Consider the following 115343-nt stretch of genomic DNA (forward strand, 5'->3'; position numbering starts at 1 on the left):
ATTCAACACTCTATCGAAACGCTTCGACCGTTTTGTTACTGAATCTGAAAACCGTGCCACATTAAGAGAGTTTGATATTGATTCTGTTCAACAACAGGTTTCGGAACTAAAGGCTCAGGAAAAAGGTGCCAATTGGGCTAATTCTAAACTTAGCCCGTTTAAACAGAATAAATTTCCTACCATATCTAAAGCCTTGTCTAGCATGATCAAGACACGGAGTAATCAACTTATAATTACCGTGAAAGCTACTGTGCAAGAGGTTGAAGCTATTGAGGCTGCTCAAAATGTAACCCTTGAAAGGCCTCATTATGTTGAACGTCCTGTTGCTGAAATTGCTGGCTTAGAGGCTTTGTATGATGAGAACGACATCAGAGAGTTGGTGGTTATTCAGCTTGAAAGCAATCTCAATCAATTGAGAGATGCCGATATAAATCAGCTCAGTTATCAAGATTTAGAGAAATGGGCGAAGTGGGTTAGAGAGGTTGACTCTTTAGTCAGTAAAGCCACACAAATCATTCTCTTTGCCAGAGTGTTTCTCACTAGAGAGAACTTAAAACCACTTGATCGTTTAGGTGGCAGTTATGATGAATCTTCTGCATTTACTTCTTATATAAAGCAGCTTAAATAGATCATTAATTACCTATAGTTAGTTTGGAGTTTGTTATGTCTGGTTTTGTTTCTGTTGAGGTCGAAGGGAAGCTCTATGAGTCTGAGTACCATGAAGTTGGTGGTGTGGTTCGGGTTTATGGTGATCTAGGTGACCCTCATAAGCCAGAGGTCGAGTTCACCACTCTTGGAGGTATGAAGCCAGACCAAGTCGCTAGGATTTTGCTGAGACGTTTGGTTAAGCGAGGAGTAGTTTCGCCAACTGACGATTAAACTACAGATCGCAATTCATGTGGCGAGAGATCGCAATTCATGTGGCGGCCTACAATGGAGTTGTTCAGCAAGGTGCCTGGTGTCTATTTTGCCCGTTATAACCAAGGCATCATCAACACCGATATTGGTATCCGAGGCTTTGCTGCTGAGGGCAGCACACCACATGCAAAGCTCTTGATTGATGGGATTCCAGCCAATTTGCATAACGGCTACAGCGAAATGGATCAATTGTTTCCCGCGAATATTGATTCGGTGCAAGTGTTCAAAGGCAATAGTGACCCACGTTATGGCTTACATAATGTTGCCGGTAATTATACGATTAATACCCGAACTGATCTTGCCCGTGAGGTTGAGCTAACCTACGGCAGTTTCAATGCCAAAGAAGTACAGGCCTACGCAGGGGAGCAGACAGGTAATCTGCAACATAGTTACTTTATCGGCTATCGTGAAGCCGATGGCTACCGGGATAATGAGCAACTGGAAAAGATCAGTGCCTCCGGTCGCTGGTTCTATGATTTCAGTGATGACACCCGTATTGGTTTTATTGCTCGTGTCGCAGAATATGACGCCGATGCCGCCGGCTACCTGTCTCGCGAAGAAGCGCGCAAACACCCGACCCGTTCGGCGGACTATGCGCGCCTAGATGGTGGCGATAAACAGACTCAATCGTTCAGTCTGCACTTCGATCATGCCTTCAGTGACCAGTTGGACTGGTCAGTCAAAAGCTATTTCAATCATTACGAGCGTGAGCGCTGGGTACGCTACAGCGAAGCCTCAGATTTGCAAAACCGCTATGATGATCAGGACCACTATGGTGTTATTTCGACCCTGAATTGGCAGGTTCATCCTGACTGGGAAATTCAGTGGGGTGTGGATGCTGAGCGCCAGGATGTCATAGAACAACGCTTTGGTACGGTGGGTTTCCAGCGTCAGCGCGATAGCAGTGCGGTCGGCAGGGACTACGATTATCGATTTGTCAGCTATGGCAGCTACCTGCAAGTGAGTCATATGCCGGTGGATTGGCTGGCCTGGAATGTTGCACTGAGAGGCGATCGAATCCGTGGTGAGTTCACCTCTACCGATAGTGCCGGTCAGCAGGAACAACGCAATATCTACGACTTTGGCACCATTGTTCAGCCGAAAGCTAACCTGTTTTTATACCCCACTGATGATGTGACCTTATTCGTGAACGTGGGCCGTAGCTTTCAGCACCCACTTGGTTCTGCTGCCTACACCACAGGCAATACTAGTGCTCGTGATGTTTCACTCAACGATGGCTGGGAAGCCGGGGTGAAATGGCGCCTCTTCGATGCGCTGCAACTGCGTGCTTCCTACTGGGAGCAAAAAGCCAGCGATGAGTTTGTGATGGTCGACGGTGTGCCGAGAAATGTCGGTGAAACACTGCGGGAAGGTATCGATCTCGGATTTGACTGGGATCTGACTGAGAAACTGACGCTGTGGGGTAATATTGCCGGTGTCGATACCGAAATTCAGGCCGACGGGGCGAATAAAGGTAACGAACTGCGCAGCATTCCAGACTACACGGCATCATTGGGGCTGAGTTACTTGATCCTGCCCGAATTAACCTGGCGTGTACATCTGGACTCACAAAGTGGTTCCTATGTGAACGAAGAAAATATTGGTGGTCAGTACGGCCATTACAATCTCGTGAATACCAGCCTCGATTACCTGACGGATTGGGGCAATATCAACTTACAGGTTAATAACCTATTCAACGAGTATTACGAATATGTCTATGACCTAGGGGCGGCGAATACAGTGGACACAATTCACTCGCCGGGTAATGGCATCAATGCGAGTGTTTCTGTCGCCTACCACTTCTAGGAATTGCCATGATTTTTTCGATAGCCAGGCATGAACTGGTCACACTATGGCGGCAGCGTACCCTGAAAATACTGTTGCCGATGATGACGTTGCTGACCTTGCTGGTGGCAGTTAATCACTGGCAACAGCAACAGGATTTTATTGAAGTTCAGCAGCAATGGCAGCAGCTGAACAATGAAAAATGGGAAGCTCAGCCGGATCGCCATCCACATCGGGTGGCACATTATGGTTCGATGGCCTTTCGTGTGATCTCGCCGCTGAGCTTTCTTGATGCAGGGGTCAATCCTTATGTCGGTAATGTTCTGTTTCTGGAGGCACATCGACAGAACAGCAGCCAGTTTAAACAATACCTCAGCAGTCAGAACTATATGCAACTTGGTTCCATGACGGCATCAACGCTGATTTTGCTTATCTGGCCGTTGGTAATGATTGCGCTTGCTTATCGTACGGTCAGTGGTGAACGCCAGCAGGGTACGCTGCGTCAGGTGCTGTCACTCGGCGTATCATTTCGGCAACTGTTACTGGGTAAAGCATTGGCCTATATGCTTGTCACTTTAGTGTTTCTAGGGCTTGTGTTTGGCATTGCCGCGGTATTTTTGAGTCAGGCAGTGCTAGACACCGATATTATCCAGCGTTTCTTCTGGTTGTTTGCTCTCTATGGTCTTTACTGTGCTATCTGGGTAGAGATCATTCTACTCGTTTCATCCCTGACCACTGGAAACAATCAGAGTCTCTCTGCGTTACTTCTGGTGTGGTTACTGATAACGATTATTGTGCCTAAACTGATGTCAAGCTCTGCCGACTGGCTCTATCCATTGCCGGATAGAGCGGTATTTGATATCAGAACCGCTCAGGCGATTGCCCAAATTGGTGACTCACATAATCCGGATGACCCTCACTTTGATGCCTTCAGGCAGCAGACGCTCGATCAGTATGGTGTTGAGCATGTTGAAGACTTGCCAGTTAATTGGCGAGGCCTGGTTATGCAGGAAGGTGAACGTATTACCAGTGAGGCATTTGAAGCGGTCTATGCCGATGTGAGTCGAAGTATTGAAGATCAGCGTCGCTGGGTCATGTGGGGATCGTTATTGAGTCCATATATCTTGAGTCGATCGCTGTCCGGCAGTCTTGCATTAACCAGCTCTGATCATGTCCAGCGCTATGAAATGGCGGCAGAACGCTATCGTTATAGCTTGATTCAATCTCTGAATACACTGCATGCCGAAGATATTGACCTGGCTCACGACCGGGAACAAAAAGTGTCACAGGAATACTGGGCGCAGTTGGCTGATTTTGAATATCAGCCACCACCATTAAAAGCTGACTGGGCGACGATGAGGCAGTCAGTCATCGTATTTAGCTTGTGGCTTTTTGCTGTGTTTTCAGTGTTAATGTTTATTCGCCCCAGGATGACAGCATCATGAGACGCTATCTACTTGAATTGAAACTTTTCTGGGCAAATCGATTTAACCGGTGGTTGCTGATTGCTTACTTTGTGGCCGCGCTGGCGGCCATTGTTATGGGAAACAATGCTTATAAGCATGAGCTCAGTCTTGTTGCAATGGCAGAGGATGACTATCAACAATCATTGCTAGATTACCGTGATAAGCATGATGCCGGCGAACTTAAGCCGGGTTATATGGGCTATTACCTGTTTCATCCTGTGGCACAGACGCCATCTGTCTGGACGACTTTGTTTCGGGGCGAGCGAGATGAATCCCCCAGTCACCTCAGAGTGCGGTTGCTGGGTTTGCAGACACAGCTTAATGCCTCAGATCCTGTCAACGCAGACACGCTATTGAGTGGGCAGTTTGATTTGGCTTTTGTCTGGCTGTTTTTGATGCCATTACTGATTGCCGCGATGGGAGTGAATGTACTGGCCGATGAAAAAAGCAGTGGTCGATGGTCGATGCTGTTGTCGCAGGTGGCACAGGGGCGAACGATCATTAATCGTAAACTGGCAATGCCGGCACTGATCTTGGCTGCGGTTAATATTATGATCCTTGCCTTAGCGGTTGTTCTGACTGACCTTCACTTAAGTTGGGCACTGGTCGGGGTAACGGTACTGGTCTTGCTCTATCAGTTGTGCTGGTGGCTAATTTGTCGCTGGATTGTCATGCTCGATCGCAGTGCTAGCTTTAATTATCTCGCTTTTCTCAGTATCTGGCTTTTTTTCAGCTTTGTGATTCCCGGTTTGTCGTATTTGTATCAGGTTAAGCAACAAAAGCCTGGCGCTGATGCGGCCATTGTTTTTGAGCAACGTCAGTATATGAATGACAGTTGGGACAGAGATAAATACGCCGATTTTGCCGATTTCCTAGAACGGTTTCCTACTTGGAGTGATACAGCGCCACTCGGGGATGAGTTTGATTGGCGATGGTATTACGCTATGCAGCACATGAGTGATGTTGTTGTGGCAGACCATGTTCAGCAACGTGTTGCCAGTAAAAAGGCAAGTTATGAACAAGGTGTACTGTTTTCTTGGTTCTCACCGGTAATGAGTCTTCAGTACGGTCTTAACCGCCTTGCTGATGCTGATACAACGGCATACCTCAATTTTATAGAGCAGGTCAGTGATTATCATCGTCAGCTGGAAGATTTCTTATGGTCGTTTTTGTTCTTTAATAAACCGTTTGAGAAAATCGACTTTGAGCATATGCCCGACTTTAGTTATGAAAGCGACCCCAAGCCGTGGATGGACGCTACTTTGTTAAAACTACTGTTGATTATGGGCGTTTTCGTCGCGCTGAACTTGAATAGTGTGAGAAGAGCGGCATGGTGGTAACCTCCTACAAAAGAAGATTTCTATGACTGTTATTTGTTTGAAAAATGCCCGTGTTTATGACCCTCTACAAGAAGCAGATGGCGAGGTCATGACGTTGTGGATTGAGGATGATCGTATCATCCGCGAGCCCACAGCTGAGATAAAAAAGAAAGCGACGGTGTATGAGCTTGATGGCGCTGTCACAATGGCTGGGGCGCTAGATATTCACAGCCACATTGCTGGTGGCAACGTCAACACTGCACGACTGATGTTGCCCGAGGCGCATCGCAGCCACCTTGAGCGTAATAACAAAACACCATTTGCCAATGCGAAATGGTCATCATTTGAAACCGGTTATCGCTATACAGAAATGGGCTACAGCATGGTAGTCGAGCCTGCGATGTTACCGGTCAATGCCCCTCAGGTGCATGCAGAACTGGCTGATATTCCCATTATTGACACTGCGGCGCTGGCTGTTCTGGGAAGTGATGATTTTCTGGTCAGATTACTGCGGGCCAATGCCAGTCAGGCACAAATTAATGACTATGTCAGTTGGACCATGAATGTGACCAAAGCATTGGGTCTTAAAGTCATCAACGCTGGTGGGGCGCAGGCCTTTAAAAAAGGGGCGGTTACGTTAGGTTTGGATGATATAGTGCCGGATTACGGCATTTCTTCACGCACGTTGTTACAGCGACTGCAAACTGCCGTGGTGCAGACCGGCCTGCCACACCCCGTTCATGTGCATTGCAATAATCTTGGTACACCGGGCAATATTCAGACGATTGTCGATACTATGGAAGCCGCACAGGGGCTACCGATGCACTTGGCGCATGTGCAGTTTTATGGCTATGGCGATGAGGGAAAGTATGGTTTTTCCTCATCGGCAGCAAAACTGATGGAGGCCTTCAACCGTCATCCCAACATCACCATGGATGTGGGGCAGGTATTGTTTGGACAGACTGTGACACTATCGGGCGATGTAATGGCTCAGTTTGCTCGCCGGTATGATGCCTCTCCGCAGAAGTGGCATGTTTGGCAGGCGGAAAATGAGGGGAGTGGCGGCATAGTCCCGTATCACTATAAAGCAGCCAGTTTCGTGAACGGACTTCAGTGGGCAATCGGTCTGGAGATATTCCTATTGTGTGATGATCCGTGGCGATTGTTTTTTACAACTGATCATCCTAATGGTGCGCCATTCACCCGCTATCCCGATCTGCTCAGACTGTTGATGGATTATGACTATAGGATGGACTGTCTCTCCAACCTGCACCCTGATATTGCCGAGATGACATTACTGGCTGGGATAAAACGCGAATACAGTCTTTATGAGGTAGCTGTGATGACCCGTGCAGCGCCTGCGAAATTACTGGGCCAGAGTGATCGAGGCCACCTGAAACCCGGAGCCAGAGCCGATATCGCTGTTTATCGTGAGAATGCGGATAAAGCCGCTATGTTCCGTCGTGCTGAGAAAGTGTTTAAGAATGGGCAACTGGTAGTGGATAAGGGCACGATTACAACGACAGCGAGTGGTAATACAGTGGCACTTAATGTGGGTTATGACAGCGGTATTGAGCGCCATATACAGACCTATTTTGATCGCTTTTACAGTCTTCGCCTTAGTAACTATGGTGTGACAAGCAACGCCGAGCAGTTTGAGAAACGGTTTCAAACACATAAAGTCAGCGGCGCTTTTTCAAGTTAACGTCACGGAGATTTTTTAATCCATTTTTAGTGATATGATACATCATAAATTTTGAGGTGCTAATGAAAGATAAAATGGCGGTGTTAATTTCCGGGCTCTGTCTGGTTCATTGTTTCCTGCCACCTGTGATAATCAGCGTGGGTATGATGAGCTTTGCTGGCAACATTCTGGAGTCAGAATGGGTACATATTGCCCTTTTATGTCCCGTTGTCGTGTTGGCAGTATTGAGCCTACCTTCTGCTTATCGTCGCCATCGGACACGCTGGCCAATGGTACTGGCTGTATTGGGTATCACCGGATTTTGTAGTGCGTTCTTACTACCGGAATCCATGGAGCTATGGATTACCGTTATGGCCGCCGGATTGATGATCCTTGCGCATGTCTGGAACAGAGTACTGTTACAGCGCAGTCCGATTATAATGGCCTCACCGCAGGTTTTGGCTCGTGTGGTTAAATAACAAGCAGGAGAAACGTATGATTATGCAAGCGGCCAATAACACATTTGCAGTCTGTTTCTTAAGTGCTCTTTTTAGTCTCGGTTCTATTCCGGCTGTGCTGGCAGCAGAAGATCACCATGAACACCATCAGGTCTCAGCTGAGGCGCATGTTCACGGAAAGGCAGAGCTCAATATCGTAATGCAGGAGCAGACAATACTGATTGAGTTCATCTCACCACTGGAGAATTTGCTGGGCTTTGAACACGCACCGGCCAACACTGAGCAAGAGCATGCCTACGACGCGTTAGTGCATAATTTGTTTGATTATCAATCCTTGTTTAGCCTCATTGATGTTCGCTGTGAACAGACAGGGCAGCATATTGAAGCGCCCTTTAATGAAACGCAGAATGCCCATGCTGAATGGCATGGTGAATATCATCTAAGCTGCACTGAAATCGGGGACGCCGCGAGTCTTAAACCAAAGCTGTTTTCAGCTTATCCAGGGGTGGAGTCACTGTCGATTCAGTTAATTTCAGAGCATGGCCAGTCACAACTCATTGCAACCAAAGATAGTGATGCTATACCGCTTCATTGATAATCAATGCTTGGCTCCGGCTAGTCCTGTCGATTTATGAGTAAAACCCAAACCTTCAGTATTCAGAATGCGTTACCGACCACGGTGATTACAGGCTTTCTTGGCGTCGGCAAAACGTCGGCAATACAACACTTGCTGAGTTATAAACCAGCCTCTGAACGCTGGGCGGTATTGATTAATGAATTTGGCAAAGTGGGTATTGACCGTCAGATTCTTAGTAGCACAGCAGGTCAGCAAGGCAATGTCGAAATTCGTGAGGTCGCTGGTGGCTGTATGTGCTGCTCTGCGGGCTTGCCAATGCAGGTTGCCCTTAATCAGTTGCTGAGAAGCAAGAAACTGGACCGGTTATTGATAGAACCCAGCGGTCTGGGCCATCCTGAAGAAGTAATAGCCTCGCTGGCCGGCCCTAACTATCGAGGTCTGCTGGATATCCGTTCTACGTTGACGATGGTTGATGCCAGACATTTTAAAGATCGGCGTTATACCGAGCATCCGGTGTTTTTACAGCAACTACATATTGCCGATATGCTGGTGGTGAACAAAACTGATTTGTCTCAACTCAGTGACATCAAGCAGATGGAAAAAACCTTGATGGCTTTGCACCTAGGTGAACTGCCAATCAAGTACTGTGAGCAAGGCAAGCTTGATCTTGACTGGTTGTCGGCACCGGCTAAATTTGATCGGGCAACATGGGCGAATCCCCCCAAGGTCGTTCAGCTAGAATCTGCCGAAACACCGTTAACCGATAGCGGGTTTTTAAGAGAAACTCAGCAATTGGACGGCTGGCACAGCTGTGGCTGGCGCTTCGATAACGACTGGCTATTCAATTCAGCCCGTCTGCTTGAATGGTGCCATACGCAAAATCCAGACAGACTCAAAGCCGTGATAAACACCTCTGACGGCAGGCTCATCATCAACTGGGTGGAAGGTCAGTTAAGCTATCAAAATACGCAGTCAAGTATCGATGAGAGTCGCTTGGAAATGCTGTTTCAAAACAAGCCCGATGCGGACGAAATGGAGCGACTATTATTTCAATGCCGCTGTCATTATTCTTCGGTATAGGGTTCGATAGTATCTACCGTCATGCTGTAGGCAGATTGCGCTACATCATTCTCAGTAAAGGTCGTTTTTATCGTACCTTGTAGCCAGTATGCATTGTAAATATCTTCAACCAGAATACCTTGCTCCGAGGTGACATAAATAATCTGATTGGGTGGCGGAGGCGGTAAGTGAATACAGGCACCGAAGTAAGGCACCAGAAAAAACTGCGTCACTTGCTGCTGGTCATTCATTTCTATGGGTACAATAAAGCCGGGCAAACGAATCGCCTTGTCATCATATGCGGCAACCACATCGGTCGATGATAGGGCTCGTTGATAAGCATCATCAGGCAAGGTGGATTGCTCCAACGCGCTGAGCATTTTGTCACTCAGTGCATCCTCGAGACTGCCGTCTTCGATTTCATTGATATATGCCGGTGGATTTTCCAATGCTTTTAGATCTTTTTCCGGCAGCAGATCAACCCAGTTAATTCGCTGATACGATGCAGCCTGAGCCACCCCTGATGTGATCAGAATGCATAGAAAAAAAACATGACGGATTAAAACAGCAATATTGATTAGCATACACGACTCATTATTTTCTTGATATGTTGTATCATTCAGCATGATTGTACATGAATCGACAAGGTATATATGTTCGTTATTAACGATCTGAAGTTCCACTATCCGGATGATGACAACGATCTGCTTAACATCCCTCACTGGCAGGTGGCTGCCGGTGAATCTGTCTTTCTTTCAGCTCCCTCCGGGACAGGTAAATCGACGCTGGTGAACTTATTGGCCGGCATCATTACACCGCAGCACGGAACCATTCGCGTGATGGATAGCGTGATTAATCACTTATCCTCGCGCCAGCGAGACGCATTTCGTGCGCGTCATATTGGTATGGTGTTTCAGCAGTTTAATTTAATTCCTTACCTGAGTGTGATGGATAATATCCGTCTTGCCAGTCGATTCTCCGATATGAGCAGGGCTGAAGCGGACGAGCGAAGTCACACGCTGTTGCAAATGCTCGGTCTCACCACATTAGATGCGACACGCCAGGCAGAGCAGCTCAGTGTGGGACAGCAGCAACGGGTGGCGATTGTCCGAGCACTGGTCAATGAGCCGGCACTGTTGTTAGTGGATGAACCAACTTCTGCACTGGATGCGGCGCATCGGGATCAGTTTATTGGTTTATTGATGCAGCAACTAGACACTTCCCGCACTAGTTTGGTTTTTGTGAGTCATGACAGCAGTTTGAAACACCATTTCAGCCGTCATGTGCATATAGGACAGCTCCAACATGATGCTGATTAAACTTGCTTGGCACAGCTTAGGGTCTCGTCTGGGCACCGTGCTGCTGACCATTATGATGATGAGCGTAAGTATCTTAGTACTGCTCAGTGTGGAAAATATTCGTCATCAGGCCAAGGAGAGTTTTCAACAAAGCGTGTCTGATGTCGATTTAATCGTCGGGCCTAGAACGGGACAGATCAATCTTCTGTTGTATTCTATTTTTCATATTGGGGTGCCGACGCACAACCTGAGTTGGGATAGCTACCAAATGTTGCAGCAACAACCGGAAGTTGACTGGACCATCCCGTTGTCATTGGGGGATTCACATCAGGGTTATCGTGTGGTGGGTAGCGAGCAACAGTTATTTGAACATTTTCGCTATCGTGCTGATCATTCTCTGGAGTTTGCTTCAGGTAACGCATTTAATGAGACCTATGATGCTGTAGTGGGGGCTGAAGTTGCTGCCAGTTTAGGTTATCAAACCGGGAATGCGATTGTCTTGGCACATGGTATCGCCGATACCAGTTTCAGTCGGCATGATAACCACCCGTTTCAAATAAGTGGCATTTTAAAGCCCACAGGTACGCCAATTGATCGTTCTGTGTTTATCAGTCTGACTGGTCTGGAAGCGATGCATGCCGACTTTCCCGGTGCCAATACTGCTCCTGATTTAACCCCACAATCGGTTACTGCCGTGCTGGTGGGGCTGACATCCAAAATTAAAACGTTCTCACTGCAACGGGAAATCAATACCTATTCCGCAGAAGCCCTGCAAGCAATTCTTCCCGGTGTGGCGCTAAGTAGTCTATGGTCGATGCTAAGTGGTGTGGAGCAGACGCTCTGGGTCATTTCCTTACTGGTTTTGCTGGGAGCATTGATCGGCATGGTTAATGTGCTTTTATTATCCATGCGTGAAAGACGTCATGAACTCGCTGTCTTGAGAGCGCTGGGCTACCACCCCAGCTTTTTATTTGCTTTGCTGCAGTTGGAAGCGATACTCATCACCGCATCTTCAATCATAGTGGCATTACTGGCATTGTCGGCTGGTGATATGTGGCTACGCGAATGGTTGTTATCCCAGTTTGGTTTGTTTCTTGCCGATTCTCTGCTGCAAGCTGGAACTTGGCGTTTAGTCGGCGGCATTATGCTGGCAGCTATTCTTTCAGCGTTGTTGCCTGCCGTGAATGCTTACCGGCAAGGTTTGGGGACACAACTACGTTAGTTAATGGCTGGTGTAACACGATAAACATTACCTGAGTCAGTCCCAAGTATTAAAGCCCCGTGAGGCGCTTCGATAACATTTCTGATACGACTAGATAGACTGTTTAGCAGGCGTTGTTCATCGATAGCTTGGTTCTGATCATCAAGTGTAATGATATTTAAATGTTGAAGTTTTAACGCGCCGGCAAGTAACTTGCCATGCCACTCTTTAAATAGTGTGCCCTGATATTGAATCAGGCTGCTTGGCGCTATCGATGGGTCATACATTTGCACGGGTTGCTCCATGCCTTTTCGTTTTGTACCTTCACCGACTTGTAAAGGTGCCCAATATTCTTTGCCATAAGAAATGACCGGCCATCCGTAGTTTTTACCGGCCTGCACTAGATTAATTTCATCGCCACCACGCGGACCATGTTCAATCGCCCATAACTGGCCAGTTTGTTGGTTAAAAAACAAGCCTTGGGGGTTACGGTGGCCATAACTCCATATTTCCGGCAGCACATTAGCTTGGCCTCTGAACGGGTTGTCATCGGGGACTGTGCCATCAAGATTGAGCCTGAGTATGCTTCCGGCATGATTACTTCGGTTTTGAGCATTATCACGTTCGCCCCGATCGCCAATGGCCAAGAAGACATGACCGTTATTATCAAAGCTGATACGTCCACCAAAGTGAACTTTGTTGTCGGTGCGCGACTGCGTAACGAGCAGGTCCTGCCAGTTAACGAGTTGCTTATCCTGCAGTTTGGCACGAGATAAGGTGGTTGCGCCCTGACCATCTATCTCTTTGTTATAACTGAAATAAAGCCAACCATTGTTGGCGTAGTCAGGTGACAGTTGGACATCAAACAGACCACCTTGACCACTGACCAGAACATCTTCAGGTAAACCCATGATGTTAGTGATTTTTCCTGAGTCAGGATTAAGATGACTCAGCGTATTATTACGTTGTGTGATGAGGAGACTGTTATCTGGCAGGACAGCCATACCCCAAGGAATGGATAAGCCCTTGGCGAGTTGTTCAACATGCAGATCGTTATCACCATTGATTTCAGCCTGAACAAAAAATGGCATTATCAACGCCAGCAGCAGACCGTTAAAAGTCAAAAATCGCATCACCACTCCTTGTCGAATTATTTCTTTATGAACTACATGACAGCATCGAGCAGCCTGGTTTGTTGCGTGCCCAATCCGGGCGTTTGGCCGCATATTGCTCATACTCGGGCTGCTCGTCGTAGGGATGCCGCATCACATCCAGTAACTCATTGACTAAAGAATGATCCCCTTGTTCCGACTTGTCGATGGCTAGTTGCGATAAGTAGTTACGTAAAATATATTTTGGATTGACGCGATTCATCTTGGTTTTACGGCTTCGATCGTCAACACCATCCTCTTTCACGCGAGTTAAATAACTTCTGATCCACGCAGCAATATCCTGCTTATCTGATTGACTCAGGCTCTCGGGGGCATAAAAAGCGGGTAAAAGTGGTTGCAGCAGGGTGCCATCATCCTGATCGATATCAGTGACCTTAATATTCGCCAACAGGCGATAAAAAATCGTCATATCGGTTTCACTGAGTTGCATGACTTTGTTGAGCTGCTGGTGTAACTCTTCATCATCTGCCTTGAACTCGGCCAGCCCCAATTTATCGGCACGCATTTGTTGCCACTTATCGGTATAAACCGTGACGTAATCATTGAGAATGTTGCGTAATGCCTCAGCATCATCGATGAGCGGATAAATGGCATTCGCCATTTGCAACAAATTCCATTGGGCAATTTGTGGCTGTGCGCCAAAACGATAGCGTTTACCAACTGCATCGGTTGTATTGGGGGTCCAATTTGGGTCGTAGTCATCAATCCAGCCGTAGGGGCCATAATCAATGGTCAAGCCTAAAACAGACGTGTTGTCGGTGTTAAAGACGCCATGTACAAAGCCGACGCGCATCCAGTCGGTCACCATTGTCGCGGTACGTTCACAAATTTCGCGAAACCAAGCAAGGTAGGTTTCTTTACTGGGGGCACCCAAGTGGGGAAAGTCTGTTTCGATGGTGTAATTGACTAATTGTGTGAGTGTGTCGATATCGCCACGCGAGGTGAAAATCTCAAAACTGCCCAATCGTAAGAAAGAAGGTGCAACACGACAGACAACGGCACCTGGTTCAGCTTCAGGCCGGCCATCGTAAAACATGTCTCGCATGACGTTTTCACCCGTGGTGACGATACTTAAGGCTCGCGTTGTGGGAATACCCAAGTGATACATCGCTTCACTGCATAAAAATTCACGAACGGATGAACGTAAGACAGCTAAGCCATCAGCGGTACGAGAATAAGGCGTCTCACCAGCCCCTTTGAGTTGCAGACAAAAGCGTTTGCCTTGTTGATTTATCACCTCACCAAGGTTGATTGCACGCCCGTCGCCCAGCTGACCAGCCCAATTACCGAATTGATGTCCACCGTAGCATTGTGCATGCGGTGCCATACCGTCCAATAGCAGATTACCTGCAAAAACTTGAGCGAACTGCTCACTTTGGCAAATTGATTCATCCAAATCTAATTCAGTTGCCATTTCAGCAGAAAATGCGACCAGTTGCGGCGCGCTGACTTGCCGTGGTTTAACATAGGAAAAGCAGGCACCAAGGACCTGACGACGATGATTATCGGTTTCTGGATCAGCAGGTAGCTCCCGAACGAATTTATTGTCGAAGTGAAAGTCGATAGGTGAGCTTGTGACAGTTGCGGTATTTGCTATATGTTTAGTCATAACGTCATTCTACCAATATATAAAGCGGAGAAAAGTGATGTTAATTGGTGTACCCAAAGAAATTAAAAATCACGAGTATCGAGTCGGTTTGACACCAGCAGGCGTGCGAGAGTTGAGTAAAGCCGGGCATTCTGTTCTGGTAGAACATGATGCCGGGGCAGCGATAGGGCTCTCTAATGACGCTTATCAGCAAGCAGGAGCAGAAATAGTAACGACGGCTGATGCTATTTTTCAACGTGCTGAGCTGATAGTAAAAGTAAAGGAGCCACTCGCAGCAGAACGACAACAACTCCGCCCCAATCAGATCTTATTCACATACCTACATTTAGCACCTGACGTTGAGCAAACGCGAGATTTGCTTAACTCCGGTGCAAGTTGTATCGCTTATGAAACAGTAACGGACGCGCGAGGAGGCTTACCGCTCTTGGCGCCCATGAGTGAAGTGGCAGGGCGGATGGCGATTCAAGCCGGTGCCCATGCCTTGGAAAAAACTCAGGGTGGGATGGGGGTTTTATTAGGCGGTGTGCCCGGTGTCGGACCAGCCAATGTGATTGTTTTGGGCGGCGGTGTCGTTGGTATTAATGCAGCAAGAATGGCGATGGGGCTTGGTGCTAATGTAACGGTATTGGATAAGTCTTTAGAACGCATAAAACAATTGGATGCGCAGTTTGGCCCACAACTCAAAACCTTGTTTGCTACCACCGAATCGATTGAGCAAAGCATACAAACGGCAGATATGGTGGTGGGAGCGATTTTATTACCCGGTGCGACAGCACCTAAGTTAATCACCAGAACGATGTTAGCATCGATGAAAACAGGCGCTGTATTAGTGGATGTTTCGATTGATCAGGGCGGTTGTTTCGAGAGCTCAAAACCGACAACGCACGATGCACCCACCTATCAAGAGCGGGGGGTGATTCATTATTGTGTGGCGAATATGCCGGGCGCTGTTGCCCGAACGTCAACATTTGCCCTCACCAATGCCACATTGCCTTTTATTTTGGCTTTAGCCCAAAAAGGGTTAAAGGTCGCCTTGTTGGATGATAAACACTTATTGGCCGGGTTAAATATTTATCAAGGTCAGGTGACGTACCAAGCGGTGGCTGAGGCACACGGTTATGACTATAGCAATCCCGAGTCGTTATTAAACTGAACGGCGGGATTCCAGATACGTTGCCATACCCATTGAACGCCCACACGGCGATTATTCTCGCTGCGAATACGGTTAGGCGTTGTCACTTGTACGCCGTTACCGTTGTCATAAGCCAACCTGAAACGAAAAAAGTAAGATGGCTCCATTCCCATTCGTAAATCAGAAGCAACAATGACATTCCCTTGTTTTTCCAGTTTAAATAAACCGTTGGTAAACCAATTTATGCGTTGATAGGCGGCCAGGTTTTGTGTCTTATCAATTAACCCAGCACCACGGTTATAGCGTTTGAATTGAAATGTATCGTCGTTTTCAAAGAGAGACTTAAAGCCTTCGTAGTAATGCTTGTCATCCACGACAACGATGCGCCATAACAAAGTATTGAAAGCGGTGGCCGACACTTGTAATTGAGAATACGTGATGTTTTGCAAAGCTAAGGCGTTTTTTGTTTGATTTTCCATCCACAGTTGAATGCCATACCCCCAAACAAGGTAGAGACAGCTAAACATAAAGCTATAACGCATTACTTTGTCACTGATCCTTTTTTCAGGTAGCACTAAAATCGCTAAAAAACCGGCTAGTAAAGGTATTGAATAGGTCGGATCGATGATAAACACACTACCGCCGGATACCGGCGGCGGCATCAAAGGCCAAAATAGTTGGGTACCATAGACTGTCAGTGCGTCCAGTCCAGCATGTGTGATTAAAACCAACCAGATGATGAGAAACCATTGCGAGAAACTAAATGTTTTATCAAAACGTTGTGCAAGCAATGCCAATATCGGTGCAATGGCGGTGTGAACAAACCAAGAGTGGGTCCAACTCCGGTGAAAGGTCATCGAGTCGAGGTCATTATCGTAGGGAATAAGCACATCAAGATCGGGTAAAACAGCAATTGTAGCTCCCCAAAGCATAGCTTTTCTGCGGGATGTTTTTCCAGCCACAACATATCCAACTGCACCACCTAGTAATGCTTGAGTAATAGTATCCATCTGATTTTTATAACCTTAATGGCCTCTTGTTAAGTCGTTTGAGGATGTAATCTGGTAGAGATGTTGCGGGAAAAAGTTCCCTGTTATACATTCAATGCTTAATCAAAACAGGCATTAGACCTGTCACGTAAATTCAACGATAACGCCATCATATGAAAAAGAATGCGCAACTGAGACAACCGACGCAAGCAGAAATTCAACCAGTGCTAAATGCTTTGAATACTGGACAACTAGGGGTAGCAGAATCTACCGCTAAGAAAATGCTTAAACAATTCCCCAATGCCTTTGTTTTGCATAATCTGTATGGCAATGCCTTGGCAGGGCAAAATAAATTTAAAGATGCGGTGGATGCTTTTCGAAAAGCATTAAAAATTGATCCTAATGTTGCAGAGCTTCATTTCAACGTCGGTATTTTATTAACTAACCTGAACCGCACCGAAGAGGCGATTAATAGTTATCGAAAAGCCGTCAGTTTAAAGTCGTCGCTAGTCGATGCGCACTATAATTTAGGTGCGGCGTATCAATCTCAGCAACAATTCGAAAAAGCAGGAAAAAGTTATCAAAAAGCAGTGGAACTGCAACCCGGCTTTTATGAAGCGATGGCAAATTTGGGCGTTGTACTTCAAGAGCAAGGCCGACTGGAAGAAGCAGTGGAAGCCTACAACAAAGCGTTGGCAGTTCAACAAGATGCGCAGACCTTTTTCAATCTGGGCACGGCATTAAAAAATCAGGGGAAGTTGGGGGATGCTATTGATGCTTACAATCAGGCGTTAGTGATCAATCCCGACTACGCTGAAGTGCATAGCAATATTGGCGAAGTCCTACGTGATCAAGGTCGTTATGATGAATCTGTAAAAGCGTATAAGCAGGCCTTAACGCTAGATCCTGATTTACCATTGGCAAACTACAGTTTGGCGGTGTATCTCTACGACAGTGGTGACTTACAGGGGGGATTGGAACATTTTCAGCGTTCTCAGTATGCCGATTGGCAGGAAAGGTCATTATATTGTTTGTATAAAACGCAACAATTTGATGCTTTTAAACAGGGCCTGGATGAGCTCAAGCGTAGTAAGGATAATTCCCCGTTCCTGGCGACCTTAGCTGGACATTATGCCGAAAATTTTAATACGGAGAATGACTATAATTTCTGCAAAAATCCGCTCGACTTTGTTTTTCATACAGCTATTCCCGAGTTAAAGGGCGACAGTGAACTGCTCAAACAATTATTGCAAGATATTGAAACCTGCGATGCCGAAGAGAAATCACAAGGTCGTTTGTTTAATGGTGTGCAATCAGCAGGTAACCTGTTCAAACGCTCTGAGCCTTCTTTCAGGCAACTCGCTGGTTTGGTTGCTGACGCAATTGAGCGTTATCGACAAACATTTTCTGATGAGAACTGCCAGTTTGTTAAGGCCTTTCCCAAGAACACTGAATTTGCCAGTTCATGGTATGTGCGCATGCACACAGGTGGTCATCTGACTTCCCATATTCATGAAGAAGGTTGGGTGAGTGGCTCGTTATATTTGTCATTGCCTACGAATAAGCAACATGAACATGAAGGCAGTATCGAGCTCAGCACGCATGGTGATGATTACCCCCAAAAACATGACTGCTTCCCGACCAAAACGATTGCGCCAGAAGTGGGCGATCTGGTGATGTTTCCTTCATCGGTGTTCCACCGTACTATTCCATTTAGTTCTGATGATGAACGGATTTGTATTGCGTTTGATCTCAAGCCGGTAGTTAACTAACGCTTACTTCACTCAAGCGGGTAGTGGTTCAGAATACTACACAGTCTGACTGCTCCCTCTCTCATGCCCTTATGTGGCTCAGTATAAAGGACGTTTTTTCGATGACTCAGACGCACAAGTCGTTTTTCTCAAGGTGGTCTGTGGCAGAAGTCATGCTTGTCATATTATTCTTACTGGCGCCGCTTTATTATCATCCCAATCTAGGCGGTGAGGGGCTGAGAATTCCCAACAACATTACTGTTTGGCTGATAGCAATCATTTTTATCACCTTTTCGATAAATAAAGTTATTAAAGCAGAGTTTTTTCAGTTACCACGCTATTTCGGTTATCTGACGGCTTTTCCGATTTTGGTGATATTGAGCGGTTTTCTGGCGGGTGTTGAGCAGCCACTAAACTGGTTATTTAGAGTGTTGTTTATTCTGGGTGGTTTTGCCTTTCTATTTAGTTTATTTCAACACAAATTAAAAGCGGGACGCTGGGATCGATTGTTGCTAATAATTGCCTTGTCCGGATTTATACACGCGGGTATTGGATTGCTGCAAATCTGGCTTAAGCTGGATATGCCTTTTTTATTACCCAAGTCACCACAGGGCATTCCCAGTGGCTTATTTCAGCAAATCAATAACCAGGCAAGCTATCTGGCCACATGTATTATCCTATCGTTTTATCTCGCTTCTAGACCTCTGGTATTTAAACGTCGATTCAATGTACAGGCTCTTCTGTTAGTCACAGTGCTTGTAAGCAGTATCGTTGTCGGACTATCTGGTTCAAGGACAGGTTGGTTAGCATTAGCCATAGCCTTGCCAGTAATCTTACTTGCCAGAAGAGAGCAACTTTGGAGCAATAAATCGCTTAGCGTCGTATTACTTGCCGCTCTGGTAAGCGGCTTTGTTTTTGGGACAATGAACAATGGTGGGAAAACCATAGATAAAACGGTCGCTATACAATCCGGATACTCTGGCTCTGCGCGCTTGGGTATTTATACTATTTCATTGGACTTACTAGCTCAAAAGCCTTGGTTTGGTCATGGCGTAGGAAGTTTTCCTCGCCAATTTCAATATGCCAGACCTGATTTTTACATTGAGTATCCAGAAGGCAAGCTCCCCAAACAAATGATTAATCATCCGCATAATGAGCTATTACAGTGGATGGTAGAGGGAGGGGTATCAGCTTTACTTGGCATTGTTATCAGCGTGACAGCTCTAGCTTTCGCCCTTTATAAGGTCGGCCCAGCACGAGGATTTAGCTATCTGGCTCTGCTCATACCTATAAGTTTACATACTCAGCTCGAATTGCCATTTTATATGTCAGCGCTGCACTGGCTTGTTTTTATGCTGCTAGTGGCTCAGATTTTCCAAGCGACCCTTAAGCAGCGCCAGAATCTAATGACTCCCTACGCTAAAAAGCTAGCATCAATCAGCATAGTGTTGACCAGTCTGCTAGTAGCAACGTCGTTGCTTCATACCATTAGAGCAAATTGGGATTTCGTGTTTTTCTATGATGGTGATCAATCTGGAGTGCCGTTGAGTATTGCTACACAGAACCCTTACCTTTCTAGTGAGGCTAAATGGATCTCTATGGGAGCTTTGCTTAATTTCAGTATTAAAAATGGTATCGATGAAAATGTAGTTTTTTTTACTGAATGGGGAGAACAAACTTTGCTAGTCAGGCCCGATGTTGACCTTTACATGAAGCTCATATCTGCTTATGACTTTTTGGGAAATAAAAACGCCTTTTGCACTAAGTTAATGCAAGCTTTAAAACTGTATCCTGACAATAAACAACTGACAGAGCTTAAGCATGTATGCAATAACTGACGCATTGTGTCACTTATTGACATTTATAGGCGAATCCTAATGAGTTTTGTGTGTAGGTTTATATTCTATATTGTTGATAAATATTAATATTTTTTTATGGCATAATTATAGCTATTACACCAGTAAGCAAATTTAAGTTTGCTGTCTTAATTTATAACGGAGTTACTTAGATGAAACAGATTCAAAAAGGTTTTACTTTGATCGAACTGATGATTGTTGTAGCAATTATCGGTATCTTAGCCGCGATTGCATTGCCTGCCTATCAGGACTATGTAGCTCGTTCACAGGTTTCTGAAGCAATGAATTTGGCCGGTGGTGCTAAAACGGCTGTTGCAGAAACATGGCAGACAAATGGTACATGGCCAACCACTAACGCTTCTGCGGGCTTAACCACTAACACCGATATTGAGGGTGAGTATGTTCTCTCTGTTACTGTAGGTGCTAACGGTGTAATAACTGCTGCTATGAGGAATGCTGCTCCGGTGGTCACTGGTCTTCGTGGCGACAACTTTACCCTGACTCCAACTGACAATGGTGGTTCCATATCATGGAATTGTGGTGGCACCGTTAATGCTGAGTACATGCCTTCTTCATGCAGATAATTAGCTTTGTATGATATCAAAGCCCTGCTAGCGCGGGGCTTTTTTATGCCTGAATTTCATTACAAGAAGACCATTATCTGACGTCTATACTCACTTCACTCGCATTCCAGGCTGAGCACCATCATCAGGATTTAAAACAAACAAGTCCTTACCCCCAGGACCTGCAGCCAATACCATTCCTTCTGATAGGCCAAAGCGCATTTTACGAGGTGCTAGGTTAGCGACCATTACGGTTAATTTCCCTATTAGGTCTTCAGGTGAGTAGGCTGATTTGATACCAGCAAACACCTGCTTTTCGCCGATACCAATATCCAAGGTTAGTTTTAATAATTTATCCGCACCTTCAACGTGCTCTGCATTAACGATTTTGGCAATACGTAAATCAACCTTGGCAAAGTCATCAAACTGAATTTCATCGGCAATCGGTTCAATGTCAGTTTTCTCTGACTTTTTATCTAAGTTTTTTGTCAGTTGTTTTTCAGCTTCCATGCTTTGTTTCGAGCCTTCAATAATGGCATCAATTTTGTCTTGTTCTACACGCGTCATTAATGGTTTGAACTTATTAATGTTATGATCCAATAAAGGTGCTTCGATATTTTCCCATTGAAGTGCTTCGATATTCAGAAACGCTTCAGCTTGTTCTGCCGTTTTCGGTAATACCGGTTTGAGGTAGGCAATCAACACACGAAAGAGGTTAATGCCCATGGTACAGATAGCCTGTACTTCAGCCTCTTTGCCGTCCTCTTTGGCCAGTACCCAGGGTTTCATTTCATCGATGTATTGGTTGGCACGATCGGCCAATGCCATAATCTCACGCATAGCTTGACCAAACTCCCGATCTTCGTAACGTTTGGCGATATTTTCTGCCTGTTTAATAAAGTCATTGAATAAACTTGGTTCGCTTAATTCTGAGCCAAGTTTGCCATCAAAGCGTTTTGTCAAAAAGCCAGCACAGCGACTGGCGATGTTGACAACTTTGCCTACTAAGTCCGAGTTAATGCGGGTCTGAAAGTCTTCTAAACTTAAGTCGATATCATCAATCCCGCTACCCAATTTGGCAGCAAAATAATAACGCAGATATTCTGGGTTCAAGTGATCCAGATAAGTTCGCGCTTTGATAAATGTGCCGCGTGATTTCGACATCTTTTTACCATCGACGGTTAAAAAGCCGTGAGCATAAACATTATCCGGTTGGCGGAAACCCGCCCCTTCGAGCATGGCTGGCCAGAACAGGGCGTGGAAGTAGATAATATCTTTACCGATAAAGTGCACCATTTCGGTATCACTGCCGGGCTTCATAAAGCTGTCGAAATCAATACCACTACGGTCACAGTAATTTTTGAAACTGGCGAGGTAGCCAATGGGCGCATCCATCCACACATAGAAAAATTTATTATCTGTGTCGGGAATCTGGAAGCCAAAGTAGGGTGCATCACGCGAAATATCCCAGTCCTGAAGCCCACTTTCAAACCATTCACTCAGTTTACGAGTGACTTCCGGTTGCAGGTGATCGCTGTGCGTCCATTCTTGCAGTGTTTTCTCAAAGTCACCGAGTTTAAAAAAGTAATGTTCGGATTCTTTGGTGATAGGTGTGGCACCGGAGACAGCAGAAACTGGATTTTTCAGTTCAGTCGGATCATAGGTTGCACCACACGCTTCGCAGTTATCGCCATACTGATCAGCGGCGCCACACTTAGGACATTCACCACGAATAAAACGATCCGGTAGAAACATTTCTTTTTCCGGATCATAAGCCTGGCTGATGGTACGTGTTTCAATATGACCGGCATCACGGTTTGCTAAATATATTTGGCTGGCTAAAGCGCGGTTTTCGTCGCTGTGCGTGCTATGGTAGTTATCAAAGCTAATCGCGAACTCTGCAAAGTCTGCTTGGTGTTCTGTCGACACATCGCTGATCAACTGTTCAGGAGTAATGCCTTCTTTCTGAGCACGCAGCATGATTGGAGTGCCGTGTGCATCATCAGCACAAACATAGTGACATTCATGGCCGCGCATACGTTGAAAGCGCACCCAGATATCGGTCTGGATATACTCCACCATATGACCAAGGTGAATGGAGCCATTAGCATAAGGTAGGGCACTGGTAACCAGAATTTTTCTTTGCATGAGTGAACCGATGAATAACCGTGTGGAAAAACGACAAAAGATACCAGAAATAGGCTTTCGGCACCATGAAGCTGATTATATATCACTGATATCCGCTCATCCTATTGTAAAGTTATACGTATTAGATTAGATTGAATTGAGCAACTCTTATATAAGACTTGGATTTTATGAGGTAATTAATGGAGCTGACATTACACGATATACATGCTGATTCTATCGAGCTTGCACTTGATAAAGCACGTCAGTATCGCTCCTTATTGGAACCGGAAATTGCGGAGAGTATCTGTTTGGATATTTTGCATATTGAACCGAGTAATCAGGCGGCTTTGGTTGTCTACATTCTTGCCTTGAGTGATCAGTTACATCATGCCGGTAAGAAAACACAGGTAAAAGCCATTGAAGAAGCAGTGATGCAATTACAAAGTCGCTATCAACAACATTATTACACGGGACTTTTACACGAACGCCGAGCGCGGTTCATGCTTACACAAAGCATGGCGCGGGTGTTTGCTTATGATTACTTTATCGAAGCGCTACAATTTTATCAGATGGCAGAGAAAATTCGACCAGAACATAATGACGAAGCAACATTACGCTGGAATAGTTGCATCAGAACGATAGAGCGCGAAAAGCTAAAACCAAGACCAGACAGTAAGGATGCCCGACTGGACATGGAAAGCTGATGAAATTACTACAGTTACAAAAACGTTCTATGGCATTGGCCGGTAGTGTGATGACGGTGTATCTGGTCTTTCATATGCTGAGCAATCTCAGTTTTTTTTCTGATAATGGCTTTAACCAGTTTTACGCCTTCTACAACCAAGCCTGGGTCCGGTGGCCGGTTCTTGCTTTGGTGATCATCAGCCTTTTTATTCATGTCAAAGCCGCAATTGCGATAAGACTAAAAAACAGTCAGGCCAGAGGTCAGGGCTATCACAAACATAACAAAATTCATGTGCCAGCGCCGCTCGTCACAATTAGCATCGCCTTACTGTTTACCTTTATCGTGGTGCATATCACGCAAAGTGTGTTGAGTGAAGCCACCGATGTGTACGCAGTAGTAACGGACTGGTTTACGTCAACATTCTGGTTTTTATTCTATTTGGCGGGTTTGTTTATTATGGCCATGCATTTATTGCACTCGCTGGTGAATGTGATGCAGACCTTGGGAGTCAGTTCAAAAATGCATGCAGCGTTGATCTATAGCAGTGTCGTCATGCTGAGCCTCGGTTTTGCTGCGGTGCCGGTTTATATTTGGATGACACAATGAGTGAGCTTGAATTAGATAGTCACGCGCCTAAAGGCCCATTACAAGATCGCTGGAAACAGCATAAATACAACGCACGCGTTGTCAGCCCCTCTAATCGTAAAAAATACACGGTTATTATTGTCGGTACGGGACTAGCAGGTGCATCGGCTGCGGCTTCTCTGGGTGAGATGGGCTATAAGGTGAAAACGTTTTGTTTTCAGGACAGCCCACGCCGTGCCCACAGTATCGCTGCGCAAGGTGGCATTAATGCAGCCAAAAACTATCAGAATGATGGTGACAGTGTCTGGCGTCTATTTTATGACACGATTAAAGGGGGTGACTTTCGTGCCCGTGAATCGAATGTGTTTCGGCTCGCAGAGCTCAGTACCTCAATCATTGATCAGGCGGTAGCGCAGGGTGTCCCCTTTGCCAGAGAGTATTCAGGATATTTGGCAAACCGCTCATTTGGTGGAGCACAGGTATCCAGAACGTTTTATGCGAGAGGGCAGACAGGACAACAATTGCTACTAGGTGCATACCAAGCCATGAGCCGCCAAGTGGCGTGTGGCACAGTTGAGCATCGTTCTCGCTGCGAAATGCAGGATCTGATCATGGATGGAGACAGAGCAATAGGGATTGTTACCCGTGATTTAGTGACCGGGGAGCTGGAAAGCCATCTCGCTGATTGTGTGGTGCTCTGCACAGGTGGTTATAGCAATGCCTTCTATTTATCTACCAATGCCAAAGGCTGTAATACTTCTGCTATCTGGCGTGCACATCGCAAAGGTGCTTTGTTTGCGAATCCTAGTTTTACCCAAATACATCCAACCTGCATTCCTCAGCAAGGCGAGTTACAGTCAAAACTCACCCTGATGAGTGAGTCGTTGCGCAATGACGGCAGAGTGTGGGCACCTAAGAATGCAGCAGACTGTGACAAAAAGCCTGAAGAGATTGCTGAAAAGGATCGTGATTATTTCCTTGAGCGCATGTATCCCTCTTTCGGTAACCTTGTTCCCAGAGACATAGCTTCACGTGCTGTAAAGCTTATCTGTGATGAAGGGCGTGGTGTCGGCACAGAAATTGATGGAAAAAAACTAGGCGTGTATCTCGACTTTGCAGATGCGATCAAAGCACAAGGGCTGGACGCAGTTAGTGAAAAGTATGGCAACTTATTCCAAATGTATCAGCGTATTACTGCCGAAAATCCCTACCAAACCCCGATGCGGATTTATCCTGCCGTGCATTACACTATGGGCGGCTTATGGGTCGACTATAATTTGATGACCAGTATTGATGGCCTGTTTGCCGGCGGTGAAGCGAATTTTTCAGATCACGGTGCCAATCGGCTAGGCGCCAGTGCTTTGATGCAAGGCTTGGCGGATGGTTATTTTGTGTTACCCACGACAGTGTCCGATTATCTGGCAAAACATAAACCAATCAAAGCAGACACCTATGCTGGTCATGCAGAGCAGGCAAAGGCCGAGGCAGAAGCGCGCATCAAGAGGCTAATGAACGCAGCAGAGCCTTCCATTACCCCTGATGATTTCCACCGTCGTTTGGGGCAAATATTGTGGCATGCCTGTGGTATGGCGCGAGAGCAAAAAACCTTGAAACAAGCTATTGATGCGATTCGTGCGTTACGTGAGGACTTCTGGCAGAAAGTAAAAGTCACCGGTGAAGCTGAACAGCTCAACCAGACTTTGGAGCGGGCAGGTCGAGTAGCTGACTTTTTTGAACTGGCAGAGTTAATGTGTCTGGATGCACTGGAACGTGAAGAGTCGTGCGGTTGTCACGCTCGTGAAGAGCATCTAACAGAAGCGGGCGAAGCACAGCGTAATGATATGGATTACTCCTTCGTGTCGGCTTGGCAATATAGTGGTGATGTCAGTCAACCAACACTTTATCGTGAGTATCTGCATTTTGATTTTGTTCGACCTAGCATAAGAAACTACCAATGATTTTTAAACTGAATATTTGGCGCCAAGAGAGTCCAGAAACAGAAGGGTATTTCGAGAAGCATGAGGTCGATGCCAGTGAAGATTCCTCGTTTCTGGAAATGCTGGACGCGTTGAACGAGAGTCTAATCCTTAAAGGGGCTAAGCCTGTCGCTTTCGACTTCGACTGTCGAGAAGGTATATGTGGCTCATGTAATCTGGTAATTAATGGTACGCCGCATGGAAAGCAGCGCGCGACGACAAGCTGTCAGCAATACATGCGTGACTACAAAAATGAGAGCGAATTGTGGATCGAGCCTTGGCGTGCGACTGCATTTCCGGTGATAAAAAGATTTGATGGTCGACCGCACGGCTTTTGATCGTATTATTCAGCTGGTGGGTATATTCCAATTCGCACTGGTTCTGCTTGTGAAGCGAATACTTTACCGATAAAAAAACATATTGCTGATGCAGCCTTTGATGCCGCTACCTGCATAGGCTGCGGCGCTTGTGTAGCGATATGTCCCAATGCCTCGGCGAGCTTGTTCGTGGCAGCAAAAGTAGCACACCTATCTACCTTGCCACAGGGTGATATGGATAAAAAGAGGCCAGCAAAAATGTTGAAAGCGATGGAAGATGAAGGCTTTGGAAGCTGTAGTAATTATCGTGAGTGTGAAAGTGTGTGCCCTAAAGAAATTAACGTGTCTGCCATTACAACAATGAACCGGCTCCTATACCGAAGTCGTTGAGATTAGCATTGTTTACCACCCTGTGAAATAACGCTATAGTCGTATGGTATATGATTGGTCTTCAAGTTCATTGGGGGTAGGAATGGAATTCGCTGTGGGCATTGGAGTGATCGCCATCATCATGTTCTTAGTGTTGGTGACTGTAAAAAGAAAAGCGAGGAAAGATGTTGCATCCGCATCCGTTAACCGTCCTTCATATGCCGCCGTTAAAATCAAACCAATTAAGCATCACTCATGCCAGGCCGCCTATGATGCTTCTTACCGCACTTTTTTAGCCAGCGAAGCACCCACGTTACCTTTACGTGATTGCGGCAACCCTAACAACTGTCGATGCAGCTATATGCACTATGACGACAGACGTCACTCATACCGAAGGTCGCCCAGCCTCAATATCAGTGATTATGAATACGGTCAGGATAAAGAGCGTAGAGTGGGTAGCAGGTTAGGCAGACGTAAAACTGACTGATAATTCTCCACTAATGCCCGCCATTACGATGACTAGAGACGATTAGTCGAGACTGTTATGCTTCAGTTACAAAAACGGATTCAGTCATAACCGGAGCTTTATGCTTGGCTGACATCACTTAGTGTTGATGTATCTCATTAAGAGTGGATAAATTTATAGTGAAACAACCGCAGCAAACTACGTTATCATCTGCCACCGTTGTTGGATGGCGAGAGTGGCTTTCATTACCTGCTTTAGGTATTGAACGTATTAAAGCAAAAGTTGATACTGGGGCTAGAACCTCTGCTATTCATGCGTTTGAAGTCGAGCCATTCCAAAAACAAAATGCACAATGGGTTCGATTTGCACTCCACCCCAACCAAGATGATACAGAAACGGTGATTTGGTGTGAGGCCGAGGTGATTGACGAACGTAACGTGACAGATTCTGGTGGTCATACAGAAAAGCGTTTCGTTATTCTTACGGAAGTCAAAATGGGCCCATTAACGTGGCCAATTGAAGTTACCCTGACAAATCGAGATAACATGTTATTTCGGATGTTGCTGGGAAGAACAGCGATGACGGCGGGTCATATTATTGTTAATCCAAGCATGTCTTTTTTAACCGATGAGAGTCAAGGCCCTCATAACGATACGCAGCCCACAAACGAAATTCTCGATGGAGAAAGTGAATGAAATTAGCCATATTGTCACGCAATCCCAAGTTGTATTCAACACGAAGACTGGTGGAAGCTGCTGAAGCAAAAGGCCATGAAGTGCATGTGTTGGATGTGTTGCGCTGTTATATGAACATCACATCGCTTAAACCGGAAGTGCATTACAAAGGCCAGATTTTAACTGGCTATGATGCAGTGATTCCGCGTATCGGTGCATCGGTGACATTTTACGGTACTGCTGTACTTCGACAGTTTGAGATGATGAATGTCTATCCACTCAATGAATCAGTCGCAATCAGTCGCTCACGGGATAAGCTACGTGCCTTGCAGTTATTATCGCGTAAAGGTATTGGTCTGCCAGTGACAGGCTTTGCTCACCGCCCTGATGATGTGGATGACTTGATTAAAATGGTGGGAGGCGCGCCATTAGTGATTAAGCTACTTGAAGGTACACAAGGTATCGGTGTGGTGTTAGCCGAGACTGAGCAGGCGGCAGAGAGTGTCATCGAAGCTTTCATGGGAATGAAAGCAAATATTCTAGTGCAAGAATTTATCAAAGAAGCAGGTGGGTCTGATATTCGCTGTTTGGTGGTGGGTGATAAAGTCATTGCAGCGATGAAACGTCAGGGACAAGAAGGTGAGTTCCGTTCCAACCTTCATCGTGGTGGCAGTGCCAACCTGATCCGTATTACCCCTGAAGAACGTTCTACAGCGGTTCGAGCTGCAAAAACCATGGGGTTAAATGTGTGTGGTGTTGATTTGCTGAGATCCAATCATGGCCCTGTAGTCATGGAGGTGAACTCATCTCCCGGGCTTGAAGGCATTGAAGCTGCCACAGGTAAAGATATTGCCAACCAAATAATCGAGTTTATCGAAAAAAATGCCAAGGCCGGTAAAACGAAAACCCGGGGGAGAGGCTAGTTATATGGCCGAGCCGTTGGTGATTGCCGGTGAAGAAATTTATCCTGGTCAAAACAGAATCGTCGAGGTTCCACTACCGGATCTGTACATGCATACATCCCTCAGTATGCCTATTCATGTGATTCGAGGTCGTCAAAAAGGCCCGGTGCTATTCGTCTCAGCGGCGGTGCATGGTGACGAAATTAATGGCGTTGAGATAATTCGCCGCGTGGTGAAAAGTAAGTCGCTTAAAGCATTAAAAGGTACGTTGATAGCCATCCCTGTGGTTAATGTCTATGGCTTTCTAAATCAGTCACGATATCTACCCGATAGACGAGATTTGAATCGCTGTTTTCCTGGTTCAGTGGAAGGTTCTCTAGCCGCTCGTTTAGGTCATCAGTTTATGCGGGAAGTGGTTAGCCATTGTACGCATGGTATTGATTTACACACAGCAGCAATACATCGTGACAACTTACCGCAGATTCGTGCTGATCTAACAAACCCTGATGTGGAAATGATGGCGCGTGCCTTTAACGCTCCCGTCGTTGTTAACTCCAGTCTAATTGAGGGGTCGCTTCGCTATGCGGCGCAGCAGTCAGAAGTGCCCATCATTGTTTATGAAGCAGGGGAGGCGCTACGTTTCAATGAAATGTCTATTCGTGCTGGAGTAAAGGGTGTGCTGGCGGTCATGCGTGAAATCGGCATGCTTGCAGCCAGTCGGCGACGTAAGAAAAAAGATCCTTTTGTTGCAAGCTCCAGTGTTTGGGTTCGAGCACCTCAAAGTGGTATTTTTCGAATGATTGTTCCCATGGGGGCGAGTGTTAATAAAGGTGATTTGCTGGGAATGGTGGCGGCACCTTATGGCAAAGAACAATCAGAAACCGAAGTGTTTGCTTCAAGTTCAGGCATAGTGATCGGCAGAACCAATATTCCTTTAGTGAATGAAGGTGAAGCGCTATTTCATATTGCACGTTTCAACAAACCTGACGAGGTGGCAGATAGTGTGTTGGCGTTTCACTCAGATTTGGATCCGGCAACTGATACTGCAGTACCCGAAGAAATGCCGATCATTTAAGTTTCTGAGTCCCTTAAAAGAAAAAACCCCTCATGGGAATGAACCATGAGGGGGTAAAGGGAAACATAAAACTTGAATCCATGTCGTGTGACAACGTCCCACCAAATCTTATGTAACAGCTAGCTTAAGCTAAGCTTTAGCTGCTAGTTACCCCTCGTTTTAGGGGGGGGCTCAATCCGGGATACTGAGAATAATCCGGCATCCGCCAGACGCAGGTTGTTCGATATTCAAGCTTCCGCCGAGTTGTTTAGCTCGCGTTTTCATATTGCTGATGCCATGGCCTGGTGATTTGAGACTATCCGGGGTGAACTGACCGTTATCCTGAATCAAAATTTGAAAGCCATGCGGTGATTGCTTGGCGCTGAATTCGATGGAGCTTGCCTTGGCATGCTTTAAAATATTGGTAAATGCTTCTTGCAGGATACGTAGCAAATGTAGGCCAGTTTGAGGCTTGATATTGAGCTGCTCAGCTTTGTCATCCACATGCCAGTCCAATTCAATATCAAGTTGTTCCAGTTTTCTGCTGGTTCGATATTTAAAGTCAGCCAGTAACGACGATAAAACACTGTTTTGCATACTTAAAGAATGAATGATCAAGCGTAAATCGTTAAGGCATTCGGTTAAAACAGTATATATATTCTGCTTGATTTGTGAGTCTTGCTCTCGCTCTAATAAGGCGAGAGAGGCCACCAACTGGCCCCCAATACCATCATGCATATCACGCATGATGCGCTCTCTTTCTTCGAGTATAGCCTTACTACGTTCAAGGTCGATGGTTTCCTGGCGTTGTTGTGCCAAGGCGGTATTTTTTTCAGATAACTGGCTAACGGTATAGTTTAAAGATGCAGTTGCAGCACTGACTTTTTCTTGTAGATCCGCATCGTTTTGCTGTAATGAGTCGATCATTTTATTAAACGTGCGTTGAAATTTGAGTAGCTCGCCTGAGCCATTTTCATGCGAACGAACAGAAAAATCTCTTTGCTCTAAACGGTGAGCAGAAGAAATGAGGGAACTGATTGCATTAGTTAATTTACGGCTAAACAGGTAAACGAATAAACAACCCAGTAGTAGGGCAATAAAAGCAATCCCCAGCACTTTTGTGTAGGCCTGAAAGCGTTGTGCTTCTGCTGAATTGTTGTTGAGGCCGATTTCAATAATACCTAAATCGTCAGCGGTGTTAATTGGCGGCGTCGCTCTAAAGTCATCCAGGTTTGGTGCTTGCGTACGCACCGGGAAATTAAACTCACGTAAATCTCCTTTTTGTCTAAATGCTTTTTCATGAATCAGTAATTGACCGGTTGAGTCAATGAAGCGTATGTAGGCTAAGTCATGGGTTTTAATCATTAAATCGGCGACGTTTTTTAATGCATCCACATCGCCTGTGTAGAGGGGAAACTCAGACATGATAGATGCTTGATTGGCAATACTTTCACCTCGCTTAACCACCTCTGATTCAATGTTATCGAGCACTTCAAACAAAATAAATAAGGTAATGACTGCAATCGTTAGCAGTAACGGCATAACAGTGATGAGTAGTAACTGAGTTTTGAGTTTCGTCGCGAACATCAGTTTTTATTACCTTCAGGTAAAATTTCTGGAATTGTAATTTTTAATGCGCGTGCGATATTTTTATTAAACTCGATTTCAAAGTTGGGGTAAACAATACCGTGTTCAGGAAGCTTTCCTTGCTGCTCCCACTGCATGATTAATTGCACTGTTTTGTCTGTCGTCTGAGGCAAGGTAGCGTAAACCGATGCTAATGCACCTGCTTTGAGAAAACGTTTGGAATAACCAATAACAGGGACATTGAATTTATAACTTTGATACAGCATCCATTTTGCGTTTTCGCCCGACCAGATGTGCTCGTCTCTTACAGCCAACAATGCACCCGCATTAAATAAGGCTTTATCAATGACTTTGGCTGGTTGACTGTTTTCATCCACTAACAGCACCTCAAATGGTATGCCGGACTGGTTATTGAGCTTACTGATTTCATCCCGCAAAAGTTGGTTTTCTTCTGATATGGCCACGATCACTTTGTCACGATAACGTCCTGCGACAATGGTGCTGGCTAGATCAAATAGTCGCTGTACCGGTTGATCAATTACCACTGCAGCCCACTCAGAATCAGTGTGGGGAGGAATTTGTGTCCTATCAATGAAGCTATATAAATGCGAGTTTCGCTCGAATGAAGAATGTATGTTGAGGGCGGCTTGTTCACCTAACGGCACAATTAAATCTTTAGGGTGAAGCACTTTTTTATGCAAAGACTGAGTTGAGCTGATGTGAATTGGTTTACTAAAACCCTGCGTTTTGAGCTCAGCCTGAACAGCTTTAGCAGCTTGCTGATAGAGTTCATTGTTGTCAGACAAGACGATATACACTGAGCCAGTGTCTGCCTGGCTCAGTGTGGCAACTAGCAGCAAAAAGAGTGCTAGAAAATGTCTCACTTAATTAGAAGTTAAGGTAAGTGACACTGAGGTAATAGCGGGGCTCAAAGGCGAGAAGATAGTTATCCTCATCATCCTGAATGAACTCGCTGTATTTTTCGTTCCCAATATTTTGCCCTCCTAGCTTAAATATCAGTTCATTTTTACCTGTTAACGGCACGCGTTTAATCACCGAGGCATCTAGCCTGGTGTATGAGTCTACTTTGTCACCCCGATCAAACCACTCCATGGTGCCCACGTGATAGAGGCCGAGATTAAATTGCCAAGTATCAACTGCCTTAGCGACAAGAAAGCCGTAACTTTTTCTGGGTGCCGCACTATGTAATGATTCCACATCCGTTGCCGGTTTGGGTGGCGCTTCATTGATTTCCTTGATGTAGGTTCCTGTTTCATGGCCGCGGTTGAAGTGAAAGCGAATAAAGCTATTTTCTTCTGGACGGAACATAATAGAGCCTTCAAACCCATACATTTGTGATTGGGTGACATTGCCCAAGCGTGTTAGGTCGCCACTTAAATCGGTCACACCAGGATCTTCATCATTATAGAAATCGATTACATTGTCGTACTCTTCTTTGTAGGCTCGTAATTCCCAGCTCAGTGGAAAATTCTGCATTTTTCCTACATAACCAATATCAAAAGCTTTCACCCGTTCAGCTTCAATCCCTGCGTCACCTTTAAATACAGCATCTAGGGGAAAGCCTGTTTCTGAGTAGATAGTTAAATCAAGGTTTTCTTCCAACAGGGAGGGAATACGATAGGCTTTTGAGTATCCGACTCGAAGTGATTGTGTCTCTTTGATATGCCAGGTCAGACTGAATCGTGGTGAAAAATGGGGCTCATCAGTTCGGTTCACTTCATAAAAGCCACCCGCATTGGCAGTGAATTTATTACCCAAAGGGATTTGAACATTACTAAATGCACGGAAACTGGTATTGGAAACGGTGCCTTTGTCAGGAAAAAAAGCTTCACTTTCCATCGAGTCATAGCGTCCACCAAAACCGACCACATACTGAAGTCCGCTATCTAAAATTTCGTTGTATTGTAATTCCAGATCACTACGGTGACTTTTGTAAGTTCGCTCACCAGCTTCAACCGTTTGGTTTGGATCACCAAGAAATCCGGGCACAGAAGCTGGATTAGGTAACTCAAGCAGTTGCCAAAGAGGATAAGATTCAACCATATCATCTTCATCACGAAAGTTATGGTAGAAGTTGAGTTTTACTTCTTGGCTATCGCTGATGATGTGATCCCAGCGTACATGTGCTGAGATCGCATTCGTGTCACGTTTCCGATCATAAAAGCTTGTTGGATTACCGGGATCTATGGGGGGCATGCCTGCGTCACCGCTGGTGGCGCTGAAATGACTGAAAAAACTGTTACGCGCATCATGACTGTAGCGCCCTGTGAGCGAGACATCGTGTAGGTCACGACTGTCGAGGTAATTATCGAAACCATCGTTATCACGGGTCGCAGCACTAAAGCGATAGTTCAGATCTTTGTATTCACCACTGTGTCTCAATAACAACCGACGCTCTCCTTCATTGCCATATCGCGCACCGACATGCCATTTATCATCTAATTCGGGTGCTTTCGTGATGACATTGATAGCGCCAGCAAAAGAATTGGCACCATATGCTGAGGCGGCAGGGCCACGAACAACCTCGATCCGATCAATATCTTCAATTTGAATACCTAGCGTATTCCAGTCGATCGCAGATAACGCTGAGGTGTAGGTAGAGCGGCCATCGATTAATAGTTGCATTCGATTCGGGTATTCCCAGCCATCACCATGATTAATCACGGCGAAGGTGTTGCCGTCGGCATGGGCAACCTGAAAACCGGGGACTAAACGAAAAATATCAGCAATTTCGATAAAACCGCTGGCTTGAATCATCGCGCTATCAATAACCGTTACTGCTGAAGGGGAAGATAACACTGACTGATTAAGACGACTGGCACTGGTAATAACGGGTAAATCACTGAAAAAGTCATCGGCCAAATCTTCTTCAGCAATCAGGTTAGTAGATAAGAGACTTGATGACACAAGAAGGGTAAGGGGGACGGTGTTTATTTTCATGCTCGACCTTTAGATAATGCCGAGTAGCGTCGCTTCGCTGACTGCTTGCATTTTATTCTTCACTGAGAGTTTCTTGTAAACGTTGGAGACGTATTCCCTTACAGTGTAATAAGAAAGATCAAGCATCTTAGCTATCTCTTTAGAGGTATATCCTTTGCTGACCAGCAGCAATACCTCTTTCTCGCGCGGACTTAACACATCTGGCGAGTTTTTCTGTTCCGGTTTAGCTGGCTCTGCGATGGAGAGTTCATTCAATAGATATCGGGCGATGCTGGGGCTGATCGGTGCGCCCCCATCAACCATCTGGCTGATTGCTTCGTTGATATCCATGAAATCATCATCTTTGAGTAAGTAACCGGATGCACCTGCTTTGAGCGCTTCAATCACATGATAACCATCACCAAAAACGGTAATCACAATGGCTAGCTGAGTTTTTATGGCAGGTAAGTTGATAAGCTTAATGAGATCAACACCACTGCCGTCAGGAAGATCCAGATCGGTCAGTAAAATATCAGGGGGCGTATTGCGTATAAAGGCTAAGCCTTCAGTATAAGTACCTACGGAGCCAACCAGTTCGAACAGACCACCATTTATAACGGCATCCTCCAAGCGTTTGCGCGTGGCTTCGGAGTCTTCAACAATTAAAATGGTCTTCATATCGGCTTGCTACACAGTCCCTGTCAGATATTGAAAATGTTTGTAACCGCTGTCCTGATAGACGGCTTACCACAGCATCTCAACGCTCTTTGTAGTAGAGATAGCCTGATTTTGTCAGACAATCCTAGCTTATCAGCACAGAAGAATAGCATTATCCCCTATGTGAGGGGGTAGATGACCACGAAAAAAGGTAATCTGATGAACACATTTTGGGTGAAGATTTGGTGACAAAAGCGTGAGCAATGCATCACTTGTCACGGTAATGTAGAGTTACTTTTGTAATAGTTGTAATTATTCTTTGCATTTTCAGACTAAAGTAGTGAAAATCGCGGTTTTTTAATCATCTTAACGGACATCAGCCCATGCAAAATCACCTTTCCTCTTCGTTGGAAAATGAGCTGGATTTGAGCACAGAATGGAGCGCCGAACATAGTGCTCGACTGTATGGCGTGCGTGACTGGGGCAGTGATTACTTTGATGTGTCGGCAGAGGGTAATGCGGTCGTCTCATTGCAGTTTGGCGAAAAAACCATTCAAGTTCCCATTATTGATATCGTCAATGGAATGAAAGAGCGGGGCTTGGATATGCCCGCTGTACTTCGCATTGAAAACTTGTTGGACCAGCGTATTACCCAGCTTAATGAGGCTTTCGCGAAAGCAATTAATGAAGCGGGTTATAACAATCACTACCGCGGTGTGTTTCCGATTAAGGTGAACCAGCAGTGCCATGTTATCGAAGAAATTGCTGATTATGGCAGTCGCTATCATCATGGGCTGGAAGCGGGAAGTAAAGCAGAGCTCATCATTGCTTTGACCCAATTAAAAGACCCAGAAAGTCTGATTATTTGTAATGGTTATAAAGATGAGGAGTTCATCGAGTTAGGTTTATATGCACGTCAAATGGGCATTAATTGCTTTTTTGTGCTCGAAACCGCGATGGAACTCGATATTATTCTAGAACGCAGCCGCGCGCTGGGTATCGATCCGCTAATTGGCGTACGCATCCGCTTGGCTTCAATGGTTGAAGGTCACTGGAATGAAGACAGCGGTGACCGGTCTATCTTTGGCTTGTCCACTAATGCCTTGTTAGGGGTTATTGAAAAACTGAAACAGGCTGATATGTTGCACTGTCTGCAATTGCTGCACAGTCACCTGGGTTCGCAGATCCCGAACATCCGTAATATACGTAGCGGAGTAATGGAAGCCTGTCGCTTTTATGCTGGCCTGATTGAAGAAGGAGCCCCGATGGGCTACATCGACATAGGTGGCGGTCTAGCGGTAGATTATGAAGGCGCACGCAGTAACAGTACTCACAGTATGAATTATGGCCTGGATGAATACTGCTACAGCATTGTGGAAACATTACAAGAAAGCTTAGAACCGTTGGGAATTGCTCATCCTGTGATCATTTCCGAATCAGGACGTGCTTTAGTGGCGTACTCCTCAATGCTGTTGTTCAATATTTTGGAAACGCGCGAGCATAAGCCCGGACCATTGCCGGACTCTGCACCGGATGGCAGTCATGATCTGATTGTGAATCTGTTCAGCGTATTAGATTACGTCAATGTCGATAACCTGCAAGAGTGTTACAACGACGCATTGTATTACCGCGATGAAATACGTGAGCTTTTCCACCATGGTCAGGCGAGCCTCAGAGAACGCGCTTTGGCGGAGAATGTCACACTGGCAGTATTGGAAAAAATTTCTAATCTGTTGCCGCAGGTAAGACGCGTATCTCAGGAACTGGAAGCATTGCCGGAACTGATGTCAGATATTTACTATGGCAACTTCAGTTTGTTTCAGTCTCTGCCTGATATTTGGGCGATTGATCAGTTATTCCCCATCATGCCCATCCATCGCTTAAATGAAGCGCCTGTGCGTGATGGTGTGCTGGCGGATATGACCTGTGATTGTGATGGCAAGATTGATAATTTTATTTCGCCAAGCGGTGTTACAAAGACACTGCCATTACATCCTCTGAAAGAGGGTGAAGAGTATTACATTAGTGTGTTTCTGGTGGGTGCCTATCAGGAAACCTTAGGTGATTTGCATAATCTGTTTGGCGATACCAATGTCGTCAGTGTGCATGTAAACGAAGATGGCAGTTTTGATTTCCGCCGCGAGTTTCATGGTGACAGCATTGCCGATGTACTCAGTTACGTGGAATATGATCCGAAACTTATCCAAGAACAGTTCCGTCGTATTGCCGAGCAAGCAGTTCGTGATGGCAAAATTTCAGTACCAATGCGTCAACAAATGCTGCGTGCATTCCGCGAGAGCATGAATGGTTACACCTTCTTCGAACGTTAAATAAAAGCCGAGTTATAGGAATTTAGCTATGTCAAAAGTCGTGATTATTGGGGCCGGCGGTGTCGGCGGTGTGGTCACTCACAAGTGTGCACAACTGCCAGAAGTCTTTTCTGAAATCGTGCTGGCCAGTCGAACCGAGAAAAAATGCAAAGCCATTGCTGCGCAATTGGAACGACCCATAAAAACCGCGCAAGTCGATGCTGATAACGTGGCTGAGCTAACCACATTGCTGGAGCAGGAAAAGCCGGATTTGGTGATTAATGTCGCCCTGCCATATCAAGATCTGACGATTATGGATGCCTGTCTGGCAGCCGGTGTTGACTACCTTGATACAGCAAACTATGAACCATTGGATACCGCTAAATTCGAATACAAATGGCAATGGGCGTATCAGGATAAATTCAAACAAGCGGGTCTGACGGCGTTATTAGGTAGCGGTTTTGACCCTGGCGCAACCAATGTGTTTACCGCTTATATTGCCAAGCACTATTTCGATGAAATCCATGAATTGGATATTATCGACGTCAATGGAGGTGATCATGGTTATCCGTTTGCGACCAATTTCAATCCGGAAATTAATATTCGTGAAGTCACAGCGGAATGCCGTCATTGGGAAAATGACAACTTTGTCACGACACCAGCGATGTCGAAAAAAGCCAGCTTTACTTGTCCTGAACAGGTGGGTACCTACAGTATTTATCGTATGTACCATGAAGAGTTGGAGTCATTGACTAAGCATTTTCCAACGTTAAAACGTGCCCAGTTCTGGATGAGTTTTGGTGAAAGCTACTTGAAGCATTTGGAAGTACTAGGCAATGTCGGTATGACCGGAATTGAACCCATTGAATTTCAGGGTCAGCAAATTGTGCCGATTCAATTTTTGAAAGCCTTATTGCCCGATCCTTCGACGCTGGGGCCACGTACCAAAGGCAAGACCTGTATCGGGGTTGTGGTGAAAGGAATTAAAGAAGGTAAGGAAAAAATCGTTTACCTCTACAACATTAAAGATCACCAGGACTGCTACCAAGAAGTACAGTCGCAAGCGATTTCTTACACCACCGGTGTGCCGGCGATGATTGGTGCCAAAATGATGCTGGAAGGCAAGTGGAAACAACCCGGGGTTTGGAATATTGAACAGTTTGATCCGGATCCGTTTATGGAAGATATGAATAAATACGGTCTGCCATGGAAAGTGGTGGAACTGGATAGCTTTGATCTGGACGGTTAAGTTCGATGCAATTTACTGATTTTGGCAAGTTGGATTTATCCCGATTGCCATCACCTTGTTTTGTGGTCGATGAAGTCGCTGTAGAGCGTAACTTACGTATTCTCAGCGACGTGGCAGAGGCGAGTGGTGCCAAAATTCTGGGTGCGTTGAAAGCGTTTTCAATGTGGTCATTTGGCAACATGACGCATCAATACCTCAGTGGAACTTGTGCCAGTGGTTTGCATGAAGCCAAACTCGGGCATGAAGAGTATGGCGGTGAAGTGCATGTATTTGCCGCCGCATTCAGTCAGGCTGATATTGATGAGTTACTGACCTTTGCACATCACATCGTTTTTAACTCCTGTGGTCAATGGTTACGTTTTCGTGAGCAATGTCTGGCTGCTAAAAAACAGCGTCCAGAATTACAGTTTGGGCTCCGAATCAATCCGGAACACTCCGAAGGCACTGTACCGATTTATGATCCCTGTGCGCCGGGATCACGATTAGGCATTACTTTATCGCAGTTAGATGAAAGCGTACTTGATGGCATTACTGGACTGCATTTCCATACTTTGTGTGAGCAGGGCTTTGAACCACTTTCCAGAACTGTAGCGGCTGTTGAGAAAAACTTCGGTCATTTGCTTAGTCAGATGGATTGGGTCAATTTTGGTGGTGGTCACCATATTACGGCTGATGGTTACAACATCAACGGGCTGGTGGAAATGGTGCAGGTTTTCAGACAGCGCCATAACGTTGAGGTATATATGGAACCCGGCGAAGCAATGGCCATTGGTACCGGTGTTTTAAGTTGTGAAGTGTTGGATATCACATGGAATCAGATCAATCAGGCCATTCTGGACACCTCGGCAACCTGTCATATGCCTGACACCTTAGAAATGCCGTATCGGCCAGATATCACTGGTGCAGCAGAAGCTGAAAAGCTATCTCATACCTATCGTCTGGGCGGTTTAACCTGTCTGGCTGGTGATGTGATTGGTGATTACAGCTTTGCTAAACCACTCGAAATCGGCCAGCGGCTGGTTTTCGAAGATATGGGCCATTACACCATGGTCAAAACAACCACGTTTAATGGCACGAAATTACCTGCGATTGCAATTTGGAATTCGGAAACTGACGCGCTGTGCGTGGTCAAAGAGTTCGGCTATGCTGACTTTAAACACAGACTGTCATGAGTAATGCAATGAATACTGACTATCCTATCTTTCTTGGTTCTGAAATTGATCAGCCCGATCCCGATAACGCGATGTTTCACGTCTTGCCGGTGCCGTTTGAAAAAACGGTGTCTTATGGCGGTGGAACGGGGAAAGGGCCGTCAGCTATTTTGGATGCCTCATGGCAACTGGAAGAGTGGGATGGTAAGAGCAAGCCCTGTGATGCCGGCATCTATACGTGTGAGCCAGTTGATTGCAGTGTTGATGCTGCCACCGTGATTGATAACATCGCCACAGCAACCGCAAAAATTGTTCGTCATGGTGCCATGCCAGTTGTTTTAGGTGGTGAGCATACGGTGACGTATGGCGTACTTAAAGGACTGATCGAAGCGGGGCTGGATGACTTTGGTATTGTGCAAATTGATGCTCACGCCGATTTAAGACAAGCCTATGAAGGCGATTTACTCAGCCACGCCTCTGTGATGAAGCGTGCAGTTGATATGGGGATTCCCCTCTATCAGCTGGGGATTCGTGCGTTTTGTGAAGAAGAAATGGCCTTTCGAAAAGAGTTTGGTGTGCTCTATGAAGATGCCGATGATTTAGTACCGAACAATAAGCAAACAATTCAACTGCCGGATGATTTTCCGCAAAAGGTGTTTTTCACGTTGGATATTGATGGCATGGATCCATCTGTTTTCCCTTCAACCGGTACCCCTGTGCCAGGTGGCTTAGGGTGGTACCAAACACTCAATTTATTCGAATCTGTCGCAAATCAACGTGAGATCATTGGTTTCGATATTATGGAATTTGCCCCCATTGAAGGCTTCCATGCCTATGATTTCGCGGCTTCCATGCTGACCTATAAACTAATGGGTATTGTGCAACGCCAACGAAGCTGATTCAGAATCAGACTTGACCTGCAACAGTCGTGTTGCAATTGATTGATTAAAAGAACAAATTTTTACTTTCCTTAGTGAGATTTAACGGCTAAAATCCGCCGTTTTTTCTTTCTGGAATTTTTCACCATGAACCAAGCTACTGAAAAGCTGTTGCAAGATTACTATGATGCCTTCAATCGTCAGGATATGACCGCATTTTTGAACATGCTAACTGACGATGTCATTCATGATGTGAACCAAACAGGTCGCGAAGTGGGGAAAGAAGCTTTCTCCCAGTTCATGGATCGCATGAATGCTCACTACAAAGAGCAAATTGTCGATATTTCAATTACCACCAATGATGCGGGTGACCGTGCAGCTGTCGAATTCACTGTGTTAGGTGAATATCTGTCTACCGATGAAGGTTTGCCAGAAGCAGCGGGCCAGACTTACCGTTTGCCAGCCGGTGCTTTCTTTGTGATTCGTGATGGTAAAGTGGCTCGCATTACCAACTACTACAATCTGGAAGATTGGATCGCCCAAGTAACGGGCTAACCGGGAGTTGTCATGCTGAGACTGGAAAGACTTTCCGGCGACAAATTGAACCATTTTATTCCGGAGCTGGCTCAGCTCCGGATTCAAGTATTTCGTGATTGGCCTTATCTTTACGATGGCGATCTCGCATACGAAGAGAAATATCTGCAAACCTATATCGAAGCGCCGGACAGTGTCATTGTGTTGGCCTTTGACGGTGATAAAGTGGTTGGCGCTTCAACCGGTATTCCGCTTAAACATGAAACGGACGAAGTTAAAGCACCGTTTATTGCAGCTGGTTACGACGTGAGTAAGATTTTCTATTGCGGCGAGTCAGTATTGTTATCTGAGTATCGTGGGCAAGGGGCCGGGGTTGCTTTTTTTGACCACCGTGAAGCCCATGCCGAAGCGATTGGTGAGTTTAACTACAGCTGCTTTTGTGGTGTACAACGCCCGGCCGAACATCCTCGTCGTCCATCTGACTATGTACCGCTAGATGATTTCTGGCGTAAGCGTGGTTATGAAAAATACCCAGAACTCAACACCACATTCAGCTGGAAAGAGTTGGATGAACACGATGAGTCGCCTAAGCCGATGACATTTTGGATGAAAAGAATTAAATGAGTAAAGTAACGGCCGCCGTGGCGCAATATGATGTGGGTTTTTTTAGCCACTGGTCTGAATTTGAAACCAAGTTGACACAATGGGTGCAACAGGCTGCATCACACGGTGCCAAACTGTTGGTATTCCCCGAGTATGGCAGTATGGAACTGGCTTCGCTGTTCGGTAAAGACGTGTATAGCTGTCTCAGCAAACAACTGCATGAGATGCAGACTATTTATGCAGATTACGAGGCTTTATATACGCAACTGGCTAAACAGTTTGATGTGATGATTCTGGCTAGTACCTTCCCGGTGATTCAGGTTGACGGCAGCTTTCGTAACCGCGCCAATCTCTTCGGTGTTGATGGCCTGATTGGCTATCAAGATAAACTGATCATGACGCGTTTTGAAAACGAGCAGTGGCTGATTCAGCCTGGCACAGAAATTAAAGTCATTGATACCGATATTGGTCGTATTGCAATAAACATCTGTTACGACGTTGAATTCCCTTTGATTGCCTATCAGCAGGTTAAAGCGGGGGCTGATGTGATTTTGGCGCCCAGTTGTACCGATACTAATGCAGGGTTCCACCGTGTGCGTATTGGCTGTCAGGCCAGAGCATTGGAAAACCAGTGTTTTGTGTTGCAATCACCCACATTCGGTAACGCCGAGTGGTCAGAAGCGGTAGATGTGAATACAGGCCGAGCCAGTATCTATACCCCTGTCGATTACGGTTTTCCTGATAACGGCATTCTGACTCAAGGGTGTCATGATACTGCGCAGTGGGTTTATGCCGAGTTAGATCTAACCGAGATAGCTAAGGTCAGACAAGAAGGGCAGGTGTTTAATTATCGTGATTGGCCCTTGCAAAACACGCTACAGGCCCCAACTACTAATTAAGAGTCGAAAACGCCTTTTCAAAAGGCGTTTTTTTTGCCTGCTGAAAAAGCCATGCAAGATGTATGGATGAAGCAGTCGCCTGCAACCGTTAAAATACACCTATTTCCCAGAATTCCAGTGAGCTCACTGAACCAGACAGGAGTGATGAATGTTAGATAAAACGCAAGTCGAGCAAGTGGTCAATGATTTTCTAGATCCCTCAACCGACATGAAATTAGGCGAGACCAAACCGGCCATTAAATCAGAACAGGATGGCGATAAACACATCGTTAAGATCGTTTTGGGCTATCCAGTTAAAGGTTATGTAGAGCAACTACAAACTGAATTGGCAGCCGCTTTGACCAAAGCCGGTGCTGAGAATGTTGCCGTAACGATAGAAACGAAAGTAACGAAACATAAAGTCCAGCAAGGTGTGCCGGCGTTAGAGAATGTTAAAAACATCATCGCTGTAGCGTCAGGCAAGGGCGGTGTGGGTAAATCGACAACGTCTGTTAATCTTGCTTTGGCTTTAGCTGCAGAAGGTGCTCGAGTTGGTATTCTGGATGCCGATATCTATGGCCCCAGCCAGCCTAGAATGTTGGGCACGACTAAACGGCCAGAATCGGAAGACGGTAAAAGCATCGAGCCTATCGAAAGCTATGGTGTACAAAGCATGTCTATCGGTTTCCTGATTGATGAAGAAGAACCGATGATCTGGCGTGGCCCGATGGTGACGCAGGCGTTGCAGCAAATGCTGGGCGACACAAACTGGAAAGAGCTGGATTATCTGGTGATCGACTTACCGCCTGGTACAGGTGATATTCAATTGACCTTGTCACAAAAAGTCCCTGTTAGTGGCGCGGTGATTGTCACTACACCACAAGATATCTCGCTACTGGATGCCCGCAAAGCGTTCAAGATGTTTGAAAAAGTGAATGTGCCGGTTCTGGGTGTTATCGAAAATATGAGTACCCATATCTGCAGTCAATGTGGCCATGAAGAGCACATTTTTGGCTCTGGTGGTGGCGCGCGTATGGCAGAGCAATATGACCTCAATATGCTGGGCAGTTTGCCGTTGGATATTAAAATTCGTGAAGATGCCGACAGCGGTCAGCCAAGCGTTGTAACGAACCCGGATGGTGATATTGCAATGGCTTATCGTCAGATCGCACGTCGCGTTTCTGCTCGACTGGCAATGCAAGGTAAAGATTACTCCGGCGCCTTCCCAAATATTGTGATTAAAAACGACTAAGAAACGGACTACCTGATTCACCGATTTTGAGATGGCGGTGAATCAGGTATGATTAATCTTTTGTATCAGGGCAAAGCGGCACATTTATGATCAAATCGGACAAGTGGATTCGCCGGATGGCGGAGCAGGGCATGATTTCCCCGTTTGAGTCGGGGCAAGTACGTTATCAGGACGACAACCGTATCATTTCCTATGGCACATCAAGCTATGGCTATGACGTTCGCTGTTCTAACGAGTTTAAGATATTTACCAATATCAATTCAGCCATCGTTGACCCGAAAAACTTTGATGAAAATAGCTTTGTTGATGTGCAGTCCGACGTCTGCATCATTCCCCCTAATTCCTTTGCTCTGGCACGTACAGTGGAAACCTTTCGGATTCCCCGCAATGTATTGACTGTCTGTCTTGGTAAGTCGACCTATGCCCGTTGTGGCATCATCGTCAATGTCACGCCATTAGAACCCGAGTGGGAAGGCCAAGTGACGCTTGAGTTTTCGAATACGACACCCTTACCAGCCAAAATTTATGCCAATGAAGGCGTGGCGCAGATGTTGTTTTTTGAGTCTGATGAAGTCTGTGAAACGTCCTATGCCGACCGGGGTGGTAAATACCAGGGACAGGCTGGCGTTACCTTGCCAAGATCCTGACTTTTATTATGTCTGTGTCTATCAGCTTACAACGCTTTGCCAAGCTGATTATTATCAGCAGTTTGTTGGTGGCTTGCAGCAGTGAACGACCTGCCTTGCAGGAATGGAAGCACAGCCAACTTGGTAGCTATGCAGCGGCTTTTTCACCGGATCGTCGTTATGTGCTGGTTGGCGACACGGATCAACCTGCAAAGCTCTGGGATATCGAGGCCAACAAAATTAAATTTGCTTGGCAAAATAAACCCGATGAAGCAGGAACGACCACAGACGTTGCTTTCTCGCATGATGGCAAAGTGGCTGCTACTTCAGAGTCGAACACCATCGTGCTGTGGAATATGGCCGACGGTGAGCCAATGGTGCGACTTGGCTTCCCGGTGACAATCAAGGATATCGCTCTCTCCCCTCAAGGTGATTATGTCTTACTGGCCTTACAAGATCGCACCGCTGTTTATTTCGATGTGATTGCAAATCGTGTAATCCACGTATTTGAACATGATGGCAACGCCGTTAACTCGCCGATTAATCAACTTATCAATGCCGTAGCGATTTCCCCTGATGGTCAAACAGCATTGACGGGGGGGGACGACAATACGGCGCGTTTGTGGAACCTTGAAACAGGCGTACAATTACAACAGTGGCAGCATGGTAATGATGTTTCCCTGGTATCGTTTGATCCTGCAGGCGGCTTTGTAGTCACCGCTGCCGGAAATGATCAAACCTATATCTGGAATCTGACAAGTGCTGAACAAGTCGCTGTGCTCAATACATCGCCGATACCAAACGGCAATGCATGGTCTGACTTTCCCGTCTTCCAAACCACCACGACAGCGATTGGCTATTCAGCCGATAATCAATTTATTGTGACCGGTCACCCCAACCGCCAAATCTGTACCTGGCAAGCAAAAGATGGTGCGTCCGTAGCGTGCTGGCAAGCTCCACGTCGTGAGGCATTGAAACCGGGAGTGGTTTTACAAGCAGTGACCTTTAGCCCTGATGGTAAAGCGATATACAGCGAATCAGGTAATGGTTTAGCTCAAAAATGGCAGTTTCAGCATGACTGATCCATTACTCAAGCTAGTATTTTTCGTACCTGAGTCACATAAAGAAACCGTAAAAAACGCTATCTTCGCTGCTGGTGCAGGCAAGTATGACGGCTATGATTGTTGTAGTTGGGAAACACAGGGCACAGGCCAGTTCCGACCCTTACAAGGTAGCCAGCCTTTTCTCGGTCAGCAAGGTAGTATCGAACGTGTAGATGAGTTTCGCGTTGAAACCGTGTGCCCAGAGTCAAAAATCAAAGTCATACTTGAATCATTACTTCTGGCCCACCCTTACGAAACCCCAGCCTATGAAGTCTGGTCTGTTAAGACATTAGACGATTTCTGAAAAAGAGCCTTTCCCCATGGATACATCAGCAACAGAACAATCACCTAAAGTGACCTTACTCGCCGATTATGAACAACCTGCCTACCTGGTTGATGAGGCGTTACTGCAATTTGATCTGGATAGTGCGAAAACCCGCGTTGTCAGCACATTGACCATGCGTAAAAATCCTCAGGGTCCTGAGGCAGATTGCATCCTCGATGGCGAAGCGTTGACTTTAGTGTCACTCAAACTCGATGGCAAAAAGCTAGAAGGTAATCAATTCCAACGAACGACATCACAGCTATTGATTCCAAACCTGCCCGATAAGTTTGAGCTAGAAATCATTACCGAAATTGAACCCGATCAGAATACGGCATTAGAAGGGCTGTATTATTCCGGCAGTATTTTGTGTACGCAGTGTGAAGCGGAAGGGTTTCGCCGTATCACCTATTACCCGGATCGGCCTGATGTGATGTCGGTGTTTACCGTCACCATCGTGGCAGACCGTGAAAAGTGGCCGGTGATGCTCTCTAACGGCAATATGGAAGACCAAGGCGTATTCGATGATGGACGACATTGGGTACGCTGGCATGATCCCCATCCAAAGCCTAGCTATCTGTTTGCCTTGGTGGCGGGTGACCTTCATGTACAACAAGATAGCTTTACGACACAAAGTGGTCGTGAGGTTGCGTTACGTATTTATGTTGACCCAGAAAACAAGCACAAATGTGACCACGCCTTGACCTCGCTAAAGCAGGCAATGAAGTGGGACGAAGACACCTATGGTCGTGAATACGATTTGGATGTATTCATGATTGTCGCAGTGAATGATTTCAACATGGGCGCAATGGAAAACAAAGGCCTGAATATATTCAATGCGGCCTGTGTGCTTGCAACGCCCGAAACAGCAACCGATGATGATTTTTATACGATACAAAGCATCGTGGCTCACGAGTACTTTCATAACTGGTCAGGTAACCGTGTTACCTGCCGTGACTGGTTCCAACTTAGCCTGAAAGAAGGCTTTACTGTGATGCGTGACCAAAGCTTCAGTGCCGATTTAAACTCGGCTGCAGTGCAACGCATTGATGATGTGAATGGGCTACGTAGCATGCAGTTTGCTGAAGATGCCGGCCCCATGGCGCATCCTGTCAGACCTGACTCATACATTGAAATTAGTAACTTTTACACCGTTACCATTTACGAAAAAGGGGCTGAAGTTGTTCGCATGATCAACACTTTGGTCGGCGACGAGGAGTTTCGAAAGGGGACAGACTTATACTTTGACCGGCACGATGGGCAGGCAGTCACTACGGATGATTTTGTCAAAGCGATTGAAGATGCCAATGCCGTTGATTTAAGCCAATTTAAACGCTGGTATGAGCAGGCAGGCACGCCTGAGCTTACCATTGACACGAATTATGATCCGATAGAACATCGTTTTACGCTAACAGTGACTCAGGCCTGCCCAGCAACGCCAGGACAAGCAACAAAACAACCTTTCCATATTCCATTGGCTGTGGGCTTACTGGATAAATCGGGTACTAGTTTAGATATGCAGCTTGAGGATGAGGCTGAGCCGCATCATGGTGACACCCGAATTTTGTCCGTAACAGAAGCTTCGCAAACGTTTGAATTTATTAATGTGAGTTCAGAGCCATTGGCATCAGTGCTTCGCGGTTTTTCAGCCCCTGTAAAACTGAAGTACGATCTGAGTAATCATCAATTAGCCTTTTTGATGGTAAACGATAAAGACAGTTTCAATCGCTGGGATGCCGGACAAAAGCTGATTATTAATATCTTGCTAGAGTTAGTAGCGGATATTCAGCAAAACAACCCACTGGTGCTGTCTTCGCTGTTAGTAAACCAGTTCGAACGTATTCTGACAGATAAAAAGTTGGATCCGGCACTGATCGCAAAAATGTTGACGTTACCGACGGAAAATTATCTCGCTGCTCAAATGACTACGCCAGATGTTGATGCCATACATCAAGCGCGTGAGTTTCTGAAACGCAATATAGCAGTGTCGCTCAAAGGGCTGTTCAATCAGACCTATGAGAAGCTGAGCGTAAAGAAAGCCTACGACTTCAATGCTGACGATATGGCGATGCGCAGTTTGAAAAATGTGTGTTTGTCTTATTTGGTGGCAAGTGGTGATCCCTTGCAGCTACAGCGATGCCTGCGCCAGATGAAACAGGCTGACAATATGACTGAACTACTGGCAGGCTTGCGCCTGATGGTAGATCAGAGCGGTCTGGAACGTGAAAATGCGCTGAGATCATTCTATGAACAGTGGAAACAAGACCGTCAAGTAGTGGATAAATGGCTGGCGGTGCAAGCAGCATCAACGTTACCGGATACCCTGATTAGGGTTAAAGGTTTGATGAAACATGAAGCCTTCAGTATTAAAAACCCAAACAATGTCCGCGCTTTGATAGGGATGTTTTGTCGTAATAACCCTGTTCATTTTCATGCGAAAGATGGTTCTGGTTACCGTTTTCTCGCCGAGCAGATCTTGGTTCTTGATAAACTCAACCCACAGGTGGCAGCACGTATGTTAGGTGCCTTGAATTCATGGCGACGTTATGACGAGCAACGTCAGCAATTAATGAAACAAGCCTTAGAAAGCATTGCTGAGCAGCAAGATCTTTCAGCGGATGTCTATGAAATCGTCACCAAATATTTAGCGGCAGAATAATGTACGAACTGCATTCGCAACTTGCCAAAGACACTATCCAGATTGGTCAATTTGAACTCTGCGATGTGTTACTGATGAATGATGATCGCTACCCTTGGGTGATTCTTGTCCCCAGAAGAGTCAACGTGCGTGAAATTCACCAATTATCTGAAGCAGAGCAACAGCAGCTGTTGCAAGAGTCGAGCTTTGTATCGCAAGCGATGACGCAACTATTTTCGGCTCATAAGATGAACGTGGCGGCGTTGGGAAATATCGTAGAGCAATTACACTTGCATCATGTTGCTCGCTTTACGTCTGATATTGCATGGCCGAAACCTGTTTGGGGCATCGGTGATGCAATGCCTTATTCAGATGTTGCAGCCAACGCGATGCTATCTCAGCTCAAGCGTGTGTTGGGTGATTATTTGATTTAGCTATGACTGAGTTACGATTTCGTCTTCACTTAAGTCGAAACGAGGCGCTTCGTTACTATCGAGGTGAAGCTACGACCGTTATTGTACGTGCTGAAACAGGGCAGACCGTGAGTTTCCCTGCCCACCATATTCGCCCCTTTGTCGATGCGATTGGGGTAAATGGTTTATTCAAAATCAGTTTTGATAACAACAATAAATTGATTGGGATAAAACGACTTCGGCACTAGTCTAGTTCTGGGGGGCCGGATAGCAATTCAGGTTGTGGCTTACCGATGTAATAACCCTGAGCATAATCAACCCCCAGTGTCTCTAACAACGCCAGGGTTTCAGCGTTTTCAACAAACTCGGCAATTGTCTGTTTACCCATACCTTTGGCAATAGTCACCAGTGCCTGAACAAACAGCCGATCATCTTCGTTCTCAGTGATATGAGTGATAAAACTGCCGTCTATTTTGACTAGACTGACGGGGAGTTCACGCAGATACCGAAATGAGGCAAAACCGGTACCGAAGTCATCAATCGAAAAGCGACAGCCCAATCTGATCAATTCTTGCATCAGTTCCCTAGCTTGTGGAATGTCGGCAACAGCCGCGGTTTCGGTTAGTTCGAATATTAACTTGTCCGCTTGTGCACCGTATTGTGTTATGAGGTGTTCTAATAAAGGTTGGAGTTCGGGATCGACTACCGCATGTCCCGACAGATTAAGCGACAGGCTGATATCTTGGTGTTGTAGATTTTGCTCAGCTATTTTGGCAACACCTTGTTCCAGCACATAATGATCGATCCGGTGTATCAGCCCAGTTTGTTCGGCCACCTGAATAAAAAGGCCAGGCAGATGAAGTTGGTCATTATCATCCCACATACGAAGTAAAGCCTCGTAGTGACTGACTGTACGGCTTTGGATATGCATGATGGGCTGGTAAAACAACTGAAAACGATTATGGTTTAAGGCATCTACTATTTTTTGTTTCCACTTCACACGCGCCTTCAACTCGGTTCGGGCCATGTCGTCAAACGTAAACAGATGCCAGGTGTTTTTGCCTTTGGATTTGGCCTGGTACATAGCCATATCTGCGTTGCTTACCAGCTCATCGACCGTTAGATTATTAAGCGGGAATTTAGTAATGCCGATGCTGCACGAAATCGTATATCGAGCTTGCTCATGTGAGAAGTCGATATTTTTCAAACTGTCGGTGATTTTTTCACATAGCGTAATTGCACCATGCAGATCGGTTTCTGGCAGAATGATGGCAAATTCGTCGCCACCAAGACGGGCAACGATATCTGTTGAGCGGCTAATTGCTAGTAGAGACTGAGCGACGCGTTGTAACAATTGGTCGCCGACGTTATGGCCACAGCTGTCGTTGATATCTTTGAATTGATCTAGATCCAGAAATAACAGCATACCTTCACGTTTATAGCGTTGAGCTTGGTTGAGAAGTTTTTTGAAGTCGCTATTGAATTTTCGGCGATTATAGAGCTCGGTTAAGGCATCGTGATTAGCCATCCATAACATCTGTTCTTCACTGCGTTTTTTATCAGTCACATCCAAGCCAACCGATAAAATAACAGCATCATCGTTAGCGACAGTCAGGCTGGAATGTAGCCAGGAGATAACTCTGACATCACCATTTTTGTGAATAAAATCGGTTTCAAGTTGACTGACAGCCAAATGCGAATGTGTTAACTCGTTTAAAGTGGCGTGAACATTGTCCCATTGCTGTGCGTTAAAAAACGGTTGAATCGCGGTGCCAACCACATCTTGCTCGCTACAACCGGTCATTTGTTCTGAAAATTGATTGAAGCTGATGATCTTGCACTGTTTATCGAGAGTGATGATCATCAACTGTGCTGTATCAATCAGGTTTTTAACGAAGTCGCGTTCATCCCGCAGTTCAACTGTCCTCAGGTTGAGCGAATCAGTCCTTTCTTTAATGGCCTGTTCCATTCCCTCAAGTTGGCTGGATAATGCGTAGGATGAGTCTTCCAAGAGATCCAGTTCATCAAGGCGTCTATGCTTTTGGTCGGGGTTGGGATTGATTAGTTTACGAGCAGAAGCGTATTGCTTTTGACCGAGCAGTGGCAGTGCGCGTGAGACTGATGATAAGCGCCTTAGTGGTGCTGACAGGAAGAAAAAAATACTACCGCCGATCAATATCACGCCGAGTAGGGATATAACGATACTGCGATAAGTAACATCGAGGATGGCTTCTTGCTGATGGTGAATGTCATCAATGATGAGCAGTAATACGTCATCCACATTGTCGATTTTGATAATTTGAAATTCGACTGGTAAACGTTTATCACGCACTAACAAACCATGTTCGTCAATACTGTCAAAATTATAATATTTTGCCAGTTGCTGTAAAAAATCGATGTTGTCACTGAAGGAGGTAAGCGCATTAATGTGCTTGCCCCAGAGCTGAGTATCTTTACGTCGCAATGCATGCTCGTCAGAGTCGTTGGAGATCACAGCCACATCAGCGCCGGTTTGGCTCTGAAAGGCTAGTAAGGTATTGCTTATGTTATAGCCAAGAATTAAAACATGACGTGTTGCAGCTTCTGACAGAATAGGTAGCAGGAGATATTGCTGGCAACCTTGGTAGCAATTGATATAACTATGAGCCTTTTCTGTTTTGATCGTTAAGGGGATAAGCGCTTTGATAGTATTTGGCAACGGCTGTCCCCAGCCACCTGATTTTTGAGTAGGAAAATCAATTATCCAGGCCTGAGTGACGTTCCAGTGAAGTTCAAGTTCACTTCGATGATTGGTTAAAGCCTGCTCTATGTTACTGAGCTTATTAGAATCTATATCGCCAGGTGAGAATGCCAGAATAAATTCAGCCAGGCGTTGCAGTTCTTCACTGCCCGTTTTGAGCTGGCCGAATAGTTGCTGTTGATATTGCTGTTGAATCTCCAGCCGGAACAGTTCGAACCGTTGCTGCATGTTCCAATGCACCATCAATGGGAAACTAGACAGAAAAATAAATACCAAACCACCAAAAAACAGACCTGCTTTCCACTTCAGGCTGAAAACGGGGTTGTTGATAGGTTTGTCCATAAAAACAGGCGCCAGGTTTTTTAAAAACGATAAGAAAGCGATATAGCCAACATGTTCCAGTGTTTCTCGCTTAACGCTATATTATTTTCTCTTGCTGGTAATGAAGAAGTGCCGTCGGTTATGTGATACTCGGCGCGCAGCATCAGGTTCGGTTTGATATCCCATCTGCCTCCGATAACCCAGGCCTTACTATAGTTGGTATGAGCAGGGAAAGGGGGTTGATCAATACCAAAAGACGACAAAAGCTGGCTGCTTTCCAGGCTCCGTTGGGCGGCTTCGTCAGCATCCCAGTCATCACGATCACGCTGCCACTCCTCGTAGCGGATAAAACCTTGCCAACGTGGTGTGAAGAGGTAATTTGCTTGGATGAAATAGCCAAATGGCCGACCGCTTTGTTCGCTAAAGTTATCGCTGATTTCTACAAACTCGACTTTTTCCAGTGCGGCTTCCGCGGTGAGTTGCCACTTTTTCCCATTGTATTGAATGGATAGAACGGTGTAATCGACCTCAATCTCACCCGAGTTGAGACCGGGCCCAGCTGGGAAGGGAATAGTATCTTGAGGACCAGCCTTAAAGTCGATAGTGACGTTGGCATGTGAGAGGGAATAAATCCAGCGACCACCATTGTATTCGTAACGTAGTTGACCGAAAAAACCTAGACGGTCATTCCCGACTTTGCCGTTCCAATCCTGTCCCATAAAGGCGTATTCGACATTTTTATTCGTTATCGGGTATCCCAGTCCTGCCTGCATCAACAGTGTGCCGCTATCCAGATACATATGGTGATAGGCGTGCAATCCATCTGATGAGATGAGTAATTCGCGAATTGTGTCGAAGTAGATTACCTGGGGCAGGAGAATACCTTCACGGGTGTGGGCGACATCACGCGTTTGGTTATATAGTCCGATAGGATTCTTGACGCGTCCAAGGTAGAGGCCGGTAGTGGAACGTGCCGTAGAAAGCAGGTCGATATCCACCAATGCATAATCGATATAAGGTGAGCCATTATCAAGCTCACCTGCACGTCTGGATAAAACCTGGCTTGCGAGCCGTATTTTGGGGGATAGTTGAAAACTGCCATTTAGACCCAGTTCGGTGAATTCGAAGCTGCCGTCTTCGCTGTCACCAAAGAAATTGTTATGCGAAGTATTGATATAAGCCTGGGAGGCAAAACCATGAATCTGTAGACGCTCTGACCAAGTGCTCTCATCAGCCTGTAGATGATTGCTACAGCAGAGAATAAAGATAAATAGAGCGTATCTCATAGTGTCGTCCTGAGTTGTTTGACAGAGTCGTCTATCGAATTATTTTCAAGATAGCCTATTGCTCCCTTGGTCTTAGCGACGCGGGATAGCATTTCTTGCTCTGAATCTAATACAGTCGGTTCGATTCCCGTACCTGAAAACACTTGTCTGTCCCAGATCTTTCGCAATTGATATGGGAACATGCCTAGTACGGATTTACAGAACTGAATATGTATAGGATCGTTATCTTTAAGAACAAAGACGCGTACAGGGGTACCATCGGGCCATTGAGTTAAGCGCATAGCAAACATAGCGCGAAGACTGGTGCGGGACAGTTGGCTTTGCTCTTGCTCTGGATGAGCAATGAGAGTTTGTGCTTGAACCGGAGAAGACACCAGCAGCAACAGAGTGATAACAACTCTGATGTATTTCCATGGCATTGGTTTGACGTCCTTTCATCACAACCCAGGTCGATTTTACGCAGAAAGCTGAAAAAAGAACAAGTTCTTGCAATCTGCTCCCGATCAATTACCGGTTTGGTTCGCGACAATTAATTTTGTATCAGACAGGATGTCATGCCAGCTTTGTTTTTCTTTTCCGAGCCATTGCCACAAAAAACCCAACCCCAAAAACAGCCATGAAAAAATAGCTACGGTGAAGCGCAAACCGGCTTGTTTCCATGTCACGCTCATGTTGTCTTGCCCCACCAGATAAATCTTCCATGCACGCATACCTAAAGTCTGACCGCCATGAGTCCAGAACCAGCCATAAAAAAACAGACTGACCAGGAGTAGATAAAAGAAAAATATGGGGTTACCGGAATGAATCGCTTCACCACCATTGAGTACAACAGGAATGACTGCCGCTATAAATAGCGTCGAGATCAGCAACAGTAAATCATAAAGCATCGCCATTAATTGTCGGAATGGGCCGGGGCGTGAATTCGTTTGTGTCATATTAAACCTGATATTGATGCATTTTATTTGGGCGTTAAACGCCACATAAAGTATCATTATCGCTTTAATTTATGTTGAATTGGGATCCGCATGCTGCAATTGACAGGCCGTCCGGCTTTTTCTGCTTTCCGTCTGGAGAAATTACTCAGCGCTATTCAGACTGAAGTTGCTTCTGTCTCTGCGATTAGAACTGAATATCGGTATTTTGTTGAAATCGAAGGCGAGTGCACTCTGCCAGCCGCCGAACACAACGTCATCACCACCTTACTGGAAGCGCAAGACCAAATCAGCGAAGCGGATTCGGATGAAGCATTTTTCTTGGTGACGCCTCGTCCGGGAACCATCTCTCCCTGGTCAAGTAAGGCAACGGATATTGCCATCAATAGTGGTGTGAAAGACGTTGAGCGTATTGAGCGTGGTGTGGCGTTTTTTGTGAAAAGCAGTGAAGCGCTTAACAACACACAGCGTCAAGCGGTGGCGAAATACTTACACGATCGTATGATCGAATCTGTGTTTGAAACGGTAGATGATGCAGACCGTCTTTTTATGCACGGAAAATCGCGTCCATTAGTCAGTGTTGATATTTTGAATGGTGGCCGAGACGCACTGGTCGCCGCAAACCAATCGATGGGGCTGGCATTAGCTGAGGATGAAATCGATTATCTGTACGACAATTTCATTACCTTAGATCGTAATCCTAACGATATTGAATTAATGATGTTTGCCCAAGCAAACTCAGAGCATTGCCGTCATAAAATTTTCCGTGCTGACTGGATTGTGGATGGTGAAAACCAACCGCACACCTTGTTCAACATGATCCGCAACACGCACGAAAAAAATCCTGATGGCGTTGTCACGGCATACAGTGATAATTCATCAGTCATTGAAGGTGCGGATCGAAGCCACCGTTTCCAAGTAGATATGGCGACAGGCCTGTATCACTACGAAGGTGAAGTGCAGCATATCTTGATGAAGGTGGAAACCCATAACCACCCAACGGCGATTTCCCCATTCCCCGGTGCCGCAACGGGCTCGGGGGGTGAGATTCGTGATGAAGGGGCGACAGGTCGTGGTTCTAAACCCAAAGCTGGCCTGACCGGTTTTTCTGTCTCCAACCTTGAAATTCCGGGCTTTGAGCAACCGTGGGAAACGCCCTACGGTAAACCTGCCCGTATGGCCTCTGCACGCGATATTATGACTGATGGCCCATTGGGCGGCGCGGCCTTCAATAACGAGTTTGGGCGACCGAATCTATGTGGGTATTTCCGTACCTATGAAGTGCAAATCCCCAGCGAAGATGGTTTTGAAGTGCGTGGTTATCATAAGCCGATTATGGTGGCTGGTGGTATGGGGTCGATTCGTCCACAGCATGTCAAAAAAGGCATTATGGATCCGGGCATTCAACTGATTGTCCTAGGTGGCCCGGCCATGTTGATTGGTCTGGGCGGTAGTGCTGCGTCATCGGTGGCCTCGGGTACCAGTGACGAAGGACTCGACTTCGCCTCTGTGCAACGTGGTAATCCAGAAATGGAGCGACGTTGTCAGGAAGTGATTGATCGCTGTGTCGCGCTTGATGATAACAACCCGATTATTGCCATTCATGATGTTGGTGCCGGTGGTTTATCTAATGCCTTCCCTGAACTGGTCGATGACAGCGGTCGTGGCGGACGTTTTGAACTGCGTCTTGTGCCGAATGATGAATCTAGCATGTCACCGATGGAAATCTGGTGTAACGAGTCTCAAGAACGTTATGTCCTGGGTATTCATCCGGATCGTGTCGATGAGTTTCAAGCCATTTGTGAACGTGAACGTTGTCCGTGGGCAATTGTCGGTGAAACTACCGAAGAAGAGCATTTATTACTCGGTGATGCTGATAACGAAACTTTGCCGATTGATATGCCATTGTCATTATTGCTCGGTAAACCGCCTAAGATGTTGCGTGATGTCGAGCATGTCAGTAAGCACTATCCAGAACTTGATTTTAGCGGTATCAATGCCGAGCATGCATTGGAGCGCGTACTGAAGCTGCCTACGGTTGCTAGTAAAAACTTCTTGATCACGATTGGTGATCGTTCTGTCACCGGTTTAGTCGCTCGCGATCAAATGGTTGGTCCTTGGCAAGTGCCAGTCGCTGATTGTGCTGTGACCTTGGCGGACCATCATGATCTGCTGGGTGAGGCAATGGCGATGGGGGAACGGACACCACTGGCCGTTATCAATGCACCTGCTTCAGGCCGTATTGCTGTGGGTGAAGCGATTACCAATATTGCTGCCGCGAAAATCGACAAGTTAAGCGATATTAAACTCTCTGCAAACTGGATGGCTGCTTGTGGGCACCCCGGTGAAGATGCCTTGTTATATGACACGGTAAAAGCCGTTGGTATGGAATTGTGTCCGGAATTAGGTATCGCCATTCCGGTTGGTAAAGACTCCTTGTCAATGAAAACGGTTTGGGATGAAGCGGGTGATACCAAAACCGTCACATCCCCTGTCTCACTGCTGGTCAGTGCTTTTGCGCCTGTCTCTGACACCATGAAGACCAGCACGCCACAATTGCGTACTGATTTAGGTGAAACAGCACTGATTTATATCGACTTGGGTCATGGTGAAAATCGACTTGGTGCGTCTGCTTTGGCACAAGTGTTTAACCAAGTCGGCAAAACCGGTGCTGATCTGGATAATGCGGCGAGCTTGAAAGGGTTCTTTGGCGCAATTCAGCAATTAAAACAAGATGATCTGATTCTGGCTTACCATGACCGTGGTGATGGTGGTCTGGTGGTGACCTTAGCTGAGATGGCATTTGCAGGACACTGTGGTGTTGATGTGTCACTTGATAGGCTGGGTGAAACATTACCCGTATTGTTCAGCGAAGAGCTGGGTGCTGTCATTCAAGTTCGCCAAGCCGCTTTAGAAACCGTTGAATCGGTATTGAAACAACATGGTATTAATAAGATAAGCCATGTGATTGGCAGCGTTAATGACGAACAACGAATTCGCATTAGCGTTAATGGCGACAAAGTTATTGACCAGTCGCGCATTACCTTGCAACGCTTCTGGGCTGAAACCAGTTACCAGATGCAGACTTTACGTGATAACCCAGACTGTGCAAAACAAGAGTTTGATACCTTGCTGGATGAAAACGATCCGGGCTTATTTGCTAAATTAACCTTTGATGCCGCTGAGAATGTAGCCGCGCCGTTTATCGTGTCAGGCAATCGTCCGAAAGTCGCTATTTTGCGTGAGCAAGGTGTAAATGGTCAGATGGAAATGGCTGCTTCCTTTGACCATGCAGGCTTCGCTGCTATTGATGTACATATGAGCGATATTCTCGAAGGTCGAGTTAACTTGAAAGACTTTGTCGGTTTGGTTGCTTGTGGTGGTTTCTCTTATGGTGACGTGCTGGGTGCAGGCCGTGGTTGGGCGAGCACTATCTTGCATAATGATCGAGCTCGTCAGCAGTTTGTCGATTTCTTCCAGCGTACCGATACCTTCTCCTTAGGTGTGTGTAATGGTTGTCAGATGTTGTCACAGCTTAAAGAACTGATTCCGGGAAGTGATCACTGGCCACGTTTCTCACGAAATATGTCAGAGCAGTTTGAAGCCCGTTTTTCTCTGGTTGAAATCGTTGATTCACCATCAGTGTTATTACAGGGAATGGCTGGTTCAACGATGCCAATTGCGGTTGCTCATGGTGAAGGGCGTGTTGACTTTAGCGAGACCGGTTCTGCAGCTGAAGCGATTGTTGCTATGCGTTATGTGGATCATTATGGCAAGCCAACAGAAAGCTACCCGGCCAATCCGAATGGTTCGGAGCAGGGGGTTACCTCGCTCACCACAGAAGACGGTCGTGTCACGATTATGATGCCGCATCCGGAACGTGTTACGCGTACCGTGCAACACTCATGGCATCCTGATAATTGGGGCAAAGATGGACCTTGGGTTCGTCTGTTCCAGAACGCCAGACGCTGGGTCGGTTAATTCAGTGACAGTGCTTCGCAGCCAAGCTCTGCGGAGCCGTATTAGCGGCTTATTGGTCGCTGTACTGCTAGGGCTCATCTGTTTTAGTCAGATAGCCCTGGCTGCACCCAAAAGCATAGATTTGGCTGAACTCGACTGGCAATACCGCTGGGACGACGGTCAGAACATGGATATTCCATCCGATACACTCAAGGATGAGGGCTGGCAGTCCATTGAATTTCCAGCCAATCCGCCTGAACGTAATGGACGAACTCAAGTGTGGTTCCGCACTGTCCTGCCAGCAGTCACCATGTCAGAGCCGGTTATTTATGTCACCAGCATTGATATAAATGTTGAAGCTTTTGTTGGTGAAAAGCAGATCTACCTTTTTGGCGAGTTTGATGATGAGGGCAATGGCTCGTTTATGGGCTGGCCATGGCATGTCATGCCATTACCCGATGATTTTGCCGGCAAACCGCTTTACCTGAAGGTTTATTCTGATTACACCCAAATCGGTCTTTGGGGTGAAACTAAAATCCAAGACCGAGCAGATATGTTGCTGGATGTGGTAACCAGCGGATTGCATGAGCTGGTTGTCGCAGCGTTTTCCTTACTTATTGCGTTTATTGCCTTTGTCTTTGCGGTTTTCCGTGGCACCCGAAGAGAGTTTTTCTATCTTGGTCTGTTTTCATTGGCAACAGCAGGAACGCTGATAGGTGAAAATCTGGCGATGCAGCTTTTGATCAGCTGGCCTTTGTTGAAAACCTACCTTGCAGCAATAAGTTACTTCGCGATGCCAGTTTTTATTGCGATGTTGCTGTATTACTGGGTTGATGATGCCAAGGGTGGTCGCTTACTGAAAGCGATTGCAATATTGCATCAGGTGTATCTGATTGCTGTGGTGCTGCTATCGGTCACCGGCGTGATCAATCTGGCTACTGCCTACCCGCTGTTTGATTTCCTGTTCGTCATATCTTTACTACTGATGCTGACAGTGACTTTACGCGTATCAAGGCAGATGAACATTGTCAGGCAACTGGTAGTAGGGGCTTTTGGATTGTATGCAATCATACTGCTAGCTGACATGCTGATCGCGCATGGTTTGATACCTTGGGTAAACTTCCCGCTGGCCTATGGTGGTCTGATATTTTCACTCGTGCTTGTGGTAGTGTCAATTCGTAATTATATTCAGACGTATACTGAGTTAGAGGCACTCAATCAAACGTTAGAACAACGGGTTGTTCAGCGTACCACGCAATTGAATGATTACGTCAAAGCCGAAAAAGACAGACGAATCAGTCTGGAACGCCAAAATCTCTTTGCGTCAAAGCTAGAACGGTTTAATACTAAACTTCAGTCTTGTAATTGTTTGGCTGAAGCCAGTGATTTGTTTCGCGATAAACTTGCTCATGTTTTCTCTCCGGCCATGGTCGAAGTGAGTATGGATGGGCAGGAGATGGATGACCTACCGGACGGCCAACTGCGGTTGCAAGGGCTCAAAGGTAGTAGTCACGTATTTGCCTCATTACGTCTAGAAAGAGCCGCCCCCATGCTGCCCAAACAGGATGCTGAAGAAATGATCCGGCGAGCGTCTCAACGGCTAGCCGTGACACTGGGTAATATCAAATTACGCGAAGATCTTCAGCGCTATTCATTTGAAGACTCCTTAACCGGTCTGCGTAACCGGCGGTTTTTTGATGATGCACTTAGCCGTGATATCCAGCTTGCAGAACGTGAGCAAACAGCTTTATCGTTATTAATTTGCGATATTGATCACTTTAAGCGGTTTAACGATGAGTATGGTCATGAAGCCGGTGATGTCGCATTACAATCGGTGGCGGCTAAACTCAAACAACAATTTCGACAAAGTGATATTCCCTGTCGTTTGGGCGGTGAAGAATTTGTGGTATTGATGCGGGAAGCCAGCCTGGATGATGCCCGCGTCAAAGCTGAGAAATTACTTGAGGCTATCGCAGAGAACCATATTGATTACGATAATGAAAAGTTAGGGCCACTGACTGTGTCAGCCGGTGTTGCTTCATGGCGTGGTGATGAGCCTGATGCTGAAGCCTTACTACGCAAAGCCGATAAAGCGCTTTACAAAGCAAAACAGACAGGGCGTAATTGTGTTGTGGTATTTGAAGCAGATAAACCGTTTGATGCAGCTTTATGACAATAGATAAAGAAGATTTTGATGCGCTGAGTTACTACATAGACATGCTTCTTGACGCAATTTGTGTCGTTGATAAACATGGCTACTTTCTTCATGTCAGTGCAGGTAGCGAGAGAATATTCGGCTACATGCCTGAAGAAATGATCGGTCTTCAGATGCTAGAGATGGTGCATCCAGATGACCGGTCGAAAACCCTCAGCGTTGTCGATGAAATCATGTCTGGTGTTGCTAAGGTTGATTTTGAAAATCGCTACCTTCGTAAAGACGGCTCAGTTGTTCATTTACTATGGTCAGCCCGATGGTCTGAAAACGATAAAATTCGGGTGGCTGTGGCGAGAGATATCACTGTTCAAAAGCAAGTTGAAGCTCAGCAAAAGGCCTTATTCAACATTTCTGAGGCAGCCCATACCGAAGAAAGCTTAACGTCCCTTTATCAGCGTATTCATCAGATAGTTGCTGAGTTTATACCTGCTAAGCAGTTTGCTATTTCACTTTACGATGAGGCTACCGGATTACTGAGTTTTCCTTATAAACAATTAACGTCGAAAGGGCTTCAACAACCGCTCGATATCAACGCATTCTGTTGTGATGTCAGTAAACAAGGACTGACACAAAAGCAATTAACTCAAAATGCTGAGGGTGACAGCTGTGAATGGCTGGGTGTGCCGCTAAAATCTCAAAAAGGGGTGATAGGTACACTGGTGGTCAAAACTGACTTGCCAGATCAAAACTATACGCATAATGATCAGGAAGTCTTAGAGTTTGTTTCAACCCAAATTGCTGCCGCCATAGAGCGTAAACAGATGATTGAACATCTGCGGCAACTCGCTATGTATGACAAACTCACAGGCCTGCCAAACCGACAATTATTCAGTGACAGAATACAACAGGCGATAGCCATGGCTCGTCGTGGTGGCCATCTTGCCTTACTTTACCTGGATCTGGATACCTTCAAAGAAGCAAATGACAATCTGGGGCATGAAGCTGGCGATCAACTCTTAAAACAAGTGGCCGAGCGACTTAGAGGGTGCTTACGTGAGTCTGATACCGTGGCTCGCCTGGGTGGCGATGAGTTTGTGATCTTGCTGGATAATCTAGACAGGCTCAATATTATTGTGCAGGAGGTCGCTGATAAAGTGTTGCTGACGCTGGCTGAGCCTTACCAAGTAGATACTATGAAAGCAGAAATGTCAGCGAGCATTGGTATCTCATTTTATCCTGACAATGGCGAAACAGAGCGTGATCTTTTAAAACGGGCCGACGATGCCATGTATGAAGCGAAGCGACAGGGCGGTAACTGTTATAGTCTCGCGAAAGTGACGCAAAATGAGGCCGCGAACACTTTATGATTAGTGATTGATTATTCCTAAAGTCTCGATTGAAAGGTTCAATCGCACTTTAGTTTATCTTTGTTGTCCATAGCACTGAAACCAACAGGAGGTAATATGCAACATATCAAATCATTGTTTATAACCACTATTATGACTTGTCTTCTTGCCGTTGGTAGCGCCCAAGCGGCTGAGCATACGGTAACCGCCAGAGGCCTGGCATTTGCACCATTGGTCATTAAAATAGCGCCCGGTGATACGGTCTATTGGGAAAACATGTCAACGCACAACGTAAATATGATGGAAGGTCTGATTCCCGAAGGTACTGAGGCCTTTGTTACGCCAATGAGTGAGTCAGTCACCAAGACATTTGATACGGAAGGTATATACATTTACCAATGTGACCCGCATATCGGTGCCGGCATGGGCGGTGCGTTAATTGTTGGTAACCCGACAAATCTAGACGCGATTAAATCACAAGATGTATCAGGTGGTTTGGGTCGTGTTGTTGATAAAGCAATAAAAGAAGCCGAAGCAATGTAATCTTAATTTTACCGAAGCTAATAAAAAACCGGCTGTTTTTACAGCCGGTTTTTTTATGCTTGGTCGATATGCATTATTCAATCACACCACACGCTAAGCGAGCCCCACCACCGCCAAGCGGAGCAGGTTCATCGGAATAGTTATCACCATTGGCATGAATCATCAGTGCACGCCCTTTGAGATCTGCAAAAGTCAGCCGTGGTGCTAGCACCGGTTGGCTCGCATTGCCTTTTTCGTCAACATAGAGCGGTGGTAAATCACCTTTATGGTTGTCATTACCCCAAGGCGTACCATGTTGGGCAGTTTCTTCGGGATCAAAATGACTGCCAGCAGCCCCACCAAGCACTGTTTCACCATTTTTTTGACTGGACTCACACGATGGCTTTTCATGCACATGAAAGCCATGCATACCAGCAGGCAAGTTGTTTAATTCAGGTGTGAAAACCACCCCATGTTGATTACTGGAGATGGTGACAATACCGGCAGAAACACCGGAATGCAGATTGGTCATGCTGACTTTGATATCATCACTGGCGGCAAGAGTTGATGACAAGAAAATAGCGGTGCATAAAGCGAATTGAATTTTCATATACCCTCCACGAAATTCACACAAACCTAAATAAAATGACTGCTGTCATCAGACGAGGTTCCTGCTTATTAAATTAAGTTGGAAGGCGAACAAAATACTCAAAAAGAGAACCGATGCTTGTAATACAAATAGTGATAAAACAATGGGATAAAGCGCAAACAAGCGAAGAAGATATTCAGGCAAGGCAGCAGATTCCTAACCATTATCAACTCACCCCCTCAGCGATCGATGTTATTTTCGATAAAAAGGTTGCCCTTGAGCAGATAGGGGATGATGTTATGGGCGATCGCATACGCTATGACCTACTCGATGACGATAAATTTATCATTGATCGGTTCGGTTTTGATTTAACGAATAAAGCGGTGGTGTATTTCCCTAAAGCTGACTCGATGCAGTCACCTAGCCATATCACGACCTTAGATTCTGGCTGGGCGCAATGTGAGTATGAATGGCGTTACAAGGTGTTTCAGGGCGGTTATTATTACTGGCTTTACGAACACGTGACGTTGAATGCTTGCTTTGTTGAGACATTGTCTGAAGATGTGTTTACGAGTTCAGCGCCTGCGTTTAAATTCAAAACATAGCTGGGTTTAAAACGTAAAAAACGAACGCCTGCATATTAAGACAGCTGCCTGTGGTGTCTCGTAAAGGCATATCTGGTTATGTAGTGCGCGGCGCAAACATGATAATTGCCATACCCACCAGGGCAATGGCTGAACCAAGCAAGTCCCAAGCGCTTGGACGGATGCCGTCAACCGCCCACAGCCACAGTATTGCCACAAAAATATAAACGCCGCCATACGCTGCATAGACTCTGCCAGCGGCTGTCGGATGTAATGACAGCAGCCAAGCAAATGCTGCAAGACTCAGCGCGCCCGGCACTAAAAGCCAGATAGTTTTGCCCTCGCGAAGCCAGAGATAAGGCAAGTAACAGCCGATAATTTCTGCTAATGCGGTAATGAGGAACAGACCAACAGTTTTTAACTCAGGCAATAGAATCTACTCCATGACGGGACACATAACGCCGCAAGCAAAAGCGAGCGTAGCGAAGTCCAGCCCTCAAGGCGACTTTGCCTTGCCTGCTATGCACTTCACAAACCTTCTGGAAAAGCACTAAAACAGGGGATCCCTTCATAGGGTTTACACCAATTCGCTTTTGATTCGATATTAATGTGAGCGACAGGCTTTAAATCTAGAGGTGTATCTACAGTTGACAATGAAATACAGAAGAAACTTACTCTATCCGGAGAGTAGTTCATTAACCTAGTACCACATTCAGAACAAAATGCTCGATAACCACCTGCGCCACTTTGATGCTCTTTTAGGTACCCGTTCTTATCATCGAGCTTTAACGTTGAAGCATCAGCTATGGCCATGGTCGCGTAATCCGAACCGTGAGCCTTGCGACAGAACTTACAGTGACAGTTCAGCACTTTGTCTCGATAGATTTCGATTTGATACTTAACCTTTCCACAGAGGCAACTTCCCTCAACCATGATGTTTTCCTATATTAGATTTCTAAAATAGAAATAACCTGCTATCCCGAATGTGTATAACAGCCAATTTATGCCTTTCAGCTAAGCGCTCGCAACTAATTTGGCATAAATCCTGCAAAGATAGTAATAATAACCTTTGCTAGGGGATAATAATGCAAGTTAGTAACATTTCGCATATAACTGCGGCAACACAAGCACTCAAAAGCGGCAACAACCTGCCGCCTGCTAAAGAACAAATCTTACAAGCCCCACAAGAATCCGCTTCTACCTCTATACGTGATCTAGCAAAATCTATTGATCCCAGCAATATGAGCCGGAACGACGCCCGCGCCATCGTCGAAGCTCAAAGACAAGCGGGTGAACGAATAGAATTGGACAATCCACTCCTCTTACACAGCATGATCTTGGTAAACGAAAATGGTCAGTTACGTAATGCAACTGAGACAGACCCAATTATGAATGAAAAATTTAACATGTTCGATGCATTCAAAAGTGAAATTGAATTTAACATATCAAAAGGTCTTCCCACAGACTCATTAGAAAAAGGGTTAGATTTCTTAGAAGAATTTAAAAACTTAAGAGGCAAGCCTGAGATAGACCTTTACGTATAACGCCAGCAATAAACGGCGGCTTTGCGCAGCGAAGCGGAGAAAAAGCCGTCCGGTGGAGGCCCATCGGGCCGGAACGAATTAATTGCCTTGTTAAATTATTTGAACTTTGCGCCACAGCCAATACACCCTGATAGCGAAGAAACAGACTCATTGTGATGACGCTGCCAAAACTTGAGCCGTTTACCGCAGTTGGGGCAACGCCACAGCTTGAAAAGCACGAACGCATGAAGTAAAACGGCTACCGGAACAATTGCCTGGGTAAGGTAACTACCCATTGGCTCAGCTACCTGCAAGCTGAGCGCGAATGCCAAAACCAGAAGAACAATCTCGATTACGCCAATGATGGTGACTTTGCGCTTGATAGATTTCCATTCGTCTGTGTAGTCCATGCTGCCTCTGAGATTTAACAGCCTGTTTATGAGGCCACTGGCCTCATAATAAATATTATCGGGCGGCCTTTTAATTTTTGAATCAAATTGGCTGAACGGTTGTTCTGCAGGTAATATTTTGGTCTTGGCATTCTCAACTCCCTTTGAGCGTGATCAGTTTTGTACTCAACTAGTCTTGATGCAGTCGCCTAAGTAAAACATATAATGCCCCGGTGCCGCCATCCTCAACGGTTGCGCTGCAAAACGCCAGCACACTATGACTCTGTCGTAACCAGAAATTGAGTTTGGTTTTTAACACCGGTTTATTTTCTTTCGAGCCTAAGCCTTTGCCATGAATAATTCGCACAAAACGAATCTGTTCTTGCTGACAATATTCGAGAAATTGGCTAAGGGTTGGCTCGGCTCGGACAAGCGTCATGCCATGTAGGTCGAGTTCGGCCTCGATATGGATTTTGCCGCTACGTAGCTTTGAGAACAGTTTGTGCTGTATGCCGGGGCCACGGTATTCCAGATATTCCTCGTTGCCAACAGTTTCAGGGGCGAACATGTCTGAGAAGGCTTGGCCACTGACTTCATCATCTTGTAACTGGTGGCGTCGCGCCTTGGGCGCGGGCTTAGGATTATCATGGAGCAGACGGTCATGGCGAATGGGCGTCGCATCGCGCATTTCTTTGCGAAATAATGCAAACTCATCGTTGTCCTGATTGTCTTTGCTGTCCGCCATGAGTCGGGTGTTACCTGTGTTTCCGTGTATGTTTTAACTGTTATTGTGCCAGATAGCGCTTGTGTAAAAAATCCATTTTGATTTACTATGCCTGTCACTTGTCGGGGTGCCCGACCGGAATTTTCCGGAAAGGCTGAGATGAAACCCGTTGAACCTGAAGAAGTTAAAACTTCCGTAGGAAACAAGCAGGATACCTGCACATTTTGTCATTACTGGCTTAAGTTGTATCCGTTTCTTGTTCGCAGCCGCGCAACGATCTCATCTTTCCCCGATTTCGGTTTTCAGACAGGGGAAGTGATATGTCCACACAAAACAATAAGGTCATTGATATAACTGGCCGCACCGGTATTACCACCGCGCCATTAGCTGGTTCAGAAAAAATTTACGTCACCGGTAGCCGTGATGATATTCGCGTGCCGTTTCGCAGCATTGCCTTAACCGATACGCCGAACGCGGATCCAAGCTTGCCGGGTACGCCCAATGAGCCGGTTCTTGTTTATGACACCTCAGGCTTGTACACCGATCCCACAGCTAACATTGATATTGAAGCGGGTTTGCCATTACTTCGTCAGTCATGGATTGACGCGCGTAATGATACCGAGCAGTTAAGCGAATTCAGCTCAAAGTACACACGTGATCAAGATGCTCAGGATTTTGATATTCCTTTGTTTGAGCACCGTCGTATGCCACGCCGTGCTAAAGAGGGCGGTAACGTCAGTCAGATGCACTATGCCCGTCAAGGCATTATCACCCCGGAAATGGAATACATTGCGATCCGTGAGAGTATGGGCCGTGAAGCGTTAGCTCAAAAAGGTGAACTGCCAGAAGGCATGAGACACACCATCACCGCGGAATTTGTCCGTGTTGAAGTAGCCGAAGGTCGCGCTATTATTCCTGCTAACATCAATCACCCTGAAGCGGAACCGATGATTATTGGTCGTAACTTCTTGGTGAAAATTAACGCCAACATCGGTAACTCAGCCACTACCTCATCGATTGAAGAAGAAGTCGAAAAAATGGTGTGGAGTACCCGTTGGGGTGGCGACACGGTTATGGATTTATCGACCGGTAAACATATCCACCAAACACGTGAGTGGATCATCCGTAACTCTCCTGTGCCAATTGGTACTGTGCCGTTGTATCAGGCGTTGGAAAAGGTTGATGGCGTTGCTGAAAATCTTACCTGGGAAGTGTACCGCGATACGCTGATTGAACAGGCTGAACAGGGCGTGGATTACTTTACCATTCATGCTGGTGTTCGTCTGGCGCATATCCCACTGACAGTAAACCGTACTACCGGTATTGTCTCGCGTGGTGGTTCGATTATGGCGGCATGGTGTCTGGCGCACCACGAAGAAAGCTTCCTTTACACGCATTTCGAAGATATCTGTGAAATCATGAAAGCGTATGACATCTCTTTCTCTTTGGGTGATGGTCTGCGTCCCGGCTCACAAGCTGATGCGAATGATGAAGCACAATTTGCTGAATTGAAAACCCTTGGTGAACTGACACAAATCGCGTGGAAACATGATGTACAGGTCATGATTGAAGGCCCGGGCCATGTGCCAATGCATAAGATCAAAGAAAACATGGATCTGCAATTGGAAGTCTGCCACGAAGCACCTTTCTACACATTAGGCCCATTGGTTACTGATATTGCACCGGGTTATGACCACATTACTTCTGGTATCGGTGCCGCTATGATCGGTTGGTTTGGTACGGCAATGCTTTGCTACGTAACGCCGAAAGAGCATTTAGGACTGCCTAATAAAGATGACGTTAAAACCGGCATCATTACCTACAAGATTGCAGCACATGCGGCAGACTTGGCAAAAGGGCATCCGGGTGCTGAAATTCGTGATGATGCGATTTCAAAAGCACGTTTTGAATTCCGTTGGGAAGATCAATTCAATATTGGTCTGGATCCCGACACCGCTCGTGAATTCCATGACGAAACCCTGCCTCAGCCTAAAGCCAAAGTGGCGCATTTCTGCTCTATGTGTGGCCCGAAATTCTGCTCAATGAAGATTTCACATGATGTGAAAGCAGCCTTTGCAGAAAAGTCGCAGGAGTTTAAAGAAGGCGGTAGCAAAATCTACCACCAGGTTTAATCCGGACGCTTTGATATACGTCGAAGATGAAGCGATATTTGATAATAGGTAGTGGTTTGATTGGTCGCCTCACAGCGTGGCGACTGATTCAAGCTGGCCACGATGTTGCTATCCTGTCTAAAGATGACAGGCAGGGTAGTGACAGTGCCGGTTTTGTGGCTGCGTCTATGGTGGCGCCGGCAACAGAAGCCGTTACAGCTGAGCCGATGGTGAAAACCTTAGGTTTACGTTCTTATCAATTATGGCCTGAGTGGTTGAAGCAATTAGCCGAGCCGGTTTTTTATCAAAATACCGGCACGCTTGTTGTGTCTCACAACGGCGATCAGGCAGAAATGGCGCGATTTCAACGACGTGCGTCGCATGTATTGGAACAATCCGATTTTCAAGTTTTAGATAAAGCAGCATTGGCTGAACGAGAGCCTGATCTGCAAGCGAACTTTAACGAAGCCCTGTTATTTGAGCAGGAAGCCAGTCTTGATAATAGACAGTTTTATCAACACATCGGCGATTTGCTTAGAGAACACTGTGAGTGGCATCAGACCAATGAAATTGGCGAGTTAACCCACGCAGAAATTGACAGGCTTTGCCAACTTTATATGAAAGTACCTGGCGATAGTTTTGATGCTGTGTTTGATTGTCGTGGTAATGGTGCCAAAGCGAATATGCCACAATTACGAAGCGTGCGTGGCGAAGTGATTCGAGTTAAGGCGCCAGAGGTCAACTTTCGGCATGCGATTAGATTAATGCATCCGCGCTATCCTTTTTATTTGGCACCCAGGCCGAATAATGAGTATGTGTTGGGGGCAACGGTGATTGAAAGCGATGATCGTTCGCCAGTCAGTGTTCGCAGTGGGCTGGAATTAATGTCGGCTTTGTACAGCTTACATAAGGGCTTTGCCGAGGCGCGTATTATGGAAATGTCGGCGCATTGTCGTCCTGGCTTAGCCGATAATATGCCGACCATTAAACGCACAGAGTGGGGATATATGTTGAATGGATTTTATCGACATGGTTATTTATTCGGACCAGCGGTAGTGGAAGATTTGATGTATTTGCTCAACGGAAAAGCAGAACAGATGCAGTTCGGAGCGTTATATGACATCTAAGCAACAAATCATTGAGCTGAATGGTGAGTCTATTGACGCAGCTGACATGAGTTCGGTGGCGGATTTAATCGAACAGAAAAATATGACAGGAGGCCGTTTTGTGGTCGTCGTCAACGATGAAGTTGTACCTAAATCCAGTTGGGCACAAACATCGATAAATGCCGGTGACAAGGTTGATATCATGTCACCGATTAGTGGAGGTTGAGATGAAAGCATCCAATTGGACTGTTTACGGGCAAGAGTTAGGCAGCCGTTTATTTATTGGCACAGCGTTATACCCTTCGCCAAAAGTCATGATGGACACGATTCGAGCTTCCAGAGCTGAAGTGATTACGGTGTCGTTACGCCGACAAACACCGACTGATTCAAAAAGTGGTGACAAGTTCTGGCAGATGATTGAAGAACTCGACTGTCATTTATTGCCCAACACAGCCGGTTGTTACAGTGTGAAAGAAGCGGTGAAAACGGCACATATGGCACGTGAACTGTTTGATACCGACTGGGTTAAACTGGAAGTGATGGGAGACAGCTACAACCTGCAACCGGACCCTTTCATGCTGGTAGAAGCCACTAAAATTCTGATTGAAGATGGCTTTAAAGTTTTTCCCTATACCACCGATGATCTTGTGCTCTGTCAGAAGCTGGCCGAGCTAGGCTGTGAAGTCTTAATGCCTTGGGGCGCACCTATTGGCACGGGACAGGGCTTATTGAACCCTTATGCCTTGAAAACTCTACGCGAGCGACTGCCAGAACTGACTTTGTTAGTTGATGCGGGTATTGGTAAACCGTCTGATGCAGTACAGGCGATGGAGTTGGGCTTTGACGGTATCTTACTGAATACAGCCGTGGCAGAGGCGCTTGAGCCAGAAACCATGGCGTATGCGTTTGCTGATGCGATTAATGCGGGGCGTCTGGCATATGAAGCAGGTGTGATGCCTAAGCGCGATAATGCCAAGCCGAGTACACCTACCTTGGATCAACCGATTTGGCAGCAACATGGCTAAACCCGCTGTTCTACTGATTGGTGGCTTGGATCCACAAGGGTGTGCCGGTATTGCCGCTGATATTGCGACGGTGCAACATCATGATTGTCACCCTTTACCGTTAATTACGGCGATGACTGAGCAAAGCTCAGCAGGGCTGACAGCATTAGGTGCTGTTAATACGAATAAGTTGATGGCGCAGTACCGCAATTGCAAAGCTGATTTTGATATTCAAGCGATCAAAGTAGGCTTGATACCTGATCTAATTATCGCCGAGAAAGTAAAACAGATATTGCTGGATAACCCCGGCATACCAGTAGTCATGGATCCGGTGCTTGCCAGTTCCAGCGGTGGCAAAACAGTTGCCGATGGCGTTAGGCAATATATCCGTGATGAATTATTGCAACACCTTACCTTACTCACGCCAAACCTGCCTGAACTCAGTCTGTTGACGGATAATTTAGAAGATGTTGAACAGGCGACAACGATACTCAGTCAGAAAGGCCTGCAAGCCTGTCTGGTTAAAGGTGGTCATGCAGACAGCGAGTTTGCCACCGACTTTTTCATTTCTGAACAAGTTCGTTTCTATTGTTATCAGACTAAATATGCATCAGATGTCCGAGGCACCGGCTGTGTGTTGGCGTCGGCGATAGCTTCTCATCTGGCTTCTGGGCAGGATATGCGTGACGCTGTTGTCTTGGCCAAAACTTATGTCTCTAGAGGTATCCGACAGGCACAGACTGTGGGTAGCTATCGACTTATCAAACATAGCCATGAACCATGGGCGCTGGAGGATATACCGAGACTGTGTTATCAAAAAACACTGATTGGTCAGCAGTTTAACTTTCCCTCATGCCCGAGTCGTTTGGGCATTTATCCGGTTGTTGATAACGCTGAGTGGGTACAGAAACTGGTTGATATTGGTATTGAGACCATTCAACTGCGCGTTAAAGATAGAGATGAGAAGACAACGAGCCAGCAGATTAAACAAGCAGTTGAATATTTAGGGCATAAACCAGTCAATTTCTTTGTTAATGATCATTGGCAAATTGCGATAGAGCAGGGGGCTTACGGAGTACACCTGGGGCAAGAAGATTTGCATGATGCAAATTTAAAACAAATTGTTGATGCTGGTTTACGCCTCGGTATCTCAACCCACTCATATTGGGAGTTAGCACGAGCCTTAGCGGTAAATCCAAGTTATATTGCTTTGGGCCCCATTTTTGAAACGACCAGTAAACAAATGCCTTTCTCACCACAAGGCGTTGAGCGTTTGAAGCAGTGGGTAACAATGCTAGATGGCAACTACCCAATCGTAGCGATTGGTGGCATTAATTATGAGCGGGCAAGACTGTTAAAACCAACAGGCGTTGGTTCAGTAGCAATGATAACGGCAATCACCTTGGCTGATGATTATCAGAAAACGACGCGAGATTTATTGGCGCTTTGGCAATAGACAGAGAAAGATACTTAGTTTCTCTTGGTGAGCGTTTCAAAGTCACCCCATTTGGGTTCTAATTCAAATTTGGGTGTGTTGGCGTAATCATTACGCCGATAATCACGGGGTAAAGCAGGCGAGCGAACGAGTTGTTCAAGCGGCACGTCTGCAGCCGACATGCCTTGATTATATATTTCAATTTCTTTGTTTAAGTCTTTATTTTCAGTGGTTAAATCTTCAATTTCCTGGTTGAGCTCTTGATTCTCCGCTTCGAGTGCTTTTATTTCCTGCTGCAACTCTAAGATTTGCGTTAAGGCTTTCTCTGCAGTGGAGGACTGCATGGATGTAGCTGGCTCAGTTGTCGGCTTGTCGTTATCGGGTGTGCTGGCTAATTCGCTATCGGCAGTATCGTCGTTGGCATCAGTTTGTTCTGCCTGTGTCAGCTCAGTATCTTCTTCTTGAGCCTCTGGTTCAGCGGACTTAAAAAAGAATAGGGCAACAGCCAGCACGATAAGTAATACAGCGAGTCCTATCGCCACCTTGATGAGTAACGCGGTGCTCAGGCCTTTTTTTCCTTGCTCACCGTCCTCGCTGGCTTCAGCATCCTGGTTTTTAGCGTCTTCAGCAATATCGTCTTTTTCTGCCATGATTAGTAGCCAATGTAATAATTGATACCAGCGTTATCGGCCATCCTTGGCTGATCTTTGGTTTTATTTATGTAGGAAGACGGGTTTCATCCAGATTCCCGTTTTCATTTAATGGTGCTTCCGCCTGAGCCGGTTCATCATCTTGTACCAGTGCCACAACAGTCCAGCCAGATTCTGGTTGCAGGTTTTCAGCGGCAGTGAAGAAGCGTAAGCGTCTGCGTGGATTAAAGGCAAACAGCGGTGTGACGCGACGGCCGTGTTGTTGAAGGTAATCTTCAAAATTGAAGTTTTCAGTTAATTTGGTTTGTTTAATGCTAGCACCACGCGAAATCAAGCTGGCCAGTTTGGCGTAGGTGATTTCATTACTAAACAGAACATGAGAATCATGGCTCACGGCTTTACGTGACTTGGTTTCACTACGTTCTTTGTCTTTTTCCTTATCAGTCGATAAGAAGTAAACATGGTTACTGCCAAACTCCGCTTTGTAGCGTAGACCAGCGAGTGCGTTCAGTTCACTTTGCGGCGTTAAGGCCAATACCTGGCCCAGTCCGATCAAATCTAAATGGCGGTCAGCATGTTCAGACACGGCGTTACCGTAATAGGTATCGAGTCCTTTCATGCGCGCTTGTTTGACATTCGTCCAGCTGCCATCGGTTAAACGGGTTCTAAAACCGTTTTCTTTCAGGGCTTGTGCAAGCACACGTGCCACAGAATTAGCACCGATAATCAGGAAACCACTGTCATCTGGTTCAGCTACACCTAAGCGGTTAGCGATAAATTTGGCGGTGGAGCCTTGCACCAGAACTGTACCAATGATGATGGCAAAGGCGAGTGGTACCAGCAGATCGGCATTTTCAACGCCAATATCTTGTAAGCGTAAGGAAAACAGGGCCGTGACCGCCGCCGCAACAATACCACGAGGTCCAATCCAACTAATCATGACTTTTTCTTGCCAACTTAAGTCAGAGCCTATGGTGGAGAGAAACACTTTGACGGGGCGGGCAATCAATTGAATAAACAAAAACAGCATCACCGCGCCCATTCCTAATTGTTGGAATGAGTCAAAGTTAAGGCGTGCGGCAAGTAATATAAATAAACCAGAAATCAATAAGATACTTAGATCTTCTTTAAAGTCGAGAATGTTCTCGACCGAGACATTTTTCATGTTGGCCAGCCAGATACCCAGCACGGTCACGGTTAACAGTCCTGATTCTTCTGAGATTTCATTAGAAATCGCAAAGGTGGCAAATACCAATGCCAGGGTTGTGACGTTGTGTAAGTATTCTGGCAACCAATGCTTTCGCAGAATGATGCCAAACAAATAGCCACTCACGGCACCAATGGATAAACCAACCACAAGGGTTTTTCCAAACATGTAAATGGTATGACCGACGGAGACATGACCTTGAAGTTGAATTGAAAGCAACACTTCAAACACCAAGACCGCCAGAATCGCACCCAGAGGGTCAATGACAATACCTTCCCAGCGCAGCACATTTGAAATTTTGGCATTGGGGCGAACGGTTCTTAGCATTGGCACGATGACTGTCGGGCCTGTGACCACCATAATGGCACCGAACAGAATGGATAAACCCCATGAGAATTCGAGTAAGAAGTGGGTGGCGACAGCGATAGAGAACCAGGTAATCATGACGCCGAAAGTGAGAATATTCCTGACGACTTTCTGTAAGCCCCGTATATCCTCAAACTTCAGTGTAAGACTGCCTTCAAATAAGATCACGGCAACCGCTAAGGACACCATTGGAAACAGTAAATCACCAAATAAAGCTTCTGGATTGAGCCAACCGGTCAGAGGCCCGAGCACAATGCCTGCTATCAATAAAAAAACGATCGCGGGCAATTTTATCCACCAGGCAAACCATTGACAGAAAATGGCTACAACCCCGATCATCGATAGGGCAACAACAGCTTCTTGATTCATTCCTTACCTTGGCTCAGTTGAGCATTCAAAAACAGTGCTCAATGGTGACATTATTTTCTGTCAGCGGGAAGCGTTATCGGACTAATGTGATTTCAGCCCGACGGTTTTTGGCTCTGCCTAGAGGTGTCTTGTTACTGGCCGTAGGTTTAGCCTCAACGTAGGAATTGATGCTGATGAGTTGCTCGGGTATTTCAAACTCAGTGATAAGGAAACGTTTAATACTGAGCGCTCGGGCATCAGAAAGCGGTTCATTCAAACGGCGGCGACCATGGTTGTCTGTATGACTGGCAATTTTAATCTGATTGATGCTGTCATCAACTTTTACGTACTCAGCGAGACGTGTCAGCGCTTTTTTGGCAACGGGAGTCAGTGTGGCTTGTTCAATTTCAAAATAAACCGTCAATTTGTTTACTTCGCCGAAGGTGTCTGGGTGAAGATGGCTCAAACACTGCTGAAATGATGCAAAAGAGTCATTGAATTTGACGGTGGAAAGCATCACAGTGACATTGTCGGAATAAGATTGTGATGGGTATTCGATGACAGGGAAACGACCTTCCTGCATTTGCGACAGCGCTTGTTGTGCCAGCACACCATTCAGTGAAAATCGAGTCTGGCCCAATTCGGTGGGTTGTGACGTCAATGTTTGACGTTGTTCTTTATTCTGCCATGGTGCTTCGGCAATCTGAAACAGCACATTATTTTGTTTGGCTGCGTGAGATTGACTGATAAAACTAAGTGATAAAGCACCGCCATTACGCCGATAAAAACCCGCTTCGCCAAAGCCCGGGATGCTCTGCATCAGCGAGCACTCCAGTGGTGATTCAATCACTTGCCATTGGGTGTCGGTGACCGGTGCCTGAAACTGTTCGGCAGAGACGGGCAGGGCGAAGAGTAGGGCAAAGAAAAAGTTTATCAGCATGAGTTAGTACGTCAGTAAAGTGTGGACGGGATAATCAACGAGTTGTTGGCGACCGTTAAGAAAGCCAAGCTCCATAACAAAAGCACACGCGACGATGTTGCCACCCAACATTTCAATTAATTCACAACTTGCCTTGGCAGTACCGCCAGTGGCTAATACATCATCAATGAGTAAAATATTATCCCCTGGATTAACGGCATCAATATGCGCTTCTAGAGAGGCCTGACCATACTCCAAATCGTAGTCCACTTTTTGAACGTCATAGGGCAATTTACCGGGTTTACGCAGTGGAATAAATCCCACGCCCAATTCCCAGGCGACGAGTGATCCGAAAATAAAGCCACGTGCTTCCATGCCTGCTACGGCCGTTATTTGGGTATTTTTGTATGGACCAATCAATTTTTCTACACACGTGCGAAGTGTCTTGGGATCCTGCACCAGTGGTGTGATATCTTTGAAGTTGATGCCCGGTTTAGGGAAATCGGTGATATCACGAATTTTTGTTTTCAGGTTTTCCATTATTAATCTCGTTGAGCCTGTCGACGTTCGCTGATAAGTATATCGGCAGCCCGGCTCAGGGTTTTAGTTTTGTCTGAGAAATACTGTTAGGAGCTATTTTGAATAAAGCCTTTATCCAATATAAACCAGTAATCGTCGTGCTGCTGTGTTTGATGCTGAGCGCCTGTTTTAGCTGGGGCGGCGGAGAAGATGAAGAGACTACACCTCATTATTATGTGGTGGATGTTGATCGTGGCAGCGTGGCAACCGAATTTGCACGTGACCGGGTATTACTCATCAAGCCCGTCAGAGTGGTGCCGCACTTTGAAAATAAAACCATTGTTTTCCGGGTGGGCGAAAATGAGTTTCAATCTCAGCCGCCGCATGAGTTTTTCTCTGATCCACAAGATATGTTTACCAATCAACTTCGTCGCTGGTTACAAAAGACTGGCTTGTTTAGTCAGGTGGTGACAGATGACTCGATTGCGGCTGATTACGTTTTAGAGTCGGCAGTGACCGGACTCTATGGTGAAAAGCGCGCGGCTTACTCACCGCAGGCCGTCGTTGAGATGCAATTTTTTATGAGCGCTGCTGACACACCACAAAACATGCTGTTTCAGACGGGGTTACGTGCGGATGTAGACATAGAAAAAACAACAGCGGCTAACGTTGTTATGGGATGGAAACAGGGACTCTGGGAACTTATGACGACCTTGGAGCAGGATTTTAGCGGCTATTTTGCCAAACTTGATGCTAGGTAGCAGTTAGAGTTTAACGTGCAGGAAATCACCGGTAGTGGTAGGATTATCGCTTTGGTGGAAAAGTTTACCCCGTGCTTTATTTGGACGACCTAATACATGAGTGAAATTGCCTTAGAACTGGATTCGATAGGTATCGAAACCGAGATGAAGCAATCGTACCTCGATTACGCGATGAGCGTTATCGTGGGACGTGCGTTACCGGATGTGCGTGATGGATTGAAGCCGGTGCATCGCCGGGTTCTTTATGCGATGCGTGAACTGGGTAATAGTTGGAATAGCCCTTACAAAAAATCGGCGCGTATTGTCGGTGACGTTATCGGTAAATATCACCCACATGGCGACACTGCTGTTTATGACACCATGGTTCGTATGGCTCAGCCATTTTCCATGCGTTATATGCTGGTAGATGGTCAGGGGAACTTCGGTTCTGTTGATGGTGATTCACCTGCGGCGATGCGTTACACCGAAGTTCGTATGGCGAAAATTACCCATGAAATGTTGGCGGACTTGGAAAAAGAAACCGTCGATTTCATTGCCAACTACGATGAGTCTGAACACGAACCTTCAGTATTACCAACCAAAATTCCGGCATTACTGGTTAATGGTTCTTCAGGTATTGCGGTGGGCATGGCAACCAACATTCCCCCTCACAATCTGACTGAAGTGCTCAATGCCGCGATCGCGATGATCGATAATCCGGAGATTGGTATTCCGGAACTGATGGAACACATTCCAGGCCCTGACTTCCCAACATCCGCCATCATCAATGGTGCGCGTGGTATCGCTGAAGCCTATGCAACGGGACGTGGCCGTGTACATATTCGTGCCCGAGCAGACATTGAAACCAATGATGCCACCGGACAACAAAGCATTGTTGTTAATGAATTGCCATACCAAGTTAATAAAGCTCGTTTGCTGGAAAAAATCGCCGAGCTGGTAAAAGAAAAGAAAATTGATGGCATTACTGCTTTGCGTGATGAGTCTGATAAAGACGGCATGCGCATGGTTATTGTGCTGCGCCGTGGTGAAGTACCCGAAGTGGTACTCAATAATCTGTATCAACAAACGCAGATGCAGACTGTGTTCGGCATCAATATGGTGGCTATTGTTGATGGTCAGCCACGCACGCTAAATCTGAAAGATGTCTTAGCTGCCTTTATTCGTCATCGCCGCGAAGTTGTCACACGCCGTTCGATTTTTGATCTGCGTAAAGCGCGTGACCGCGCGCACATCTTGGAAGGTTTAGCGACAGCGTTAGCGAACATTGATGAAGTTATCGAACTGATCAAAGCGTCACCTAATCCAGCAGAAGCAAAAGAAGCCTTGTTATCACGCGGCTGGGCATCAGAAATGATTCTCGAAATGCTGGGTGAAGCCGGTGCTGAAGCCTCACGCCCAGAAGATCTTGAGGCCGAGTTTGGTTTGGTCGATAAGCTCTATCACTTGTCACCGGCGCAAGCGCAAGCCATTTTGGATATGCGTCTGCATCGTCTTACAGGACTGGAACAGGACAAGATTCTTCAGGAATACCGTGAAGTTCTGGATCTGATTGGTGAGTTACTGGCGATCTTAAGCGACCCGGATAATTTGATGGCAGTCATTCGTGATGAGTTGGTTGCTATCAATGCCGAATATGGTGACGAGCGTCGTACTGAAATTCTGGCTAATCATCTCGACCTGACTTTGGAAGATTTAATTACCGAAGAAGAAATGGTGGTGACGTTGTCACACGCCGGTTATGCCAAAACCCAGCAGCTGGATACTTACCAGGCGCAGAAACGTGGCGGTAAGGGTAAAGCGGCAACGTCAATGAAAGATGAAGACTTCATTGAACATTTGTTTATTGCCAACACCCATGACACCTTATTGTGTTTCTCCAGTACCGGTAAGGTTTACTGGAAAAAAGTGTATGAATTACCACAAGGCGGTCGTACCGCACGCGGTAAGCCAATCGTAAACTTATTGCCACTTGAAGAAGGTGAGCGTATCAATGCGGTGCTCTCGATCCGTGAGTTTGAAGCCGATAAGTTCATCTTTATGGCGACAGCATCAGGTACGGTCAAGAAAACACCATTGGTTGATTATTCGCGTCCACGCGCTAACGGCATCATTGCGGTAGATTTGAAAGATGATGATCAGCTGGTTGATGTGGCGGTGACGGATGGTATGTCAGATATCATGCTGTTTAGCTCAACAGGCAAAGTGATTCGTTTCCCAGAAGCTGACGTACGCTCAATGGGGCGTGTCTCTCGTGGTGTTCGTGGTATGCGTATTGCGGACAATGAGAAAATTATTTCCCTCATTATTGCGCAAGAAGAAGGGGCTATTTTGACGGCGACTGAGTTTGGTTATGGTAAGCGAACCAACCTTGCTGAATATCGCGTTCAAGGACGTGGTGGTCAGGGTATTATCTCGATCCAGACCTCAGATCGTAATGGTAGTGTTGTCGGTGCTGTTCAGGTGTGTGATGAAGATCAGATCATGCTGATTACCAATGGCGGAACCTTGGTTCGTACACCGGTGAAAGATGTCTCATTGGTGGGGCGTAATACCCAAGGTGTGCGACTGATTAACCTCAGTAAAAATGAAAAACTGGTAGGTGTCGAGCGCGTACTTGAAGACGAGGAAGATGCCGAATTACCTGTTGTTGACGACAATACCGATTCAGAAGAGTAATTTTGAGAGCCTATAATTTTAGTGCCGGCCCGGCTATGTTGCCCGAGGCCGTGATGAAACAAGCACAACAAGAAATGTTGGACTGGCAAGGTTCAGGCATGTCAGTGATGGAAATGAGTCATCGTGGCCCTGAATACACATCTATCGCACAGAAGGCTGAAGCCGACTTGCGTGAATTGATGGCGATACCTGATGATTATGCCGTTTTATTTTTACAAGGCGGCGCGTCATTACAGTTTCCGATGATTCCAATGAATTTGCTTCGAGGTAAATCTAAAGCGGATTATTTCAACACCGGTGCCTGGTCAACGAAAGCTATCAAAGAAGCGCGTCGCTATTGCGATGTGAATCTGGTTGCTGATTCGACAGATAATCATTTCACAACCATCGCCGATTCGAATGACTGGCAATTGTCTGCTGATGCTGCTTATGTGCATTACACGCCAAATGAAACGATCCATGGTTTGGAGTTTGCCGATATTCCCGATGTTGGCGATGTGCCATTAGTGGCTGATTTGTCTTCAACGATTCTGTCACGTCCAATTGATGTCAGTCGTTTTGGCATGATCTACGCCGGTGCACAGAAAAATATTGGCCCAGCTGGCCTTTGTATTGTGATTATTCGTAAAGACCTGATGGGCGATGTATTGCCGGGGACGCCCACCATGCTGAATTATCAGACGCACGCTGATAATGACTCCATGTTCAATACACCTGCCACCTACAGCTGGTACTTAGCTGGTTTAGTGTTTGAGTGGTTAAAACAGCAGGGCGGCTTAGCGGCGATGGCCGAGATCAATAAGCGTAAAGCCGACAAACTGTATCAAGTCATTGATAGCAGTGAGTTCTATGCGAACCCTGTTAATAAACGCTACCGTTCGTGGATGAATGTGCCTTTCACTCTCGCTGACGATAAACTTGATAAAGTATTCGTTCAACAAGCAGCTCAACAGCATTTACTGACTTTGAAAGGTCATCGTGATGTGGGGGGAATGCGAGCAAGCATTTACAATGCGATGCCAGAGTCTGGTGTCGATGCATTGATTGCATTTATGAACGAATTTGAGCGTCAACACGGGTAATTGAACGCTGATGAAAGAACAAAAAGCGCTACAACAAATTCGCCAGCAGATTGATGATATCGATTTGCACATTCAACAACTCTTGAACAAACGTACTGCCTTGGCTCAAGAAGTGGCCAAGGTGAAGATTGAAAATGGTGAAAGTACTAATTTCTATCGTCCAGATCGTGAAGCCATGGTGCTTAGAACCCTGATGGAACGAAATGAAGGCCCACTAGCAGCTCAAGAAGTGGCGCGTTTGTTCAGAGAAATTATGTCTGCCTGTCTGGCGGCAGAGCAACCGCTGCAAGTGGCTTATCTGGGACCAGAAGGTTCATTTACGCAAGCGGCAGCTCAAAAACACTTTGGTGGCAGTGTCGAACTGCAATCTGTGAGTACCATCGCCAATGTTTTCCGTGCGGTTGAAACGGAACATGCCTGTTATGGCGTAGTACCGGTTGAAAATTCTAGCGAAGGTGTGATCAGTCATACCTTGGATCGCTTTATTACTTCACCACTCAAAATTAACGGTGAAGTGACATTGCCCATTCATCATTATCTGTTGGGCAAAGCGGCATCGCTACAAGACATTACCCACGTTTACGCACACCCCCAAGCCTTGGCACAATGTCGACAATGGCTAGGTGATCAATTGCCACAGGTGGAACTGATCCCGCTAGACAGTAACTCTGAAGCTGCCAAACGCGTAGCAACGATGGGTGCCAGTGCAGCAGCGATTGCAGCGAGTAACGCTGCTGAGATTTATGGTCTGCAGGTACTTGCAAATAATATTGAAGATGAATCGGACAATACCACCCGGTTCCTTGTCATTGGCGCTAAGGATGTTGGCCCGTCAGGCGTCGATAAGACCGCCTTACTCGTGGCAACAAAGAATAAATCAGGGGCTTTGCAAAACTTACTGAAACCCTTGGCTGAGAGTGGCATCAGCATGACACGAATTGAGTCCCGTCCTTCACGTAAAGGCATCTGGGAGTACGTGTTTTTTATTGATATTGAAGGGCATATTGACGAACAACCTGTTGCCGAAGCCTTAGAACGGCTTGAACAAGAATCGTCTATGTTCAGAATTTTGGGCTCATACCCCAAGGCTGTGTTGTAATGAAAGAATTGATCTTGGCAAATCCGCGCGGTTTCTGTGCCGGTGTTGACCGAGCCATAGATATTGTCGAAAGAGCGCTGGAGTTATTCGGTGCGCCGATATATGTGCGCCACGAGGTAGTACACAATCGCTATGTTGTTGATAGTTTGCGTGATAAAGGGGCCGTCTTTGTTGAAGAAGTCGAAGAAGTGCCTGACGACAGCACGCTGATTTTCAGCGCTCATGGCGTGTCAAAGCAAGTTCAGCAAGATGGCAAAAAACGCGGTTTAAAAGTCTTTGATGCGACGTGTCCACTGGTGACGAAAGTGCATATGGAAGTGTCACGTTATGAGAAGCAGGGTATGGAATGTATCTTGATAGGTCATGCCGGACACCCTGAAGTGGAAGGTACCATGGGCCAATACACCTCAGAAGTAGGTGGCATGTACCTGGTCGAGTCACCTGCGGATGTGGCGAAGCTCAAAGTGAAAGATCCAGCGCGTCTGGCATTTGTGACGCAAACCACGTTGTCAGTAGACGATACCTCGATAGTCATTGATGCGTTGCGTGAGCATTTTCCAGATATTACAGGGCCGAGCAAAGATGATATTTGCTATGCCACTCAGAACCGTCAGGATGCGGTTAAAACCTTAGCGGCTGATTGCGATTTGGTGTTAGTGGTTGGCTCAGTCAATAGCTCAAATTCTAACCGCTTGCGCGAGTTGTCGGAGAAGCTGGGTACCACGGCGTTTTTAGTCGATAACGCGGATGAAATCAAACCAGAGTGGATTGATGGCAAACAACGCATTGGTCTGACAGCGGGAGCCTCAGCGCCTGAAATTCTTGTACAGCAAGTTGTTCACCGGTTATCAGAATTAGGTGTGACGACGGCACGTGAAGATGCCGGTCTGCGAGAAGATATTGAATTTTCTTTACCGAAAGAACTTAAGATAGATATAACTAGTCTGAGAAAATAAAAAATATATAAGGCGGATCATGTCTTTTTTGCCCGTATTTCTCTGGACCGACATATTAATTTACATGCTTCTGGCTGTGGTGGCCGCAGGTGTGTTCTATGTAAGAAAACGTCCACATTTGGTCACCCCCTGGAAAAGCGTCCTCAAACGCAAACGGGGCATGATTTCTATCATGGTGTTGGCCTGTTATGTGGTGATTGGCCTATCTGATTCTATCCACTTCAGATTGGCACTGGAATCAGGTGGTAATGGCACAGAAACGCACTACGCAACAGAAGTTATTAGCCTGTTCGATCTGGCCGCTAAACCCTTACGCCAACAAGTAGAAAAAACCTACTCAGCCCCATTTTCGCATCAGCTTTATGTCAAAGAAATGCAAAAGGCCGAAGACGGTTCCTTGGTGTATGACTATCCCAGGCTAAAATACGGGGCATCCCACTTAGAAAATCCATCCGATAAACGAGACGACATTCAACAAACCATGCTTGATGCCACATTGTTAAGTGTCGTATTAGTACTGCTGGTTTATATGGCGCACAGTCTGCTCGCCAGTTGGCGAAATAAAAGCACAGTGCTGACACAAGCAGGGCGGATTATTAAAGGTCAGTCAGCGTATCCATTACAGACATTCTATCTAATGCTGTTCTTGTTGATTATGGTCACTGCTAACCTTATTGCCTTGAGTGCAAATTATCATGTATTTGGTACAGATAAGGTTGGACAGGATGTTTTATATCAAGCGCTGAAAAGTGTTCGTACCGGCCTTGTTATCGGAACCGTCACCACCTTAGTTATGTTACCGCTAGCCATTTTATTGGGGATCGCGGCTGGCTACTTCCGAGGCTGGATTGATGATTTGATCCAATACATTTATACCACCTTAAATTCTATTCCAGGTGTTCTGTTAATCGCGGCGGCAGTGTTGATTTTACAGGTCTACATGAATAACAACCCGGATCAGTTCGCGACCATTGCTGAACGTGCCGATATGCGATTGCTGTTTTTGTGCATAATTTTGGGTGTCACCAGTTGGACCGGCTTGTGTCGAATCTTACGTGCAGAAACCTTAAAGTTGCGTGAAGCTGAGTACGTATTGGCATCACGGGCTTTAGGCGCGAGTAATTTCAGTATCTTGCATAAACATATCCTACCCAACTTGATGCATTTGGTGATGATTGCCGTGGTGTTGGATTTCAGTGGTCTGGTATTGGCCGAGGCTGTGCTTTCCTATGTAGGGGTTGGTGTCGACCCATCAATGATTAGCTGGGGCAATATGATCAATAGTGCACGGCTGGAAATGGCGCGTGACCCCGTTGTCTGGTGGTCGTTAACGGCGGCATTTATCTCCATGTTTATCTTGGTGTTGGCTGCCAACTTATTTGCCGATGTGGTTCGTGATGCCTTTGACCCAAGAATGCAGGGGGCGCGATGAGCGAAACCCTGCTAGAGGTAAAAGGGCTTAAAACCTGGTTTGGGCAAGATGAACAACCATTTAAAGCTGTAGATGGCGTAGGTTTCAACATTCGTCGTGGTGAAACATTTGCGTTGCTAGGCGAGTCGGGTTGTGGCAAATCAATGACAGCCTTGTCTTTACTCAGACTCAATCCTTATCCGGCAAGCCGAATTGTTGCTGGTGAAGTGAAATTAGCTGGCGATGATTTGTTGCCCTTGTCTGAAGCAGACATGGAAAAAATCCGTGGTCGTCGGGTATCGATGATTTTTCAGGAGCCGCAGAGCTCATTAAATCCTGTGCTTTCCGTTGGACAGCAAATTGCAGAAGTATTGCAGTGGCATTTTAAGCTGGATAAACAGGCTATTTATGAGCGCTCAATCGAGTTACTGAAGTCTGTGGGTATTCCCGATCCACAACAGCGTATTAAAGAGTTCCCTCATCAACTGTCAGGTGGTATGAAGCAACGCGTGATGATTGCTATTGCCTTGGCGGGTGAGCCGGAATTGTTAATTGCTGATGAGCCCACCACGGCATTGGATGTGACCATTCAGGCACAGATTTTGGATTTACTGAAAGCGATCCAGCAGAAAACGGGCATGGCGATTTTATTAATTAGTCATGACTTAGGTGTAGTCGCGCAAATGGCGGATCATGTTGCGGTCATGTATGCCGGGCAGATAGTTGAAACGGCAAGTCGTGAGCAATTCTTCAATGACACGCAACATCCATACACGCGTAAATTATTTGAGGCGCTACCGTCAGAGCAAAAGCGTGAACAAAAACTGACGGTGATTAAAGGCACGGTGCCACCGTTAAATCAGGACTTTACTGGATGTCGCTTCGCTGATCGTTGCGAGTTCGCCTGGGAACTCTGCCAACAGACAGTCCCTCAGTGGATTGATAATGCTGGGCATGGTGTGCGCTGTCACCTCTATGATCCGACTATTGATATAGCAGAAACAAAAAAAGATCTACGAGTCAGCAGTTCTAAGCTGTCAGAGGTTGTACCTACCGATACTGCACTGCTGCAAGTAGATAGACTGAAAGTACACTTCCCAATCAAAAAAGGGATATTGCAGCGCACTGTCGGTCATGTGAAAGCCGTTGATGATATCAGCATGTATTTGCGTGCCGCTGAAACCGTCGCTTTAGTGGGGGAGTCGGGTTGTGGCAAAACCACTGTGGGTAAAGGCATCCTGCAACTGGTTCCGGTGACATCAGGCAGAGTGCGTTTTCAGGGTGATGAGCTTACTGATTTAAGTGATAAAGCACTTAAAGCTGCGCGATCATCATTGCAGATTATTTTTCAGGATCCCTATTCGTCGATGAATCCGAGAATGACCATCAATCAGGTCATTGAAGAGGGCATGCTGACATCATCAATCAAAGATCCACAAGAGAAACAACGAAAAATTGATGAACTGTTGGAACGAGTGGGATTACGCCCAGATATTAAGCACCGGTATCCCCATGAGTTTTCCGGTGGACAACGTCAACGTATATGTATTGCCAGAGCGTTAGCCGCTGAACCAGAAGTGATTATCTGCGATGAACCCACTAGTGCTCTGGATGTATCTGTTCAGGCACAAATTTTAAACTTGCTACGTGATATTCAGCATGAATTTGGTTTGTCCTATTTGTTCATTACGCACAACATCGCCGTGGTTGATTATCTCGCTCACCGAGTTGCCGTGATGTACTTAGGGCGTATTGTCGAGCAAGGTTATCGTGAAGAGGTTCTCAACTCTCCCAAGCACCCCTACACACAAGCGCTATTAGCTGCTGTGCCAAAAATCAATGCAGAAACCAAACATCAAACGGTCAAACTGGAAGGGGAGTTACCGTCACCTGCGAACCCGCCTAAGGGCTGTCACTTTCACCAACGCTGTCCTCATGTGATGCCCGTTTGTCGTGAAACATATCCTGACCTGACCCAGTTGAGCCGCAGTCATAGCGTTAAATGTTTTTTATATGAAGAGGATTACCATGGATCAACAGACTCAAACTGAGCTCGAAGCTGCCGCTTTCAGACGTTTACTAGCACACCTTCAAGACAATACTGATGTGCAAAATATTGACTTGATGAATCTGGCTGGTTTTTGTCGCAACTGCTTATCTAAATGGTATTTAGCAGCCGCAGAAGAAAAGGGCGTTGAGATGGATTACGACAAAGCGCGTGAATTTGTTTACGGTATGCCTTACAGCGAGTGGAAAGAAAAGTATCAGAAGTAACTTGTCAGCGTGCTGTCAGGAATCTTTTTTTGACAGCGCGCGCAGTTGTTCCGCTAAGGCTTGTGTATCAACATTAGCTTGTTCACGTGGTTTCACCACACCAACGGTTCTGATAGTTTGACGAATTTGTTGAATATACGCGCGGCAGCAACTGCAAATCACTATGTGGAAAAACAAACCAATACGCTTACCTAGTGGCAAATCACCTTCTAGGTAGTTGCTTGCTTCTTCAGCGACATCTTTACATTCGAACATCTGTTTAACTTTCCCGATATTTATCTATGCTGTGGTGCAAGGCTGTCCGCGCACGGTGCAGTAGGACTCTTGCATTAGACGAAGAGAGATCAAGAATGTTACAAATTTCTGTCATCTCAAAACCTTCCATGTCATACATTGTTAATACAGCACGCTGATTGGCCGGTAATTGCTGATAACTATGTTCAATCACTTGTCTAAGCTGATCGTTTTCCAGCAAGGCCTCCGGGGTATCGACATTCCAAGGCAATACATCATCTATGCGATGCCCTGTGTGGTCGAATTTGCTACCTGGTTCAGCTTGCCAGCCATCATCTAAAGATAATTGACGACTTTCACGCCGTAGCCGCGTTTTTGCGCCATTGCTGGTTATATGTAACAACCAGGTTTTTAAACTGGAACGACCTTCAAAATTAGGTAGGGCTTTGATAGCGGAAATCCATGCATCCTGAACCACTTCATCGGCAAAGGCTTCACCGACGATAGCGCGAGAAACTGCAAGCATAATACTGTGGTATTCGGTGACAACAAACTCAAAAGCAGCGGCATCACCTTCAATTAGTTTAGCGATGAGTGTTTTTTCATCTGTCGATGCAGACGCATGGTTTTTTTTCATTCAGTTTGTAACAAATCCATATCACAAAAGTCTATGGTAGCAAGACTGGCTGACGAATGGCTGGTTGTTTTTGTTATTCAAACCAAAAAAGGAAGAGAACCATGGCTATAACTAAGAAAACATCAATTGCTATTGCTGCCAGTGCTGCTATGACTGCAGGTTTGGCATTATCACCAAGTATCGCCAGTGCTGAAGCTAACCCATTTGCATCTGCAGAACTCTCTAATGGCTACATGCAGTTAGCTGAACATCACGCCGAAGAAGGTAAATGTGGTGAAGCAAAATGCGGCGCTGACAAAAAAGCTGAAGAAGGTAAATGCGGCGAAGCAAAATGCGGTGCTGATAAAAAAGCCGAAGAAGGTAAATGCGGTGAAGCAAAATGCGGCGCTGACAAAAAAGCCGAAGAAGGTAAATGTGGTGAAGCTAAATGTGGCGGCGATAAATAATTAGCAGCCCACACCAATGGATATGGATAAGGGCTCGTAAGAGCCCTTATTTGTAAAAGGAGAATCACTATGTCGACTTGTGGAATAGCTAAGGGCATACAAGGCTTGTTAGATAAAACGCGCGTCGCTGACTTTTTGGCACCACTGCTACTGCGTTTGTATTTAGCACCAGTGTTTTGGGTAGCTGCCAACAACAAATGGAATCCGTTTGATGCTGATAGCTCTCTCGAAAATACGATTAACTGGTTCGCGAATCCGGACTGGGGATTGGGATTGCCGTTTCCAGAAGTGATGGCATATATGGCTTGGGGCGCTGAATATTTTGGCGCTATTGCGTTGCTATTAGGGTTGGCAGTGCGTTGGGTTTCTATTCCACTTATGGTGACCATGATCGTCGCTGCAACAACGGTTCATTGGCACAATGGCTGGCAGGCGATTCATGACAAAATGAGTCCATTCGCTTCCCCAAATGTAGATGGCGCCATCGAACGCTTAGACAGAGCGCGTTCGATTTTGCAGGAAAACGGTAATTACAGCTGGTTGACTGAAACCGGTAACTTTGTCGTGTTAAACAATGGTATCGAGTTTGCCGCGACTTATTTTGTGATGTTACTGGTCTTATTTTTTGTCGGTGCTGGCAAATATGTCAGTGTGGATTACTGGTTTGCTAAGAGATGTATTGAAAGTTGAGGTGATGACATGTTTATCCGCAACAAAAAACCGTGGGACTTATCTGACTCTGAAGTCACAGACTACAAGGTGTATAAGAACCGCCGCCAATTTTTAAACACGGCTATCTCAGTGGGCTTAGCAAGTGCCTTGCCCTCAATCGGCCTCGCTAAACCGGTCGATGAGTTGAAAGAGTATGAAGGTTTGAGCAAAAGTCCTTTCTCTACGGATGAAGAGAAAAGTACCTTTGAGGCGATCACAACATACAACAACTTTTACGAGTTCGGAACGGCTAAATCGGCACCGTCATTGTATGCAACAGAGTTTCCTGATGAATCAGAAACCTGGAAAATAGAAATTGATGGCGAGTGTGATAACCCCGGTGTCTATGACTATGCCGAGTTAGTGAAACCGTTTACCTTAGAAGAACGCATCTATCGGATGCGCTGTGTGGAAGGCTGGTCTATGGTGATTCCATGGATTGGTTTTCCGCTTGGTGAATTGCTAAAAAAAGCACAACCTAATTCGCGGGCTAAATACGTTGAATTCACGACGTTGTACGACCCTGAACAAATGCCCGGCCAGCGTCGTGATGTGTTGGCGTGGCCTTATGTGGAAGGACTTCGCATTGATGAGGCGATGAACCCACTAACGATTATTTCAGTTGGTCTGTACGGTAAAGAGCTGTTGGGCCAAAACGGGGCACCATTACGACTGGTAGTACCTTGGAAATATGGCTTTAAAAGCATTAAGTCAATTGTGCGTATTCGGTTTGTGGAGAAAATGCCACAAACTGCATGGATGAAAGCGAACGCCAGTGAGTATGGCTTTTATTCCAATGTGAATCCGAATGTTGACCACCCGCGCTGGAGTCAACGTAAAGAACGTCGGATTGGCGAATTTCTCAAGCGCGAAACCCTGATGTTTAATGGATATGGTGAACATGTTGCTGACCTCTATGCAGACATGGACCTCAAGCGTTATTTCTAAAAGCCGGGCAGACGGTGTGCTTAAACTGGTTCACTTTAAGGTGTTGCTGTTTATTGTCTGTCTGTATCCTTTTTTTTCGTTAGCGTGGGGGTTACTGACCGATCAGCTTGGTGTTAACCCGGTTGAAACCCTGACACGAAGTAGTGGGTTGTGGGGACTACGGTTTTTGCTGATCACCCTTTGCGTCACGCCACTACGCTGGTTGACCGGTATAAATCAATTAATACGTTTTCGTCGCATGTTGGGTTTATATGCCTTTTTCTATGCGACAGTACACATGCTGCTGTACCTGGGGCTGGATCAATTTTTTGATTGGAGTGAAATCTGGCGCGACATTATCAAACGCCCTTTTATCACCGTAGGCTTTATCAACTTCATTGCCTTGTTACCACTAGTCTTTACTTCTACTAACAAGATGATGAAACGTTTGGGCGGTCAGCGATGGAAGAAGCTACATCGACTTACTTATTTTGTTGCAGTCGCTGCCTGTCTACACTTTTTGATGTTGGTCAAAGCCGATATTCGGGAGCCGGTGATTTATATTTTCTTGCTCACGGGTCTTTTGGCTGTGAGGCTCATTTACCAGTATCGTCAAAAAAAATTGGCGTAAGCGGATATTTTTTCGCAAACTCAATACAACAGGCTAGCTAAGGTAGCTGCCTGTAACTTTCCGACAGTAAAGAAATTTCTTGGTTTAACCATCCAGGAATGGTGCTGTGAGCGGCTGTTTGAACGATGATTTTAAATAAAAGCTGTTACAATGTTCCGCTGTTATTCATCGCGTTATGATTTAAGAAGGTATATATGACTGATTTTGTCGATCACGATCCACAGGAAACTCAGGAATGGCTTGACGCACTCGAGTCTGTGATTGAGGCCGGTGGTGAACAGAAAGCGCACTACATCATAGAAAAACTCATTGATATGGCTCGCCGTACTGGTATCAACCTCCCGTACAGCGCCAATACTGCCTACGTCAACACGATTCCTGTTGACCAGCAAGAACGCATCCCTGGTGACCAGGCGATGGAACATAAACTGCGTTCATACATTCGCTGGAATGCGATGGCGATGGTACAAAAAGCGAATATGAAGCCCGGCTCGGTCGGTGGTCATATTGCCAGCTTTTCGTCAGCCGCTACATTGTACGACGTGGGTTTTAATCACTTTTTTAAAGGTGATGAATACGGTAACGGTGCCGATATGGTCTTTGTTCAAGGTCATTCATCACCCGGTATCTACGCTCGTTCATTCCTTGAAGGTCGCCTGACAGAAGACCAACTTAACAACTTCCGCTTCGAAGTGGATGGTAAAGGTCTGTCTTCTTACCCACATCCTTGGTTGATGCCTGATTACTGGCAGTTCCCAACGGTATCTATGGGCTTGGGTCCTATTCTTGCCATTTACCAAGCACGCTTCATGAAATACATGCAGGATCGTGAAATCGTTGCCACTGAAGGTCGCCATGTCTGGGCGTATCTGGGTGACGGTGAAATGGACGAACCAGAATCTTTAGGTGCTATTACTCTGGCTGGTCGTGAAAAGCTGGATAACCTGATTTATGTCGTTAACTGTAATTTGCAGCGTCTTGATGGACCTGTGCGTGGTAACGGCAAGATTGTTCAAGAGCTTGAAGCTTTGTTCCGTGGCGCCGGCTGGAATGTTATTAAAGTATTGTGGGGTAGTGGTTGGGATCAATTGCTGGCACGTGATACAGAGGGCTTATTGCTGAAGCGTATGGAAGAAGTAGTCGATGGTGAATACCAAAACTACAAAGCTAAAGACGGCGCTTATGTTCGTAAGCATTTCTTCGGTAAATACCCTGAACTGCTAGAAATGGTTTCAGATATGACCGATGAAGATATCTGGCACCTAAGCCGTGGTGGTCATGACCCACGTAAGATTTACGCAGCTTATAAACGTGCTACCGAGCATGTTGGCCAGCCTACGGTTATTCTTGCGAAAACCGTTAAAGGTTATGGCATGGGCGAAGCGGGTGAAGGTCAAAACACCACTCACCAACAGAAGAAACTGGAACTGGAACATATGAAACGTTTCCGTGATCGTTTCAATATTCCGGTGACTGATGAAGAGATTGACAAGATCCCATTCATCAAGCTGAAAGATGACAGTCCAGAGAAAAAATATCTGATGGAACGTCGTCAAGAGCTTGGTGGCTTCTTGCCGAAACGTAATAACAATGCGCCTGCTTTGGAAATTCCAGAGCTGAAAGCGTTTGATGCGGTATTGAAATCCAGTGGTGATCGTGAGTTATCCACGACAATGGCATTTGTTCGTGTTCTGACTGCGTTGATTCGTGATAAGAAAATCGGCAAAAACATTGTACCAATCGTACCTGACGAAGCGCGTACCTTTGGTATGGAAGGCTTGTTCCGCAGCGTCGGTATTTATTCCTCTTCAGGTCAACGTTACGAGCCGGAAGATTCAGGTAAGGTCATGTGGTATCGCGAAGATACTAAAGGCCAAATTCTTGAAGAAGGTATCAACGAAGCCGGTTCAATGGCTGAGTGGGTCTCTGCAGCAACGGCTTACAGTAACTACAACACCAACATGGTGCCGTTCTACATTTATTACTCAATGTTTGGTTTCCAACGTGTCGGTGATTTATGGTGGCTGGCAGGTGATATCCAGGCTAAAGGCTTCTTAATCGGTGGTACAGCGGGTCGAACCACACTGAACGGTGAAGGTTTGCAGCATCAAGACGGTCATAACTTGTTAATGGCGAATGCCGTGCCTAATTGCATCAGCTATGACCCGACCTATGCCTATGAAGTCGCTGTCATCGTTCATGATGGTATGAAGCGTATGTATGAGAAGCAGGAAAATGTCTTCTACTACATCACCGCGATGAACGAAAACTACAAACACCCTGATATGCCTGAAGGTAGCGAAGAAGGCATCATCAAAGGTTTGTATCAGCTTAAATCTGGTGGCAAACACAAACTGAAAGCCCAATTGATGGGCAGTGGCACTATTCTGCGTGAAGTGGAAGCAGCGGCAGAAATGCTTGAGAAAGACTGGAAAGTGTCTGCTGATGTTTGGAGTGCAACCAGCATGAATGAGCTGGTACGTGAAGGTCAGGATGTGGATCGTTTTAATCGCTTGAATCCAACTGCTGAGAAAAAACGCAGTTACATCTCAGAATGTCTGGATGATCAGCCGGGTGTAGTGGTCGCTGCGACTGACTATGTTCGTCTTTATGCTGAACAGATTCGTCCATGGGTGAAGAGCAGTTACACGGTACTGGGTACAGATGGCTTTGGCCGCAGTGATACCCGTGAAGCCCTGCGTAGCTTCTTCGAAGTCGATCGTTACCATGTTGTCGTTGCAACATTGAATGCTTTAGCTGATGAAGGTCAGATCAAGCACGATGTGGTTGCTGATGCAATCAAGAAGTACAACATTAACGCGGATGCAATCAACCCAGTTAAGGCATAAATCATGGCAGATTTGATTGAATTAAAAGTACCCGATATTGGTGACTTCGATGCGGTTGAAATCATTGAAGTGCTCGTCGCCGAAGGTGACAGCATTGATGAAAATCAAGAAGTCATTACTGTAGAGTCTGATAAAGCGATGATGGAAATTCCAGCATCGCAAGCAGGCGTGATCAAAGAAATGAAAGTGGCGGTAGGCGATAAAGTCAGTGAAGGCACGGTTATCGCCATGCTGGAAGTGGCTGAAGCTGCGGCGGCACCGGCAACAGAAGAGAAAACTGAAGAGCCTGCACCAGCGCCAAAAACAGAAGCGCCGAAGCAAGAAACAAAACCTGCACCACAAGCAGAAACCCCAGCTCAGCAGCAGGAACTGACCGAGGCTATCCCGTACGCACCGGATAATAAATCAGGTATTCGTCGTGCACATGCGTCACCATCGGTACGTCGTTTTGCCCGAGAATTAGGTGTTGTCCTCACTTCGGTAACGGGTACAGGTACTAAAGGCCGCATCACCAAAGAAGATGTTCAGGGTTATGTGAAACATGCGCTGACAACACCAGCAGCAGCGCCTGCTCAAAGTGGTTCGGCGATACCTTCTGTTCCAACAGTCAATTTTGAACAGTTTGGCGATATTGAAACAGAAGAGCTGTCACGCATTAAGAAAATTTCAGGCAAACATTTACACGCTTGCTGGTTAAATATTCCACATGTGACGCAGTTTGATGAAGCCGATATCACCGAACTAGATAAATTCCGTAAAGAAAATAAAGACATGGCGGCTAAAAAAGGTGTGAACCTGACCCCATTGGTCTTTATTATGAAAGCGGTTGTTGCTTGTTTGAAGGAATATCCACAGTTCAATGCTTCATTAAGTGAAGATAAAGAAAGCCTGATCCTGAAAAACTACTACAACATCGGCGTTGCAGTGGATACACCGAATGGCCTGATGGTTCCGGTTATCAAGGATGTCGATAAGAAAGGCTTCCTCGAGCTCGCCGGTGAATTAGGCGAAGTCAGCACCCGAGCCCGTGAAGGTGCGTTGAGTGCCAAAGATATGCAAGGTGGTACCTTCTCTATTTCGAGTCTGGGTGGCATTGGTGGTCAATTCTTCACACCTATCGTTAACGCACCGGAAGTGGCGATACTTGGTGTCAGCCGCCACAGCATGAAACCAGTCTGGAACGGCAAAGAGTTCGAGCCTCGCTTGATGCTGCCGTTATCTATCTCCTATGACCATCGTGTTATTGATGGTGCAGCTGGAGCTCGCTTTACCGTGATGTTGAGCCAGATGTTGTCAGATATCAGGAAGGTGCTGCTATGAGTGTGATCGAGGTTAAAGTCCCCGATATTGGTGATTTCGATGCCGTAGAAATCATCGAGGTGCTTGTGAGTGAAGGTGAAGAGGTGTCTGAGAATCAAGACATCATCACACTGGAATCAGATAAAGCAGCAATGGAAATTCCATCAACGGTTGCTGGCAAAATTAGCAGTCTTAAAGTGGCTGTGGGTGACAAAGTCGCTGAAGGTGATGTCATTTTAACAGTGGAAGTCGAAGAGGCTGCTACTGAGGATGCGAATACGGCCGCACCTGCTGAAGAACCCAAAACGGAAAAAGCTGCACCGACACCAGCCAAAGCATCTGAAGGCGATGCCGACATGCATGCTGAAGTATTGGTGCTGGGCTCAGGTCCTGGTGGCTATACTGCTGCATTTCGCGCAGCAGACTTAGGTAAGTCGGTGGTGATGGTGGAACGCCATGAACGTATTGGTGGTGTTTGCCTGAATGTTGGTTGTATTCCTTCCAAAGCATTACTGCATACGGCTCAAATCATCAATGAAACTGCTGAAATGGGTCACCATGGCGTCAAGTTTAGTAAGCCTGAAATTGATCTTCGTGAATTGGCAGGCTGGAAAGACAGCGTTGTTAATCAACTGACCGGTGGTCTCAAAGGGTTGGCAAAACAACGTAAAGTCAGCATTGTTAAGGGCGAGGGAAGCTTTACTAGCCCGAATACATTGAAAGTTGAAGGCAGTGACGGTGACAAAACGATCTCGTTTGATAACTGTATTATTGCTGCCGGTTCGCGCGTGACTAAAATCCCAGTCTTCCCGCATGATGACCCGCGCATGATGGATTCAACTGATGCGTTAGAGCTGGAAGATGTACCGAAAAAACTACTGGTTATTGGTGGTGGCATTATCGGCATGGAGATGGCAACGGTTTATGACGCCTTAGGCTCTAAAATTACCGTAGTAGAAATGCAGGACAGTCTGATTCCAGGCGCTGACAAAGATATCGTCAAACCGCTACTTAAGCGTGTTCAGGATAAGTATGAAAATATTTACCTGAATACAAAAGTCAGCAAAATTGAACCTCAAAAAGACGGTTTATTGGTCAGTCTTGAAGGCAAAGACGTGCCAGAGCAAGAGACATTCGACAAGATTCTGGTCGCTGTGGGACGCTCACCTAACGGCAAGCTAATCAATGCCGAAGCGGCAGGCGTGGCTGTGACCGATCAAGGCTTTATTCCGACCAATGGTCAGATGCGTACCAATGTGCCGCATATTTTTGCTATCGGTGATATTGTTGGCCAACCGATGTTGGCACACAAAGCGACACATGAAGGTAAAGTGGCTGCTGAGGTTATTGCCGGTCAAAAATCAGTGTTTGAGCCGCTGACGATTCCATCTGTTGCCTATACCGATCCTGAAGTTGCATGGATGGGCTTGAGCGAAGATGAAGCCAAAGAGCAGGGTATTGATTATGTCAAAGGTGCCTTTCCATGGGCTGCCAGTGGCCGTAGCTTGAGTTTGGGACGTGATGAAGGCCTGACCAAAGCTTTGTTTGAAAAAGACAGTGGTCGCTTAATTGGCGCAGGTATTGTAGGCCCGAATGCCGGTGAGCTGATTGCAGAAGCGGTTCTGGCTCTTGAAATGGGCGCCGATGCCGAAGATATCGGTCTGACGATTCATCCGCATCCAACCTTGTCAGAAACATTAGGCTTTGCGGCTGAAATGGCAGAAGGTAGCATTACTGATCTGATGCCACCGCGTAAAACCCTGCATTCAAAATAAATGCTGCAAATAACTGGCAATAGCCAGTCTTAATAAAATCAGGGCATGCTTGCGCTTTGCGTGGGGATGCCCGTTTTTTTGTGAGAAAGATCGAGCTGGCAAACAGGATGGCGAATAAAGCTGAACAACTCACCATGTTGAAACCGCCTTTGAAGTGGGCAGGGGGCAAACGCTGGCTAATAAATGAGTTACAAAAGTACTGGAAAAAACATCAGCACAAACGCTTAGTTGAGCCATTTTGTGGAGGGCTGTCTGTTGCTCTGGGACTAAAGCCACAAAGCGCTTTACTCAACGATCTTAATCCTGCTCTGATTAACTTTTATCAACACCTGCAAAACGGTTTGCAGATGGATATTGAGTTGCTAAATCAAGAGCAGGCTTATTATCAGTGTCGGGAAAGATTCAATCAGCTTAACGGCGATCCACAAGCACAAAAGCTTGCAGCGCAACTGTTCTACTACCTCAATCGTACTGGTTACAACGGCTTGTGTCGCTTTAACAAAAAAGGTGGCTATAACGTTCCATTTGGCCGTTATAAAACGATCAACTATCAAACTGATTTCAGCCATTATCAGCCAGTGCTATCACAGTGGCAGTTCAGCAATGTCGACTTTGAAGACTTGCATGTCGATAGTGCTGACTTCATATACGCTGATCCCCCCTACGACACACCATTTCATCAATATTCACAGCAAGGCTTTAACTGGGATGATCAGGTGAGGCTAGCCGAATGGCTTAGTCAACACAAAGGCCCTGTTATCTTGTCGAATCAAGCCACAGATCGAATTAAAACCCTATATCGAGAATTAGGCTTTCGTTTACGTTATTTGGATGCACCCAGACTGATTAGTTGTAAAGGAAATCAACGTCAAGCGGTCAAAGAAGTGCTCGCCTTGCGCGGATTTTGATACAATAACGGCTTTAGATTTTCAAGATATTCACTACGCTTCCGATACCCACTTTAGGGTAATTGACTAAGCGCTAACTCAAGTTTTAGAGGATTGCATTTCAATATGTCTAAGATTAACAAAGTCGTTTTGGCCTACTCAGGTGGTCTGGATACTTCCGTCATTTTGAAATGGCTGCAGGATAAATATGACTCAGAGGTTGTGACCTTTACAGCCGATCTCGGGCAGGGTGAAGAGGTAGAACCAGCCCGCGCCAAAGCGAAGTCGCTAGGCATCAAAGAAATCTTTATTGAAGATTTACGTGAAGAGTTTGCGCGTGACTATGTGTTCCCGATGTTTAGAGCGAATGCTATATACGAAGGGGAATACCTGCTTGGTACCTCCATCGCTAGACCGCTTATTGCCAAACGTTTAGTCGAGATTGCACGTGAAACTGGTGCTGAGGCTGTATCGCACGGTGCTACGGGTAAAGGTAACGACCAAGTCCGATTTGAACTCGGCGCCTATGCACTGAACCCCAATATCAAAGTTATTGCACCATGGCGCGAATGGGACTTGCTGTCACGACAAAAACTCTTGGATTACGCAGAAACCCACGGCATTCCAGTCGAAATGAAGCAAGGGAAAAAATCACCTTACTCAATGGATGCAAACCTGTTACATATTTCATATGAAGGTGGCATTCTAGAAGATCCGTGGGCAGAGCCTGAAGAATCTATGTGGCGCTGGTCGGTGTCACCTGAGGATGCACCTGATACAGCTACTTACTTGGAACTGACTTATGAAAATGGTGATATTGTTGCTATCAATGGTGAACGCATGTCACCGGCAACAGTAATGACCTACTTGAACAAAGTCGCTGGTGAAAACGGTATTGGTCGCTTAGATATCGTTGAAAATCGTTATGTGGGTATGAAGTCTCGTGGTTGCTACGAAACACCTGCAGGTACAGTCATGTTAAAGGCACACCGTGCAATCGAGTCATTGACGCTTGATCGTGAAGTTGCCCATTTGAAAGATGAACTGATGCCGCGTTATGCCCAAATGATCTATAACGGTTATTGGTGGGCACCAGAACGTGTCATGATGCAAGCTATGATTGATGAGTCACAGAAAACCGTCAACGGTGAGGTTAGACTGAAACTCTATAAAGGTAATGTTATTGTGGTTGGGCGTGAATCAAAAACAGATAGTCTGTTTGATGAGTCTATCGCGACCTTTGAAGATGACGCTGGCGCTTATGATCAAAAAGATGCAGAAGGTTTTATTAAACTGAATGCTCTGCGTTTGAAAATCGCCGGTAACAAAAAACGCTAACAGCTTAACGGTTGAGGAATGTGTAATGGATTACAGCGAATTATCTGATAAAGCCGCAGAAAATATGCGTTTGGCACTGCCGTTGATGAAAAAACACGGCGTGCCAATGACCCCTGATAATTATGCTGTTTGGTATGAGCATGTTTCAGGGGCAAATGCTGAGTTGTCTGAAAAACTGCAGGCTATGCTTACAGACAATCCGATACTGACAGAATCACAATGTACAGGCGTTTACGAGCAATTTTTCAATGTTGAAAAAGAGCTGGTTCAAGTTGTCGAAATGCGCCAGGAGTTGGCACGGTTGCTGAAAGAAGTGATTAGCTTTGTATACAGCACCGTGGCTCAAACTGACCGCTCCAACAATCACTTAGCTGAACTTCTGACACGGATTAACCGTGATATGTCACCTCAAGAAGTGCATGAGGTGGTGGAGCAAATCCTCGATGAAACGCGCCAAGCCATGTCGAACGGGGAACAGTTAACTGAGCGACTTAACACTGCTGTTGCTGAAGTACAGACACTAAAAAAAGAGTTAGATCAAAGTAAGCGCGAAGCGAAAACGGATACCTTAACCGGCCTGGCGAATCGCAAAGCATTTGATGAACTAGTGACAAAAGTGACCCAAGATGCAGATAACAGTGGTCTGGATGTGTGCATATTATTTTGTGACTTGGATATCTTCAAAGAAGTGAATGATAAACATGGCCATTTGGTCGGTGATCAAGTCCTGAAAGTGGTCTCCAACACATTGAAAGACAGTGTTAAAGGTCGTGATCTCGTTGCTCGATATGGTGGTGAAGAGTTTTCTATCATCCTACTCAACACCAGCCTGCAAAATGCAAAAATCTTGGCTGATAATATTCGTAAAGAAATTGCATCGAAACGTATTCAGCGCAAAGATACACGCGAATCACTGGGACAAATTACGATGTCATTTGGGGTAGCACGTTATGTTCCGACTGAAGGCGTGGAGAGCTTCATGCAGCGCGCAGACAGAGCGTTGTATATGTCAAAACGAAAAGGGCGCAACTGCGTTTCAGAAGCACCCCCACCGATTATTTAAATCTGTTAAAAGCTATCTGTAAACAGCACTTCACTCAGTGCTAACTGACCCGCACGTGGTCTGGCATCTTGAATTTTCTTCCCTACCGTTATCATCATCACAATAATGTGGTCATGGGGTAAATCAATCAAACGTGCGACTTTATCAAAGTCAAACCCGTCCATTGGGCAAGAGTCATAGCCCATTTCTTTAGCCATCAACATTAAAGTCATTGACGCCAGACTGGCAGAACGAAAACACTCATCACGCATACCCTGATGGTGGTTGGTGTAATAGCCCTCAATAGATGGCAGCATGAAGTCTTGCACTTCTTTAGGGGCGTTACGCCAATAACGTTGCGGATCTTTTTCCCAAGCGTTGAGATCGGCACATACAACAAACAATGCGGATGCATCAGCGACCTGTGATTGCCCCCAACTGGCTTGTTTGATTTGTTCACGTTTTTCTTTATCGACCACATGAATAAAACGCCAGTGCTGCAGATTAAATGCCGTTGGTGAGAGAATTACATGCTCCATTAATTCGGTAATTTCAGCATCGGTCATTTGGTGTTCGGGGTCGTAGTGTTTCACAGACCGTCGATTGACGATCGCTTGTTTTGTGTTCATAACGTCTCTTGAATTATTTTGAGGATGTTTCGACTTTCAAATAGATGGTTTCTTGCTCGCTACCGTGACTGCTATAGGTTGTGACACCTTGGTCTAGTTGCTGTGAATTTTCAGTGATGCGTCCAATCTCTAGCCATTCTCCGACCGAACCAACGACGGTGGTGATGACATCGCTGTTTTGCGTTACGCCATTGCTGGCAGATAGCTTACTGAAGAATGGATGAATTTCAACTTTCACTCGATTATCTGGTAACAGAAAAGGAATTGCTCTAAATCCATTTTCGGTCGCAATGTATTGGGTATCTTTAGCCACTGATATATCACCATAGCGGTCAACAAACAGCAGGTGACGATGTTGCGGTATATCTTCGCCTAAGCTGATGGTGACCGCTTGTCCTGAGACACCACGGGCACGGTATTGCTGATTATCATCACGATTGTTGTTGGTGGACCAGCGGTTTATCGCGACGCGACCCGATACGTCATCGCCTACGTTGATATCGACTTGGTTAGAACCACCTTTGTGCTGTCTGATTGTGTCATAGCTACGCATAACACTGACGATAACCGATTGCTGTGCGACATCCAGTTTTGCCAGTAGTTGTTCAACATTTGCCAATGTAGCGCGGTCGGATTTCAAGATTAGCATATTGCCATAGGCACGAATTGTTGCCGTTTCAGGTAAGAAATCTTCAATTTGTGGCAATACATCAGTAGCAAGTCGATGTTTTAGATTAATGGTATGAATATCCGTATCAGCACTCAGCGGCATCATCACAACGAAAATAATGAATAACAGCAAGATTTTCATAGGTTTAAGCGCCTTGTATTGATGTCTTGTTTGCTATGACTCCAAATTTCATCAAACTGCTGCTGCCTGTCACGAACTTCAGCAGGTGCCGCCAATTCAGCTCTACCGTAATACCGCTCTGCATTAGGACAGAATAAATAGGCGTTGTTATCTACTAGCATAAACATACTGCGTAATTTCTGATGCTTTTTGCTGGCAATGTGAATGTCTATTTTACTGGTCAGGCGTTGTGCTAAGGGAATAAATCGATGACTTTGCGCTACGTTTTTACGTGTATCACACACCACAAAGCGAATTTTGCTCCGTGGGCTGCGTCGTGAAAACTCACTGAGTTGCACAATAGCGAGCTCATTATCGAATAAAACGGGATCAATCAAAGGACCAAAAAAGCAAATTTCTTGGCGTGCGTGTTTGATCAGTTCTAAGGCCACTTGGGCAGCATGATCCCGACTGTCGAAAAAAATAATGCCTTCGTCAGTCGGAGTCTGCTCAACCATAATTTAAATATTGCTAGCCTGTGCCGCCGCATTACCAAGGTAATTCGCTGGGGTCATGGCTTTTAGTTTGTCTTTGGCTTCTTGCGGCATGTCCAGTCCATCAATGAAGTCTTGCATGATTTGTTTGTTCACGCGTTGACCACGAGTCAGGTCTTTGAGCTTTTCATACGGGTTTTCGATGCCGTAGCGACGCATGACAGTTTGAATCGGTTCAGCGAGTAACTCCCAATTTGCATCAAGATCCGCGGCCATGGCTTCAGGCGCTGGATCCAATTTACTAATACCTTTTAACGCAGAGCTATATGATAGCAAGGAGTGAGCAAAGCCTACACCCAGGTTACGTAGAACGGTGGAATCAGTCAGATCGCGCTGCCAGCGTGAAATGGGTAATTTCAAGGCTAAATGATCAAACACTGCATTTGCCAGCCCTAAGTTACCTTCCGCATTTTCAAAGTCGATAGGGTTGACCTTATGTGGCATGGTTGATGAGCCGATCTCACCTTTCACTGTTTTTTGTTTGAAGTAACCGATTGAAATATAGCTCCAGACATCACGACAGAAATCCGTTAGAACGGTATTGAAGCGAATCATGGCCTGGAACAGTTCCGCCATGTAATCATGTGGCTCAATCTGGGTGGTGTATTGATTCCAACGCAAACCTAAACCGGTGACAAAGGCGTGAGCCATCATTGGCCAGTCAACATCGGGATAAGCTGAGTAATGGGCGTTGTAGTTACCAACAGCACCATTCATCTTGCCGTAAAGCAATACAGCCGCGACATGTGTACGTTGTAACTCAAGACGCTGCACAACATTCGCCAGTTCTTTACCCAAGGTTGTCGGTGATGCCGGCTGACCGTGCGTGCGTGACATCATCGGTGTATTGACGTGTTCTAGCGCGAGTTTGCGGATGGCAGCAATCAAGGTATCCATTTCCGGCAAAATAACTTGTTCACGCGCATTTTTCAGCATGATGCCATAAGCTGTGTTATTAATATCTTCTGAGGTGCAGGCAAAATGCACAAACTCACTGACAGCATCTAACTCGGAATTGCTTTTGAATTTACGTTTGATGAAGTATTCAACCGCTTTCACGTCATGATTGGTTTCACGTTCAATCGCTTTAATTTCAGCAGCATCGTCAACAGAGAAGTCGGCGATAATATTATTCAGAAAAGTTTCTGCGTCTTGACTGAGCTTAGGCACTTCCTGAATGTCGGCATTGTTGCCAAGCAGGTGAAGCCAGCGTAGCTCAACTTCTACGCGTGCTTTTAACAAACCATATTCACTGAAAAAAGGGCGCAAGGCTTCGGTTTTTCCAGCATAGCGACCATCAACCGGTGAAATCGCGGTTAAAGCGGATAAATCCATGAATACTCCGATGAAACTTAGTTAGAAAATTGTGCAAAATTATAGCAGAGTTCGCTTGCCTCAGATGCTTTCAGGTAAAATGCTATCGTTTAATTCCTAACTTTGGGGTGAAAATCTGTGCTGACCGAATATCAATCACATGTCGAAGAACGGGCTCAAGAAGGGCTGCCGCCATTACCGCTGAATGCTGAGCAAGTTTCGGCACTAGTCGAACTACTGAAACAAGGTGATGCAAACAGCGAAACGCTGCTTGATTTGCTGATTCATCGTGTGCCGCCCGGTGTGGATCAGTCTGCTTATGTAAAAGCAGGCTTCTTAACTGATGTTGCCAAAGGCGAAACATCGTGTGATTTGATTAGTCAGGTCAGAGCAACCGAATTACTCGGTACGATGATGGGTGGCTACAATGTTCAGTCTTTGATTGAGCTATTGGATATTGCTGCGACTGCGGATGCTGCTGAAAAAGCCTTACGCAAAACGTTGATGGTGTACGACGCCTATCATGATGTGGTTGAAAAGGCCGAAACCAATGACCATGCAAAACGTGTTTTGCAATCATGGGCTGATGCCGAATGGTTTACGTCTCGTCCTAAGCTGGAAGACAAAATCACCTTGACTGTCTTTAAGGTCCCAGGTGAAACCAACACCGATGATTTGTCACCAGCGCGTGAAGCATGGAGTCGCCCCGATATTCCGCTACATGCTAAAGCGATGTTGCAGAGCAGCATGCCAGACGGCATTGAAAAAATCGAAAAACTCAAAGAGAAGGGCTATCCATTAGCATTTGTCGGTGATGTCGTGGGTACCGGTTCGTCACGAAAATCAGCGATTAACTCTGTGTTATGGCACATGGGCCACGATGTAGCTTATGTACCTAATAAACGTCAGGGTGGCGTCATATTGGGCAATAATATCGCACCTATCTTTTTCAATACCGCAGAAGATTCAGGCGCGATGCCGATCGAGTGTGATGTTCAGCACATGGAAACCGGTGACATCATCACTGTGCTGCCTTATGAGGGCAAGGTCCTAAATGAGGCGGGTGATGTTATCAGTGAGTTCACTATGCGACCGACAACGCTGGCAGATGAAGTGCGTGCCGGTGGTCGTATTCCGCTGATCATTGGTCGTGGTTTGACTGATAAAGCGCGTGAAACATTAGGCATGCCAGCATCAGATATTTTCGTGCGCCCTGTTGATCCGGTTGATACAGGTAAAGGCTTCACTTTAGCCCAGAAAATGGTGGGTCGTGCCTGTGGTGTTGAAGGGGTTCGTCCTAATACCTATTGTGAGCCGACAGTGACTACGGTGGGCTCGCAGGATACAACCGGGGCGATGACGCGTGATGAACTGAAAGAATTGGCCTGTCTTGGCTTTTCATCTGACTTGGTTATGCAGTCTTTTTGTCACACTGCCGCCTATCCGAAACCCGTCGATATTAAACTGCAACATGAGCTACCAGACTTTATGAGTACTCGTGGTGGTGTTTCCTTGCGTCCGGGTGATGGCATTATTCACTCATGGCTTAATCGTATGATTCTGCCGGATACCGTCGGTACCGGCGGTGACTCACATACCCGCTTCCCGATTGGTATCAGCTTCCCGGCAGGTTCCGGCTTGGTGGCATTTGGTGCTGCTTTGGGCGTGATGCCACTGGATATGCCCGAATCAGTATTGGTTCGCTTCAAGGGTGAAATGCAGCCGGGCATTACATTGCGTGATTTGGTGAATGCGATTCCTTATGCGGCGATTCAACAGGGACTGCTGACGGTAGAGAAAAAAGGTAAGAAAAATATCTTTAACGGTCGCGTTCTGGAAATCGAAGGTCTGCCAGACCTGAAAGTTGAGCAGGCATTTGAATTATCCGATGCTTCCGCAGAACGAAGTGCCAATGGTTGTACGGTCCATCTCGATAAAGAGCCGATCATTGAATTTTTGAAATCTAATATTTCTTTGATGGAATGGATGATTGACGAAGGCTATCAAGATGAGCGCACATTACAACGTCGAATTGATGCGATGAAAGCGTGGTTAGATGACCCTCAGTTATTGTCGCCTGATGCTGATGCTGATTATGCGGCAGTTATTGAGATCGATTTGAATGAAATCAAAGAGCCACTGCTTGCTTGCCCGAATGATCCTGATGATGTGAAACCGTTGTCAGAGGTCCAGGGTGTGAATATCGATGAAGTGTTTATCGGTTCATGCATGACTAATATTGGTCATTATCGTGCAGCCAGCAAAGTACTCGAGAATATGAATAGTCTGCCGGTGAAACTATGGGTAGCGCCACCGACCAAGATGGATAAGCATCAACTTACCGAAGAGGGCGTTTATAGCACCTTTGGTCGAGTAGGCGCGCGTACCGAAACGCCGGGTTGTTCTTTGTGTATGGGTAACCAAGCAAGGGTTGCAGATGGTGCAACGGTGGTTTCGACGTCAACACGCAACTTCCCTAACCGTTTGGGTAATAACGCCGATGTATATTTATCATCAGCGGAATTGGCGGCGGTAGTAGCTAGCATGGGTAAACTGCCAACAGTCGCCGAGTATCTGGAAGCGGTGGCGGGTATTCAGCCGATGGCCGCGGAAATTTACCGTTATCTGAACTTTAACGAACTGGATGAATATCGCCGCGCGGCAAGTTAGTGCCTGGCATTATTTTTCCCATCAGAGGCTGTTTTCTTTCGAGGAAACAGCCTTTTTTGTGAAGACGATATGATGAACGAAACGATTCAAGTTATTCCTCCCTTTAATCTGGCGTTGGCGTTTATGCCTGTGCTTTTGGTACTGGTCATCATGTTTCGCTGGTCGTTGCAGGCAGGCAATGCGATTTATGCCTTGTTGCGCATGCTTGTGCAATTGTTATTAGTCGGCTACGTTCTCACAACCATTTTCGCTGCTGAGCAGGCATGGATTGTGGTGGCTGTGATGCTGGTAATGGTGTCAGCGGCGAGTTGGATTGCTCTGCGGACAGTTGAAGTTAAACGTCAGCAGTTATTTGTGTATGCATTCTGGTCAATTTTAATGGGTGGTGGACTCACATTGGCCTTGGTTACCCAATTCGTGATTGATTTAAACCCATGGTTTGAACCTCGCTACATGATCCCATTAGCCGGCATGATATTCGCGAACTCGATGAATAGCATCAGTCTGGCAGCTGAACGCTTGCAAGCGGAGCTAAAGGTAAAGAAGAAATATACCGAGGCAAGGAGTCAGGCTTTTCAAGCAGCCTTCATTCCTACGGTAAATGCCATGTTTGCCGTGGGTCTTGTTTCATTACCCGGCATGATGACGGGGCAAATTCTATCGGGTGTGTCACCGATAATAGCTGCACATTATCAAATCGTAGTGATGTGCATGATTTTTGGATCAGCAGGTTTATCAACAGCACTTTTTCTTAAAATTAGTCGCAAACAGTTTATTTAAGATGCGCTGTATAAGGCTTCTGCCGCGGCCATAATTTTGGCACTTTGAAATAAAAACTGCCAGCGACGGCCGCCTTTCTGGCGCCATAATACGGCGGCACGAATGCCAGACAGCAGCAAAGCGCGTACTTTATTTACATTATCAGGCTGTTGTAAAAAGCCGGGGTCACCATAGACTTGAATTTGAGGCTTTAATTGGCTCACGGTGCGGTGATAGATATCAGCAAAACGGGCAATCACCTGCGGTGAGGTAATCTCACCAAAGTAGTCAATTTGTTGCGGTACTTGCTCAATCTCACGGCTAATTTGATCCAACATCTCAGGTTGTTTAGCTAATTGACGCTCCAGGTGCAAAAGACTGATGACGTAACGCAACAACACCACATCTTTTTTGTCTTTCTTTTTCGATAATTGTGCGTTGAGTGCTTGGATACCGGTTTTTAAATCGGAAACAGTTCCATAAACCGATTCGGTTGAATCCGCATTCTGGATGACTAAGCTCTGCAACATCGTTTCCAGTTCACGACTATCTGCTTGACCGGTTTCAGCGATACGCTGCACCAAAGTCGCCGCTTGTAAAACAGCTGATAAGGCAATCGTTCTGTCACGTTGACGGGCTGAAATACTCATGGATGCATACCTGGTGCATCAGTTGAGACTATAATACCACCACCAAGACAATCATCTTGTTGATAAAAGACAACAGACTGACCTGGCGTGACGGCACGTTGTTTATCATCAAACTCGACATGAATGAGCCCATTGTCATCTTTGCTGATCGTGCAGGGCTGATCGGGTTGGCGGTAGCGTGTTTTGGCTGCAGCACGACAAGGGAATTCGGGCTCTTCGCCTGCTACCCATGATAATTGTTCTGCTGTCAGGTTTTGACTCCACAACCAGGGGTGATCGCCTTGAACAACATAAAGAATACGGTTTTCCATATCTTTACCGGCCACAAACCAAGGTTCACCGGTGCTGTTTTTACGCCCCCCGATACCTAAACCTTGGCGCTGACCCAGTGTGTAATACATTAGACCTGCGTGCTCACCAATTTTTTCACCATCAGGTGTCCGCATTTCACCCGGTTGAGCAGGGATGTAGCGACTCAGAAATTCACGGAAATGGCGCTCACCGATAAAGCAGATCCCGGTGCTGTCTTTTTTATCATGATTGATAAAGCCTGCTTGTTCTGCAATTTGGCGAACTTCGGTTTTAGGAAGCTCCCCAAGAGGAAATAAGGTTCTGGATAATTGTTGCTGACCAAGCGTGTACAAAAAATAACTCTGGTCTTTTTTATCATCCAGACCTTTTAGCAGGTGAAATTTGCCATCACGTTCTGCAACTCGGGCGTAGTGACCGGTTGCGATTAAAACACCGCCGAGTTCCATTGCATGATCAAGGAATGCTTTAAACTTGATTTCACGGTTACACAGAATATCGGGGTTGGGGGTGCGACCGGCGCGATATTCATCAAGAAAATGTTTGAACACATAATCCCAATATTCCATAGCAAAATTTGCTTCATGGAAGTCGATGCCGACCGTTTCCGCTACTGACATGGCGTCTTTGCGATCTTCTTCAACTGTACATTCACTCTCATCGGCAAAGTCGACCCAGTTTTTCATAAACAGACCTTCTACCTGTTCATGTTGTTGGTTCAATAATAACGCCGCGACAGAGGAATCCACACCGCCGGATAAACCGACTACTACTTTTTTATTTTCAGCCATATTTAGTTATGCAAAATATCGAGAGGGTAGCGATGACCGGCCATATAGTCCTGAAAGCATTCCAACACTAAGGGGCTTCGAAGATCAGTATATCTCGCTTCAATTTGTTCGTATGTTAACCACAATGCTTGATGAATATCGTCATCCAGTGCTTGTGTCGGATCATGTTGGGTCGCCTGACCAGAAAAACAATACCGAATATAGGTATCGCCCTTTAGGGGGTGTATCCAACGGTAGATACCAACCAAATGCTCTGGCGTAAACTGCCAGGCAGTTTCTTCCTGTGTTTCACGAATCACTGCCTCGATTAAGCTTTCGTCGGGTTCGAGATGACCGGCGGGCTGGTTTAAGGTCAGTTTTCCGCGGATTTCTTCTTCGACCAGCAGGAACTGATCGTTGTGTTGGATCACGGCGGCGACGGTTGTTCTTGGTTTCCAAATCATTCCGCCATTTTATCATGTCTGCGTCCGGCGCTGCTTGCCATTGTCCTTGTGACAAGTTGTCTAATGTCCATATGTCAATTGAATAACGGATTAGACGAAGGGTGGGGCATCCTATTGCAGCGGTCATGCGTCTGACCTGACGATTTCGGCCTTCTTGAATTTTAAGTTCCAACCATTGTGTGGGAATAGACTTACGCTCGCGTATCGGGGGAGTTCTTGGCCAGACAGGAGGCGGATCGATAAGACGTGCTTTAGCGGGTAACGTCAGTCCGTCTTTCAACTCTACACCATCGCGTAACTGTTGCAGTGCTGTCTCATCGGGGATATTCTCGACCTGAACCCAGTAGGTTTTTTCCAATTTGAATTTTGGATTGGCAATCAGGTGTTGCAATGGACCAGAGTCGGTAAGCAACAGCAGTCCTTCGCTATCCCTATCAAGACGCCCGGCCGGATAGACTTGTTCCAAATCGATGTGATCTTTTAACGTGCGCCGTCCCGCGCTATCCGTGAATTGAGTGAGTACGTCATAGGGTTTATTGAACAGGATCAGCTGGGTCATATTAGGTGAGTGAACAGTTTAATGATAAAATGCGGCTTTTTTGACATTCAGGTACGCCCTTGTGGGCTGTTATTCGCTTAATTAGTGTACCGGAGAATGGTAAAACTATTCGTGTCAATGCCCAAGAGTTGTAGTGATTGAGCTGCAGCTATAATCCACAACGTTTAAGTGAGGAATTTAAATGAAAGTTGCAGAGAATAAAGTCGTTGTTATCGACTATACACTGACCGACAACGATGGCAGTGTGATTGATAGCTCAGAAGGTGCTGGTCCACTGGCCTACCTGCATGGCGCTGGTAACATTATCCCAGGCCTGGAAGAAGCATTGATTGATAAAGAAGCTGGCGATGAAGTGAAAGCAAGCATTGAGCCTGCAAAAGCCTACGGCGACCGTCATGAGCAATTGAAGCAAGAAGTACCGAGCGAATTGTTTAGCGGTGTTGAAAAAGTAGAAGTCGGCATGCAGTTCCAATCTGAAACTGAGCAAGGCCCAGTTTTGGTTACCGTTGTTGAAATTAATGACGAGACAATCACTGTAGATGGTAATCACCCGTTAGCTGGTGTTCATCTGAATTTTGATGTGACAATCCGTGAAGTGCGTGAGCCAAGCGAAGAAGAATTAGAGCATGGTCACGTTCATGGTGAAGGTGGTCACCAACATTGATGTGACTGCTGTGTAAAAACAGCTCACCACGTCTAAGGAAAGACGGGCTTAGTGCCCGTCTTTTTGTTTGGAAACAATGAATTATGCAAAACCTGAATGATTTAAATCGACTTTTTGGTCGAGAGGATAATATTCAATTTATCGAAGGCCCATCGGGTATGCCATTGATTCAAGTGGCTACCTCACGTGCCAGTGCCAAAGTCGCTTTGTATGGCGGGCAAATGTTGTCATTTAAGCCCGCGACAGCTGAACATGATCTGTTTTATCTCAGTCAGAAAGCAATTTATCAGCAAGGTAAGGCCATTCGCGGTGGAGCGCCATTGTGCTGGCCATGGTTTGGTGATGACCCCGGCAGTTTAGGGCGTCAGGCGCACGGCTTTGCCCGTAATCTGTTCTGGGATGTGTTAGACAGTCAAATTCATGATAATAATGTTGAAATCACATTAGGCTTGGAATCGACTGCAACGAGTAAGCAGTGGTGGCCAAGCGAATTTAGACTGCGGAAAAAAATTCATATTGGCGATACCTTATCGCTATCACTGACGACAGAAAACAAAGGTGAGATCCCTTTTAGTATTTCAAAAGCGCTACACAGCTATTTCCGAGTGGGAGATATAAGCCAAACCCGAGTTTGTGGGTTGGATGGTATCGATTATCTGGATAAAACCTTGGGTTTTACCAAGCAAAAACAAGCTGGTGATATTCAGGCTGATAAAGAAACTGACCGCGTCTATCTAGATGCACCGCAACGTGTTGCGATTATTGATGCTTCGTTGAAGCGTCGTATCGAAATTGAGCATAACGGTGCAGATAATTTTGTGGTGTGGAATCCATGGGATAAAGCGGCTGCTCTGAATGATATGTCGGCTGAAGACTATGAGCAGTTTATTTGTGTGGAAACTGCAAATGCACTAGCTAATAGCGTCATTATCGCTCCAGGCGCAGCACACCATATGCATGTTAGTTACAGCATTAACTCAGAGGCTTAGGTAGCTAAATAGAACAGCGCTTTGAAAATGGACTCTTTCTCGCTACAAGCGCTGTTTAATTTTATCTGGGGCAATGACGCTATCCTAGTAGCTTTAGGCTTTATATCATTACTCTCTTTTATTGCTTCCTTGTTTCTGATTCCCTATTTTGTGGTCAGAATTCCTGTCGATTATTTTGCTGAGAAACAGCGTCAGCCTGCTCCTTGGGCGCAACAACATTTTGTTATTCGATGGCTAGTGCTGATAGTGAAAAACCTATTCGGTATTGTCTTTATTGTACTTGGGCTGGCAATGCTGGTATTGCCAGGGCAGGGATTGTTGACGATATTTATTGGCATTTTGTTGCTTAATTTTCCAGGTAAATATCGCTTTGAAAGACGTTTAATTCGCTATCCCGGGGTTCACCGCGCAATCGACTGGCTGCGAAAGCGGGCAGGGCGGGAACCGTTAATTTTCTGAGTTTAACGCCACTGTTGTTGTAGGGATTCGCGGTGAATATAAAGCCACTGAATCGCGATAATTGGAATGGCAGAAATAATGCGACCTTGTTGCATTAACTCATACGCGCGATCAAATTTCATCGTACTTACCGCAATATCCTCATCTTCATCATCAAGACCATGAATTCCACCTACCTGACTGGCATCTACTCTGCCACAGAATAATGTCAGACATTCCGAGGTTCCACCGGGGGAGGTAAAAAATTCATTAATTTTGACCAACTCTTGTATATGGCAACCAGATTCTTCAATTGCCTCACGTCTGGCAACCTCTTCTGGTGTTTCGCCGTCTTCCATCGCGCCAGCAACAATTTCCAGCAACCAAGCATCTTCTTGTTTCTGTGTCAGTATCGCCCCAGCTCGGAATTGTTCAATGATTACGACTTCATCGCGCTGCGGATCGTAAAGAATCACCGCGACACAGTTGCCCCGGTGAAACACTTCACGCGTTACAGGTGCAGACCACCCACCGTTGTACAAGGTATGTTCTATTGTGTACTTTTTGACGTTGAAAAAGCCCTGAAAAGGGGTGACTTGCTCAAGGATTCGGAACTGTTTTTGGGTCATGGTTGCGTTATGGCATTGGCTGATTGCAGTGGGGTAAAGGCGGTGTCGGTATCAATTCCTTTTAGACGGCGCAGCACCGCGGTAAAGCTAGTGTCATCTTCGATATGTTCTAGTTTTACAGGCAGATAGTTGAGTGCGGGCGCACACCACAGTGTCGTCTCGCGGTCACTGGGTTTTTCACGGTGACGGGTGAGCTTAATTGTTTCTATATGGCCCATCGGCGTGGTAATAGTTTCTTTCCCCAAAACCGTTATGTGATAGGTTTTGAGTTTGCCACCATCGGCTATCCGGTAATCAATCGACTTGATACCACGCTTGAGATCTTTCATCAGGCTGATTTGATAGACGAGTTTGTCTAAAGTGCCTGGTTCAAGTTCAAGCTGCCATGGGTGTTTTTTATCATCAATACTGACAAGGTTATTTTGCCAGTCAAAGTCCATAGCCAAGGTTTTGTCTTTTTTACCGCCACTGCGCTGGTAAATATAACTGTGTGGCTTAACGTTGCCGTTGTTTGGTTGCCAGATACTGGTTTCTTCGATCAGATCCGGTTTGAAAAATGAAAATACCCCTTTAGCCTGGCTAACAGAGTAAAAGCGTTTCAAACCAGATTCTTGTGTTTCCAGACTACGTTTTAATTCGCCTGCCTGTATGCCATTGAGCCGGACCAGATAATTCGCTGAAAAATCGGGGATCTCCTGTGCTGCCAGGGCAGTTGAAATGCTAAGTAACAGAAAAAGACCGATTTTTTTGAGCATGATTAATCCGCTTGTTGAGTCACCAATTTCTTTATGGCAGCAGGATAGAGCAGATGTTCCTGTTCGAGAACTCTTGCTGCCAGCGTATCGGCATCATCATCAGTTAATACCGGCACTTTGGCTTGCAATATTACCGGACCATCATCCAATTCTGCTGTGACAAAGTGCACACTGGCACCGTGTTCTTTCTCACCGGCTTCGATAGCGCGTTGATGAGTATGTAACCCTTTGAACTTTGGCAACAGAGAAGGATGAATGTTAATCAGTCTGCCTGCGAAATGGTCTACAAACTCGGCGGTTAGAATGCGCATAAAACCGGCAAGAATGACAAAATCAGGCTGATAACGGTCAATCTCAGCAGCCATTGCCTTGTCAAAGCTTTCACGGCTCTCAAATAGTTTATGGTCGATAACGGCAGTACTGATTCCAGCATCATGAGCAAACTGAAGGCCAGCAGCATCAGGCCGGTTACTGAGTACAGCGGCAATATCAATATTCAACTCACCTTGCTCGGCGGCAGCAATAATAGAGCGCATATTACTACCGCGGCCGGAGATCAGGATCACCAGCCGCGTTTTTTCTTGCTTATCTGTCATTATTGGTTGATTACCACGATATCGTCATCAGCAACGGCCGCTTCGATATGACCAATAAGACACGCTGATTCGCCTGCTTGATTGAGACATTCGATCGCCTTATCAGCATCTTGTTCGGCCACGACTACCACCATGCCGATACCATTATTAAAGGTACGGTACATTTCGGTATCTTCAACGTTACCTTGTTGCTGTAACCAGTCGAAAACAGCAGGACGTTGCCAGCTATTGGCATCAATCACGGCTTTCACACCTTCGGGTAACACCCGTGGAATATTTTCCAATAAACCACCACCGGTGATGTGGGATAGCGCATGAATGTTAATTTTTTCATTAAGCTGCAACAAAGACTTAACATAAATTTTGGTTGGTGCTAGTAGCTTTTCACCTAAGGTGGCACCATCAAATGCATCACTAAGAGACTGACCGCTACGCTCTAGGATTTTGCGGATTAATGAATAACCATTCGAATGCGGCCCTGATGCGGCAAGACCGATTAGTTTGTTACCCGCAGCCACTTTACTGCCATCAATTACGCCATCTTTTTCAACGACGCCAACGCAAAAGCCGGCCAGATCATAGTCACCTTCTTCGTACATGCTAGGCATTTCGGCGGTTTCACCACCGACTAATGCCGCGCCTGCTTGTAAACAGCCTTCGGCGATACCTGAGACAACAGATTCCGCGACATCTATATCAAGTTTGCCTGTCGCATAATAGTCGAGGAAAAACAGTGGCTCTGCGCCCAACACGGCGATATCATTCACGCACATGGCGACTAGGTCGATGCCGATTGTGTTGTGTATGCCTGACTCAATAGCGAGTCTAAGTTTAGTACCCACACCGTCTGTGCCTGAGACTAATACGGGGTGTTTGTAGCGATCCAGTGGCAATTCGAATAAACTGCCAAAACCACCTAAGCCAGCCATGACACCCTGACGACGGGTTTTAGCGGCATGAGGTTTAATACGATCGACTAGGGCGTTACCGGCTTCGATATCAACACCGGCATCGCGATAACTGAGAGAGGTGCGAGAAGGATCCGCGCTGTCTGTCATGGTTAATTCCTGAAAAAAATGTAGAGCGTCACACGCTGAAAACAGCGTGTTAGAATACCACAATGCATCGATTAATTTTCTCCCTAATTTTGCTCAGCTTGACCTGTGGCAGCTATGCCGCTGAGGTTAATAATCTCTACCACGCTCAGCTAGCCATTGATTCTCGCGACGAACAAAAGCGTAACCAATTGACGCCTGCACTACTCAAACAAGTCATTGTGAAAGTAGTAGGCAATAGCAGCGTAGTTGAAAAAGCGGATTTAACAGCCGTTTTAGATAAAGCGACCACCTTGGTTCAGCAATATGAATACCAGCGCACTAACGTCGTTCAAGCGGATTTAACGCAACCCGATCAACTCGTTCTGAAGCAACGGTTTGACGCGGATGGCGTTAATAAGGCTATACGTGATTTGGGTTTACCGATATGGGGCAGAGTGCGTCCTGATATTTTAGCTTGGGTTGCGCTTCAACAAGATGGTAAACAAACGTTACTTGGCCTGGAAAATAGTGAGACAAAACTTATTCAGCCATTAAACGAAGCCGCGGAGCAGCGTGGTTTACCCATACTTTTACCGTTAATGGATTTACACGATCTTTCACAGGTCAGTTTCGACGCTGTCTGGCAACAAGATGACGCGGTAGTTCAAGCAGCTTCACTGCGATATGGCGCGGATATTTTGTTATTGGCCCAAGTGAATCTGGATAACGGCAATGCGACGATAGAGTGGCAGGCTATGATTGATGGAGATATCAAGCGCTGGCAATCACAGGGACAACTTCCAGATGCATTTAAGCATGGTATCGGAGAGTTAGCTGATGTGCTGGCTAATCGCTTCAGCCAGACCATAGACACAAACCAGGCTGTACAGCGTTTGCAGATGAACATTTCTGATGTCATGGACTATGGTGATTTCACCCGTCTAATGACGTATCTCAGGCAACTTGACTACATCACTGACATTCGTGTGATGAATCTAAACGAACAGAAGCTTGATTTGGATATCGCGTTTAATGGTAATTTACAGGTATTGCAACGCACGTTGGCTGTCGGCCGGATGCTGACAGAAGAAACATCCTTTGACAGCAATGGTGCCAAATCTTACCGGTTGTTGCCTTGAGTCGAAGCGATATCCCCAATCTGATTTCAGTTATGCGAATACTGCTCGTCGCGCCTGTTGTATGGGCATTAGCCACTGAGCAATTTGTATTAGCACTGATATTATTTGCTGTTGCCGGCATTTCTGATGCCTTGGATGGCTTTTTAGCAAAGCATTACCACTGGGAGTCACGGCTTGGCTCAATTTTAGATCCTATTGCAGACAAATTATTGCTAGTTGCCTGTTTTGCTACGCTCACATGGCTAACATTATTGCCGTTATGGCTACTTTGGTTGGTACTGATAAGAGATTTATTGATAGTGAGTGGTGGACTGGCATATCACTATTTTGTAGGACGATTCGATTTAACTCCCTTATGGAGCAGTAAAATCAATACCGCCTTGCAGATTGCATTGGTATTGTTAGTCATTGTACAACAACAGTGGTTTCACGGTGTGTCACAACTGGTCACGGTTGGCATTTGGCTGGTTGCTGCGAGCGTGATTAATAGCGGCACGGAGTATGTTCTGGTCTGGGGAGGACGAGCATGGCGGCAGTTCAAGCAAACAAAATGAGTGATATCAATAAGCTAATTCTGGTTATCGTAGTCATTGTTTCAGGCTGGTTGTTTTATCAACTGTCACCCGTTTTGATGCCTTTCTTTATTGCTGCTTTATTAGCTTATCTGGGTGACCCTTTGGTGGATAAGTTAGAAACCTGGAAGTTATCCCGAACTATATCAGTCA

General features: G+C 46.0%; 111 protein-coding genes and 1 riboswitch (1 of these 112 running past the window's edge). Of the genes, 75 read left to right on the plus strand and 36 right to left on the minus strand.

Annotated elements, in window-relative coordinates:
- The 9 genes from MDMS009_RS16370 to MDMS009_RS13825 all read left to right on the plus strand — a co-directional run.
- Positions 1-628 (plus strand): hypothetical protein (locus tag MDMS009_RS16370; protein ID WP_008292037.1); only part of this gene is annotated, 628 nt, incomplete at its 5' end.
- Between the two features lie 35 nt (positions 629-663).
- On the plus strand, positions 664-879 hold the full coding sequence (locus MDMS009_RS13790; protein WP_008290137.1) for a hypothetical protein: 216 nt from the start codon (positions 664-666) through the stop codon (positions 877-879).
- Positions 880-933: 54 nt separating this feature from the next.
- A complete protein-coding gene (locus MDMS009_RS13795; protein ID WP_008292120.1) occupies positions 934-2724 on the plus strand; it encodes a TonB-dependent receptor in 1791 nt (596 codons plus the stop codon).
- Between the two features lie 8 nt (positions 2725-2732).
- A complete protein-coding gene (locus MDMS009_RS13800; protein ID WP_043888386.1) occupies positions 2733-4148 on the plus strand; it encodes an ABC transporter permease in 1416 nt (471 codons plus the stop codon).
- Positions 4145-5509 carry a DUF3526 domain-containing protein gene (locus tag MDMS009_RS13805; protein ID WP_008292092.1) on the plus strand — a complete coding sequence of 455 codons (1365 nt, stop codon included), beginning with the start codon at positions 4145-4147 and terminating at the stop codon, positions 5507-5509. The genes MDMS009_RS13800 and MDMS009_RS13805 overlap by 4 nt, the downstream gene beginning before the upstream one ends.
- Positions 5510-5531: 22 nt before the next feature.
- The gene (locus tag MDMS009_RS13810; RefSeq protein WP_008292111.1) at positions 5532-7193 is read left to right on the plus strand and encodes a formylmethanofuran dehydrogenase subunit A; all 1662 of its coding nucleotides are present in this window, start codon (positions 5532-5534) and stop codon (positions 7191-7193) included.
- Positions 7194-7255: 62 nt separating this feature from the next.
- Entirely contained in the window at positions 7256-7651 is a 396-nt protein-coding gene (locus tag MDMS009_RS13815) for a MerC domain-containing protein (protein ID WP_008292242.1), read from the plus strand.
- A gap of 16 nt (positions 7652-7667) precedes the next feature.
- Positions 7668-8225, plus strand: a complete 558-nt coding sequence (locus tag MDMS009_RS15930; RefSeq protein WP_008292060.1) for a ZrgA family zinc uptake protein — start codon at positions 7668-7670, stop codon at positions 8223-8225.
- Positions 8226-8261: 36 nt separating this feature from the next.
- Positions 8262-9287: a CobW family GTP-binding protein gene (locus MDMS009_RS13825; RefSeq protein WP_008292192.1), complete on the plus strand. Its 1026-nt coding sequence runs from the start codon at positions 8262-8264 to the stop codon at positions 9285-9287.
- Here the strand turns inward: MDMS009_RS13825 and MDMS009_RS13830 are convergent.
- The gene (locus MDMS009_RS13830; protein ID WP_052298178.1) at positions 9272-9850 is read right to left on the minus strand and encodes a DUF3299 domain-containing protein; all 579 of its coding nucleotides are present in this window, start codon (positions 9848-9850) and stop codon (positions 9272-9274) included. The two genes, MDMS009_RS13825 and MDMS009_RS13830, sit on opposite strands and share 16 nt — an antisense overlap.
- A gap of 69 nt (positions 9851-9919) precedes the next feature.
- Here MDMS009_RS13830 and MDMS009_RS13835 point away from each other — a divergent pair, with 69 nt between their 5' ends.
- Positions 9920-10585 (plus strand): ABC transporter ATP-binding protein, encoded by a 666-nt coding sequence (locus MDMS009_RS13835; RefSeq protein WP_008292211.1) that lies wholly within the window; start codon positions 9920-9922, stop codon positions 10583-10585.
- Complete coding sequence (locus tag MDMS009_RS13840; RefSeq protein WP_237700533.1) at positions 10572-11786, plus strand: ABC transporter permease; 1215 nt, start codon at positions 10572-10574, stop codon at positions 11784-11786. Before MDMS009_RS13835 ends, MDMS009_RS13840 begins: the two co-directional genes overlap by 14 nt.
- Here MDMS009_RS13840 and MDMS009_RS13845 read toward each other — a convergent pair.
- Positions 11783-12898: a PQQ-dependent sugar dehydrogenase gene (locus MDMS009_RS13845; RefSeq protein WP_008292198.1), complete on the minus strand. Its 1116-nt coding sequence runs from the start codon at positions 12896-12898 to the stop codon at positions 11783-11785. The two genes, MDMS009_RS13840 and MDMS009_RS13845, sit on opposite strands and share 4 nt — an antisense overlap.
- 25 nt (positions 12899-12923) lie before the next feature.
- A complete protein-coding gene (locus MDMS009_RS13850) occupies positions 12924-14546 on the minus strand; it encodes a protein adenylyltransferase SelO (protein WP_008292087.1) in 1623 nt (540 codons plus the stop codon).
- 37 nt (positions 14547-14583) lie between these two features.
- Between MDMS009_RS13850 and ald the strand changes: the two genes are divergently transcribed.
- Entirely contained in the window at positions 14584-15699 is a 1116-nt protein-coding gene (gene ald, locus MDMS009_RS13855) for an alanine dehydrogenase (protein WP_043888387.1), read from the plus strand.
- On the opposite strand, the gene MDMS009_RS13860 is transcribed toward ald, so the two are convergent.
- Positions 15669-16688, minus strand: a complete 1020-nt coding sequence (locus MDMS009_RS13860) for a metal-dependent hydrolase (protein ID WP_008292246.1) — start codon at positions 16686-16688, stop codon at positions 15669-15671. The two genes, ald and MDMS009_RS13860, sit on opposite strands and share 31 nt — an antisense overlap.
- 152 nt (positions 16689-16840) lie before the next feature.
- Between MDMS009_RS13860 and MDMS009_RS13865 the strand changes: the two genes are divergently transcribed.
- From MDMS009_RS13865 to MDMS009_RS13875, 3 genes are all read left to right on the plus strand, one after another.
- A complete protein-coding gene (locus tag MDMS009_RS13865; protein WP_008292282.1) occupies positions 16841-18439 on the plus strand; it encodes a tetratricopeptide repeat protein in 1599 nt (532 codons plus the stop codon).
- A 140-nt stretch (positions 18440-18579) separates the two neighbouring features.
- Positions 18580-20256 carry an O-antigen ligase family protein gene (locus MDMS009_RS13870; protein WP_161596153.1) on the plus strand — a complete coding sequence of 559 codons (1677 nt, stop codon included), beginning with the start codon at positions 18580-18582 and terminating at the stop codon, positions 20254-20256.
- Between the two features lie 170 nt (positions 20257-20426).
- Positions 20427-20858, plus strand: coding sequence for a pilin (locus MDMS009_RS13875; protein WP_008292204.1), 432 nt, complete (start codon positions 20427-20429; stop codon positions 20856-20858).
- A gap of 90 nt (positions 20859-20948) precedes the next feature.
- On the opposite strand, the gene metG is transcribed toward MDMS009_RS13875, so the two are convergent.
- The gene (metG, locus tag MDMS009_RS13880) at positions 20949-22985 is read right to left on the minus strand and encodes a methionine--tRNA ligase (protein WP_008292264.1); all 2037 of its coding nucleotides are present in this window, start codon (positions 22983-22985) and stop codon (positions 20949-20951) included.
- A gap of 179 nt (positions 22986-23164) precedes the next feature.
- Here metG and MDMS009_RS13885 point away from each other — a divergent pair, with 179 nt between their 5' ends.
- The 9 genes from MDMS009_RS13885 (at position 23165) to MDMS009_RS13920 (ending at position 30013) form a co-directional block, all read left to right on the plus strand.
- Complete coding sequence (locus MDMS009_RS13885; protein WP_008292146.1) at positions 23165-23668, plus strand: hypothetical protein; 504 nt, start codon at positions 23165-23167, stop codon at positions 23666-23668.
- Positions 23668-24255: a succinate dehydrogenase cytochrome b subunit gene (locus MDMS009_RS13890; protein WP_008292070.1), complete on the plus strand. Its 588-nt coding sequence runs from the start codon at positions 23668-23670 to the stop codon at positions 24253-24255. Before MDMS009_RS13885 ends, MDMS009_RS13890 begins: the two co-directional genes overlap by 1 nt.
- Positions 24252-26192, plus strand: a complete 1941-nt coding sequence (locus tag MDMS009_RS13895) for a fumarate reductase/succinate dehydrogenase flavoprotein subunit (protein ID WP_043888388.1) — start codon at positions 24252-24254, stop codon at positions 26190-26192. The genes MDMS009_RS13890 and MDMS009_RS13895 overlap by 4 nt, the downstream gene beginning before the upstream one ends.
- The gene (locus tag MDMS009_RS16550; protein ID WP_237700534.1) at positions 26189-26548 is read left to right on the plus strand and encodes a 2Fe-2S iron-sulfur cluster-binding protein; all 360 of its coding nucleotides are present in this window, start codon (positions 26189-26191) and stop codon (positions 26546-26548) included. Before MDMS009_RS13895 ends, MDMS009_RS16550 begins: the two co-directional genes overlap by 4 nt.
- An 81-nt stretch (positions 26549-26629) precedes the next feature.
- The gene (locus tag MDMS009_RS16555) at positions 26630-26917 is read left to right on the plus strand and encodes a 4Fe-4S dicluster domain-containing protein (RefSeq protein ID WP_272941082.1); all 288 of its coding nucleotides are present in this window, start codon (positions 26630-26632) and stop codon (positions 26915-26917) included.
- A gap of 82 nt (positions 26918-26999) precedes the next feature.
- Entirely contained in the window at positions 27000-27383 is a 384-nt protein-coding gene (locus tag MDMS009_RS13905) for a hypothetical protein (RefSeq protein ID WP_008292177.1), read from the plus strand.
- Between the two features lie 158 nt (positions 27384-27541).
- Positions 27542-28057, plus strand: a complete 516-nt coding sequence (locus tag MDMS009_RS13910) for an ATP-dependent zinc protease family protein (RefSeq protein WP_008292189.1) — start codon at positions 27542-27544, stop codon at positions 28055-28057.
- Positions 28054-28959 carry a 30S ribosomal protein S6--L-glutamate ligase gene (gene rimK / locus MDMS009_RS13915; protein WP_008292171.1) on the plus strand — a complete coding sequence of 302 codons (906 nt, stop codon included), beginning with the start codon at positions 28054-28056 and terminating at the stop codon, positions 28957-28959. The genes MDMS009_RS13910 and rimK overlap by 4 nt, the downstream gene beginning before the upstream one ends.
- Positions 28960-28963: 4 nt before the next feature.
- Positions 28964-30013, plus strand: coding sequence for a succinylglutamate desuccinylase/aspartoacylase family protein (locus MDMS009_RS13920; protein WP_008292229.1), 1050 nt, complete (start codon positions 28964-28966; stop codon positions 30011-30013).
- A 171-nt stretch (positions 30014-30184) separates the two neighbouring features.
- On the opposite strand, the gene MDMS009_RS13925 is transcribed toward MDMS009_RS13920, so the two are convergent.
- The 4 genes from MDMS009_RS13925 to MDMS009_RS13940 are packed head-to-tail and all read right to left on the minus strand — an operon-like array spanning position 30185 to position 35197.
- A complete protein-coding gene (locus MDMS009_RS13925) occupies positions 30185-31579 on the minus strand; it encodes a sensor histidine kinase (protein ID WP_043888389.1) in 1395 nt (464 codons plus the stop codon).
- Entirely contained in the window at positions 31579-32463 is an 885-nt protein-coding gene (locus MDMS009_RS13930; protein WP_154647054.1) for a hypothetical protein, read from the minus strand. The genes MDMS009_RS13925 and MDMS009_RS13930 overlap by 1 nt, the downstream gene beginning before the upstream one ends.
- Before the next feature lie 4 nt (positions 32464-32467).
- Complete coding sequence (locus tag MDMS009_RS13935; RefSeq protein WP_043888391.1) at positions 32468-34540, minus strand: TonB-dependent receptor plug domain-containing protein; 2073 nt, start codon at positions 34538-34540, stop codon at positions 32468-32470.
- A gap of 9 nt (positions 34541-34549) precedes the next feature.
- Positions 34550-35197, minus strand: a complete 648-nt coding sequence (locus tag MDMS009_RS13940) for a LuxR C-terminal-related transcriptional regulator (protein ID WP_008292208.1) — start codon at positions 35195-35197, stop codon at positions 34550-34552.
- 362 nt (positions 35198-35559) lie between these two features.
- Here MDMS009_RS13940 and speA point away from each other — a divergent pair, with 362 nt between their 5' ends.
- The 14 genes from speA (at position 35560) to MDMS009_RS14010 (ending at position 49380) form a co-directional block, all read left to right on the plus strand.
- The gene (gene speA, locus MDMS009_RS13945; protein ID WP_008292069.1) at positions 35560-37506 is read left to right on the plus strand and encodes a biosynthetic arginine decarboxylase; all 1947 of its coding nucleotides are present in this window, start codon (positions 35560-35562) and stop codon (positions 37504-37506) included.
- 28 nt (positions 37507-37534) lie between these two features.
- A complete protein-coding gene (locus MDMS009_RS13950) occupies positions 37535-38734 on the plus strand; it encodes a saccharopine dehydrogenase family protein (protein ID WP_008292031.1) in 1200 nt (399 codons plus the stop codon).
- 5 nt (positions 38735-38739) lie between these two features.
- Positions 38740-39906, plus strand: a complete 1167-nt coding sequence (gene nspC / locus MDMS009_RS13955; RefSeq protein ID WP_008292293.1) for a carboxynorspermidine decarboxylase — start codon at positions 38740-38742, stop codon at positions 39904-39906.
- Positions 39903-40784 carry an agmatinase gene (gene speB / locus MDMS009_RS13960; RefSeq protein WP_008292093.1) on the plus strand — a complete coding sequence of 294 codons (882 nt, stop codon included), beginning with the start codon at positions 39903-39905 and terminating at the stop codon, positions 40782-40784. Before nspC ends, speB begins: the two co-directional genes overlap by 4 nt.
- Before the next feature lie 126 nt (positions 40785-40910).
- Positions 40911-41318, plus strand: coding sequence for a ketosteroid isomerase-related protein (locus MDMS009_RS13965; RefSeq protein WP_008292170.1), 408 nt, complete (start codon positions 40911-40913; stop codon positions 41316-41318).
- Between the two features lie 12 nt (positions 41319-41330).
- The gene (locus MDMS009_RS13970) at positions 41331-41921 is read left to right on the plus strand and encodes a GNAT family acetyltransferase (protein WP_008292234.1); all 591 of its coding nucleotides are present in this window, start codon (positions 41331-41333) and stop codon (positions 41919-41921) included.
- The gene (locus MDMS009_RS13975) at positions 41918-42799 is read left to right on the plus strand and encodes a carbon-nitrogen hydrolase family protein (RefSeq protein ID WP_043888392.1); all 882 of its coding nucleotides are present in this window, start codon (positions 41918-41920) and stop codon (positions 42797-42799) included. The genes MDMS009_RS13970 and MDMS009_RS13975 overlap by 4 nt, the downstream gene beginning before the upstream one ends.
- Positions 42800-42947: 148 nt before the next feature.
- Positions 42948-44030 carry an iron-sulfur cluster carrier protein ApbC gene (gene apbC / locus MDMS009_RS13980; RefSeq protein WP_008292162.1) on the plus strand — a complete coding sequence of 361 codons (1083 nt, stop codon included), beginning with the start codon at positions 42948-42950 and terminating at the stop codon, positions 44028-44030.
- Positions 44031-44116: 86 nt separating this feature from the next.
- Positions 44117-44677, plus strand: a complete 561-nt coding sequence (dcd, locus tag MDMS009_RS13985; RefSeq protein ID WP_008292090.1) for a dCTP deaminase — start codon at positions 44117-44119, stop codon at positions 44675-44677.
- A gap of 8 nt (positions 44678-44685) precedes the next feature.
- Positions 44686-45738, plus strand: coding sequence for a WD40 repeat domain-containing protein (locus tag MDMS009_RS13990; protein ID WP_008292232.1), 1053 nt, complete (start codon positions 44686-44688; stop codon positions 45736-45738).
- Positions 45731-46063: an NIF3 1 gene (locus MDMS009_RS13995; protein ID WP_008292035.1), complete on the plus strand. Its 333-nt coding sequence runs from the start codon at positions 45731-45733 to the stop codon at positions 46061-46063. The genes MDMS009_RS13990 and MDMS009_RS13995 overlap by 8 nt, the downstream gene beginning before the upstream one ends.
- 16 nt (positions 46064-46079) lie before the next feature.
- Positions 46080-48740, plus strand: coding sequence for an aminopeptidase N (pepN, locus tag MDMS009_RS14000; protein WP_008292046.1), 2661 nt, complete (start codon positions 46080-46082; stop codon positions 48738-48740).
- Positions 48740-49153 (plus strand): HIT domain-containing protein, encoded by a 414-nt coding sequence (locus MDMS009_RS14005; RefSeq protein WP_008292040.1) that lies wholly within the window; start codon positions 48740-48742, stop codon positions 49151-49153. Before pepN ends, MDMS009_RS14005 begins: the two co-directional genes overlap by 1 nt.
- Before the next feature lie 2 nt (positions 49154-49155).
- Complete coding sequence (locus MDMS009_RS14010) at positions 49156-49380, plus strand: DUF2835 domain-containing protein (protein WP_036314712.1); 225 nt, start codon at positions 49156-49158, stop codon at positions 49378-49380.
- On the opposite strand, the gene MDMS009_RS14015 is transcribed toward MDMS009_RS14010, so the two are convergent.
- From MDMS009_RS14015 to MDMS009_RS14030, 4 genes are all read right to left on the minus strand, one after another.
- Positions 49377-52214: a bifunctional diguanylate cyclase/phosphodiesterase gene (locus tag MDMS009_RS14015; protein ID WP_008292151.1), complete on the minus strand. Its 2838-nt coding sequence runs from the start codon at positions 52212-52214 to the stop codon at positions 49377-49379. The genes MDMS009_RS14010 and MDMS009_RS14015 overlap by 4 nt on opposite strands.
- A 20-nt stretch (positions 52215-52234) precedes the next feature.
- Positions 52235-53479 carry a hypothetical protein gene (locus MDMS009_RS14020; protein ID WP_008292129.1) on the minus strand — a complete coding sequence of 415 codons (1245 nt, stop codon included), beginning with the start codon at positions 53477-53479 and terminating at the stop codon, positions 52235-52237.
- Positions 53476-53898: a type 2 periplasmic-binding domain-containing protein gene (locus MDMS009_RS14025; RefSeq protein WP_008292279.1), complete on the minus strand. Its 423-nt coding sequence runs from the start codon at positions 53896-53898 to the stop codon at positions 53476-53478. Before MDMS009_RS14025 ends, MDMS009_RS14020 begins: the two co-directional genes overlap by 4 nt.
- An 84-nt stretch (positions 53899-53982) precedes the next feature.
- Positions 53983-54414 carry an RDD family protein gene (locus MDMS009_RS14030; protein ID WP_008292205.1) on the minus strand — a complete coding sequence of 144 codons (432 nt, stop codon included), beginning with the start codon at positions 54412-54414 and terminating at the stop codon, positions 53983-53985.
- A 90-nt stretch (positions 54415-54504) separates the two neighbouring features.
- Here MDMS009_RS14030 and purL point away from each other — a divergent pair, with 90 nt between their 5' ends.
- The 4 genes from purL (at position 54505) to MDMS009_RS14050 (ending at position 62415) form a co-directional block, all read left to right on the plus strand.
- Positions 54505-58392, plus strand: a complete 3888-nt coding sequence (purL, locus tag MDMS009_RS14035) for a phosphoribosylformylglycinamidine synthase (RefSeq protein WP_008292089.1) — start codon at positions 54505-54507, stop codon at positions 58390-58392.
- Positions 58343-60544 (plus strand): diguanylate cyclase, encoded by a 2202-nt coding sequence (locus MDMS009_RS15935; RefSeq protein WP_081443638.1) that lies wholly within the window; start codon positions 58343-58345, stop codon positions 60542-60544. Before purL ends, MDMS009_RS15935 begins: the two co-directional genes overlap by 50 nt.
- On the plus strand, positions 60541-61893 hold the full coding sequence (locus tag MDMS009_RS14045) for a GGDEF domain-containing protein (RefSeq protein WP_008292193.1): 1353 nt from the start codon (positions 60541-60543) through the stop codon (positions 61891-61893). The genes MDMS009_RS15935 and MDMS009_RS14045 overlap by 4 nt, the downstream gene beginning before the upstream one ends.
- A 96-nt stretch (positions 61894-61989) precedes the next feature.
- Positions 61990-62415 carry a plastocyanin/azurin family copper-binding protein gene (locus MDMS009_RS14050; RefSeq protein ID WP_008292052.1) on the plus strand — a complete coding sequence of 142 codons (426 nt, stop codon included), beginning with the start codon at positions 61990-61992 and terminating at the stop codon, positions 62413-62415.
- Between the two features lie 73 nt (positions 62416-62488).
- Here MDMS009_RS14050 and sodC read toward each other — a convergent pair whose 3' ends face one another.
- Entirely contained in the window at positions 62489-63004 is a 516-nt protein-coding gene (gene sodC, locus MDMS009_RS14055; protein WP_008292071.1) for a superoxide dismutase family protein, read from the minus strand.
- A gap of 113 nt (positions 63005-63117) precedes the next feature.
- Here sodC and MDMS009_RS14060 point away from each other — a divergent pair, with 113 nt between their 5' ends.
- Complete coding sequence (locus tag MDMS009_RS14060) at positions 63118-63588, plus strand: hypothetical protein (RefSeq protein ID WP_008292248.1); 471 nt, start codon at positions 63118-63120, stop codon at positions 63586-63588.
- A 76-nt stretch (positions 63589-63664) separates the two neighbouring features.
- On the opposite strand, the gene MDMS009_RS14065 is transcribed toward MDMS009_RS14060, so the two are convergent.
- The gene (locus MDMS009_RS14065; RefSeq protein ID WP_008292285.1) at positions 63665-63997 is read right to left on the minus strand and encodes a YnfA family protein; all 333 of its coding nucleotides are present in this window, start codon (positions 63995-63997) and stop codon (positions 63665-63667) included.
- Positions 63998-64095: 98 nt separating this feature from the next.
- Positions 64096-64500: a GFA family protein gene (locus MDMS009_RS14070; RefSeq protein ID WP_081443639.1), complete on the minus strand. Its 405-nt coding sequence runs from the start codon at positions 64498-64500 to the stop codon at positions 64096-64098.
- A gap of 152 nt (positions 64501-64652) precedes the next feature.
- Between MDMS009_RS14070 and MDMS009_RS14075 the strand changes: the two genes are divergently transcribed.
- The gene (locus MDMS009_RS14075; RefSeq protein WP_008292153.1) at positions 64653-65111 is read left to right on the plus strand and encodes a hypothetical protein; all 459 of its coding nucleotides are present in this window, start codon (positions 64653-64655) and stop codon (positions 65109-65111) included.
- A 95-nt stretch (positions 65112-65206) separates the two neighbouring features.
- Here the strand turns inward: MDMS009_RS14075 and MDMS009_RS14080 are convergent, their stop codons facing one another.
- Positions 65207-65500: a hypothetical protein gene (locus MDMS009_RS14080; RefSeq protein WP_043888393.1), complete on the minus strand. Its 294-nt coding sequence runs from the start codon at positions 65498-65500 to the stop codon at positions 65207-65209.
- A 169-nt stretch (positions 65501-65669) separates the two neighbouring features.
- A complete protein-coding gene (locus MDMS009_RS14085) occupies positions 65670-66224 on the minus strand; it encodes a Smr/MutS family protein (RefSeq protein WP_008292227.1) in 555 nt (184 codons plus the stop codon).
- Between the two features lie 92 nt (positions 66225-66316).
- A riboswitch (TPP riboswitch) is annotated at positions 66317-66422 on the plus strand.
- Between the two features lie 101 nt (positions 66423-66523).
- Here MDMS009_RS14085 and thiC point away from each other — a divergent pair.
- From thiC to thiE, 5 genes are read left to right on the plus strand one after another with little or no spacing between them, the layout of a single operon-like run.
- The gene (thiC, locus tag MDMS009_RS14090) at positions 66524-68335 is read left to right on the plus strand and encodes a phosphomethylpyrimidine synthase ThiC (protein ID WP_008292067.1); all 1812 of its coding nucleotides are present in this window, start codon (positions 66524-66526) and stop codon (positions 68333-68335) included.
- 26 nt (positions 68336-68361) lie between these two features.
- Entirely contained in the window at positions 68362-69441 is a 1080-nt protein-coding gene (locus MDMS009_RS14095; RefSeq protein WP_008292088.1) for an NAD(P)/FAD-dependent oxidoreductase, read from the plus strand.
- Positions 69431-69646 (plus strand): sulfur carrier protein ThiS, encoded by a 216-nt coding sequence (gene thiS / locus MDMS009_RS14100; protein WP_008292152.1) that lies wholly within the window; start codon positions 69431-69433, stop codon positions 69644-69646. The genes MDMS009_RS14095 and thiS overlap by 11 nt, the downstream gene beginning before the upstream one ends.
- Before the next feature lies 1 nt (position 69647).
- A complete protein-coding gene (locus tag MDMS009_RS14105) occupies positions 69648-70445 on the plus strand; it encodes a thiazole synthase (protein WP_008292289.1) in 798 nt (265 codons plus the stop codon).
- Entirely contained in the window at positions 70438-71880 is a 1443-nt protein-coding gene (thiE, locus tag MDMS009_RS14110; protein WP_008292201.1) for a thiamine phosphate synthase, read from the plus strand. Before MDMS009_RS14105 ends, thiE begins: the two co-directional genes overlap by 8 nt.
- Before the next feature lie 14 nt (positions 71881-71894).
- Here thiE and MDMS009_RS14115 read toward each other — a convergent pair whose 3' ends face one another.
- From MDMS009_RS14115 to MDMS009_RS14130, 4 genes are all read right to left on the minus strand, one after another.
- Positions 71895-72509 carry a hypothetical protein gene (locus MDMS009_RS14115; RefSeq protein WP_008292056.1) on the minus strand — a complete coding sequence of 205 codons (615 nt, stop codon included), beginning with the start codon at positions 72507-72509 and terminating at the stop codon, positions 71895-71897.
- Positions 72510-72576: 67 nt separating this feature from the next.
- Entirely contained in the window at positions 72577-74451 is a 1875-nt protein-coding gene (locus MDMS009_RS14120) for a cation:proton antiporter (RefSeq protein WP_043888394.1), read from the minus strand.
- 73 nt (positions 74452-74524) lie between these two features.
- Positions 74525-75370 (minus strand): flagellar protein MotY, encoded by an 846-nt coding sequence (locus MDMS009_RS14125; protein WP_008292097.1) that lies wholly within the window; start codon positions 75368-75370, stop codon positions 74525-74527.
- 3 nt (positions 75371-75373) lie between these two features.
- On the minus strand, positions 75374-75889 hold the full coding sequence (locus MDMS009_RS14130; RefSeq protein WP_008292267.1) for an adenine phosphoribosyltransferase: 516 nt from the start codon (positions 75887-75889) through the stop codon (positions 75374-75376).
- 98 nt (positions 75890-75987) lie between these two features.
- On the opposite strand from MDMS009_RS14130, the gene MDMS009_RS14135 reads away from it, so the two are divergent.
- From MDMS009_RS14135 to MDMS009_RS14170, 8 genes are all read left to right on the plus strand, one after another.
- On the plus strand, positions 75988-76629 hold the full coding sequence (locus MDMS009_RS14135) for an ABC-type transport auxiliary lipoprotein family protein (protein ID WP_008292281.1): 642 nt from the start codon (positions 75988-75990) through the stop codon (positions 76627-76629).
- A gap of 96 nt (positions 76630-76725) precedes the next feature.
- Entirely contained in the window at positions 76726-79305 is a 2580-nt protein-coding gene (gene gyrA / locus MDMS009_RS14140; RefSeq protein ID WP_008292136.1) for a DNA gyrase subunit A, read from the plus strand.
- Positions 79305-80387 carry a 3-phosphoserine/phosphohydroxythreonine transaminase gene (gene serC / locus MDMS009_RS14145; RefSeq protein WP_081443640.1) on the plus strand — a complete coding sequence of 361 codons (1083 nt, stop codon included), beginning with the start codon at positions 79305-79307 and terminating at the stop codon, positions 80385-80387. Before gyrA ends, serC begins: the two co-directional genes overlap by 1 nt.
- A gap of 10 nt (positions 80388-80397) precedes the next feature.
- Positions 80398-81486, plus strand: a complete 1089-nt coding sequence (gene pheA / locus MDMS009_RS14150; protein WP_008292275.1) for a prephenate dehydratase — start codon at positions 80398-80400, stop codon at positions 81484-81486.
- Entirely contained in the window at positions 81486-82442 is a 957-nt protein-coding gene (ispH, locus tag MDMS009_RS14155; RefSeq protein ID WP_008292207.1) for a 4-hydroxy-3-methylbut-2-enyl diphosphate reductase, read from the plus strand. The genes pheA and ispH overlap by 1 nt, the downstream gene beginning before the upstream one ends.
- Positions 82443-82461: 19 nt before the next feature.
- Positions 82462-83874 carry an ABC transporter permease gene (locus MDMS009_RS14160; protein WP_043888395.1) on the plus strand — a complete coding sequence of 471 codons (1413 nt, stop codon included), beginning with the start codon at positions 82462-82464 and terminating at the stop codon, positions 83872-83874.
- Positions 83871-85904 (plus strand): ABC transporter ATP-binding protein, encoded by a 2034-nt coding sequence (locus MDMS009_RS16615; RefSeq protein ID WP_008292259.1) that lies wholly within the window; start codon positions 83871-83873, stop codon positions 85902-85904. Before MDMS009_RS14160 ends, MDMS009_RS16615 begins: the two co-directional genes overlap by 4 nt.
- Positions 85882-86127, plus strand: a complete 246-nt coding sequence (locus MDMS009_RS14170; RefSeq protein WP_008292112.1) for a DUF1244 domain-containing protein — start codon at positions 85882-85884, stop codon at positions 86125-86127. Before MDMS009_RS16615 ends, MDMS009_RS14170 begins: the two co-directional genes overlap by 23 nt.
- A gap of 15 nt (positions 86128-86142) precedes the next feature.
- Here the strand turns inward: MDMS009_RS14170 and MDMS009_RS14175 are convergent, their stop codons facing one another.
- Both MDMS009_RS14175 and MDMS009_RS14180 read right to left on the minus strand, forming a co-directional pair.
- Positions 86143-86382: a hypothetical protein gene (locus tag MDMS009_RS14175; protein WP_008292218.1), complete on the minus strand. Its 240-nt coding sequence runs from the start codon at positions 86380-86382 to the stop codon at positions 86143-86145.
- A gap of 4 nt (positions 86383-86386) precedes the next feature.
- Positions 86387-86998 carry an RNA polymerase sigma factor gene (locus tag MDMS009_RS14180; RefSeq protein ID WP_008292254.1) on the minus strand — a complete coding sequence of 204 codons (612 nt, stop codon included), beginning with the start codon at positions 86996-86998 and terminating at the stop codon, positions 86387-86389.
- Positions 86999-87099: 101 nt separating this feature from the next.
- Between MDMS009_RS14180 and MDMS009_RS14185 the strand changes: the two genes are divergently transcribed.
- From MDMS009_RS14185 to MDMS009_RS14230, 10 genes are all read left to right on the plus strand, one after another.
- Positions 87100-87444 (plus strand): HvfA family oxazolone/thioamide-modified RiPP metallophore, encoded by a 345-nt coding sequence (locus MDMS009_RS14185; RefSeq protein ID WP_008292033.1) that lies wholly within the window; start codon positions 87100-87102, stop codon positions 87442-87444.
- A gap of 69 nt (positions 87445-87513) precedes the next feature.
- The gene (locus MDMS009_RS14190) at positions 87514-88134 is read left to right on the plus strand and encodes an HvfX family Cu-binding RiPP maturation protein (RefSeq protein WP_043888396.1); all 621 of its coding nucleotides are present in this window, start codon (positions 87514-87516) and stop codon (positions 88132-88134) included.
- 9 nt (positions 88135-88143) lie between these two features.
- The gene (msrP, locus tag MDMS009_RS14195) at positions 88144-89103 is read left to right on the plus strand and encodes a protein-methionine-sulfoxide reductase catalytic subunit MsrP (protein WP_008292099.1); all 960 of its coding nucleotides are present in this window, start codon (positions 88144-88146) and stop codon (positions 89101-89103) included.
- Entirely contained in the window at positions 89057-89713 is a 657-nt protein-coding gene (locus tag MDMS009_RS14200; protein ID WP_237700536.1) for a protein-methionine-sulfoxide reductase heme-binding subunit MsrQ, read from the plus strand. Before msrP ends, MDMS009_RS14200 begins: the two co-directional genes overlap by 47 nt.
- 194 nt (positions 89714-89907) lie before the next feature.
- Positions 89908-92562 carry a pyruvate dehydrogenase (acetyl-transferring), homodimeric type gene (aceE, locus tag MDMS009_RS14205; protein ID WP_008292225.1) on the plus strand — a complete coding sequence of 885 codons (2655 nt, stop codon included), beginning with the start codon at positions 89908-89910 and terminating at the stop codon, positions 92560-92562.
- Between the two features lie 3 nt (positions 92563-92565).
- The gene (aceF, locus tag MDMS009_RS14210; RefSeq protein WP_008292274.1) at positions 92566-93882 is read left to right on the plus strand and encodes a dihydrolipoyllysine-residue acetyltransferase; all 1317 of its coding nucleotides are present in this window, start codon (positions 92566-92568) and stop codon (positions 93880-93882) included.
- On the plus strand, positions 93879-95636 hold the full coding sequence (lpdA, locus tag MDMS009_RS14215) for a dihydrolipoyl dehydrogenase (RefSeq protein WP_008292086.1): 1758 nt from the start codon (positions 93879-93881) through the stop codon (positions 95634-95636). The genes aceF and lpdA overlap by 4 nt, the downstream gene beginning before the upstream one ends.
- Positions 95637-95743: 107 nt before the next feature.
- Entirely contained in the window at positions 95744-96544 is an 801-nt protein-coding gene (locus tag MDMS009_RS14220; protein WP_008292276.1) for a DNA adenine methylase, read from the plus strand.
- Positions 96545-96649: 105 nt separating this feature from the next.
- Positions 96650-97861 carry an argininosuccinate synthase gene (locus MDMS009_RS14225; protein ID WP_008292228.1) on the plus strand — a complete coding sequence of 404 codons (1212 nt, stop codon included), beginning with the start codon at positions 96650-96652 and terminating at the stop codon, positions 97859-97861.
- Between the two features lie 25 nt (positions 97862-97886).
- A complete protein-coding gene (locus MDMS009_RS14230) occupies positions 97887-98924 on the plus strand; it encodes a GGDEF domain-containing protein (protein ID WP_008292190.1) in 1038 nt (345 codons plus the stop codon).
- Between the two features lie 5 nt (positions 98925-98929).
- Here MDMS009_RS14230 and MDMS009_RS14235 read toward each other — a convergent pair whose 3' ends face one another.
- Genes MDMS009_RS14235 through purB form a run of 4 tightly spaced genes read right to left on the minus strand, consistent with a single transcriptional unit; the run spans position 98930 to position 102211 of the window.
- Positions 98930-99532: a nitroreductase family protein gene (locus MDMS009_RS14235; RefSeq protein ID WP_008292054.1), complete on the minus strand. Its 603-nt coding sequence runs from the start codon at positions 99530-99532 to the stop codon at positions 98930-98932.
- A 13-nt stretch (positions 99533-99545) separates the two neighbouring features.
- Entirely contained in the window at positions 99546-100343 is a 798-nt protein-coding gene (locus tag MDMS009_RS14240; protein WP_008292197.1) for a secretin N-terminal domain-containing protein, read from the minus strand.
- The gene (locus MDMS009_RS14245) at positions 100340-100840 is read right to left on the minus strand and encodes a DUF7931 domain-containing protein (protein WP_043888397.1); all 501 of its coding nucleotides are present in this window, start codon (positions 100838-100840) and stop codon (positions 100340-100342) included. Before MDMS009_RS14245 ends, MDMS009_RS14240 begins: the two co-directional genes overlap by 4 nt.
- Before the next feature lie 3 nt (positions 100841-100843).
- Positions 100844-102211, minus strand: a complete 1368-nt coding sequence (gene purB, locus MDMS009_RS14250) for an adenylosuccinate lyase (protein ID WP_008292271.1) — start codon at positions 102209-102211, stop codon at positions 100844-100846.
- Between the two features lie 117 nt (positions 102212-102328).
- Between purB and acnB the strand changes: the two genes are divergently transcribed.
- Together acnB and MDMS009_RS14260 are read left to right on the plus strand one after the other, a co-directional pair.
- The gene (acnB, locus tag MDMS009_RS14255) at positions 102329-104860 is read left to right on the plus strand and encodes a bifunctional aconitate hydratase 2/2-methylisocitrate dehydratase (protein ID WP_008292216.1); all 2532 of its coding nucleotides are present in this window, start codon (positions 102329-102331) and stop codon (positions 104858-104860) included.
- 69 nt (positions 104861-104929) lie between these two features.
- The gene (locus MDMS009_RS14260; RefSeq protein ID WP_237700537.1) at positions 104930-105640 is read left to right on the plus strand and encodes an ABC transporter permease; all 711 of its coding nucleotides are present in this window, start codon (positions 104930-104932) and stop codon (positions 105638-105640) included.
- Here the strand turns inward: MDMS009_RS14260 and hflD are convergent.
- From hflD to MDMS009_RS16160, 4 genes are read right to left on the minus strand one after another with little or no spacing between them, the layout of a single operon-like run.
- Positions 105637-106269, minus strand: a complete 633-nt coding sequence (gene hflD, locus MDMS009_RS14265) for a high frequency lysogenization protein HflD (RefSeq protein WP_008292123.1) — start codon at positions 106267-106269, stop codon at positions 105637-105639. The two genes, MDMS009_RS14260 and hflD, sit on opposite strands and share 4 nt — an antisense overlap.
- Positions 106266-107369: a tRNA 2-thiouridine(34) synthase MnmA gene (gene mnmA, locus MDMS009_RS14270; protein WP_008292278.1), complete on the minus strand. Its 1104-nt coding sequence runs from the start codon at positions 107367-107369 to the stop codon at positions 106266-106268. The genes hflD and mnmA overlap by 4 nt, the downstream gene beginning before the upstream one ends.
- Positions 107370-107371: 2 nt before the next feature.
- Positions 107372-107776, minus strand: a complete 405-nt coding sequence (locus MDMS009_RS16445) for an NUDIX hydrolase (RefSeq protein ID WP_237700550.1) — start codon at positions 107774-107776, stop codon at positions 107372-107374.
- Positions 107658-108371, minus strand: a complete 714-nt coding sequence (locus tag MDMS009_RS16160; RefSeq protein WP_008292080.1) for a pseudouridine synthase — start codon at positions 108369-108371, stop codon at positions 107658-107660. The genes MDMS009_RS16445 and MDMS009_RS16160 overlap by 119 nt, the downstream gene beginning before the upstream one ends.
- 181 nt (positions 108372-108552) lie before the next feature.
- Between MDMS009_RS16160 and MDMS009_RS14280 the strand changes: the two genes are divergently transcribed.
- The 3 genes from MDMS009_RS14280 to MDMS009_RS14290 all read left to right on the plus strand — a co-directional run bounded on the left by MDMS009_RS14280 (position 108553) and on the right by MDMS009_RS14290 (position 110483).
- Positions 108553-109035 (plus strand): FKBP-type peptidyl-prolyl cis-trans isomerase, encoded by a 483-nt coding sequence (locus tag MDMS009_RS14280; protein ID WP_008292173.1) that lies wholly within the window; start codon positions 108553-108555, stop codon positions 109033-109035.
- A gap of 83 nt (positions 109036-109118) precedes the next feature.
- Positions 109119-110024 carry a D-hexose-6-phosphate mutarotase gene (locus tag MDMS009_RS14285; RefSeq protein ID WP_008292047.1) on the plus strand — a complete coding sequence of 302 codons (906 nt, stop codon included), beginning with the start codon at positions 109119-109121 and terminating at the stop codon, positions 110022-110024.
- A gap of 150 nt (positions 110025-110174) precedes the next feature.
- Positions 110175-110483 carry a PGPGW domain-containing protein gene (locus MDMS009_RS14290; RefSeq protein ID WP_237700538.1) on the plus strand — a complete coding sequence of 103 codons (309 nt, stop codon included), beginning with the start codon at positions 110175-110177 and terminating at the stop codon, positions 110481-110483.
- 2 nt (positions 110484-110485) lie between these two features.
- Here the strand turns inward: MDMS009_RS14290 and MDMS009_RS14295 are convergent, their stop codons facing one another.
- The 4 genes from MDMS009_RS14295 to purM are packed head-to-tail and all read right to left on the minus strand — an operon-like array spanning position 110486 to position 113500.
- On the minus strand, positions 110486-111091 hold the full coding sequence (locus MDMS009_RS14295; protein ID WP_008292167.1) for an NUDIX domain-containing protein: 606 nt from the start codon (positions 111089-111091) through the stop codon (positions 110486-110488).
- Positions 111088-111846 carry a DUF3108 domain-containing protein gene (locus MDMS009_RS14300; protein ID WP_008292213.1) on the minus strand — a complete coding sequence of 253 codons (759 nt, stop codon included), beginning with the start codon at positions 111844-111846 and terminating at the stop codon, positions 111088-111090. The genes MDMS009_RS14295 and MDMS009_RS14300 overlap by 4 nt, the downstream gene beginning before the upstream one ends.
- Positions 111847-111848: 2 nt before the next feature.
- Positions 111849-112442 carry a phosphoribosylglycinamide formyltransferase gene (purN, locus tag MDMS009_RS14305; protein ID WP_008292038.1) on the minus strand — a complete coding sequence of 198 codons (594 nt, stop codon included), beginning with the start codon at positions 112440-112442 and terminating at the stop codon, positions 111849-111851.
- Positions 112442-113500, minus strand: coding sequence for a phosphoribosylformylglycinamidine cyclo-ligase (gene purM, locus MDMS009_RS14310; protein WP_008292196.1), 1059 nt, complete (start codon positions 113498-113500; stop codon positions 112442-112444). Before purM ends, purN begins: the two co-directional genes overlap by 1 nt.
- 62 nt (positions 113501-113562) lie before the next feature.
- On the opposite strand from purM, the gene MDMS009_RS14315 reads away from it, so the two are divergent.
- The 3 genes in view from MDMS009_RS14315 to MDMS009_RS14325 are tightly spaced (each overlapping or abutting the next) and all read left to right on the plus strand, a layout consistent with a single transcriptional unit that may run on beyond the window.
- Positions 113563-114618 carry a DUF2066 domain-containing protein gene (locus tag MDMS009_RS14315; protein WP_008292125.1) on the plus strand — a complete coding sequence of 352 codons (1056 nt, stop codon included), beginning with the start codon at positions 113563-113565 and terminating at the stop codon, positions 114616-114618.
- Positions 114615-115172: a CDP-alcohol phosphatidyltransferase family protein gene (locus MDMS009_RS14320; RefSeq protein ID WP_081443641.1), complete on the plus strand. Its 558-nt coding sequence runs from the start codon at positions 114615-114617 to the stop codon at positions 115170-115172. Before MDMS009_RS14315 ends, MDMS009_RS14320 begins: the two co-directional genes overlap by 4 nt.
- Positions 115145-115343: the beginning of an AI-2E family transporter gene (locus tag MDMS009_RS14325; RefSeq protein ID WP_008292127.1), read on the plus strand. The gene runs 872 nt beyond the window's last position; the window shows 199 of its 1071 coding nt (coding positions 1-199); the start codon lies at positions 115145-115147; its stop codon lies off the right edge, out of view. Before MDMS009_RS14320 ends, MDMS009_RS14325 begins: the two co-directional genes overlap by 28 nt.

The organism is Methylophaga thiooxydans DMS010, assembly GCF_000156355.1.
GTDB classification, from domain to species: Bacteria; Pseudomonadota; Gammaproteobacteria; order Nitrosococcales; family Methylophagaceae; genus Methylophaga; species Methylophaga thiooxydans.

Excerpts from the sequence above, each read along its gene's own strand:
- MDMS009_RS13790 (WP_008290137.1), top strand. The coding sequence starts at position 664 with ATGTCTGGTTTTGTTTCTGTTGAGGTCGAAGGGAAGCTCTATGAGTCT.
- MDMS009_RS13795 (WP_008292120.1), top strand. The coding sequence starts at position 934 with ATGGAGTTGTTCAGCAAGGTGCCTGGTGTCTATTTTGCCCGTTATAAC.
- MDMS009_RS13800 (WP_043888386.1), top strand. The coding sequence starts at position 2,733 with ATGATTTTTTCGATAGCCAGGCATGAACTGGTCACACTATGGCGGCAG.
- MDMS009_RS13805 (WP_008292092.1), top strand. The coding sequence starts at position 4,145 with ATGAGACGCTATCTACTTGAATTGAAACTTTTCTGGGCAAATCGATTT.
- MDMS009_RS13810 (WP_008292111.1), top strand. The coding sequence starts at position 5,532 with ATGACTGTTATTTGTTTGAAAAATGCCCGTGTTTATGACCCTCTACAA.
- MDMS009_RS13815 (WP_008292242.1), top strand. The coding sequence starts at position 7,256 with ATGAAAGATAAAATGGCGGTGTTAATTTCCGGGCTCTGTCTGGTTCAT.
- MDMS009_RS15930 (WP_008292060.1), top strand. The coding sequence starts at position 7,668 with ATGATTATGCAAGCGGCCAATAACACATTTGCAGTCTGTTTCTTAAGT.
- MDMS009_RS13825 (WP_008292192.1), top strand. The coding sequence starts at position 8,262 with ATGAGTAAAACCCAAACCTTCAGTATTCAGAATGCGTTACCGACCACG.
- MDMS009_RS13830 (WP_052298178.1), bottom strand. The coding sequence starts at position 9,850 with ATGCTAATCAATATTGCTGTTTTAATCCGTCATGTTTTTTTTCTATGC.
- MDMS009_RS13835 (WP_008292211.1), top strand. The coding sequence starts at position 9,920 with ATGTTCGTTATTAACGATCTGAAGTTCCACTATCCGGATGATGACAAC.
- MDMS009_RS13840 (WP_237700533.1), top strand. The coding sequence starts at position 10,572 with ATGATGCTGATTAAACTTGCTTGGCACAGCTTAGGGTCTCGTCTGGGC.
- MDMS009_RS13845 (WP_008292198.1), bottom strand. The coding sequence starts at position 12,898 with ATGCGATTTTTGACTTTTAACGGTCTGCTGCTGGCGTTGATAATGCCA.
- MDMS009_RS13850 (WP_008292087.1), bottom strand. The coding sequence starts at position 14,546 with ATGACTAAACATATAGCAAATACCGCAACTGTCACAAGCTCACCTATC.
- ald (WP_043888387.1), top strand. The coding sequence starts at position 14,584 with ATGTTAATTGGTGTACCCAAAGAAATTAAAAATCACGAGTATCGAGTC.
- MDMS009_RS13860 (WP_008292246.1), bottom strand. The coding sequence starts at position 16,688 with ATGGATACTATTACTCAAGCATTACTAGGTGGTGCAGTTGGATATGTT.
- MDMS009_RS13865 (WP_008292282.1), top strand. The coding sequence starts at position 16,841 with ATGAAAAAGAATGCGCAACTGAGACAACCGACGCAAGCAGAAATTCAA.
- MDMS009_RS13875 (WP_008292204.1), top strand. The coding sequence starts at position 20,427 with ATGAAACAGATTCAAAAAGGTTTTACTTTGATCGAACTGATGATTGTT.
- metG (WP_008292264.1), bottom strand. The coding sequence starts at position 22,985 with ATGCAAAGAAAAATTCTGGTTACCAGTGCCCTACCTTATGCTAATGGC.
- MDMS009_RS13885 (WP_008292146.1), top strand. The coding sequence starts at position 23,165 with ATGGAGCTGACATTACACGATATACATGCTGATTCTATCGAGCTTGCA.
- MDMS009_RS13890 (WP_008292070.1), top strand. The coding sequence starts at position 23,668 with ATGAAATTACTACAGTTACAAAAACGTTCTATGGCATTGGCCGGTAGT.
- MDMS009_RS13895 (WP_043888388.1), top strand. The coding sequence starts at position 24,252 with ATGAGTGAGCTTGAATTAGATAGTCACGCGCCTAAAGGCCCATTACAA.
- MDMS009_RS16550 (WP_237700534.1), top strand. The coding sequence starts at position 26,189 with ATGATTTTTAAACTGAATATTTGGCGCCAAGAGAGTCCAGAAACAGAA.
- MDMS009_RS13905 (WP_008292177.1), top strand. The coding sequence starts at position 27,000 with ATGGAATTCGCTGTGGGCATTGGAGTGATCGCCATCATCATGTTCTTA.
- rimK (WP_008292171.1), top strand. The coding sequence starts at position 28,054 with ATGAAATTAGCCATATTGTCACGCAATCCCAAGTTGTATTCAACACGA.
- MDMS009_RS13920 (WP_008292229.1), top strand. The coding sequence starts at position 28,964 with ATGGCCGAGCCGTTGGTGATTGCCGGTGAAGAAATTTATCCTGGTCAA.
- MDMS009_RS13925 (WP_043888389.1), bottom strand. The coding sequence starts at position 31,579 with ATGTTCGCGACGAAACTCAAAACTCAGTTACTACTCATCACTGTTATG.
- MDMS009_RS13935 (WP_043888391.1), bottom strand. The coding sequence starts at position 34,540 with ATGAAAATAAACACCGTCCCCCTTACCCTTCTTGTGTCATCAAGTCTC.
- MDMS009_RS13940 (WP_008292208.1), bottom strand. The coding sequence starts at position 35,197 with ATGAAGACCATTTTAATTGTTGAAGACTCCGAAGCCACGCGCAAACGC.
- speA (WP_008292069.1), top strand. The coding sequence starts at position 35,560 with ATGCAAAATCACCTTTCCTCTTCGTTGGAAAATGAGCTGGATTTGAGC.
- MDMS009_RS13950 (WP_008292031.1), top strand. The coding sequence starts at position 37,535 with ATGTCAAAAGTCGTGATTATTGGGGCCGGCGGTGTCGGCGGTGTGGTC.
- nspC (WP_008292293.1), top strand. The coding sequence starts at position 38,740 with ATGCAATTTACTGATTTTGGCAAGTTGGATTTATCCCGATTGCCATCA.
- speB (WP_008292093.1), top strand. The coding sequence starts at position 39,903 with ATGAGTAATGCAATGAATACTGACTATCCTATCTTTCTTGGTTCTGAA.
- MDMS009_RS13965 (WP_008292170.1), top strand. The coding sequence starts at position 40,911 with ATGAACCAAGCTACTGAAAAGCTGTTGCAAGATTACTATGATGCCTTC.
- MDMS009_RS13970 (WP_008292234.1), top strand. The coding sequence starts at position 41,331 with ATGCTGAGACTGGAAAGACTTTCCGGCGACAAATTGAACCATTTTATT.
- MDMS009_RS13975 (WP_043888392.1), top strand. The coding sequence starts at position 41,918 with ATGAGTAAAGTAACGGCCGCCGTGGCGCAATATGATGTGGGTTTTTTT.
- apbC (WP_008292162.1), top strand. The coding sequence starts at position 42,948 with ATGTTAGATAAAACGCAAGTCGAGCAAGTGGTCAATGATTTTCTAGAT.
- dcd (WP_008292090.1), top strand. The coding sequence starts at position 44,117 with ATGATCAAATCGGACAAGTGGATTCGCCGGATGGCGGAGCAGGGCATG.
- MDMS009_RS13990 (WP_008292232.1), top strand. The coding sequence starts at position 44,686 with ATGTCTGTGTCTATCAGCTTACAACGCTTTGCCAAGCTGATTATTATC.
- MDMS009_RS13995 (WP_008292035.1), top strand. The coding sequence starts at position 45,731 with ATGACTGATCCATTACTCAAGCTAGTATTTTTCGTACCTGAGTCACAT.
- pepN (WP_008292046.1), top strand. The coding sequence starts at position 46,080 with ATGGATACATCAGCAACAGAACAATCACCTAAAGTGACCTTACTCGCC.
- MDMS009_RS14005 (WP_008292040.1), top strand. The coding sequence starts at position 48,740 with ATGTACGAACTGCATTCGCAACTTGCCAAAGACACTATCCAGATTGGT.
- MDMS009_RS14010 (WP_036314712.1), top strand. The coding sequence starts at position 49,156 with ATGACTGAGTTACGATTTCGTCTTCACTTAAGTCGAAACGAGGCGCTT.
- MDMS009_RS14015 (WP_008292151.1), bottom strand. The coding sequence starts at position 52,214 with ATGGACAAACCTATCAACAACCCCGTTTTCAGCCTGAAGTGGAAAGCA.
- MDMS009_RS14020 (WP_008292129.1), bottom strand. The coding sequence starts at position 53,479 with ATGAGATACGCTCTATTTATCTTTATTCTCTGCTGTAGCAATCATCTA.
- MDMS009_RS14025 (WP_008292279.1), bottom strand. The coding sequence starts at position 53,898 with ATGCCATGGAAATACATCAGAGTTGTTATCACTCTGTTGCTGCTGGTG.
- MDMS009_RS14030 (WP_008292205.1), bottom strand. The coding sequence starts at position 54,414 with ATGACACAAACGAATTCACGCCCCGGCCCATTCCGACAATTAATGGCG.
- purL (WP_008292089.1), top strand. The coding sequence starts at position 54,505 with ATGCTGCAATTGACAGGCCGTCCGGCTTTTTCTGCTTTCCGTCTGGAG.
- MDMS009_RS15935 (WP_081443638.1), top strand. The coding sequence starts at position 58,343 with ATGGACCTTGGGTTCGTCTGTTCCAGAACGCCAGACGCTGGGTCGGTT.
- MDMS009_RS14045 (WP_008292193.1), top strand. The coding sequence starts at position 60,541 with ATGACAATAGATAAAGAAGATTTTGATGCGCTGAGTTACTACATAGAC.
- MDMS009_RS14050 (WP_008292052.1), top strand. The coding sequence starts at position 61,990 with ATGCAACATATCAAATCATTGTTTATAACCACTATTATGACTTGTCTT.
- sodC (WP_008292071.1), bottom strand. The coding sequence starts at position 63,004 with ATGAAAATTCAATTCGCTTTATGCACCGCTATTTTCTTGTCATCAACT.
- MDMS009_RS14060 (WP_008292248.1), top strand. The coding sequence starts at position 63,118 with ATGCTTGTAATACAAATAGTGATAAAACAATGGGATAAAGCGCAAACA.
- MDMS009_RS14070 (WP_081443639.1), bottom strand. The coding sequence starts at position 64,500 with ATGGTTGAGGGAAGTTGCCTCTGTGGAAAGGTTAAGTATCAAATCGAA.
- MDMS009_RS14075 (WP_008292153.1), top strand. The coding sequence starts at position 64,653 with ATGCAAGTTAGTAACATTTCGCATATAACTGCGGCAACACAAGCACTC.
- MDMS009_RS14080 (WP_043888393.1), bottom strand. The coding sequence starts at position 65,500 with ATGGACTACACAGACGAATGGAAATCTATCAAGCGCAAAGTCACCATC.
- MDMS009_RS14085 (WP_008292227.1), bottom strand. The coding sequence starts at position 66,224 with ATGGCGGACAGCAAAGACAATCAGGACAACGATGAGTTTGCATTATTT.
- thiC (WP_008292067.1), top strand. The coding sequence starts at position 66,524 with ATGTCCACACAAAACAATAAGGTCATTGATATAACTGGCCGCACCGGT.
- MDMS009_RS14095 (WP_008292088.1), top strand. The coding sequence starts at position 68,362 with ATGAAGCGATATTTGATAATAGGTAGTGGTTTGATTGGTCGCCTCACA.
- thiS (WP_008292152.1), top strand. The coding sequence starts at position 69,431 with ATGACATCTAAGCAACAAATCATTGAGCTGAATGGTGAGTCTATTGAC.
- MDMS009_RS14105 (WP_008292289.1), top strand. The coding sequence starts at position 69,648 with ATGAAAGCATCCAATTGGACTGTTTACGGGCAAGAGTTAGGCAGCCGT.
- thiE (WP_008292201.1), top strand. The coding sequence starts at position 70,438 with ATGGCTAAACCCGCTGTTCTACTGATTGGTGGCTTGGATCCACAAGGG.
- MDMS009_RS14115 (WP_008292056.1), bottom strand. The coding sequence starts at position 72,509 with ATGGCAGAAAAAGACGATATTGCTGAAGACGCTAAAAACCAGGATGCT.
- MDMS009_RS14120 (WP_043888394.1), bottom strand. The coding sequence starts at position 74,451 with ATGAATCAAGAAGCTGTTGTTGCCCTATCGATGATCGGGGTTGTAGCC.
- MDMS009_RS14125 (WP_008292097.1), bottom strand. The coding sequence starts at position 75,370 with ATGCTGATAAACTTTTTCTTTGCCCTACTCTTCGCCCTGCCCGTCTCT.
- MDMS009_RS14130 (WP_008292267.1), bottom strand. The coding sequence starts at position 75,889 with ATGGAAAACCTGAAAACAAAAATTCGTGATATCACCGATTTCCCTAAA.
- gyrA (WP_008292136.1), top strand. The coding sequence starts at position 76,726 with ATGAGTGAAATTGCCTTAGAACTGGATTCGATAGGTATCGAAACCGAG.
- pheA (WP_008292275.1), top strand. The coding sequence starts at position 80,398 with ATGAAAGAACAAAAAGCGCTACAACAAATTCGCCAGCAGATTGATGAT.
- ispH (WP_008292207.1), top strand. The coding sequence starts at position 81,486 with ATGAAAGAATTGATCTTGGCAAATCCGCGCGGTTTCTGTGCCGGTGTT.
- MDMS009_RS14160 (WP_043888395.1), top strand. The coding sequence starts at position 82,462 with ATGTCTTTTTTGCCCGTATTTCTCTGGACCGACATATTAATTTACATG.
- MDMS009_RS16615 (WP_008292259.1), top strand. The coding sequence starts at position 83,871 with ATGAGCGAAACCCTGCTAGAGGTAAAAGGGCTTAAAACCTGGTTTGGG.
- MDMS009_RS14170 (WP_008292112.1), top strand. The coding sequence starts at position 85,882 with ATGGATCAACAGACTCAAACTGAGCTCGAAGCTGCCGCTTTCAGACGT.
- MDMS009_RS14175 (WP_008292218.1), bottom strand. The coding sequence starts at position 86,382 with ATGTTCGAATGTAAAGATGTCGCTGAAGAAGCAAGCAACTACCTAGAA.
- MDMS009_RS14180 (WP_008292254.1), bottom strand. The coding sequence starts at position 86,998 with ATGAAAAAAAACCATGCGTCTGCATCGACAGATGAAAAAACACTCATC.
- MDMS009_RS14185 (WP_008292033.1), top strand. The coding sequence starts at position 87,100 with ATGGCTATAACTAAGAAAACATCAATTGCTATTGCTGCCAGTGCTGCT.
- MDMS009_RS14190 (WP_043888396.1), top strand. The coding sequence starts at position 87,514 with ATGTCGACTTGTGGAATAGCTAAGGGCATACAAGGCTTGTTAGATAAA.
- msrP (WP_008292099.1), top strand. The coding sequence starts at position 88,144 with ATGTTTATCCGCAACAAAAAACCGTGGGACTTATCTGACTCTGAAGTC.
- MDMS009_RS14200 (WP_237700536.1), top strand. The coding sequence starts at position 89,057 with ATGTTGCTGACCTCTATGCAGACATGGACCTCAAGCGTTATTTCTAAA.
- aceE (WP_008292225.1), top strand. The coding sequence starts at position 89,908 with ATGACTGATTTTGTCGATCACGATCCACAGGAAACTCAGGAATGGCTT.
- aceF (WP_008292274.1), top strand. The coding sequence starts at position 92,566 with ATGGCAGATTTGATTGAATTAAAAGTACCCGATATTGGTGACTTCGAT.
- lpdA (WP_008292086.1), top strand. The coding sequence starts at position 93,879 with ATGAGTGTGATCGAGGTTAAAGTCCCCGATATTGGTGATTTCGATGCC.
- MDMS009_RS14220 (WP_008292276.1), top strand. The coding sequence starts at position 95,744 with ATGGCGAATAAAGCTGAACAACTCACCATGTTGAAACCGCCTTTGAAG.
- MDMS009_RS14225 (WP_008292228.1), top strand. The coding sequence starts at position 96,650 with ATGTCTAAGATTAACAAAGTCGTTTTGGCCTACTCAGGTGGTCTGGAT.
- MDMS009_RS14230 (WP_008292190.1), top strand. The coding sequence starts at position 97,887 with ATGGATTACAGCGAATTATCTGATAAAGCCGCAGAAAATATGCGTTTG.
- MDMS009_RS14235 (WP_008292054.1), bottom strand. The coding sequence starts at position 99,532 with ATGAACACAAAACAAGCGATCGTCAATCGACGGTCTGTGAAACACTAC.
- MDMS009_RS14240 (WP_008292197.1), bottom strand. The coding sequence starts at position 100,343 with ATGAAAATCTTGCTGTTATTCATTATTTTCGTTGTGATGATGCCGCTG.
- MDMS009_RS14245 (WP_043888397.1), bottom strand. The coding sequence starts at position 100,840 with ATGGTTGAGCAGACTCCGACTGACGAAGGCATTATTTTTTTCGACAGT.
- purB (WP_008292271.1), bottom strand. The coding sequence starts at position 102,211 with ATGGATTTATCCGCTTTAACCGCGATTTCACCGGTTGATGGTCGCTAT.
- MDMS009_RS14260 (WP_237700537.1), top strand. The coding sequence starts at position 104,930 with ATGATGAACGAAACGATTCAAGTTATTCCTCCCTTTAATCTGGCGTTG.
- hflD (WP_008292123.1), bottom strand. The coding sequence starts at position 106,269 with ATGAGTATTTCAGCCCGTCAACGTGACAGAACGATTGCCTTATCAGCT.
- mnmA (WP_008292278.1), bottom strand. The coding sequence starts at position 107,369 with ATGGCTGAAAATAAAAAAGTAGTAGTCGGTTTATCCGGCGGTGTGGAT.
- MDMS009_RS16160 (WP_008292080.1), bottom strand. The coding sequence starts at position 108,371 with ATGACCCAGCTGATCCTGTTCAATAAACCCTATGACGTACTCACTCAA.
- MDMS009_RS14280 (WP_008292173.1), top strand. The coding sequence starts at position 108,553 with ATGAAAGTTGCAGAGAATAAAGTCGTTGTTATCGACTATACACTGACC.
- MDMS009_RS14285 (WP_008292047.1), top strand. The coding sequence starts at position 109,119 with ATGCAAAACCTGAATGATTTAAATCGACTTTTTGGTCGAGAGGATAAT.
- MDMS009_RS14295 (WP_008292167.1), bottom strand. The coding sequence starts at position 111,091 with ATGACCCAAAAACAGTTCCGAATCCTTGAGCAAGTCACCCCTTTTCAG.
- MDMS009_RS14300 (WP_008292213.1), bottom strand. The coding sequence starts at position 111,846 with ATGCTCAAAAAAATCGGTCTTTTTCTGTTACTTAGCATTTCAACTGCC.
- purN (WP_008292038.1), bottom strand. The coding sequence starts at position 112,442 with ATGACAGATAAGCAAGAAAAAACGCGGCTGGTGATCCTGATCTCCGGC.
- purM (WP_008292196.1), bottom strand. The coding sequence starts at position 113,500 with ATGACAGACAGCGCGGATCCTTCTCGCACCTCTCTCAGTTATCGCGAT.
- MDMS009_RS14315 (WP_008292125.1), top strand. The coding sequence starts at position 113,563 with ATGCATCGATTAATTTTCTCCCTAATTTTGCTCAGCTTGACCTGTGGC.